Source organism: Terrisporobacter glycolicus ATCC 14880 = DSM 1288 (genome assembly GCF_036812735.1).
Classification (GTDB): Bacteria; Bacillota; Clostridia; order Peptostreptococcales; family Peptostreptococcaceae; genus Terrisporobacter; species Terrisporobacter glycolicus.
In genome coordinates this window covers 922,741-1,038,083 of sequence record NZ_CP117523.1, presented here as the reverse complement: position 1 = coordinate 1,038,083, position 115,343 = coordinate 922,741, and the positions used below count along the sequence as shown (strand labels likewise).

At 29.0% G+C, this 115,343-nt stretch carries 105 protein-coding genes (2 of these 105 only partly in view); 10 read left to right on the top strand and 95 right to left on the bottom strand.

Features of this window, described 5'->3' with window-relative positions; genetic code table 11:
- Together TEGL_RS05130 and TEGL_RS05125 are read left to right on the top strand one after the other, a co-directional pair.
- Window positions 1–1,524: the 3' portion of an ABC transporter ATP-binding protein gene (locus TEGL_RS05130; protein ID WP_018589115.1), read on the top strand. The gene continues 180 nt to the left of window position 1, outside the view; only the last 1,524 of its 1,704 coding nucleotides appear in the window; the start codon falls outside the window, past its left edge; it ends in the stop codon at window positions 1,522–1,524.
- Window positions 1,517–2,344, top strand: coding sequence for an energy-coupling factor transporter transmembrane component T family protein (locus tag TEGL_RS05125; protein WP_018589114.1), 828 nt, complete (start codon window positions 1,517–1,519; stop codon window positions 2,342–2,344). The genes TEGL_RS05130 and TEGL_RS05125 overlap by 8 nt, the downstream gene beginning before the upstream one ends.
- Window positions 2,345–2,444: 100 nt before the next feature.
- Here TEGL_RS05125 and TEGL_RS05120 read toward each other — a convergent pair whose 3' ends face one another.
- The 12 genes from TEGL_RS05120 to TEGL_RS05065 all read right to left on the bottom strand — a co-directional run bounded on the left by TEGL_RS05120 (window position 2,445) and on the right by TEGL_RS05065 (window position 14,023).
- The gene (locus TEGL_RS05120) at window positions 2,445–2,891 is read right to left on the bottom strand and encodes a PTS sugar transporter subunit IIA (protein ID WP_018589113.1); all 447 of its coding nucleotides are present in this window, start codon (window positions 2,889–2,891) and stop codon (window positions 2,445–2,447) included.
- Window positions 2,881–4,788, bottom strand: a complete 1,908-nt coding sequence (locus TEGL_RS05115; protein WP_018589112.1) for a BglG family transcription antiterminator — start codon at window positions 4,786–4,788, stop codon at window positions 2,881–2,883. The genes TEGL_RS05120 and TEGL_RS05115 overlap by 11 nt, the downstream gene beginning before the upstream one ends.
- Before the next feature lie 173 nt (window positions 4,789–4,961).
- Window positions 4,962–5,651 carry a D-lyxose/D-mannose family sugar isomerase gene (locus TEGL_RS05110; RefSeq protein WP_018589111.1) on the bottom strand — a complete coding sequence of 230 codons (690 nt, stop codon included), beginning with the start codon at window positions 5,649–5,651 and terminating at the stop codon, window positions 4,962–4,964.
- Window positions 5,648–6,730, bottom strand: a complete 1,083-nt coding sequence (locus TEGL_RS05105) for an aldose 1-epimerase family protein (RefSeq protein WP_018589110.1) — start codon at window positions 6,728–6,730, stop codon at window positions 5,648–5,650. The genes TEGL_RS05110 and TEGL_RS05105 overlap by 4 nt, the downstream gene beginning before the upstream one ends.
- A 101-nt stretch (window positions 6,731–6,831) precedes the next feature.
- Window positions 6,832–7,917 (bottom strand): PTS fructose transporter subunit IIC, encoded by a 1,086-nt coding sequence (locus TEGL_RS05100; RefSeq protein ID WP_018589109.1) that lies wholly within the window; start codon window positions 7,915–7,917, stop codon window positions 6,832–6,834.
- Window positions 7,918–7,954: 37 nt separating this feature from the next.
- The gene (locus TEGL_RS05095) at window positions 7,955–8,266 is read right to left on the bottom strand and encodes a PTS fructose transporter subunit IIB (protein WP_018589108.1); all 312 of its coding nucleotides are present in this window, start codon (window positions 8,264–8,266) and stop codon (window positions 7,955–7,957) included.
- 23 nt (window positions 8,267–8,289) lie between these two features.
- Window positions 8,290–8,739 carry a PTS sugar transporter subunit IIA gene (locus TEGL_RS05090; RefSeq protein ID WP_018589107.1) on the bottom strand — a complete coding sequence of 150 codons (450 nt, stop codon included), beginning with the start codon at window positions 8,737–8,739 and terminating at the stop codon, window positions 8,290–8,292.
- 19 nt (window positions 8,740–8,758) lie between these two features.
- Complete coding sequence (locus tag TEGL_RS05085; protein WP_018589106.1) at window positions 8,759–9,625, bottom strand: ketose-bisphosphate aldolase; 867 nt, start codon at window positions 9,623–9,625, stop codon at window positions 8,759–8,761.
- Between the two features lie 286 nt (window positions 9,626–9,911).
- Window positions 9,912–11,237: an SH3 domain-containing protein gene (locus TEGL_RS05080; RefSeq protein ID WP_018589105.1), complete on the bottom strand. Its 1,326-nt coding sequence runs from the start codon at window positions 11,235–11,237 to the stop codon at window positions 9,912–9,914.
- Between the two features lie 111 nt (window positions 11,238–11,348).
- Window positions 11,349–12,380, bottom strand: a complete 1,032-nt coding sequence (gene galE / locus TEGL_RS05075) for a UDP-glucose 4-epimerase GalE (protein ID WP_018589104.1) — start codon at window positions 12,378–12,380, stop codon at window positions 11,349–11,351.
- A gap of 95 nt (window positions 12,381–12,475) precedes the next feature.
- Complete coding sequence (galU, locus tag TEGL_RS05070) at window positions 12,476–13,387, bottom strand: UTP--glucose-1-phosphate uridylyltransferase GalU (RefSeq protein WP_018589103.1); 912 nt, start codon at window positions 13,385–13,387, stop codon at window positions 12,476–12,478.
- Window positions 13,388–13,492: 105 nt separating this feature from the next.
- Window positions 13,493–14,023: a COG2426 family protein gene (locus tag TEGL_RS05065; RefSeq protein ID WP_018589102.1), complete on the bottom strand. Its 531-nt coding sequence runs from the start codon at window positions 14,021–14,023 to the stop codon at window positions 13,493–13,495.
- Window positions 14,024–14,450: 427 nt separating this feature from the next.
- Here TEGL_RS05065 and TEGL_RS05060 point away from each other — a divergent pair, with 427 nt between their 5' ends.
- A complete protein-coding gene (locus tag TEGL_RS05060; protein ID WP_018589101.1) occupies window positions 14,451–15,935 on the top strand; it encodes a nucleotide sugar dehydrogenase in 1,485 nt (494 codons plus the stop codon).
- A 67-nt stretch (window positions 15,936–16,002) separates the two neighbouring features.
- Here the strand turns inward: TEGL_RS05060 and TEGL_RS05055 are convergent, their stop codons facing one another.
- The 12 genes from TEGL_RS05055 to TEGL_RS05000 are packed head-to-tail and all read right to left on the bottom strand — an operon-like array spanning window position 16,003 to window position 28,644.
- Window positions 16,003–16,836: a hypothetical protein gene (locus TEGL_RS05055; protein ID WP_018589100.1), complete on the bottom strand. Its 834-nt coding sequence runs from the start codon at window positions 16,834–16,836 to the stop codon at window positions 16,003–16,005.
- 18 nt (window positions 16,837–16,854) lie between these two features.
- Window positions 16,855–18,300, bottom strand: a complete 1,446-nt coding sequence (locus TEGL_RS05050; protein ID WP_018589099.1) for a lipopolysaccharide biosynthesis protein — start codon at window positions 18,298–18,300, stop codon at window positions 16,855–16,857.
- Window positions 18,290–19,510, bottom strand: a complete 1,221-nt coding sequence (locus tag TEGL_RS05045) for an O-antigen ligase family protein (protein ID WP_018589098.1) — start codon at window positions 19,508–19,510, stop codon at window positions 18,290–18,292. The genes TEGL_RS05050 and TEGL_RS05045 overlap by 11 nt, the downstream gene beginning before the upstream one ends.
- A 9-nt stretch (window positions 19,511–19,519) precedes the next feature.
- Entirely contained in the window at window positions 19,520–20,623 is a 1,104-nt protein-coding gene (locus tag TEGL_RS05040; protein ID WP_018589097.1) for a radical SAM protein, read from the bottom strand.
- The gene (locus TEGL_RS05035) at window positions 20,595–21,680 is read right to left on the bottom strand and encodes a polysaccharide pyruvyl transferase family protein (RefSeq protein ID WP_018589096.1); all 1,086 of its coding nucleotides are present in this window, start codon (window positions 21,678–21,680) and stop codon (window positions 20,595–20,597) included. Before TEGL_RS05035 ends, TEGL_RS05040 begins: the two co-directional genes overlap by 29 nt.
- On the bottom strand, window positions 21,637–22,446 hold the full coding sequence (locus TEGL_RS05030; RefSeq protein ID WP_018589095.1) for a glycosyltransferase family 2 protein: 810 nt from the start codon (window positions 22,444–22,446) through the stop codon (window positions 21,637–21,639). Before TEGL_RS05030 ends, TEGL_RS05035 begins: the two co-directional genes overlap by 44 nt.
- A 28-nt stretch (window positions 22,447–22,474) precedes the next feature.
- On the bottom strand, window positions 22,475–23,224 hold the full coding sequence (locus TEGL_RS05025; RefSeq protein WP_018589094.1) for a glycosyltransferase family 2 protein: 750 nt from the start codon (window positions 23,222–23,224) through the stop codon (window positions 22,475–22,477).
- A gap of 52 nt (window positions 23,225–23,276) precedes the next feature.
- Window positions 23,277–23,960, bottom strand: a complete 684-nt coding sequence (locus TEGL_RS05020; protein ID WP_018589093.1) for a sugar transferase — start codon at window positions 23,958–23,960, stop codon at window positions 23,277–23,279.
- On the bottom strand, window positions 23,954–25,237 hold the full coding sequence (locus TEGL_RS05015; protein WP_330360079.1) for a DegT/DnrJ/EryC1/StrS aminotransferase family protein: 1,284 nt from the start codon (window positions 25,235–25,237) through the stop codon (window positions 23,954–23,956). The genes TEGL_RS05020 and TEGL_RS05015 overlap by 7 nt, the downstream gene beginning before the upstream one ends.
- Window positions 25,238–25,271: 34 nt before the next feature.
- Entirely contained in the window at window positions 25,272–27,173 is a 1,902-nt protein-coding gene (locus TEGL_RS05010) for a polysaccharide biosynthesis protein (RefSeq protein ID WP_018589091.1), read from the bottom strand.
- Between the two features lie 34 nt (window positions 27,174–27,207).
- Window positions 27,208–27,957: a CpsD/CapB family tyrosine-protein kinase gene (locus TEGL_RS05005; RefSeq protein WP_018589090.1), complete on the bottom strand. Its 750-nt coding sequence runs from the start codon at window positions 27,955–27,957 to the stop codon at window positions 27,208–27,210.
- A gap of 15 nt (window positions 27,958–27,972) precedes the next feature.
- Window positions 27,973–28,644, bottom strand: a complete 672-nt coding sequence (locus TEGL_RS05000) for a YveK family protein (RefSeq protein ID WP_018589089.1) — start codon at window positions 28,642–28,644, stop codon at window positions 27,973–27,975.
- Window positions 28,645–29,380: 736 nt separating this feature from the next.
- Between TEGL_RS05000 and TEGL_RS04995 the strand changes: the two genes are divergently transcribed.
- Window positions 29,381–30,274 carry a metallophosphoesterase gene (locus TEGL_RS04995; protein WP_018589088.1) on the top strand — a complete coding sequence of 298 codons (894 nt, stop codon included), beginning with the start codon at window positions 29,381–29,383 and terminating at the stop codon, window positions 30,272–30,274.
- A 260-nt stretch (window positions 30,275–30,534) separates the two neighbouring features.
- On the opposite strand, the gene TEGL_RS04990 is transcribed toward TEGL_RS04995, so the two are convergent.
- The 17 genes from TEGL_RS04990 to TEGL_RS04910 form a co-directional block, all read right to left on the bottom strand.
- The gene (locus TEGL_RS04990) at window positions 30,535–31,224 is read right to left on the bottom strand and encodes a hypothetical protein (RefSeq protein ID WP_018589087.1); all 690 of its coding nucleotides are present in this window, start codon (window positions 31,222–31,224) and stop codon (window positions 30,535–30,537) included.
- Window positions 31,211–32,692 carry an AAA family ATPase gene (locus TEGL_RS04985; protein WP_018589086.1) on the bottom strand — a complete coding sequence of 494 codons (1,482 nt, stop codon included), beginning with the start codon at window positions 32,690–32,692 and terminating at the stop codon, window positions 31,211–31,213. The genes TEGL_RS04990 and TEGL_RS04985 overlap by 14 nt, the downstream gene beginning before the upstream one ends.
- A 55-nt stretch (window positions 32,693–32,747) precedes the next feature.
- On the bottom strand, window positions 32,748–33,149 hold the full coding sequence (locus tag TEGL_RS04980; RefSeq protein WP_018589085.1) for a GtrA family protein: 402 nt from the start codon (window positions 33,147–33,149) through the stop codon (window positions 32,748–32,750).
- 63 nt (window positions 33,150–33,212) lie between these two features.
- A complete protein-coding gene (locus tag TEGL_RS04975; protein ID WP_018589084.1) occupies window positions 33,213–33,695 on the bottom strand; it encodes a VanZ family protein in 483 nt (160 codons plus the stop codon).
- A 104-nt stretch (window positions 33,696–33,799) separates the two neighbouring features.
- Window positions 33,800–34,180, bottom strand: coding sequence for a hypothetical protein (locus TEGL_RS04970; RefSeq protein ID WP_018589083.1), 381 nt, complete (start codon window positions 34,178–34,180; stop codon window positions 33,800–33,802).
- A 160-nt stretch (window positions 34,181–34,340) separates the two neighbouring features.
- On the bottom strand, window positions 34,341–36,701 hold the full coding sequence (locus tag TEGL_RS04965) for a fibronectin type III domain-containing protein (RefSeq protein ID WP_018589082.1): 2,361 nt from the start codon (window positions 36,699–36,701) through the stop codon (window positions 34,341–34,343).
- Between the two features lie 226 nt (window positions 36,702–36,927).
- Entirely contained in the window at window positions 36,928–38,361 is a 1,434-nt protein-coding gene (gene ortB / locus TEGL_RS04960; RefSeq protein WP_018589081.1) for a 2-amino-4-oxopentanoate thiolase subunit OrtB, read from the bottom strand.
- Window positions 38,362–38,413: 52 nt separating this feature from the next.
- Window positions 38,414–38,725 (bottom strand): 2-amino-4-oxopentanoate thiolase subunit OrtA, encoded by a 312-nt coding sequence (gene ortA / locus TEGL_RS04955; protein WP_018589080.1) that lies wholly within the window; start codon window positions 38,723–38,725, stop codon window positions 38,414–38,416.
- A gap of 104 nt (window positions 38,726–38,829) precedes the next feature.
- Window positions 38,830–40,257 (bottom strand): Na+/H+ antiporter NhaC family protein, encoded by a 1,428-nt coding sequence (locus TEGL_RS04950; protein ID WP_018589079.1) that lies wholly within the window; start codon window positions 40,255–40,257, stop codon window positions 38,830–38,832.
- A gap of 253 nt (window positions 40,258–40,510) precedes the next feature.
- Window positions 40,511–41,869, bottom strand: coding sequence for a sigma-54-dependent transcriptional regulator (locus tag TEGL_RS04945; protein WP_018589078.1), 1,359 nt, complete (start codon window positions 41,867–41,869; stop codon window positions 40,511–40,513).
- Window positions 41,870–43,903, bottom strand: a complete 2,034-nt coding sequence (locus TEGL_RS04940; RefSeq protein ID WP_018589077.1) for a transporter substrate-binding domain-containing protein — start codon at window positions 43,901–43,903, stop codon at window positions 41,870–41,872.
- A gap of 225 nt (window positions 43,904–44,128) precedes the next feature.
- Window positions 44,129–44,683: a class D sortase gene (locus tag TEGL_RS04935; RefSeq protein WP_018589076.1), complete on the bottom strand. Its 555-nt coding sequence runs from the start codon at window positions 44,681–44,683 to the stop codon at window positions 44,129–44,131.
- A 10-nt stretch (window positions 44,684–44,693) separates the two neighbouring features.
- Entirely contained in the window at window positions 44,694–45,191 is a 498-nt protein-coding gene (locus TEGL_RS04930) for a signal peptidase I (RefSeq protein WP_018589075.1), read from the bottom strand.
- Window positions 45,192–45,224: 33 nt separating this feature from the next.
- A complete protein-coding gene (locus tag TEGL_RS04925; RefSeq protein ID WP_018589074.1) occupies window positions 45,225–45,914 on the bottom strand; it encodes a hypothetical protein in 690 nt (229 codons plus the stop codon).
- Between the two features lies 1 nt (window position 45,915).
- Window positions 45,916–46,542 (bottom strand): TasA family protein, encoded by a 627-nt coding sequence (locus tag TEGL_RS04920; RefSeq protein WP_018589073.1) that lies wholly within the window; start codon window positions 46,540–46,542, stop codon window positions 45,916–45,918.
- Entirely contained in the window at window positions 46,535–47,221 is a 687-nt protein-coding gene (locus TEGL_RS04915) for a hypothetical protein (protein WP_018589072.1), read from the bottom strand. Before TEGL_RS04915 ends, TEGL_RS04920 begins: the two co-directional genes overlap by 8 nt.
- A 75-nt stretch (window positions 47,222–47,296) precedes the next feature.
- Complete coding sequence (locus TEGL_RS04910; protein WP_018589071.1) at window positions 47,297–47,839, bottom strand: TasA family protein; 543 nt, start codon at window positions 47,837–47,839, stop codon at window positions 47,297–47,299.
- A gap of 327 nt (window positions 47,840–48,166) precedes the next feature.
- Here TEGL_RS04910 and TEGL_RS04905 point away from each other — a divergent pair, with 327 nt between their 5' ends.
- Window positions 48,167–49,126, top strand: coding sequence for a hypothetical protein (locus tag TEGL_RS04905; protein ID WP_018589070.1), 960 nt, complete (start codon window positions 48,167–48,169; stop codon window positions 49,124–49,126).
- A 167-nt stretch (window positions 49,127–49,293) separates the two neighbouring features.
- Window positions 49,294–50,580 (top strand): hypothetical protein, encoded by a 1,287-nt coding sequence (locus TEGL_RS04900; RefSeq protein WP_018589069.1) that lies wholly within the window; start codon window positions 49,294–49,296, stop codon window positions 50,578–50,580.
- A gap of 102 nt (window positions 50,581–50,682) precedes the next feature.
- On the opposite strand, the gene TEGL_RS04895 is transcribed toward TEGL_RS04900, so the two are convergent.
- The 15 genes from TEGL_RS04895 to TEGL_RS04825 all read right to left on the bottom strand — a co-directional run bounded on the left by TEGL_RS04895 (window position 50,683) and on the right by TEGL_RS04825 (window position 67,079).
- Complete coding sequence (locus TEGL_RS04895; protein WP_018589068.1) at window positions 50,683–51,828, bottom strand: M20 family metallopeptidase; 1,146 nt, start codon at window positions 51,826–51,828, stop codon at window positions 50,683–50,685.
- Between the two features lie 15 nt (window positions 51,829–51,843).
- Window positions 51,844–52,983, bottom strand: a complete 1,140-nt coding sequence (locus tag TEGL_RS04890) for a M20 family metallopeptidase (RefSeq protein ID WP_018589067.1) — start codon at window positions 52,981–52,983, stop codon at window positions 51,844–51,846.
- Window positions 52,984–53,163: 180 nt separating this feature from the next.
- Window positions 53,164–53,709: a 2-oxoacid:acceptor oxidoreductase family protein gene (locus TEGL_RS04885; protein ID WP_018589066.1), complete on the bottom strand. Its 546-nt coding sequence runs from the start codon at window positions 53,707–53,709 to the stop codon at window positions 53,164–53,166.
- A gap of 1 nt (window position 53,710) precedes the next feature.
- Window positions 53,711–54,442 (bottom strand): thiamine pyrophosphate-dependent enzyme, encoded by a 732-nt coding sequence (locus TEGL_RS04880; protein WP_018589065.1) that lies wholly within the window; start codon window positions 54,440–54,442, stop codon window positions 53,711–53,713.
- A 2-nt stretch (window positions 54,443–54,444) separates the two neighbouring features.
- On the bottom strand, window positions 54,445–55,521 hold the full coding sequence (gene vorB / locus TEGL_RS04875; protein ID WP_018589064.1) for a 3-methyl-2-oxobutanoate dehydrogenase subunit VorB: 1,077 nt from the start codon (window positions 55,519–55,521) through the stop codon (window positions 54,445–54,447).
- 22 nt (window positions 55,522–55,543) lie between these two features.
- Window positions 55,544–55,741 (bottom strand): 4Fe-4S dicluster domain-containing protein, encoded by a 198-nt coding sequence (locus tag TEGL_RS04870; RefSeq protein WP_018589063.1) that lies wholly within the window; start codon window positions 55,739–55,741, stop codon window positions 55,544–55,546.
- Window positions 55,742–55,858: 117 nt separating this feature from the next.
- Entirely contained in the window at window positions 55,859–57,133 is a 1,275-nt protein-coding gene (locus TEGL_RS04865) for an MFS transporter (RefSeq protein ID WP_018589062.1), read from the bottom strand.
- A gap of 21 nt (window positions 57,134–57,154) precedes the next feature.
- Window positions 57,155–58,366, bottom strand: a complete 1,212-nt coding sequence (locus tag TEGL_RS04860; protein ID WP_018589061.1) for a PLP-dependent aminotransferase family protein — start codon at window positions 58,364–58,366, stop codon at window positions 57,155–57,157.
- Window positions 58,367–58,384: 18 nt separating this feature from the next.
- A complete protein-coding gene (locus TEGL_RS04855; protein ID WP_018589060.1) occupies window positions 58,385–59,278 on the bottom strand; it encodes a bifunctional enoyl-CoA hydratase/phosphate acetyltransferase in 894 nt (297 codons plus the stop codon).
- A gap of 15 nt (window positions 59,279–59,293) precedes the next feature.
- Entirely contained in the window at window positions 59,294–60,355 is a 1,062-nt protein-coding gene (buk, locus tag TEGL_RS04850; protein ID WP_018589059.1) for a butyrate kinase, read from the bottom strand.
- A gap of 119 nt (window positions 60,356–60,474) precedes the next feature.
- Complete coding sequence (nhaC, locus tag TEGL_RS04845) at window positions 60,475–61,914, bottom strand: Na+/H+ antiporter NhaC (protein ID WP_018589058.1); 1,440 nt, start codon at window positions 61,912–61,914, stop codon at window positions 60,475–60,477.
- 234 nt (window positions 61,915–62,148) lie between these two features.
- On the bottom strand, window positions 62,149–62,913 hold the full coding sequence (locus TEGL_RS04840; RefSeq protein WP_018589057.1) for an IclR family transcriptional regulator: 765 nt from the start codon (window positions 62,911–62,913) through the stop codon (window positions 62,149–62,151).
- 93 nt (window positions 62,914–63,006) lie between these two features.
- Window positions 63,007–64,341, bottom strand: a complete 1,335-nt coding sequence (locus TEGL_RS04835) for an amidohydrolase (RefSeq protein WP_018589056.1) — start codon at window positions 64,339–64,341, stop codon at window positions 63,007–63,009.
- 15 nt (window positions 64,342–64,356) lie between these two features.
- Complete coding sequence (locus tag TEGL_RS04830; RefSeq protein ID WP_018589055.1) at window positions 64,357–65,463, bottom strand: M20/M25/M40 family metallo-hydrolase; 1,107 nt, start codon at window positions 65,461–65,463, stop codon at window positions 64,357–64,359.
- Between the two features lie 50 nt (window positions 65,464–65,513).
- Window positions 65,514–67,079, bottom strand: a complete 1,566-nt coding sequence (locus TEGL_RS04825) for an AbgT family transporter (protein WP_018589054.1) — start codon at window positions 67,077–67,079, stop codon at window positions 65,514–65,516.
- Window positions 67,080–67,323: 244 nt separating this feature from the next.
- Between TEGL_RS04825 and TEGL_RS04820 the strand changes: the two genes are divergently transcribed.
- On the top strand, window positions 67,324–68,091 hold the full coding sequence (locus tag TEGL_RS04820) for an LCP family protein (protein ID WP_018589053.1): 768 nt from the start codon (window positions 67,324–67,326) through the stop codon (window positions 68,089–68,091).
- A gap of 32 nt (window positions 68,092–68,123) precedes the next feature.
- On the opposite strand, the gene TEGL_RS04815 is transcribed toward TEGL_RS04820, so the two are convergent.
- Complete coding sequence (locus tag TEGL_RS04815; RefSeq protein WP_018589052.1) at window positions 68,124–68,564, bottom strand: hypothetical protein; 441 nt, start codon at window positions 68,562–68,564, stop codon at window positions 68,124–68,126.
- 387 nt (window positions 68,565–68,951) lie between these two features.
- On the opposite strand from TEGL_RS04815, the gene TEGL_RS04810 reads away from it, so the two are divergent.
- Window positions 68,952–69,959 carry an LCP family protein gene (locus TEGL_RS04810; RefSeq protein ID WP_018590312.1) on the top strand — a complete coding sequence of 336 codons (1,008 nt, stop codon included), beginning with the start codon at window positions 68,952–68,954 and terminating at the stop codon, window positions 69,957–69,959.
- A gap of 45 nt (window positions 69,960–70,004) precedes the next feature.
- Here the strand turns inward: TEGL_RS04810 and nhaA are convergent, their stop codons facing one another.
- From nhaA to TEGL_RS04790, 4 genes are all read right to left on the bottom strand, one after another.
- A complete protein-coding gene (gene nhaA / locus TEGL_RS04805; RefSeq protein WP_051082129.1) occupies window positions 70,005–71,132 on the bottom strand; it encodes a Na+/H+ antiporter NhaA in 1,128 nt (375 codons plus the stop codon).
- A gap of 90 nt (window positions 71,133–71,222) precedes the next feature.
- Entirely contained in the window at window positions 71,223–72,599 is a 1,377-nt protein-coding gene (locus tag TEGL_RS04800; RefSeq protein ID WP_018590314.1) for an alanine/glycine:cation symporter family protein, read from the bottom strand.
- Window positions 72,600–72,637: 38 nt separating this feature from the next.
- Window positions 72,638–73,612: a PHP domain-containing protein gene (locus tag TEGL_RS04795; RefSeq protein ID WP_018590315.1), complete on the bottom strand. Its 975-nt coding sequence runs from the start codon at window positions 73,610–73,612 to the stop codon at window positions 72,638–72,640.
- 137 nt (window positions 73,613–73,749) lie between these two features.
- Window positions 73,750–75,036 carry an MFS transporter gene (locus tag TEGL_RS04790; protein WP_018590316.1) on the bottom strand — a complete coding sequence of 429 codons (1,287 nt, stop codon included), beginning with the start codon at window positions 75,034–75,036 and terminating at the stop codon, window positions 73,750–73,752.
- Between the two features lie 239 nt (window positions 75,037–75,275).
- Here TEGL_RS04790 and TEGL_RS04785 point away from each other — a divergent pair, with 239 nt between their 5' ends.
- Window positions 75,276–76,076, top strand: coding sequence for a DeoR/GlpR family DNA-binding transcription regulator (locus TEGL_RS04785; protein WP_161618779.1), 801 nt, complete (start codon window positions 75,276–75,278; stop codon window positions 76,074–76,076).
- Window positions 76,077–76,143: 67 nt separating this feature from the next.
- On the opposite strand, the gene TEGL_RS04780 is transcribed toward TEGL_RS04785, so the two are convergent.
- From TEGL_RS04780 to TEGL_RS04630, 31 genes are all read right to left on the bottom strand, one after another.
- Complete coding sequence (locus TEGL_RS04780; protein WP_018590318.1) at window positions 76,144–77,376, bottom strand: nucleotidyltransferase domain-containing protein; 1,233 nt, start codon at window positions 77,374–77,376, stop codon at window positions 76,144–76,146.
- Between the two features lie 90 nt (window positions 77,377–77,466).
- Window positions 77,467–79,221: an ABC transporter ATP-binding protein gene (locus TEGL_RS04775; protein ID WP_033316424.1), complete on the bottom strand. Its 1,755-nt coding sequence runs from the start codon at window positions 79,219–79,221 to the stop codon at window positions 77,467–77,469.
- Between the two features lie 43 nt (window positions 79,222–79,264).
- Window positions 79,265–80,362, bottom strand: coding sequence for a radical SAM protein (locus TEGL_RS04770; RefSeq protein WP_018590320.1), 1,098 nt, complete (start codon window positions 80,360–80,362; stop codon window positions 79,265–79,267).
- Complete coding sequence (locus tag TEGL_RS04765) at window positions 80,350–81,210, bottom strand: hypothetical protein (RefSeq protein WP_018590321.1); 861 nt, start codon at window positions 81,208–81,210, stop codon at window positions 80,350–80,352. The genes TEGL_RS04770 and TEGL_RS04765 overlap by 13 nt, the downstream gene beginning before the upstream one ends.
- Window positions 81,211–81,273: 63 nt before the next feature.
- Window positions 81,274–81,651, bottom strand: a complete 378-nt coding sequence (locus tag TEGL_RS04760; protein WP_018590322.1) for a hypothetical protein — start codon at window positions 81,649–81,651, stop codon at window positions 81,274–81,276.
- 126 nt (window positions 81,652–81,777) lie between these two features.
- On the bottom strand, window positions 81,778–82,050 hold the full coding sequence (locus TEGL_RS04755; protein WP_018590323.1) for a PqqD family protein: 273 nt from the start codon (window positions 82,048–82,050) through the stop codon (window positions 81,778–81,780).
- 184 nt (window positions 82,051–82,234) lie between these two features.
- A complete protein-coding gene (murJ, locus tag TEGL_RS04750) occupies window positions 82,235–83,776 on the bottom strand; it encodes a murein biosynthesis integral membrane protein MurJ (protein WP_018590324.1) in 1,542 nt (513 codons plus the stop codon).
- Between the two features lie 171 nt (window positions 83,777–83,947).
- Window positions 83,948–84,547, bottom strand: a complete 600-nt coding sequence (locus TEGL_RS04745) for a response regulator transcription factor (RefSeq protein WP_018590325.1) — start codon at window positions 84,545–84,547, stop codon at window positions 83,948–83,950.
- 324 nt (window positions 84,548–84,871) lie between these two features.
- Entirely contained in the window at window positions 84,872–85,747 is an 876-nt protein-coding gene (locus tag TEGL_RS04740) for a metallophosphoesterase (RefSeq protein WP_018590326.1), read from the bottom strand.
- Between the two features lie 68 nt (window positions 85,748–85,815).
- Window positions 85,816–87,363 (bottom strand): oligosaccharide flippase family protein, encoded by a 1,548-nt coding sequence (locus TEGL_RS04735; protein ID WP_018590327.1) that lies wholly within the window; start codon window positions 87,361–87,363, stop codon window positions 85,816–85,818.
- Between the two features lie 141 nt (window positions 87,364–87,504).
- Window positions 87,505–88,377, bottom strand: coding sequence for an SP_1767 family glycosyltransferase (locus TEGL_RS04730; protein WP_018590328.1), 873 nt, complete (start codon window positions 88,375–88,377; stop codon window positions 87,505–87,507).
- 39 nt (window positions 88,378–88,416) lie between these two features.
- Window positions 88,417–89,598 carry a Coenzyme F420 hydrogenase/dehydrogenase, beta subunit C-terminal domain gene (locus tag TEGL_RS04725; RefSeq protein WP_018590329.1) on the bottom strand — a complete coding sequence of 394 codons (1,182 nt, stop codon included), beginning with the start codon at window positions 89,596–89,598 and terminating at the stop codon, window positions 88,417–88,419.
- A 9-nt stretch (window positions 89,599–89,607) separates the two neighbouring features.
- A complete protein-coding gene (locus TEGL_RS04720; RefSeq protein ID WP_018590330.1) occupies window positions 89,608–90,768 on the bottom strand; it encodes a polysaccharide pyruvyl transferase family protein in 1,161 nt (386 codons plus the stop codon).
- 225 nt (window positions 90,769–90,993) lie between these two features.
- On the bottom strand, window positions 90,994–91,986 hold the full coding sequence (locus TEGL_RS04715) for a glycosyltransferase family 2 protein (RefSeq protein WP_018590331.1): 993 nt from the start codon (window positions 91,984–91,986) through the stop codon (window positions 90,994–90,996).
- A complete protein-coding gene (locus tag TEGL_RS04710) occupies window positions 91,983–93,152 on the bottom strand; it encodes a glycosyltransferase (protein ID WP_018590332.1) in 1,170 nt (389 codons plus the stop codon). Before TEGL_RS04710 ends, TEGL_RS04715 begins: the two co-directional genes overlap by 4 nt.
- 4 nt (window positions 93,153–93,156) lie before the next feature.
- Window positions 93,157–94,137, bottom strand: a complete 981-nt coding sequence (locus TEGL_RS04705) for a glycosyltransferase family 2 protein (RefSeq protein WP_018590333.1) — start codon at window positions 94,135–94,137, stop codon at window positions 93,157–93,159.
- A 21-nt stretch (window positions 94,138–94,158) separates the two neighbouring features.
- Window positions 94,159–95,157, bottom strand: a complete 999-nt coding sequence (locus TEGL_RS04700; protein ID WP_018590334.1) for a glycosyltransferase — start codon at window positions 95,155–95,157, stop codon at window positions 94,159–94,161.
- Window positions 95,147–96,043, bottom strand: a complete 897-nt coding sequence (locus tag TEGL_RS04695) for a glucosamine inositolphosphorylceramide transferase family protein (protein WP_018590335.1) — start codon at window positions 96,041–96,043, stop codon at window positions 95,147–95,149. Before TEGL_RS04695 ends, TEGL_RS04700 begins: the two co-directional genes overlap by 11 nt.
- Before the next feature lie 26 nt (window positions 96,044–96,069).
- Complete coding sequence (locus TEGL_RS04690) at window positions 96,070–97,182, bottom strand: glycosyltransferase (RefSeq protein ID WP_018590336.1); 1,113 nt, start codon at window positions 97,180–97,182, stop codon at window positions 96,070–96,072.
- Window positions 97,183–97,193: 11 nt separating this feature from the next.
- Window positions 97,194–98,327, bottom strand: coding sequence for an EpsG family protein (locus TEGL_RS04685; RefSeq protein ID WP_018590337.1), 1,134 nt, complete (start codon window positions 98,325–98,327; stop codon window positions 97,194–97,196).
- Window position 98,328: 1 nt separating this feature from the next.
- Window positions 98,329–99,243 (bottom strand): glycosyltransferase family 2 protein, encoded by a 915-nt coding sequence (locus TEGL_RS04680; protein WP_018590338.1) that lies wholly within the window; start codon window positions 99,241–99,243, stop codon window positions 98,329–98,331.
- A 23-nt stretch (window positions 99,244–99,266) separates the two neighbouring features.
- A complete protein-coding gene (locus TEGL_RS04675) occupies window positions 99,267–100,391 on the bottom strand; it encodes a glycosyltransferase family 4 protein (protein ID WP_018590339.1) in 1,125 nt (374 codons plus the stop codon).
- Between the two features lie 15 nt (window positions 100,392–100,406).
- Complete coding sequence (locus TEGL_RS04670) at window positions 100,407–102,002, bottom strand: hypothetical protein (protein ID WP_018590340.1); 1,596 nt, start codon at window positions 102,000–102,002, stop codon at window positions 100,407–100,409.
- Window positions 101,992–102,918, bottom strand: coding sequence for an NAD(P)-dependent oxidoreductase (locus TEGL_RS04665; protein WP_018590341.1), 927 nt, complete (start codon window positions 102,916–102,918; stop codon window positions 101,992–101,994). The genes TEGL_RS04670 and TEGL_RS04665 overlap by 11 nt, the downstream gene beginning before the upstream one ends.
- Before the next feature lie 11 nt (window positions 102,919–102,929).
- Complete coding sequence (locus TEGL_RS04660; protein ID WP_018590342.1) at window positions 102,930–103,742, bottom strand: aldolase/citrate lyase family protein; 813 nt, start codon at window positions 103,740–103,742, stop codon at window positions 102,930–102,932.
- Between the two features lie 18 nt (window positions 103,743–103,760).
- Complete coding sequence (locus TEGL_RS04655) at window positions 103,761–104,366, bottom strand: sugar transferase (RefSeq protein ID WP_018590343.1); 606 nt, start codon at window positions 104,364–104,366, stop codon at window positions 103,761–103,763.
- Window positions 104,367–104,396: 30 nt separating this feature from the next.
- Complete coding sequence (locus TEGL_RS04650) at window positions 104,397–106,301, bottom strand: polysaccharide biosynthesis protein (protein ID WP_018590344.1); 1,905 nt, start codon at window positions 106,299–106,301, stop codon at window positions 104,397–104,399.
- Window positions 106,302–106,348: 47 nt separating this feature from the next.
- Window positions 106,349–107,038 (bottom strand): CpsD/CapB family tyrosine-protein kinase, encoded by a 690-nt coding sequence (locus tag TEGL_RS04645; RefSeq protein WP_018590345.1) that lies wholly within the window; start codon window positions 107,036–107,038, stop codon window positions 106,349–106,351.
- A gap of 18 nt (window positions 107,039–107,056) precedes the next feature.
- Window positions 107,057–107,791, bottom strand: a complete 735-nt coding sequence (locus TEGL_RS04640) for a YveK family protein (protein WP_018590346.1) — start codon at window positions 107,789–107,791, stop codon at window positions 107,057–107,059.
- Entirely contained in the window at window positions 107,775–108,578 is an 804-nt protein-coding gene (locus tag TEGL_RS04635; protein ID WP_018590347.1) for a WYL domain-containing protein, read from the bottom strand. Before TEGL_RS04635 ends, TEGL_RS04640 begins: the two co-directional genes overlap by 17 nt.
- A gap of 149 nt (window positions 108,579–108,727) precedes the next feature.
- Window positions 108,728–110,245 carry a BCCT family transporter gene (locus TEGL_RS04630; RefSeq protein ID WP_018590348.1) on the bottom strand — a complete coding sequence of 506 codons (1,518 nt, stop codon included), beginning with the start codon at window positions 110,243–110,245 and terminating at the stop codon, window positions 108,728–108,730.
- Window positions 110,246–110,647: 402 nt separating this feature from the next.
- Here TEGL_RS04630 and TEGL_RS04625 point away from each other — a divergent pair, with 402 nt between their 5' ends.
- On the top strand, window positions 110,648–111,496 hold the full coding sequence (locus TEGL_RS04625; RefSeq protein WP_018590349.1) for a YitT family protein: 849 nt from the start codon (window positions 110,648–110,650) through the stop codon (window positions 111,494–111,496).
- A gap of 62 nt (window positions 111,497–111,558) precedes the next feature.
- Here the strand turns inward: TEGL_RS04625 and TEGL_RS04620 are convergent, their stop codons facing one another.
- The 3 genes from TEGL_RS04620 to TEGL_RS04610 all read right to left on the bottom strand — a co-directional run.
- Entirely contained in the window at window positions 111,559–113,109 is a 1,551-nt protein-coding gene (locus TEGL_RS04620; protein WP_018590350.1) for a BCCT family transporter, read from the bottom strand.
- 95 nt (window positions 113,110–113,204) lie between these two features.
- Window positions 113,205–114,785 carry a BCCT family transporter gene (locus TEGL_RS04615; RefSeq protein ID WP_018590351.1) on the bottom strand — a complete coding sequence of 527 codons (1,581 nt, stop codon included), beginning with the start codon at window positions 114,783–114,785 and terminating at the stop codon, window positions 113,205–113,207.
- An 84-nt stretch (window positions 114,786–114,869) separates the two neighbouring features.
- A protein-coding gene (locus TEGL_RS04610; RefSeq protein ID WP_018590352.1) for a trimethylamine methyltransferase family protein crosses the window boundary here: on the bottom strand, window positions 114,870–115,343 show its 3' end. Its footprint extends 978 nt past the window's final position; only the last 474 of its 1,452 coding nucleotides appear in the window; its start codon lies off the right edge, out of view — the gene reads right to left on this strand; its stop codon occupies window positions 114,870–114,872.

Genomic DNA, 115,343 nt, shown 5'->3' with positions numbered 1-115,343 from the left:
ATGGAAGGTTCAATTATAGTAGACAATATTAAACCTTACGAAGAAAGTTTATCAGATATAAGTAAAAAAATTGGTACAATCATGCAAGACCAAGACTCTCAGTTTGTAGGTCTTTGTGTTGGTGAAGATGTGGCATTTAGTTTTGAAAATGATGCTATTCCTCTTAACGAAATGAAAGTTAAAGTTATTAATGCACTGGAATTAGTAAATATGGTTGATTTTATTAATCACAGTCCTTATGAATTATCTGGTGGTCAAAAGCAAAGAGTTTCTCTTGCTGGAGTTCTTGGAAGTAATGCTGATGTCTTACTTTTTGATGAGCCTTTGGCAAATCTAGATCCTGCCTCTGGAAAAGAAATTATGCAATTAATAAATGATATTCATAAAAAAACAAATAAAACTATTATAATAGTTGAGCATAGAATAGAAGATGTTCTAGAACAACCCTTTGATAAAGTTATTATTATAGACAAAGGTGAAGTTAAAGCTATTGGTACACCTGATGAAATTTTAAAATCAGATTTATTAGAAAAAAGTGGACTTAGAGAACCTCTTTACGTATCAGCTATGAAATATGCAAATTGTAATTTGGAAAATATAAATAATTTAAGGGAATTTAATAACTTGGATGAAGAATCTAAGGAAAATATAAAAAATTGGTTAGAGAATAATTCTAAAAATGCTTCTATAAAGGACAATAATAATGAAGAGAAAATCCTTGAGATAAATAATTTAACTTTTTCTCATAACAAAAATAAAAATACTTTAGAAAATATTTCTTTTTATGTTAATAAAGGCGAGATCTTAGCTGTTGTTGGAAATAATGGTGCAGGAAAATCAACTTTATGTAGACTTATAACAGGCATTTTAAAATACAAAGAAGGCAGTATATGTTTAAATAATGAATGTATAGACTCTTGGAGCATAAAGAAAAGAGGCTCTTCTATAGGATATGTAATGCAAAATCCAAATCAAATGATATCTCAACATATGATAAAAGATGAAATTGGTCTAGGATTAAAATGCAGAGGATATTCTAAGGAAGAAATTGATACAAAAGTTAAAGAAGTGTTAAAAATATGCGGTTTATATCCATATAGGAATTGGCCTGTTGGAGCCCTTAGCTATGGGCAAAAGAAAAGAGTAACTATAGCTTCCATATTGGCAATAAATCCAGATGTTATAATTCTTGACGAACCAACTGCTGGACAAGACTACAAACACTACACAGAATTTATGGAATTTGTAAAATGTTTGGCAAGCAAGGGAATTTCCATAATTCTTATAACTCACGATATGCAGTTAACTCTGGAATATTGTGACAGAGCTGTAGTACTTTCTAATGGTAAAAAAATAGCAGATAATAAACCATCATACATTTTAACTGATAAAAATATTATAAAACAAGCAAACTTAAAAGAAACGTCATTATCAACTTTAGCAAAAGCAGTTAGCATAAAAAATACAAATGATTTTGTACAATTCTTTATAGATTACGAAAGACAGGTGAAATACAATGAGTAGAGCCCAAACTCTTTATATTGAGGGTGACTCTATTTTTCATAGATTAAGTGGTGTAAGCAAAATACTATTATTTCTTACATGGACAATTATAACAGTAATGTTTCTTGATATAAGAGTGTTTATAGCTATGGCATTAATCAGTGCTGTAATGCTTTATTTTTCAAAAATACCATCAAAAACATTAAAACCACTACTATGGATGATGGTTATTTTCAATATAATAAATGTTATTTTTATACTACTAATCACCCCACAATACGGAAGTGAATTAGTAGGTACAAATACACAATTAATCAACATAGGATATTCATATATAAACAAAGAAACTCTATTCTATGTTTTAACTATATCATTAAAATATGCAGTATTAATGCCTATAACTGCCATATTTATATTCACAACACATCCAAGTGAATTTGCCAGTAGTTTAAACAAAATAGGTATTCCTTATAAGATAGCTTATGCTGTAAACATTGCATTTAGATATATCCCAGATGTTCAACGTGAATACAGGGATATTTTAGACGCTCAGCAAGCAAGAGGGCTAGCTTTCCATAAAAATGAAGGTAGTATAAGTGAGATTTTGAAAAACTATACTACAATATTTGTTCCTCTAGTTTCTTCTTCTATTAAAAGAATCGAAACCATTTCAAATGCTATGGAGCTAAGATCTTTCGGTAAGAAAAAGAAAAGAACATGGTATAGCTATAAAAAATTAAAAGGTATGGACTTTACTTTTATAATAATTTGTATAATAATTCTTGCTTCAGCAGTTTATTTAAAAAACAATATAGTAACAGGATTTTATTATCCTTTATAGAAAATAAACCACTAGATTGTAAAACATGACCTAGTGGTTTATTTTTTTAATTTTTATAATAATCCAAAAATTCATTTCACAAAAGTTTCATTATATATTTTTAAGAAAATATTTCAACTATCTCATCATAATTTTGAGATTTTAATAATTTATAACATAAATCATCATCAGCTAATTTCCTGCACATTTGAGCCATTGTACGAAGTTCATCTTTTGAGTCGCCAGAATCTGGCACTGCAAAAAGAATAATAAGCCTCACTGGAAAATTATCCTCATCCTCCCATTGAACGTCTAAGTTAGTCCTACCTATTGCTATAGAAAACCTTTTAACATAACTTGATTGTCCATGAGGTATTGCTATGTAATTTCCTATTGAAGTTGAACCTTCTTTTTCTCTAAAACATAAATCTTCATAAAATTTGTCTTTATCAGCAATAAATCCACTTTTGTGTAGCTTTTTTATTAATTCTTCTAGTATTTCTTTTTTTGTGGTATATTTTATATCTAAATCTATACAATCATTACTAACTATATCTCTAATACTCATATATACTCTCCCTTATTACATGTTTAAATAACTTTATGATATCAACTTCTCTTTCACATACTGTTATATAATTAATATATTTTTTACAAATAAATAAGTTATATATATCAAGTAAAATTTCTTTGAGGTAGTCGTAATTATTACATAATATATAGAGAGAAATAGATTTGTTTTTATTATCTATATTAGTTATTAATTTATTTTCTTTATATGAAGTATTAATATAAATTCTATAAAATTTTGATAAATTAACCTGCTCTAATTTTGTATTTCTTAATATATAATCTACTTCTTCATTATAATTTCCGTTAAAATATATGTTTTTTTCCATCTCGAGCGCTAAATTATTAAAATCTATATTATTATTTTCTGATGATGCATTCATAAGTATGTTTTTAATATTATTAATATCTCTCTCCATTAATAAGGCCGATACAACTATATACATTTTATCTTTTATGTCTATATCTACAGTAGATACAATAAAATCTATATCTTTCATGTCTATATCACCTAATTTATGTAATGATACAATATCTACTATGGTCCATTGAGGGAAAGCCCTCTTTAGTCTAGTTGATAACAACTGCGATGTGCCATAACCACTATGACATACAACCAATATTCTCTTACTACTAACACTTCTTTCTACTGCTGCTTGAAAATAAGTCGCTAAATACGAAATCTCATCTATACTTATATTATTTATATTGTAGTGTGGCGATATTAATTTTATAGATAATCTACATAGTCCCAATATTTCACTAAATCTTTCTTCTATTTCCTTTAATAATGGATTTTTTATTTGAATATCATAATTTAACCTATTTAACATTGGTTTTATATGTAATAGTAAACCTTTTTGCAATAATTCATCTTCTCGTAAGTTTATATTAAGAAATTCTGACATTGTATCTATCATCATATTTGTTACTTCTTCACTATTATTTATATAATTTTCAGATATAAATATATTATTATCAAGTGTGTTTCCAAATCCAGAAGAAACGATATACTTGTATATATAGTAAATCTCTTCATTACTTACAGAAACACTATATCTTTCATGTATTTTATCAATTAAATTTATAACATTTTCATATACTTTTTCATTTAAATTATCAAGTGTTTTTATCTTGTCTTCATTGGACTCTATTTGATTACCTTCCTTTAATCTCTTAATACAAATTAATATATGCGTTATTAGGTTTATATAATATGGTTGACTAATAGTATAATCTAAACTTTCTTCAAGTTCCCATATTATGTTTTCTATAAACATAATAGAATCTAAATCAAAAATATTTGATAAAGCAGAAAAAGTTGCTAGCTCAATTCGTGTAACATCCGGTAAATCGTTTTCATAACTATCTTGATCCAATATATCTTCCAATAAACTAGCTATAGATTTTCTTATATCTGTTTCTTTTCCCAGTATTTTAGTACCTTCCAAAGTTTTACTTAATTTTATATTATATTTTTTTAGCCATTCCTCAATATATCTTAAATCATTGACAATAGATGTTTTACTAACATAGTACTTCTCAGATAATTGATTTATTGACGTGCTAGACTTTGAATTTAATAATAACATTTTTAATATTTCTACTCTTCTTTGCTCTACTGAAACGCTATTTTTATCCTTTAAATTAATATTTAAACTATTTATAAATTCAATATTAGAGCTAGCATTACTGTCAATTAATATCCCATATCCCCTTTTAGCTTCTATTTGAATATTAAATTTAATAATATAATTACCAATAATCTTTAAGTCCTTTTGTAATGTTTTATCAGACACATTTAATTTTTCTGTGAAATATTTTATTGGTTTATATTCATGCTCTTCTAACATTAATTTAATAAAATCAACTTGTCTACATGTTAGTATATCCATATAAGCAGCCCCTTTTTAATGTATTATTATAATAATATCACATTAAATTATTAAAAAAAATACCAAGAACCTTCTGTTTTACAAAAGAAATTCTAATATACCCTATTAATATACTTTGTTTTTTCCTAAAAAAGTGACTTCCTACAGAAGCCACTTTTTATATATTTTATTCACTAAAACTTTACATAATTTTTATAATCTGCAAACATCAAATATTTTGTTTCTGCATCTTCTTCTACAATTGGTATTCTATCTTGTGGTTTATAAAAACGATTATCCACATTATCATCATTTGTAGTAGATACTTCAAATAACATAACATCTCCTGTACCTGGTACCCCTTGCCACATATGATACTGATAAGGTACAAGTGTAATACTTTGCCCAGGTTTAAGAATAACCTTACCTCCTGCTTGTACAGTAACTTTTTTACCATCTAATGTAACTATTGCATCTTTATTTGTAAACCCTTCACATTCATCTGACTGCCAAATTGTTATCTCTAAATCACCACCACCACGATTAATTATATCTTCTGTTTTACCCCAGTGGAAATGATATGGAAGGCTTTGTCCATCACGTACATAAAGAAGTTTTTCACAGTATGATTTAGGATATTCTTTCTTATTATAAAAGTTACCATTACGGAATACAAATACAGTTAGACCTACTTTCATAAAATCCCCTGTTCCAAAATCTGTAACATCCCATCCTAACATATTATCAACTAATTCTTTTTCAGTTTCATTTAAATTTTTCCATTGATTAGGTGTATAGTAGGCAAATGGTGGTAATGGTAATTTAAAGTTATCTAATTTCCCAATTACATATTCTATAGCACTGTTTATTTCAGATCTTTTCATATTATATTCCTCCTAAAAATATATTTATTTTTATATGAGTCAATTTCTTCATTTGATGTTAAAATCTCTATTTCTATAGAAAAGTGTTTCTCTTCATCGCTCTTAATTGTTTTTAATCTTTCCTCTTTTCGCTCTATACTTCTACCGTTTACACGTGCATTGCCTGGCTCAATTCCGGCAACATAATTTCCTAGTCCCGTAAATTTCCACTGAGTAAAACAATCTAGTTGTGACTTGTTGAATTTTAAAGTTATTCCCATACCAATTTCTTCATTTACAATTGCTACTGTACAGAAATCATTATTATCCTCTAAGTTGTGATAATACACAATATCTTTATAATCTTGTGTAGGTTCAAGGTAAGAGTCATAAGACTCACTTTGTTTTTTTGCATTTTTATCTCGTGGAACTACTTCTTTGGAATTTATCAATAGTTGAGCTTCTTTATCAAGTATGGGATGACCTATATTAAAATGATAAAGTAACATAAATTCTTCTTCATTGAATCCTAGATTTTCTACCATATCATTAAGAATAATTTTATTTGTACCTGCTTGAACTAAAATTGTACGTTTTAGTTCTAAGTTATAATTTAAAGCTTTGGATTCACGTACTTTGCCAGATACTTTAAAGTAAAGATTTTCACCCTCCCAATATTCTTCTATATTTACTCTTTCTGCTGGTGTATTTGATATTCGACCATGAAGTGGAAGAATTTCACCATTGTCTTCTTCTGGTGAACCGATGGATTTTAACCCACATGTTACCAACAATCCTCCAGAAAAGCTTCTTAACCATCCATCTGCAAATGTTTCATAATAATTAGAATGTACTTCTTTGTTGTATCCTTGATATGCAATAGGAACTGACTTATAACTGCATCTTCCTATATCCATACCTCTTGTTTCATTGATTTCAAAGATTAATCCACTTCCTGTAGCAATTTCTATAATATTACAGCCTTTAGATTTGCCTTCTAATAAAGAATATCTACGAACTCCTGCAACAGATGAGTAATCTCCAAAATGAGTTCTTAAATCTCTTTTTGAATAGACTTTATCCATCAACTTTATTGACATTATTTATCACCTTCATTATTTTTAACACATATAAGTAGGACAAATAATCATTAAATTTAATAACTATTTGTCCATATAAACTGTATTAACAGTATTAATTATTAGAATTCACTAAATGTTAATCCATCTAAATCTATATTTTCTTCCGCTTCTACAGCTTGCTCTTCCGGTTTATGTTTTAAAAACTGTAATGCAATAGCAAATACTATAGATCCTACTAATAATGCAAGTAACCATTCTAATGGTTTATTTAAACCTGGAAGTGCTAAGAACCCACCTGATGGAACACTAGATGAAACTCCAAATAATCCAATCAATGCTCCACTTGTTCCAGCCCCCAACGCTGTACAAATTGTAATACGTGCTAAATCATTTAATATAATCGGAAATGAGCCTTCTGTTATTTGGAAACATCCCATTACAAATGCTGATTTCAAAGCATCTACTTCTTTTGTTGAGAATAAAGTTTTTCCAGTTCCTCTAGATATAAAATATCCTATAGTTAAACCAAATGGAGCAATCATACTTGCTTGAATTAGGTTTGCTATTGGTCCACCAATACCTTCTGATAGTAGCCCAGCAGCAAAAGTAAATACAACCTTATTAATAGGCCCCCCGTAATCAACTGCAGATAGCACACCAACTACTAATCCAAACATAACAGCCGCACCAGGATTGTTTTGCATTGACATTAACATATTGGTAATTGTGTTTGTTAACCAAGTAATTGGAACTCCTATAACATATTGCATAGCTGTACCAACTATTAACGCAACTAATAGTGGTAAAATAAGTTGTGGCAGTAATCCTTGTACCCATTTAGGAACTTTTATTACTTTTAATAACCATTTTGTAAGATAACCAACCAGGAATCCACTTACTAACCCTCCTAAAAAACCGTATCCATCTACTTTACAAAGTAATCCTAAAACAACCCCAGGTGCTATCCCTGCCTTATCTGCTATAGAGTAAGCAATACCTGTAGAAATAATTATTGGAATGAAACCTAAAGCAGTACCACCTAATGTAGTAAGCAAATCAGGTAAGCTTGTAGAAGCATTTAATGCTTCTACACTTGTGCCACCGAAAATATTCCCGATTACCATTAGCATCCCCGATGATGCAACAAACGGAATCAAATATGCAATTGCAGTCATCATATGTTTCTTTGCCTGTAAATTTTTCATCCTAAAATCCCCTCCGAATTTTTTAATACTTCTTACATTATTTTACTAGCATAGTTTCTATTTTCTTAATTAATGCATCTGATGAATGAACAACTGTCTTTGTAGGAACTTCAAGTACTTTTTTACCTTTAAATCGTTCTTTTCCTGATATACTTACATCAATAGCAAGAATCACAACATCAGCTTCTGCAATTTCTTCTTCACTTAGTGGATTTTCTTGCCCAATTACCCCCTGTGTTTCTACATGAATTGTATGCCCTCTTTTTTGAGCCGCATTCATAAGCTTTTCCTGAGCTAAATATGTATGAGCAATTCCTGCTACACAAGCACAAACACCAACTATTTTCATAATAATTCCTCCTGTTTATTTGATTATCTGAAGCATTCTATTATTTCTCTACTACTATTGGCATTTACTAATGATTCAACAACTTCTTCCTTAGCTAATTTTCGTGCAACTTGTGCTAATAACTTAAGATGATCCTTTGCTGCTTCAACATCATCTTGCACACCAAATAATATGATTACTTTTACACCTTTTCCATCTAATGTTTCCCAATCAATTTCTCTATCTAGTTTACATATTGAAATTGCACTTTTTTCAACACTTGAACTTTTTCCATGAGGAATTGCAATCATATTGCCTATTCCTGTCTCTCCCAATTCCTCACGTTTTAGCACATCTGATTTGAAAGATTCAATATTTGAAATATATCCATTATCATGTAATAATGTACACATTTTTGTGATAGCATCGATTTTATCCGTCGCTTGTAAACAGTCCTTTATTACATGTTCATCAAGAATTTCTACTAATTCCATATTCCATAACTCTCCTATTTTATAATGTATAATGCTTTAATTTATCATTTGAGTTAAATAATCTAATTTTATGAACTACTGTTTCATTCATTTTATCAATACAAGCTGGGAAAATATCTAATGGTTCTCTTAATTTATCATTTTCTAGAACTTTTCTACATTCTTTGAAGAATGCTGCTTTTATATCTGAAGATATATTTATTTTATTAACACCACGTTTTACTGATTCTGCAATTTCACTATCTGGATTTGCTGATCCACCATGCAATACAAGTGGTATAGAAACTTTTGACTTAATTTCACTTAATAAATCTAATTTTAGATGTGGTTCAAATCCATCTGGATATATACCATGAGCAGTACCTATTGCTATTGCTAAACAATCACATCCAGTAGCTTCCACAAATTTTACTGCATCATCTGGTTTTGTATAAATTATCTCATCTGTTCCTCCTTCACTATCTCCATCAGTAGTCCCTATTGTTCCTAACTCAGCTTCTACTGATATATTTAGTGGATGAGCTATTTCTATTACTTTTTTAGTTAATTCTATATTTTCTTCAAAACTTTTTGTACTTGCATCTATCATTACAGAAGTGAATCCATCACGAATAGCTCTTTGAATTTGTTCAAAATCTGAACCATGATCTAAGTGTAGAGCAACAGGAACTGTTGTCTTATTTGCAATATCTTTAACCATTTCAACAAAACTATCTCCTGTAAATGCAAGTTCATTTGGATGTATTGCTATTATTACTGGTGATTTCTCCTTTTCACAAGATTCTATCACTCCATTTAACATACTTTCTGATGAAATGTTGAATGCAGGAACTGCAAAACTCTTTTCATTTGCTACTTTTAATAAATTTGCCATGTTCATTAACATAATAAATACCACCCTTTCAAAGTCATTAATAATATTTTTTGTAAATTCATTGCTTAATCTTTTATTTTAATAAGTTAATTTGAAGTTACATTTTTTATTTTTATGTTTCTCTATACTTTAATCTTAGTAGAAACCTTTTCCCAGGAAAATAACAAATGCGTTCTCTTTATTAATGGAAATTGTGGTATACTTATAGTTCTATTTGTTAATACAGAACTATTAATACAATAAGCTCTTTTATTGGATACATATAAAAATCCCCCTTAATAAGGGGGATTTTTTATTATTAATATATTACTGCTAAATATTTTTTGCTAATGTATCCTTCTTTATTATTATACTTAACTTTACATCTTTCTCCATTATTTAATATGGTAACATAATACCCTTTTGGTATTCTAATCACTGTGTCACTTTTAGGATCCACATTTTTTCTTAGTCGAATATTTTTATTTACATTGACTATTTTACCTACACTATGTGAATATATTACCTCTAAATATTTTTTGCTAATACATCCTTCTTTGTTATTATACTTAACTTTACATCTTTCTCCATTATCCAATATAGTAACATAAGATCCTTTTGGTATTATACACACTGTGTCACTTTTAGTGTCCACACTTTTTCTTAATCGAATATTTTTATTTACATTGATTATTTTACCTACATTATATAAGATAATGTAATTGCTTTTTACATATCCAACTTTATTATTGTATTTAATTCTTATCCATTCCTTACTTATATTGCCATTTTCTACATTGTCTAATATTTCAACTGAAGTCCCAAGGCTAATTTGGTCTATTATATTAGTTCCATTGGCAGTAGACATACTACTACGTAAATTCAAACTTTTATTAAAATTAACCATCTTACCCTTAGGTATACATACTTTATTAGAAAGGTCATTAATCATATCAGTTAATTTATTTGCCATATAACTAAACTCTTCACTGTCTGAAGTTCTATATTTTTTATTTATCTCTAGCTGCAATGTAGGTACACCTAGTTTTGAACCACAATAAGCAGATATTGTATGAGTCTTGCCTCCAGTAAAATACTTATTAACTGTGTAGTTATTATTCCCTAAAGAACTTCCTGCTAAAGATAGTATGTAATCTTGTCCTAATAAATTAATATTACTACTATTTCCAGTTCCTATATCTATATCGCTATCTTTGTCCGAAGTCATACCATGTAGATCAATAATTACTTTTATATCATTTTTAGAAACTATATCCTTTATTTTTTTACGGTACTCAGTTTCTTCAGTTGTATAATTTTCGTCACCATTAGTACTGGCTTTATAAATTATATGTGCTCCTGTAGATTCATGTAATGTTTTAGCCAGTGCTCCAGTATAAATATCTGCGCTTTTATAGCTTTCATTTCTCCATTGTTTAACTGTATGAGGAGCAGATATTAATATTGGTATGCTTCCCTTCTTATACTCATAGTCTTTTTCACTACTTCCAAAATAATTATTGCATATAAATTGTGCCTCCTGGTTTTTTATGTATTCTGTACTGTATAAATTATTAGTTCCCGCATAAGATTTATTAATCGTTAAATTGAAGATATTCATTATAGTAAGCATTGTTATAATCATTTTTTTATTTTCACCACTATTTCTCCCCTATTTAATATGTATTTTCTTGTATTACTAATAATTATAGGAAATGATGTATATAATCAAAATACATCCTTAAAAATGTAAAGTTTAATTTTCGCAGTATTCTAGTTGTTTATATCCATTAGGATTATTACACTGCCATCTCCAAGTGTCTTTACACATTTCTTCCACACCAAACTTAGCTTCCCAACCAAGTTCTTTGTTAGCCTTACTTGAATCTGCATAACACATAGCGACATCTCCTGGTCTTCTATCTACGATTTTATATACAACTTCTTTTCCACTTGCTTTGCTAAAAGCATTTATCATATCAAGTACACTATAGCCATTTCCTGTTCCCAGGTTATAAGTAACTAACCCTGGTAAACTATCAAGTTTCTCTAAAGCTTTTAAATGTCCTTTTGCCAAATCAACCACATGTATATAATCTCTAACTCCCGTTCCATCAGGTGTATTGTAATCATTGCCAAATACACTTAATTGTTCAAGTTTTCCTACTGCAACTTGAGAAATATAAGGCATTAAGTTATTCGGGATACCATTAGGATCTTCTCCTATTAGTCCGCTTTCATGAGCTCCCACTGGATTAAAATATCTAAGAATAGAAATATGAAGATTAGGATCTGCCTTACATATATCTCTCAGCATATCCTCTATCATAAGTTTTGTTGCTCCATAAGGATTTGTAGTGCTTAGTGGGAAACCTTCTGTTATTGGGCAAGTATGTGGATCTCCATATACTGTTGCCGATGAAGAGAAAACAAATTTATTAACTCCATGTTTTTTCATCAAACTTAAAACTGTTAGTGTATTACATAAATTGTTTTTGTAATACTCTAAAGGTTTTGCAACAGATTCACCAACTGCTTTAAAAGCTGCAAAATGTATTACAGAATCTATTTTATTTTCTTTAAATACTACTTCCAAAGATATTTCATCATTAGTATCTAATTCATAAAATTTAAATTCTTTTTTACTTATTTCTTTTATTCTGTCTAAAACTATAGGACAACTATTTGAAAAATTATCAACAATAACTACTTCTTTTCCTTCTTCCAATAATTCTACCACAGTATGACTTCCTATATATCCAGCTCCCCCTGTTACTAAAACTGCCATTTATTAACTCCCCCTTATTCTCTATACTTAACTAAAGGTGTACACAAAAATGTTACCACCTTGAATTAATCAAATTAAATCATTAGTTTTTTATATTAAACAGTTGCTGCCACTTCATCTAGAGTATTGTTTTCTGTTTTTCCTACTTTATTTCTTAAAAATCCCCAAAAATCATCTCTTAGTTCTGGTCTTTTTAGTGCAAAATCAACAGTAGCTTCTAAGAAACCTAATTTATCACCTACATCATATCTTCTGCCTTCGAAGTTGTAAGCGTATATAGATTCCTTTATAGCCAAAGTTTGAAGAGCATCAGTAAGTTGAATCTCCCCACCTTTTCCTGGTTCTTGATTTTCTAATATGTTAAATATTTCAGGAGTTATTATGTACCTTCCCAGAATTGCTATGTTTGAAGGTGCTTCTTCTACATCTGGTTTTTCAATCAGATCTTTTACTTTATATACTCTACTTTCTATATATTTAACGTCAAGTATTCCATATTTATTTACATTTTCTTTATCCACTTCTTGGACACCTAATATAGATGTTTTGTATTCATCATAAGCATTTATCATTTGCCTTAAACAAGGTGTTTTTGCATCTACGATATCATCTCCAAGTAGAACTGCAAAAGGCTCATTTCCTATAAAACTTTTTGCACAATGTACAGCATGTCCAAGTCCTTTTGGCTCTTTTTGTCTAATATAATGTATATTTACCATATTTGATATATCTTGTACCATTTCCAGCATGTCAGATTTTCCCTTTTTTTCAAGTTCAAGTTCAAGTTCCACACTTCTATCAAAATGGTCTTCTATGCATTTTTTATTTCTTCCTGTAACTATTAATATTTCTTCTATACCGGATTCTATTGCCTCTTCTATTATATATTGTAGCGTTGGTTTATCTACTATTGGTAACATTTCCTTGGCTTGTGCTTTTGTTGCAGGTAAAAACCTAGTTCCAAGTCCTGCTGCTGGTATAATTGCCTTTTTTACTTTTTTACTCATATTGTCCTCCGTACCCCTTAAGTCCAACCTCATACGTTAGCTTACTTAATTATTTACTTTTTACCCTTGCCATATGTACTATTTATCATATAGCTTAATTTACGCTTATATTTTTTTTATTTCTTTTTCTTTTTTTATAAAATAAAGACCTAATATCATAGCAGCTAAAACTATTAATATTAGTTCTATACTACTCCCATCAGCCACATGCATGGAAACAGTTAGCATAATAACACCAGCTATGGCATTTCCTATAAATATTCCAAAAAATGCATTTACTATTCTCATCTTAAAAATAGATGCCAATGCGGAAGCAGACCAAGATCCTGTAGTAGGTAGTGGTACACCAACAAAAATTATAAGTCCTATTATACTGGCAGTTTTTAACTTCTTAGCTCTTCCTTCTATTTTTTTATCAATCCACCTAATTACTTTATTAAAATATTTTCTATGTCTAAAAAAATCTATAACTCGTCTAAACGCTAGTACCACTGGTACTGATATGATAGATGATCCTATAACACAAGTTATATATAGATATACAGGATTTAGATCCATTGCTATACCTAAGGGTATGGCTCCTCTTAATTCTATAATTGGAATCATTGATAAAAAAAGTAATTTAATATATTCCATATATTGTTTACCCCTTTATTTTTAATTACTTTTAATTTTATTTTACAAAATAAAATGTGCTTTTACGAAAATTCTATTCTTACCACACATACCTAATTTTAATTTTTTAATTTATTATGTAATAATTAATGTTGAAAATGTAATAATTAACCCATGATTTATTAGCTTAAAATATATACTATGAAATTATAATTTTGCTGAACTATAAGATATTTAAAAATCATATTTTAATTAATTTTGTTATTCAAAACATCACAACTTGTATTTTAAATCTTTTATTTATTGTATTTTTTTAAATAATATTATATCTTTATTGAGATATATTACAGTATTTGGTATAATATTTATATTTCAATATGATAACCATCCTTTTATATGTTATTTTTAATAACATTAATTTAAGGTGCAGAAAGGAAAATATATAAACATGAAAAAATTGTCATCACTACTTCTGGCAAAAAAAATTATAGAATCCAGAAAAGAAAAAAATATTACACAACAGCAATTAGCTGATCTTACTAATATAAACCGTGCAATGATTAGCCGTTTAGAATCTCTAGATTATATTCCATCAATTCCACAATTAGAAAAGCTAGGGGAAGTTCTTGATTTTGAACCTATTTCATTATTTGTAAACCAAGATACTACAGATACTTTTAAAAAGTTTTCTCCACTTAATATCGCAGTTGCAGGTACTGGTTATGTAGGATTATCAATTGCAACATTACTAGCACAACATAATCATGTGACAGCAGTTGATATTATTCCTGAAAAGGTTGAAATGATTAATAATAGGAAATCCCCTATTCAGGATGATTATATTGAAAAATATCTTGCAAAAAATGATTTGGATTTAATTGCTACTATCGATGCTGAAACAGCATATAAAGATGCAGACTTTGTTGTAATTGCTGCTCCAACTAACTATGACAGCAAAAAAAATTATTTTGACACCTCTGCTGTAGAAGCTGTTATTGAATTAGTTTTAAAAGTAAATCCAAATGCAATTATGGTCATAAAATCTACAATTCCAGTTGGTTATACAGCTAGTGTACGTAAAAAATATAACACAAAAAACATTATATTCAGCCCTGAGTTCTTAAGAGAATCTAAAGCATTATATGATAATCTTTATCCAAGCCGTATTATAGTATCTACTGATCAAACAGACGAGAGGCTAAGAAATGCATCTCATACTTTTGCTGCTCTTCTTCATGAAGGTGCAATAAAAGAAAATATACCTACATTATTTATGGGATTTACTGAGGCAGAAGCTGTAAAGTTATTTTCCAATACATACTTAGCATTACGTGTATCTTATTTCAACGAATTAGACACATATGCAGAAATGAAGGGCTTAAACACCAAATCGATTATTGATGGTGTATGCTTAGATCCAAGAATCGGAACACATTACAATAATCCAAGCTTTGGATACGGAGGATACTGTTTACCAAAGGATACTAAACAATTACTTGCAAACTATAATGAAGTTCCTCAAAATATGATGAGTGCCATAGTAGAAAGTAATCGTACAAGAAAAGACTTCATTGCAGATAGAGTATTGAATATGACTGGCTACTATGATTATTATTCTCATGGAGATTATTCATCAGAACAAGAAAAAGAAGTTGTAATCGGAATTTATCGATTAACAATGAAAAGTAATTCTGATAACTTCCGTCAGAGCAGTATACAAGGCATTATGAAACGTTTGAAAGCAAAGGGAGCTACTGTAATTATTTATGAACCAGCATTAGAAAATGGAAGCACTTTCTTTGGTTCAAAGGTAGTCAATAACATTGAAGAATTCAAGAAATTGAGCAAAAGCATTATAGCTAATAGATATGACCCTTGTCTAGATGATATAAAAGAAAAAGTTTATACAAGGGATTTATTCCAACGCGATTAGAGGAGTTATTAGGTGTTACGCATAAATTATGTGTGACACCTAATAACTTAATTTAATCCTAATATAATTACTCACCTTTCAATCGATAAATATTAACCTGATTATTTGCCTCTTTTGCATCATGATAATATCCATCATTTAAAATATACATATACTCATCAATAATAGTGATTCCTTCAATTGCATATGAATCTTCAAGTATATATACTGGATTGTATTTACCATTTTTCAAATTTATAGTATAAACATAATTTTCACCTTTATAATTAACTCCAGCTGTAAAATACATAGTATTACTAACTTCATCAAAATACAGTTGGTCCTGTCCTTTTACCTTTACTGGAAAACTCTTTATCTCATATCCATCAGTACTATAATTAATAAGTCTATCATTAGACAGCACCCAAAGACTTTCTGTTCCTGGATCAAATGCAATACCAGATGGTGATTTCACACCAAACTCAAATTTAGGTTTTCCATCAACATCCAAGTTTCTTACCTTATTTTCTCCATAAGAGCAAATCCACAATGTATTATCAGTGGCTTTTGTAACTCCTTGAATATCTCGCATTTGTGGGAATATTTTATAACACTCTATTGATTTCTCAATATCAGTAAAATTCTTAGAAATAACTTCTATTGTAGCTTTGAATATATCATCTCCTGGTTTTTCTTTACCTGCATTACCCACGTAAAATTGCTTATTTTCTTTATCATAATAAAATCCAGTACACGTAAATCCAGTATTACTTTGACTTATATTAGGAATATCAATAATTTTTTCTGCCTTGATATGTATTGCATTTCTAAAATCATATTTTATCTTGATTATCCTTACAAGTAAAAATACAACAGAGATAAATACTATTATCACTACTCCTTTAATAATGTTCTTCTTCATTTTCAGTATCCTAACTTCCTAAAATTTTGTTTGCTTAATCATTTGCAAAAACCATCTTCTTTTTATAAAGATTATAAACAATGTAACAAAAAATACTGTATATCTTATCACCACACCTCTATAAAATGCCATCATAAATATTGCAATAATTATTAACACTAAAAGAACCAACATTTGTTTTTTTATATCAAAAAAGTTTAAACTATTAACACAGTTTTTCAAACATGTCATCTTCATAAACTTATAGTATAAGAACAACACAAACAAATAGCTAAAAAGAGTTGTATACCCTGCAGCATAATACCCATATATTGGTATAAAATATGCATTAAGTATTATATTAAGCGCAGCAGAAATTACCGATGCAAATAGAATCATTCTAGTGCTTTTAAAGTAGAAAAGTACATTTGCAAACTGTTGATATATAAACATTACAATTACACTTATCACTACTGGCGGTACTATCCAAATTGCCTCTAAATATTTTTCCCCACCTAAAATTAGAATTGCTTCTGGAGCCAGGACAATCATAAACACAGCACAAATTGCAACAATAATCGTTCCTGTTGTAATTAGATTAGATTGGTTATCATTAAGTTTTCTTTTTAACCCTCTAAACAGCCAAGGTTGCAATGATAAATTCAGAGCGCCACTAATAATAAAAATCATCATGGCAGCGCTATAAGCAACGCTATATATACCAGCTTTCTCATATCCTTCAAAACGTTGAATCATTAAACGATCCGATTGGTTTAGTATAACCATCGAAAGATAATATGGTATCAGCGGTAAATTATATTCTATAGCTTCCCTAGCCAATTGAAAATCGAATCTTCTTAGTTGACCTCTTATATTAGAAATAATAAAAGGTATTGCTACAAGTAATTGAATGAATGTCCTTACAATAACAACTACTAATATGGGGTTATCTATTTTCATAAAAACTGTTAATGCCCCTGCAATTGGCCCTAATATACCATAAAATAATGTAGCTACAAACATTACTCTATAATTGTTATCAACTCTTTGTCGCGATGCCCATAAACCAAACCCTGTTGTACCATAAAAAGAAATAATCATTAGTAAAACTAAAGAGAAATCAATTCCCATTACTTTTGTAATAAAAGTATTACAAATTAAATATACACATAACCAAAAAGTTATCAAAAAGAAACATAACTTTTGCATTGTTGCAGTATAAACTCCTCTTGATGAACTATTCTGAACCAATCCAGCCACATATCCATTACTATATATGCGTAAAGTTATAACAATTTCGACAATCTCTGTCCATGATAAAAATATAGAGTAAACTCCATATTGGGTTGTTGCTAGCATATGTGTTAAGATAATCATTACAAGCCATGGTGCAATTTTCTGACCAATATTACTAACAGCATACCAAAATGCTGCTTTCATTTCCTCAGACATTATTTTATATTTACTAAATAAATTATTTGACATTTTTACTCCTTTTTATAAGTAGTGAATTATTGCTAAAGAAAAACAATGCAATAAATATTGTTGATAAATAATGTATCCAAATGCTAGACCCTGTCATTCCTATGAATAAATATGAAACAAACATGAACCCTAATAATTTGTTTGCTTTGTCAGAATACTTTCTTTTCAGCTTTATTGCACGAATAATCATGATCATTCCCAATAAAATTGTGCCAGGTACACCAAATATAATAAACATTTGAAGAATAATATTGTGGGTATAATAATACTCTCCAGATGTTAAATATAATGGTACACCAAACCCTCCCGGTAATCCTACTCTGTTTTTTATATATTCAATGCATAATGTATATATAGAGTCTCTATTTGTTAGATATATTTCATTACTACTCAATTGAGTAATTAGTAATTCTATAGATCTGGAACGAATTCCAAATATTTTCATACAATTATTTAGCCACAGTATTATTAGTTGAAAATAGTTAATTATCATAAAAGAGATAAAAATAATTGCAATTATCAAAAGGACCTTTTTCCAAAGCTTCGTCTTTCTTGATAAAACATATGCTAACAACAACATAAAAACTGATACAATTGCCGCCATTCGTCCACCAAGTAACCCAGTTATTAATATATTTATCATTGCTATAGGCATTCTAAGTTTCGACTTATTTTCTGATTGCAAAACTTTATACGAAATGATAAACACATTTGGAACACAAATACTTGTAAATATTGAATAGTGTACTAAGTTAGATTTTAATAAAACTACCGAAATAGCAACTAGTATTAAATTTTGCAGTGAAAACTTGTACCATTTATCAAGAAATATTTCTAAATCAAAAAACTTATTTGCGATACAAAAACAAGGAATGAAAATGCCAAATAATGCCTGTATTCCTTCTATCATTACATAGTACTTGTAATCTACAACTAGGTAATTCGCAAGTAATGTTATAAGAAATAATATTAAAAAATAAAAAATCTTTTTATTAATCTTACGAGCTATTATAATCGAACAACAAATAATAATAGTGTTAAAAATATATTCTATTACTGAATGAATATGAAACGTGTTTTGAAGTATATTCCATACAAAAGGCTCATATATGTACCAAAGTAACAAATAAGCAAGTATAGACTGTCTTGTAAAACTTGTTACATTAATAAATTCACTTCTATTTCTCTTTTTTTGAATTGCATTTTCCATATACTTATCCTATCTTCTTTTCAGAACTTTTTCATATATTTCTTTCCAGTCATAAATTGCTGTTTTTAAAAATTTTATTGGATATGCTAATTCATAGCATACTTTTTTCATATTTGTCCATTCATCGTTTTCATCAATAAGTTTTTGAGAAAAAGCTTCTTTTACACTAGGTTTCAACCATTCTGTTCCATCCTGACAAGTTCTGTTCCTTATGTCAGAATATGTTGGTGCTTTAAAATTTGGAACAACACCTAGCGATAGAAATGCATGTCCATTATAACAATATGGTTGTCTACAGTGCTTTCCAACTGGTTCAAATATTATCTTTTTATGAATATTTTCAAAAATATTTTGATTACTCAATTGCCCATAACATGGCTTCGCAGAGCCAGTTCCTAAATCAACATATAAACTACACAGTCCCGCATAACAGAAATCTGTCACTTTTTTCTTAAAAATATCAAGTTTAAAATTAAACATATCGGAGTTAAAAACTGACCATGTTTTTTCATATTCCTCTCTCGTCAAGGTAGTTAATAAATCTTTATCTTTTTTTAAATCATTTCTACCAACAGTTATCTGACATGTTGCACCTAATTCTCTTTGGCACAAACCAATTATATTTGTGATTTCTGGAATTAGTTTATCATATGGCATAAGTTCTATAGTAAATGAACAACCGCTGTCTCGCATCTTCTTTACATTTTCAAAAAATTTATCGAACCATCCTCTTTCCTTTAATTCCAAGTAATGAAATGAAAACTTAAATTCTAGCCGCTCTAACAGTTCTTTAGGAAACTGTGCTATTTCATCAAATCTATTTGTAAGCGTTCCATTCGTTACGACTTCTAAATAATGCCCCTGTTTCAATATCTGATAAATATATTGGGGCATTTCTTTTGGAATTAATGTTTCTCCTCCACCCGTGAGATTAACAATACAGGTTCCTCCAAGTCTTTCTTCAGACAAACACTTCCCAACATATTCTGGAGAATAATTAAATTTTGCACAACCCTTTTTACTTTCATTAAGTGCCGAAATATAACAATATTCACAACTCAGATTACAATTCTTAATTGGAACATTAATTACCAATAATCTTTTTATTTTCATAATATGTTATTCCCTTTCTAATTTCCTTTGACATATTTTCAAATTCATGTCCCAATTTTTTTCTATCATATGTTTTTTTGTTTTCATCTATTTCATGTTTTATTATTGAGTCTATCTCTTCAACAGAAGACACACAAAAAACCATATTTTGTTCTCGTATCCATGAAAATACTCCAAATACTTTTCCTGTTTTATTATCTAATGCAATACAAGGTGTCCCATTAAGTACAGAAAACAACATTCCATGTAATCTATCTGTTACCGTTAATCTTGCTTCCGCAAATTCTTTCCAACATAACATAATTTCCCTAGTTCTATTTTTCAACGAAATTTTTCTAGGTACAACTGTAGAGATTTCCCTTACTCTGTAATACTTTTTAATCGTATTTATTACATTATCATGTGAGTTTAAAATTGATTCACAATCTTTTCTTAAACATACATTTACAATATCTTTTTGTTCAATTTGATTAATATTTTCCAATGTTAATGAACCATATAATACTATATCAGGATACAAAGAAATACTAATACTAGAGTTTCTTAAAAAATGTTGTTTTGCATATGAATAAGATTTTTCGTCCCTTAAAAACAAAAATAAATTAGAATGACCACTTATTATCTTCGCTGTTTTTTCACATTCCATTTTACCATTCTCATCATCCGAATAAAAAATAGTTTGAGGAAAAATAACTACTTGATTATCTGGATATGAACTAATTACATCTCGTATAACATTTTCATTATGTATCCACAAATTACCCATCCATCCGCCACCTGATATAAAAATAATATCTCCTGGTCGTACAGTTTCTTTTATTTTGCGCTTACACACATGGTACATAGGCATTAATATTTCAAATAATTCATATTCAGGAAAATATACATTTAAAAAATTTTTTTCTTCTTCTGCTATTGCATGATCTCCTAAATTTCCGTGACTTGGTGTTCCAATCAATATTGCCTTTGCTTTATTACATGCATTCATTTTTTTAAGTTTACAATTCCAATTCCTATCTGCTAATTGAAGTTTTACGTACTCTTTTACTATATTCATTATACCCTCCAAAAAATAATCTGAAATTATTTTCTCCTTTTTTTATAACATCTCTCATACATACCATAAGTGCTATTAGCAAATTAAAATGTTTTGCATATAAAGCACCTTTTGCTGTTATTGCATTATCATTACTTCCTTTTAACTTCTTTTCGTGAAACACTGTAACTCTTGGTAAATATTTTATACTAGCATTACATCTATATAAACGCAATAAAAAGTCAACTTCTTCACAACATACATATTTTGAACCTAACCCAAACAATTCATCAAATTTTAAATCATTAAATCGATTCTTAAAAGCTATTTCTATTGATGATCTGGACAATAAGTCAAATTGAGACTTTATTACTGTTTCTTTTGTCGAATATTTCTTATATGAAACATCATTTATCTTATCGTAAATCTGTGTTAACAAGACATCTATATCATTTTTAGCAAATTCTTCTGCTATAATAATAGATGCATCTTCTGGATACCAACAATCATCATCAGAAAGAACAACTATATCTCCTTTACATATAGATTTGCCTTTGTTTCTGCCTTTTGAAAGACCTTTTTTATCATCATTTATAACGTTAATAAAAAAAAATTTTTTATATTTTTTACATAACTTAGATATATTTTCATAATTATCTTGTACAACAACAACAACTTCAAAATTATATTGTTTTTGCTTTTCCAAACTATCAAATAGTCTCATCAGTTCTTTTTCTCTTTTTCCTAGTGTAGGAACTAAAAAAGAAATCATGTTCTTTTTTATCATAACATTCACCTTCTTTATATCACCACATCTATTTTATCTTCAACACTTTTATAATGCACCAATACACAATATGAAACGTTGAACGTAATACACCCAAATGTTCTATTTCTCGATAAAGATGCCAATGATACTTTATCAATTGCATCTTATTGCTAGAAATAGAATTCTCGCGAACCCTATACTTCATTAGAACTTCATCCATACCATAGATGTATTTTTCCTTTTTTAACATTCTAAGCCATAGCGCATCATCATTTCTTTTTTTAATGTCTGGAACCTTAAATTTTCCCATCTTAATAACATCATACATTACTGTAGAGTTCCCGACTGGACAATCTAAAAGCAATCGATTATAATTAGTTTTTGGAATCACTTTAATTATTTTCCCTAGCAACTCACTATTTTCGTCAATTTGTTCATACTTCGTACAAGTAAATGCATAATTATTTTTTTTCATATACGCAATTTGTTTTTCTAGCTTTTCAGGATACCATAAATCATCACTATCCAGGAATGCCATGTAGTCACCTTTTGCCATTTTCATAGATGTTGTTCTAGCTACAGCAGCACCAGAATTTTGCTTCAATTCATGATAACTAATTCGTGAATCAGCCTCTATATATGGCTGAACCACATCTTTTGTATTATCTATAGAGCAATCATCTACGATAATCATTTCCCAATTTTGGTAGGTTTGATTCTGAACAGATTCAATTGTTTCTGCGATATATTCTGCACAATTATAGGTAGGAGTTATAATCGATACTAATTCTTTCATAATATCCCTCTTTCTTCTTTCTTTCTTCTATTCAATATATATTAATATGGTGTTATCCTAATACCGCTAATACTGTTTTTATCATAGTCCCTAATTCACTTAAAAAATTAAATTTCTCTAAGCTTCTTAAGTTATATCTCATCTTTTCTGGAAGTACTTCATTTACATACACTTCATCAGCATTATTAGAATTTTGCAACAATAATTCTTCATCCTTATACTGAACACTTGCCTCTGATGTTACACCAGCTGGTAGTAACAAAGTAGCCATCATCTCAGGCGTATACTTCTCAACATACTTAGTAACTTCAGGTCTTGTTCCTACAAAACTCATATTTCCCTGCAATATATCAATCAGTTGTGGCAATTCATCAAGACGATATTTACGAATCTTTGCTCCAATCTTAGTAACCCTCATATCATTGGCAACTGTAACCTGAGAACCAAGACTTTCTGCATTTGCAACCATTGTTCTGAATTTATGTATATAAAATTTTTTCCCATATTGTGTGATACGTTCCTGCCTAAAAAAAACTCCTCCCTCTGAATCTATTACAATAGCAATAGATAAGCCAATCATCAAAGGTGATAACATGACCAACATTATTATAGAAACCATAATATCAAAAACACGTTTCAAAAAAATATTTACTTTCTTATTTTTTAAAATATCATAATAAAATCGAACTTCTTCCGTCTGCATATACTTTGGAAGCTCATCCCAGTGTCTTAGCATAATAGTTCTCCTGAAACTCTCTTCACCATCTCAATGATATAATCAACATCTTCATCACTCAGACAGGTATGAAGTGGTAAAGTAACTTCATTTTTGAACTGCTCATACGCATTTGGATAATCTTTTATATCGAAGCCACGATTTTTGTATGCAGTATGCATTGGTAGTGGTTTATAATGGACATTCGTTGCAACACCTAATTCTACCATTTTTTCAATAAAATCATTTCTAACTTCTGAAGTAACTGCATTTCCTTTCTGATCAAATAAGCGAAGTATATATAAATGACCTGAGCTTTGGAACTCATCTGTATAATGAGCAACTGACTTTAAAGTAAGTTCCTTAAATGCTTCATCCATCTTTTCCACCATTACTTTTTTACGCTCAAGTATAGCGTCATATCTTCTAATTTGTCCTAAGCCAATCGCAGCATGAACATCCGTCATATTACATTTATACAAAGGTGCAACTATATCATATTCCCACGCCCCTAATTTTGTCTTAGCAAGCGCATCTTTGTTTTGTCCATGCAGACTAAGAAGCATATATTTATGATACAATTCTTCATTATTAATACCTGGAATATCTCTCCAAACAACTGCACCGCCCTCTGCTGTTGTCATGTTTTTTACAGCATGAAAGCTAAAGTTTGTAAAATCTGCAGATGATCCAACTGGCTCTCCTTTATAATAAGCCCCAAAAGAATGTGCACCATCTGCCATTATAATTACTCTATTAATTGCTTTCTGGATTTCATTATCGGTAGGAGTAAACAGGTCTTTTTTTCTTTCTACAATTTTATATATTCTATCATAATCGCATGGCACACCAAATATATCTACAGGAATAATCACTTTTGTTTTCTCTGTAATAGCATTTTCCAATTTTTCGTAATCCATTGTGAACTTTCCTGGCTCACAATCAATCATTACGATTTTAGCACCCACATGGTCAATAACGGAAGCTGAAGCGGTGTATGTATAAGCTGGAACAATAACTTCATCACCAGGCTTTATTCCTAAGATGTGAAATGTCATTTCCGCACATGCAGTATTAGAATTCAAGCAGACTGCATTAGATGTATGACAACGTTCTGCAATCATTTTCTCCAATTTTTTTGTTTTTGGTCCAGTGGTTATCCATCCAGATTTTAATGCATCCACTACTTCATTGATTTCCACATCTGTGATATCAGGCGGACTAAAAGGAATATTTCTTTTAGTTAAAATGCTATTTATATTCTCCATTTGTATTATCTCTCCTCTTTTTAACTTCATAATTAAAAGAAACTTAGTTCTTTTTCATTTTCTTCTATATTACTTTTTTCTCATTAACATCTTCCGGTCTAATATAAGTAGTTACAAATTCTCTCATCGCATCATCTATCAATTCAACCTCTTCATTGTCAACAATCCTCTTTAACATATCCAAATACATTTTTACCTTGTCCAAATCAAAATCCACAGGCTTGCCAATAAAAATCTTTTTATTATCCGTATTAGTTAACCCCTCTTCACTCATAAGAAGCTCTTCATATAACTTCTCACCTGGTCTAAGTCCTGTGTACTCAATTTTAATATCCACATCAGGTTCAAATCCACTAAGTCTTATTAAGTTATTTGCTAAGTCAACTATTTTCACAGGATCACCCATATCTAATATGAATATCTCTCCTCCCTTAGCCATAGAACCAGCTTGAATAACAAGCCCCACAGCCTCCGGAATGGTCATAAAATATCTTATAATATCTGGATGAGTAATAGTCACTGGCCCACCTTCTGCAATTTGCTTTTTAAATAAAGGTATTACACTACCATTACTTCCTAGTACATTTCCAAAACGTACAGCCACATACTCAGTTTTACTTTTTTCATTAAGAGTTTGTATTATCATCTCCGCTGCTCTCTTAGTTGCTCCCATTATATTTGTTGGATTAACTGCCTTATCTGTAGATATAAGTACAAATCTTTTAACGTCATATTTGTTTGCCAAATTTGCCACCTTGTATGTTCCGAATATGTTATTTTTAATAGCCTCACTTGGGCTATTTTCCATAAGTGGAACGTGTTTATGAGCAGCAGCATGAAATACTACTTCTGGTTTATAGGTTTTAAATATTTCTTCCATTCTTACTTCTTCTCTTATGGATGCTATAATAGTGCTTAGATTCAATTTGTTTCCATATTTCCTTGTAAGTTCTTGTTGTATTGAATAAGCATTATTTTCGTAGTTGTCCAGTATTATCAAGTGTTTTGGATTGAAAGTAGCTAATTGTCTACATAACTCACTTCCTATAGATCCTCCTCCACCTGTTACTAATACTACTTTATTTTCCACATAATTGCTGATTTTTTTAAGATTTGTTATAATTGGCTCTCTTCCTAATAAATCTTCTATATCCACGTCTCTAATTTTTTTTATATCTACTTTACCATCTATAATTTCATATATCCCTGGTAGTGTTTTTAATTTACATTTTGTTTTCTGACATTTTTCTATAACTCTTTTTTTATCTTCTTTAGTTATATTTGCCATGGTTATTATAATTTCATCTACATGTTTTTCATCTACTATCTTTGATACATCATCTGTAGTTCCTAATATTTTAATATTGTGGATTTTTCTTCCCACTTTATTTTTATCATCATCTAATATTCCAATCACCTTTTTTTTCATTTGAGGATTATCTTTTATTTCATTTATTACCACATGGCCCGCTGTTCCTGCACCAACTAAAAGCACATTTGAAACATCACATTTACCACAATTCATTTTCCCAAGCTTTCTTCCTGTACGGTAAACTAGTCTAAATCCTCCAGTAGATGCTATTATAAATATTGTATTTACTGTATAAAATAAAAGAGTATAATTATATCCTGCTATTCTATGAAGTAAAGCACACGGTATAATATATGTTAAGCTTGCTGCTACTATAGATATCGCTTCCTCTACGCCAGCATATCTCCACAAGCTACTATAGCATCCTGCTAAAGTAAATACCGTAATATGTAAAATCATATAGATTCCCACTGGAATAATAATATTGCTTATGTCATAACTTCCTTTACTTCCTGTAAGCATCATTGATAATAAGAATGATATCAGTATAAAACATAAATCTGCACCTACTAAAATGCTTTGTCTTATTATATATGTATCTAATAATCTTTTTATAGTATTTTGTCCTTGAGGATTAGTTGTTCTTACATCCATTTTACATCCCCTCGCATTTCTTTATTTAATTTGCCTATCTAACTGATCCCATTTTTTTCTTTTTATTAAATAATTTTCTCTTTTTCTTTTTATTAGCTCCCCTACCGCTTCTTCCATCATCTTGTTGATAGTAATATCCATAATACCCATATGCATTATTTTCCATATCATACTTATTTAAAATTGAACCTATTATATTGATATCAGACTTTCTCATATTATCAATAACTTCTTTAGTATAATTTATATCAGTCTCATTTGCTCCTACAACAAACATAACTCCATCTGTGTATTTAGATATTATCATTCCATCTGATACAATTCCTACTGGAGGTGCATCTATAAATACATAATCATATTTACTTTCAATATCTTTTATAAAATTTTGCATTTTTTTTGAAGATAAAATTTCCGTTGGATTAGGTGGTATAGCACCTGGTGTTAATACATGGATATTTTCTTCTACTTTGTTAATACATTTTTCCAAATCTCTTGTATTTTTCAAATAATCCATAACACCATAAGTGTTTCCTATACCAAACATCTTATGAACACTTGGATTTCTTAAATCTAAGTCTACAACTAATACCTTCGTATTTTCCAACCTAGAAAATGCATGAGCTACATGACATATCGTTGTGCTTTTTCCTTCATTTTGCTTTGTACTTGTAAACATAATAGTTATTAAGTTATTGTCTATATCAGCAAAACTTATATTAGTTCTAACCGTTCTATATGCCTCTGCTAAAGGTGATTTTGGATCTAAATCCGAAATTTTTCCCATATTTATAACCTCCTATTAAAACTTAGGAATTATACCAAAAACTGGTAATCCCAATTTATCTTCTATGTCTTTTGGTTCTTTTATTTTTGTGTTTAACGATTCTCTCAAGAAAACAACAAATACGCTAACCATTCCTCCTAACACAGTTGCTATAAGTATATTAATTATTTTATTTGGTTTTATTGGTTTTTCTGGTACTGCTGCTTTATCTATCACCTCTGTTCCACTTGCCTTTACTATTCTTTGTACCTCTGTAGAGAATATTTCTGGGATAGTGTTACAAATTGTTGCCGCCACTTTTGGATTTTTATTTTTTACAGATATTTTTATAATTTGTGTATTTTCAATATTAGTAACTGAAACTTCTTTTGAAAGTTCTTCATAAGTCATGTCTAAATTCAACTTATTTATAGCTGATGTGATAACTGATCTAGATTTGATTATCTCCCCATAAGTCAATGCTAACTTTTGTACAAAGTTTAAATCGTCACTTGTTGTCATCTGCGTAGTTTCATTTTCCATCTCTTTGTTAACTATTAGAGTAGTGTTTGCTTCATAGACAGGAGCTAATACATAAAAACTAGCTAATCCACTTATTACTCCACAAATTACTGCAGAAAGTACTATTATCCACATTTTTTTCTTTAGTATAAAGAAATACTCCCTTAAATCAATTGTTTCTTCCATAATTCCTCCAATATAACTTATTTTAAAATATGTTTTTATATTTACATTCGTGTTTTTATATTCGGCCAACCTTTACTTTAAAATATATATTTAAATGAATTCCATATTTATTTATAAAAAAATAACCAAAACTTTAGTAGACCTTAATTTAATTACACAAATTTAAAATAAACTTTAATTTATATCAAAATATATTTTATTTTTAATTTATATATATTTTCGCCTTTTTTCTCCACCGAAAAGTCTAACATATATTTCCATGTATTACAATTTTATGAATCATTTTATATACATAAAATGATTTTTGTCATTGTCGACAATTGTCGTATTTTTAACATTTGCGAATTTTATAGACATAGAAACTCAACATTTTCATTCTACTAGAAGTCTTATTATTATTTATATCCATATGCCTTCTTCCAAATTTTGATAATAAAGTTTCAACAAATACATTTTACTTTGCACACAGATTATAATTTATATTTTATTTTAATTTTAATTTATATATTCTTTCATTTTTCTCTCATTTGTTTATACTATATTTTTATATTACGGCATAAACAATTTTTTTTTAACATTCTATTTGATAAAATAATCTTATTTTTGATTAAATTTTTTTATCTTCTAGAATTTTTTCAAGTATAATATAATAATCATATGACAAGAATATTTACCTGAATGCATATATTTTAAAGCAATCAAATTTAGAGATGAATATTATGAAAGGAGTATACTATTGAAAAATATAAAGAAAAAACATAAGATCCTTTGGGTCGTTATCCTTATATTATTATGTATTTTTACAATAATAGGTCTAAATAATAAAATGAATAAAAGCTTTGTTATAAAAGAAGAAACTTTAATATACAAAAAGCTGCCAAAATCACTTGAATACTATAAAATACTTCAACTTTCAGATTTACACAGCAAAAAATTTGGTACGAACAATGAAAAGTTAATAAAATCAATCAAAGAAATTAATCCCGATTTAATTCTAGTTACAGGAGACATGTTCACTGTATCAGATATTTCCATAGACATGAATGAAGAAGAGCTTGTTCCTTATCAACTGCTTTCTAAGTTAGCTACGCACTATAAAATAGTTTATGTTTCTGGAAATCACGAAGAAGGAAAAGATATAATCTACAATGGTGATGACTATAGATGTCGAAATCGTAGCAAAAACAACTCATATAATAGATATAGAAATAAACTCGAATCCCTAGGAGTAACATTTGTAGAAAATACCTCTTTGCAAAACTATAATGACTTCATAAATATTTACGGTGTGTATTTTGATTCTATGGAGAAAGATGAATACTATCAATCTATCAACTTGGACAAAACAAAATTCAATATAATGCTATGCCATGACCCTAAATACTTTGATACTTTTGTTAATATGGGATTTGATTTAGTACTTTCAGGTCATGTTCATGGTGGCATAATTAGAATACCTCTAGTAGGCGGACTTTTTAGCCCTGACAGAACTTTTTTCCCTAAATATGATAAGGGTATTTACAAAATAAATAACTCCTATATGAATGTTAGTACCGGACTTGGAGACTCCATACTCAAAAGGGTTCTCAATCCTCCTGAAATAAATGTTATTACTCTAAAGAACAAATAAAATAAAAATCTACCTGTAACAAATGGCCAAATTCGTTGCAGGTAGGTCTTAATTGTAACTTCATAGCTGAAAAGGTTATTTTTTTTAAGAAATAATATGAATATAGTTACATTTCAAATGCCTTTGAACTATAATTATTTTAGGCTCGAATGATAACTATATGATATAGTCCATTCTTAAGTTTACATATTATTTAATATTAAAGGACAACCTCCCCAAGGTTGTCCATTTTTCATTCCCTTACATTTTAAACAACTACTTCAATTCATTTTAAAATAAAGATGAAAATTACAATATCTATTTAATGAGTTACAATCATTTTTTATAAATTGCCATGTTTCTTTATAATCACCTTTGGCCGTAAAATCATTACAACTTAAAAAATCCACAAACTTCTTTTCTTCCCCAACGTATTTGTCCACAAAGTCATAAGAATATACACGCTTTTTATTGCATGGTGTGTTTTGACAATTATGAAGTACATGTTCTAAATTACAAGAAAAAAAGTAAACTTTGTATCCAATCCGTCCAATATTGCTAGTTTGATAAAGTTTGTTTAATATATTGCTCTTTCTCTCATTTCTTTCTACTATTAAATCCCTTTTATTTGTAACAATAGAATTATGAGTGTAAAAAGTTTTCTCCTGTTTCATATCTTCTACAACAAAATTTTCCTTTATAAAAGCTCCATCTGTATCTACTAAATGAATTATTTCTTGTATATCTGTTTTTTTCAAACCATTGTTCTGTGATAAAAATTTCTTTACTTGACTATCAATTTTCTTAATAATATTTTGGCAGTTTGAATTAAAGTCTGCTGTAATATCTTGATTTATTATATGAAACTGCACACTACATTCTTGTACTAATTTTGAAAGAATTAAACTTAGAGACATTTCATCGGTGATTCCTTCTACTATAAAAAGGATTATCTTTTTAGTCTTTATCATTATTTCCAATCATCCATGCCTTTCTAAAAGCATAGTTTATCTCATATTTATTAGTCTCATCGTACAAATCTTCTTTCTGTCCTCCAAGCATAATACCTCTGTAGTAAAAATCTCGAAGATTATTACCTGTTTTTGTATTGTTTAAACTTATATATCTGTTGTGTTCATTTGTTGTTGTAAATACTACTAAGTCCTTGTTTAACTTCTCCAGGGCTCTTAAGTTATGTGATGTGAAAATAAGTTGACCTTTGGCACTTTTGCTTAAAATTTCAAGGATTTCACCTAATAAATATTCAAAAATACCAGCATCTAACTCGTCTATTGCCACCAAAATATTTTCATTATTATACATTCCTATTAATACGCTTAATATGGAAACAATTTTTTTAATTCCTTCTGACTCATATTTTAAAGGAATTTTTCTTCCATTTTTCACTGATAAAAGTTCCACCTTAAACGCTTCTTTTGAATTTTTCAAAGTTTCCTTACCATAATTTTTTATTTCTATTTTTAATTTAGGAACTAAAGTATTTAGTACCACATTTATTTGTTCCAAAATTTTATTAACTGTTTCAAATTTATCCATATCAATAATAGAAACCTCAAATAAGTTTAGTCCAATACTTCCTCGCTTATTTGCCTTTTTGTTTTCTAACATAAAACTAATAGGAATCATTTTGTTACTTGTTATGGCACCAAGCTCATCATTTTGTATAACAAAAAGGTTGAATATTGCAAAGTTCCTTAATATAGCCATAATCTTGCTGTTTTCTGGGTTAGTTTTTGCAAAAGAAGTTATCAAAAGAGAAAATGTCTTTTGACTAAAAATAAAGGATGTCGAATTTTCCTGGGAAAGGCCCTTTGCAATGCCAAGTCTCACCTTCTTATCAGTAGAGTTTGCAACCTCTTTATAACTTTTTATAGGCCTAAAAGTATAGTCATTATCATCCATATTATAATCCACAATTGTTGTACTCTTTCTCCACTGATTTTCCTCCAATTTTGAATAAGTCAACTTCTCTCTAAAAATTTCTACTGTTATATCTTTGTCATCCTCTATACTAGAACCCTCACTTTTATTTAGCTCTAGTATTTTATCATATTCTATACCTAAATACGGTGAAAAAGCCCCACTTTTATAAGTTTTTCTTAGTTCAAATTTATAGATTACCCTGTATATTTGCGTCTTATCAATAAGTCTAAATTCTAAGCTAATTCCTGCAGATTTGGCATCACAAGAAATGAAGTTACAAAAATTAGGATTCAATGGTTTACCTGAAATAACCATTCTAAAAAGATATAGAGCATTTATAACAGATGTTTTTCCTGATCCATTTTGGCCATATATTCCTAATATATTAGAAATATCTCCTGATTCCTTATCTTCTTTAAAGTCAATTTTCCCATACTTTACATTTTTAAAATTTTCTAACTCTAATGTTTTTAACTTTACAATTCTGCTATCCATAAAATCACCTCCATGGTACAACAAAACACCCACCTCAAGGGTCGGTGCTTTTGATTTATTTTTTTATTACGTATTTCATCACAAAAAAAGTAATGGGAGTAGCAACTAGTGTTGTAATCACAGGGGCCAACTTACTATTCATATTGATTTTATCCACCAATAAAATAATGCCAAAATACTGAATAATAAAATTAGGCACATAAGTCAAAGGAAAAAGTAAAAACTTTTTCAGATTAGGCTTTTGTTTGTATGTAAAATAAGTATTAAAAAAATATGATCCTACAATACTAACCATATAGCCCATAACAAATGAAATTCTGTATGAAAATTTGAATATATCCATAAAAATCAAATATGACAAATAATAGTCTGCCGTATTAATACACCCTACAATTGTATATTTCATAAACTCAACTAAATTACTTCTATCTTTTATAGTTATAAAGGTTTTATCCATAAAGTTGTCTCCTTCTTCTCATAATTTGACTATTATTTATGGTTACCTTTTATTTTGCAATTTTTACACGGATTTTATTCTCTTTTTCCTACTTCTCTTCATTTCTAACAATTTTATAAATATCAAAACTATTGCAATTCCTACTAAACTGCCTGATGAGTCTATTAACACATCTCTTACTTGTCCTGCTCTTCCTGGTACAAATAGTTGGTGAATTTCATCAGAGATAGCATAAATGGCACATAGTAAAAGTGCAAATTGAGGCTTTTTATTTATATGTTTAATTTGTAAAAACAACAACATTGATAAAATCCCCAGAATCATATATCCAATAAAATGAGCACTTTTTCTACCTATAAATTGAAGACTTTCTACAATATTCACTTGAACTTCCTTTGGTTGCTCATTAAATTTTGGTACTATTGATAAAACAACTTTTATAGTGCTTCCACTTGTATTTGACGATACTTCTGCATTTTGTGATGACATTAAAAAAATAAATAACATCCAAATCACAATTAATACTGCGAAAATACTCTTTTTCACTATTATCATCTCCTTTCACAAATTATATTATAGACTATTTTTATATAAAAAGAGACTACCTTTTTAAGATAGCCTCTTTTATAAAATTCAAAACACTTATTTTCTTATTTTCTTTTCTTCTTTTTCTTTTTTTTCTTCTTTTTATTTATACCTTTTATCTCTGGTTCTTCTTTTTTCTCAATTTTGCAAGATTTTCGTATATTGTAATACATAATTGCACCTATTATAAATAGTACTGCTATACTTGCTTTGTTTAAGGCATCTCCTACCTTATTCCCCATAGTAAAGTATCTAGCAACTAATAAAATAATACTAATAAATCCATATGCCATAATATGAGTTCCAGCTACTTTAGCTACTTTTTTATTATCATATTTTTTCTCATTAACAAAAATTATGTATCGACCCAGATTGTATCTTAATGTTGCATAACCTAAAGCGATGGCAAGTAATCCTATCATTAAATCTGTATATAATCCCGTCATATCTTCCCTCCTCCTTGTCCAAGTTTATTATATCATTTGTTGTCACAAAATTATAACAATATGATTATATAAATATATATAAAAAAAATCACTCAGCTACCGATTTAAGCCACCGCGCGATTGCTATAAAATTTCAGGAAAATCCGTTTGTCAAAATTTTCTACTTAACTTTTACAGACTTTACACTGCTATAATAACTGTATACGTTTCCTATATCGACTTTTCTATATGCATTAATCTTGTAATAATATGTTTTTCTTGTTTTTAACCCTTCATCATAAGCCCTTAAAGTAGAGTCACTTTTAATAGTTTTTATTCTTTTATAAGTTCCTTTTTTACTTTCTGATCTATATATTGCATATCCATATGCACCATTGACTTTTTTCCAGCTAATTTTTACTTTTCCATTTTTATTAGAATCATTTTTCACACTAGAACTAGTACAAGATGTAATAACTGGTGTATTACATCTTGTACTAGTTTTTAATATTGCAGAATATGCTCCGTAATCTCTATTTTTTCCAACTTTTATATAAGCTTTTACTTTATAATAATATGTTTTTCCTGGTGATACTTTTTTGTCTGTAAATTTTGTATTTGTACTACCATTAAGTTCAGCCACTCTTTTGTATTTTCCATTTTTACTAGTTGCTCTGTACACGCTATATCCGTTAGCATAACTTGCCTTATTCCAAGACAACTTTACTGAAGTTTTATAAGAAGAATTCTGTTTTAATTTTTTAACTTGGGATGGATATTTTGTTTTTTCAGAGGAAACACTAGAATAAGCTCCATAAAGATTTTCTTTATCTACAGTTTTGTAGGCTCTTATTTTATAGTAATATGTTTTTCCACTTACTAGTCCCCTATCTGTGTAAGTATTTGAAGATTTATTAGAAACTTTAGCTACTTCAGTGTACTTCCCATCTTTTGATGTTGATCTATAGATTTTATATCCTGTTACGCCACCTTCTTTGTCCCATCTAATGTTCAAAGAGCTAGTAGTGCTACTTAAGACTTTTACTCCAGAAACTTTATTAGGATAAATTTTAAATGTAACAGTCTTTTTCCCAGTATAATTACCTGTGCCTACAAGGGTTATAGTTCCTTTGCCGCTTAGATTATTTTCTCCATAATCTAAAGAATAGTCCTTACCTTCTTCTAGTGTTTTATTATTGTATCTAGCTACAATACTGGGTTTTGAACTACTTGAACAAGATATAATTTTTTTCCCATTACCTATTTGAGTTATTTTACAACCACTTAAATCATATTTTACTTTCACATTACAAGTGGCACTTTCACCTTTTTTAGTCTTAACAGTAATTGTTGCATAACCCAAATTTACTCCTGTTACATTTCCTTTTGAATCTACTTTTGCTACATTTTTATTGCTGCTAGTAAAAGATTTAATTGCATCACCATGAGATAGTTGTATACCTTTTAATTTAAAAGATTTTCCCACTCCTATTGTTTTTTGTACCTCATTTAAAGAAAATTTTTGCTTGTTGTAATCAACGTTACTATAAGATGTCTTTGATATAGGATATGATACATTAAATTCATCCGTATTAAATTCTTCATCTCTTTTATGGTCAGGAAACTCAGCATTATTTCTCAGGAAATATGTATATTTAACATAATTATTGTCACCATTAGCCGCATCCCAGGTATTATCTATGTTGTACCATTTTGTACCTATTTTCCCTATATTCCATGCATGATTACCACCATTTGATTTTCCTGTAATACATCTTACTTTTACACCTAAATCCTTCATCATTTTGTAAGTTAGAGCTGCATATCCATTACATACAACATTTTTTGAAACAATAGCATCATACGCAGAGAATTTTTTCAAAGAATAATCGTATACTATATTTTTAGTAATAAAGTCATGAACAGCTTTAGTTTTTGTATATTCATCTTTATTGTAAACATTTAGCTCATCTAAAACTTTTTTCACCTCATAATCAACACGTTGCTCTTGTTTATATGTTGAATAATATTTCACTTCAAAGGTAAACTTTGTTTCATTAGACCTAATTTGGCAATTGATATCGCAAGAAATCCAGTTTCTAAAAAGATAATCTCCTTCACTAGAATTAGCATTCTCATCATCTTGTACTGCCATTGCAAATAAATCTTCGTATAAAGTATTATAATTTTTCTGCTTTATTGTAAATTCAATAGTGCCACTTCTTTTTACCATCTCTTCCTTCAAATAATTTGCAGCTTCTTTTTTTGTTGAAAAAACCTTATTTGAATAAAGTTTATAGGAAGATTTTGGCGAATAACCTTTTACATTCGCATCTTGATACAGAGGATTTACTATTTTCCCATCTGACTCTTTTATAACTTGAACTTTATCCTGTGATGTACCAATAGAAATAACTTTTGGATTTGTCTTATATACAGATTTTAAATTTTCTGCAAAAATATTTAAATTCCCTATTGAAGTCAAATTGAAAATCAATAGAACACATAAAAATAAACTAATTATTTTCTTTAAATTTTTCATTTTTTCTCCCTCATATAATTTATTCTTAAATATTATAGATTAAACAAAATCTATTCTATTAGTAATTACGGCATTATTAAAATCATCTTTAGCAGAATATGGATAAGAATTATTTGTATTATAAAAATAACTAATAAAAACCCCTCATAAAATACATTTATTGAGGGGTTTTATTAGTTTAATTTTAGGTTTAAGAAAAAATCTATAATTAATTAGGTTTTGAGGCTTAAACAGTCACTTTGTTTGTAATTTTTACGCCTAGTTCTTCCAAACGCTTTACAACAAAATCTCTATCTTTATTTACTTCTTCTATTAAATATAATATATCTTCTTCATCTATTTCTTCCAGCTTGTTATTAGCAACTGCATTTTTTATAAAGTTATTTTTTAATCTATCTAAGTCTAAATCATTAGATTGGATATCTCCCATATTCCAAGGTATCACTATATTTTTGCCAGGAACATTTTCTGTTGGATTTCCTCTTCTTATTTCTATTCCATTTTGTTTAGCAAAAGTAAGCTGTGGCATTGGATGTTTTCCTGCTCCTGTGTATTCTGTTTCTTGTACTACTATTATTTGGTCTTCATCCATTTCTTTTGCTATAGATATGGCTGCTGCAAGAGAAGTATTTCCTGCTGGTCCTCTTTCTATTCCTTCCACTTGAGCTAATGCTTCTGTTACGTAGAATACTTCTCCTTGTGTAACTGTTACATATCTGTCCATATATCTTAAAACTCTAGCTGCGTTTCTTGGTACATCAGATCTATCTGGCCAAGTTGCAAATGGAACACCAAATCCTGTATGACCTGTTGTGAAAGATTTTCTGTTAAAAGCATGATCAGATGCCATATGAAGTCCGCTTAAGTCAACTGATGCACCTATTATCTTAGTATCTTTTGCACAAGCTAAATTTAAACCTCTCTTAGTTCCTGTTAAGTTTCCTCCACCAGCGTGAGTTGCTACTACTACATCTGGGTATTTACCTTCCATTTCCATCATTTGATTAGCTAGCTCATATCCTAAACTTTCTACACCAGCTATTCCAAATGGAGTATATAAAGAAGCATTGAAATATCCTGTTTCTTCTAATAATTTTAAGAATGTGTAGAATAGCTCTGGTCCAACTGTTAATTGTATAACTTCTGCACCTAATGCTTCACATTTTCTAGTTTTTTCAAGTATTTCTGGCTGACCTATTTTTTTTGAATCAAATACTTCTTGAACTATTATACATTTAAGCCCCATTTGAGCTGCTTGTGATGCTACTGCTGCACCGTAGTTTCCACTAGTTGCTGCTATTACACCTTTGTATCCCATTTTTTTAGCATGATAAACAGATATAGCTGCTCTTCTAGCTTTAAATGATCCTGATGCATTTGCTGCTTCGTCTTTTACAAATATTCTAGCCCCCTTACCTTCTTTTGAATATTTCCTAACTAAAGCAGTTATATTTTTAAGTTCCACTAAAGGAGTTCCACCAACTTTTGCTTCTTTTTGTATTTTTACTATATCTTCTATTGAATAACCAACTGATGACATCATTTTTTCATAATCAAAAGCTATCTTTCCATGTTCAAAAACACTATAATCAAGTCCTACTGCTTCCTTCATTATGTCATTTTTTCTGCCCATTACGGCTAAGTAAGACATATCCTTCATATCTACATCCCCTTCTCTTTCATGATAAATTAAATATTTCTTTACTCTTTTCTTATTTGTTATTTAGTTCTTCAATTTCTTTCCTAAGTTCCATTCCAACTTGAATTAATTCTTTTACTGGATCACCAAAGTCATGTACGTGTCTTGGATTTATTGCACATAATTGTCCTTTAACACTTCTTCCTATTATTGTCTCTATCTCAATTTGATCACCTATAGTTGCTTCGTCTGTTATCATTAATCCTCTTATCCATTGAACTAAAGGTACTTCTTTTGTATCATCTGGCACTTGAGGTGCTCTTTCTTCTGGCTTCAAAAGTACTTCTTCTATTTCTACCCAATCACCCTTTTTTGCTATAATCATTTTTAATTTAGCTCCTTTCTTAATTTAGGTTTCTTATATTTCATAAACTCTAGATCTATGACTAGCTAAGGTAGACCTAGAGTTCAGTTATCATTTAAATTTGTTTAAGCCTCTGCTTCAGCAAAAGTTTTTACTTCTTCACCTTTACTGTTTACATACATTCTTCCCCAACCACTTATCATGGCAAATAACATTACTGCAAGAAGTGCCCAACAATAAATTATCCATGGAGACATTTGAGTTGTTGTTAATGCAGGTACCATACTACCAAATTGTTCACTAGCTTGAGCTGATAAATTTTTAGTAAGTAATAAAGCTGGTGTCCAAGGTAGAGAGTAAACTAATGTACAAGCTGTTGCATCTAGTAAGTTTGCTCTTCTATATGGAGATATTTTATATTTTTCTCCTAAAGGTTTAGCAAAAGATGTTCCTATTGCAAGGATTGGTGGTGCATTTAATCCCATTATTCCTGACATTGCAAGCGCTAGACCACCTATACTCATTTCCACTCCACGAGCAGTATGTACGAATTTTTCTGTTATACCTATTAAAGCTTTGTCTCCTCCACCTTTTTGCATAATTCTTACACAAGCTAAAACTAAAAGTGCTAAGATACATATATCAACCATTCCACCTATTCCATCTACTAATAAACCTTGAACTGTATCTCCTTTTATAAATAGCAAGTCTGATGGGCTTATCATTCCAAGTCCACATCCAAATATTGCTGCTGCTATTGTTCCTATAGTTGTTGCTGCTATTATGTGATGACCTTTAATTGCTAAAGTAATTGTTATTGCTGCTGGTATTAACATTAATAATCCTTTTGGATTCATATATTGAGAAACTAAATCATAAGGAATGTCTTGAGCCGCTCCTCCACCACCAAATAACATAATTGCTACTAAAGTTGCTGCTCCAGCTACTAATGAATACTTTAATCTTGATTTTACAACTCCACCAACATCAGCACCCTGAGTTGCTGCGGAGCATATAGTAGTATCAGATAATGGTGCCAAGTTGTCACCAAAGGCTCCTCCACCAACTATAGCTCCTGCCATAACAACTGGGTTTGCTCCAAGTAAAACACCTGCTGGATATAATACTGACATACCTGCAACTATTGTTCCGAATCCTGTTCCTGCTGCTGTTGCAAATAATGCACTTGCTATAAATGTAATTGCCACGAAAACTCTTCCACTAGCTCCAACATTATATGCAAGCCAGATAATTCCTTCAACTAAACCCGATGCTCTAAGAACTGATGCAAAAACACCTGCAAATATCCAACATGCTATAGGTGTTACTGCTATTGGATCTGCCATACCTTCTATAACTGTGTCACAATAAGTCTGTTTATCTGTTGCGAAAAAATAAGTTGCCATAATTCCTAGTAATGCACCAATCCACATCCCTCTTATGTCCGGCGCATTAAGAACTGATATATAGATTGCTATTAATATAAATACTCCAAAAGGTAAAAAGGACATCCATCCTCCACCATGAAACCTAAGCGTCTTTTTTTCTTCCATAATATAAAGCCCTCCATTTTATAATTGATTATTATATCTGCCTTTTTATATAAGCAATTGTTATGCCAAGTTTTCAAATTTCCACAAAATAATTATTTATTCTTAAAATAAAGGTATTTTATAACATTTTTTTATTTTTTTACAATAAAAAAAGAAAAATACTTCCAGCAAGTCACATAATTTATTAAATAAATGTGCAACTTTTTTCCACCTGGAAATATTTTTCCTACTAATATATGTAATTTTTTTCACACTATAAATTTTCTTTCACATTGTACTCCACAATTTTATTAAAAAGTTGCCTTCTACTAATCTCTAAGTACTCTGCACTTTTTGTAATATTGCCATTAAACCTTTCTAACACTTTTTTTATATAATTGGCTTCAGCTTCTTGTTTAATTTCTTTTAAAGGTTTAATATCTTTTAGTTTTATGAAGTTTCCACAATCTGGTTCTACGCTAGGTTGGACATTTGCTGAAACAAATTCCTTTCGAATGATTCCATTTTCTGATAAAACCACAAGCCTGTCTAAAATATTTTTTAACTCCCTTATATTCCCTTTGTATTCATAACTTAACAAATGATTCATTACATCATCTTCCACCTTTTCAATTTTTTTATTATATTTGGCAGAAGATTTTTTTAGAAAAAAATCAATTAACATGGGTAAATCTTCTTTTCTTTCTTTTAATGATGGTAAATGAATAGATATTGTATTTATTCTATAAAATAAGTCTTCTCTAAATTCTTTATTTTCTATTGCTTCATAAAAGTCCTTGTTGGTAGCACAAATTAATCTAAAATCCACATCTATAGGTTTATTACTTCCGATTTTTTCTATAGTTCTATTTTCCAAAACTCTAAGTAATTTGACTTGAGTATTTAAATCAATTTCTCCTACTTCATCTAAAAATAATGTTCCACCGTGAGCTTCTTCAAAACGACCGATTCTTTTATTAACTGCACCTGTAAAAGATCCTTTTTCATGACCAAATAACTCAGACTCTAATAAGCCACTTGAAAATGCCTGACAGTTAACTGGTACAAATTTTTCATTCTTTCTTTTACTATTTTCATAAATAAATCTGGCCATTACTTCTTTCCCTGTTCCTGATTCTCCTGTTATTAAAACATTTACATCAGCAGAAGCTGCTTTTTTAGCAATTTCTATTATTTTTCTAAAATTATAATTTTTAGTATCTAACAAAAACTTGTTATTTATTTTTTCAACTTTTTCTGAACTTTCACATTCTTTCTTAACTTTTTCAATTTCTCTTAAAAGTTCCCCTGGATTATTTCCCTTTATAAAATACCCAAAAGCTCCTTTTTTCATTGCTTCAACAGCATTTTTTATTGTACCAAAACCAGTTATTAACATGACATAAGTGTTCATATAGTTATTTTTTATTTCTTCTAGCAAATGGATTCCATCCATACCATTCATTTTTAAATCTGTTAAAACTAAGTGAAATTCTTCTTTTTTTAATATTTCCAAAGCTTCTTCGCCACAACTAGCCACTTTTGTTTTATATCCTTCATTTTGTAAAATCATATTTATAACTTCTTGATATTGTATTTCATCATCCACTACAAGTATTTTAAAATTGTCCATCTAAATCAACCCCCCCTTTGTAGGTATTTCAATCCTAAATGTTGTCCCTATATTTATTTCACTACTAGTTATTTCAATACTTCCACCTAGTTTTTGAACTTCATTATAAACTATGAAAAGGCCTAAACCAGTTCCCTTTCCTGGGTTTTTAGTTGTGAAAAATGGATTAAATATATTATCTAAATTATGTTTTTCAATACCAACACCACTATCAGTAATGTCAATTTGTATAATAGGACCTTTATCAACGCAAATAATTTTTATAATCCCTCCATTTGGCATGGAGTCAACAGCATTAGTAATTAAGTTTATAAAAATATGTTTTAAACTTTCCTCATTAGTATAAATACATATATTTTCACAAGATAAAATTGATTCTATGTTCATTTCTTTCATAGATTTTTTCTCTAATTGTAAAATAAAAAGTAAAAACTCCCTTATATTTATTTTTTTGTATTCATCTCCCGATATAGCAGAAAAGTTAAGAAGATTATCTATAATTCCACTGGCCCTCTCAACTGATAATTCAATATTATCTATGCTCTTTTGGTAAATTTCTTCATTTTGTCTAGCATTTTTTCCTTGAAGAAGATAACAGTAATTTCTAATAATACCTAAAGGATTTCTTATTTCATGGGCAACACCTGCAGCTAGTTGACCAATGGCAGCCATTTTTTCTGATTGCAATAATTGTTTTTCTGTGGCCTTGGTATTTGTAATATCGTTTATAGTAATCAACATATCATATGTTTTATTTTCTTCACTTTTTTTATCTAACTGTTCTATATCTTTTATATTTCTTACATGAATTCTATAAATTCTATTATTATAATTAAATTCAAAGGGTGCTTCTTTCATATTTTTAACATCGAGAGTTTGCCAAATATATTTAAACATTTCATCTATTTCATATACTTTTTTACTAGAAGCTTCTTCTTTAGTAAAATTGCAGTAATTATAAAAAGATTTATTGCAATTCAAAATTTTTCCCCTTCCATCTACAATAACAATAATTCTATTGAAAACATCAAAAGCTGCCTGTAACTCGTTTTTACTTCGATTAAGTTCCTTTGTTCTATCTGCAACAGCATTTTTCAAGGATCTATTTATCAAATAAAATAAGTATGTTAATAATATAAAAATAAAAAGTACGCTTAATATAATTTTAAATGAATGAGTTTCTTTTTCTCCTGTATATGTCATAGTAGCAGAAATCCCAAACCATTTCTGTTGCATTTTTTCCATTATATTATTTTTATTTAGAGAATAAATACCCTTATTTATAATATTAACTAATGTTCCATGACTTTTAGGAACTGCTAAAACAACATCATTTTCATATATTTCTTTTTCTACTATTTTTAATTTTCCTTCATAATCATTCTTTTGTATAAAATAACTGCAAACCGGTTCATCACCAACTACGGCATCAGCTTCACCACGGTTTAGTACTTTTAAAGCTTCTTTAATATCTGCTACATAAACATACTTTGCACCTTTCACATTTTCTTCTAAAAATTCATTGGTGTAGTCACCAAGCTGTACTGCTATTGTTTTATTGTTTAAATCCGATAGATTTTTTATCTCTTCATTATTATCATTAGCTACAATTACTCCTCTTAATTTGTAAATGGGGTTACTAAATAAGTAGTCTTTCGATCTTTCTACACTTGGAAACATGTCACATATATCTGTTTTTTCATTTTTTAATTCTGATAATGCCTTATCCCAAACTAAAGGTCTAACCTCAATTTGCAAGCCACTTTCTATAGACAATGAATTTAAATAGTCAATAAAAATCCCCTTATATTGATTATCAGTATCTACATATCTAAGGGGTGGAGCATTTTTATCAGCGCCATAAATTATATCTCCGTGATCTTTAAGCCACTGTTTTTCTTCCTCAGTCAATGGTTTAGATATTGTGGAATATTCCATTAAACTGACACCATATTGATCTTCTACTATGTAATTAACTAATTTAATTGTTAAAATTAATATTAAAACTCCTGAAATATATATCTTTTTCCTCATAATAACCTCTTTATTATCTTTTTTAGATTTAATATAATTATATATCATTTTTATTGCATTGTTTTATATACTTGATTATTTTACAATCTATTACTCAAATCAAATATATAGAAGTCAAAAAATGTCTGCTCTTTTAATAAAAAGAGCAGACATTTTTATCTCATATTTATTCAATTTTATGCGCATTTAAATTATTTTTCATTGTATAAATAAGCAATAATCCCTCTACTTTACTACACCTTTTACTACCAGTCTATCAGTGCCTATATACTTAGGAGTACAAGTAATTAAGGTTATTTCTTTACTATCTTGTTTTTGTGGGTTTAATACTTTTAGATTTTCTGGTTTGACTACCTGTATATCAGTCACCTTGTACAAATATTCTTTTTCATTTACCTTTGCCTTAATGCTATCATCTATTTCTAATTCATTTAGATTAGAAAAAAACTTATTAGTAGTATATGCACTATGTCCAGCCACTGCAAAATTCCCTTTCTCACCTGGTAAAGCAGTATTCTCAAAATGTCCAACATATTTTTCTAATGTGCCTTTATCTGTTCCTTCCTTTACTGCTACTCTTATATTAATTTTAGGTATTTCTAAAATGCAAACTACATTGTTAACTAAGTCATTTTTTTCTTCGTCATTTTTATAATTATCATTTTCATAAATTTTCACAATTTCATTATTATTTTTTACTGTAGAATAATTAATATATATAACTGAACATATTATAAAAGAGCCTAATAATATTAGCATCTTACCTACTATTTTTCTCATAAAACTTCACCTATTCTTTAAAATAATAAAAAATAAATAAAGATAATAGTATCATTTCAATGGCTACTACTATAGGATTAGAAAGAAAATTAATAGCAAATCCTAGCTTTGGTATGTGAAACACTACTTTACCGATAATATTCTCTTCATTTGTTATATCGCTATCTTCCACTTTATTATTATCACCTTTTGTAATATACCCTTCGTTTAATTCTCCCACTATTCTATGTGTAATTACTGTTCCTTTTGCATCACTAAAAGTTACTATATCTCCTACATCAATATTACACCTGTTTTTATTTTTAGTTATGATTAAATCACCAGGCTTAAATGTAGGCTCCATACTACCAGATAGTACTGTATAGGTTTTATATCCTATTATACCAAACATCTTTTCTGACTTTGTTGTAAGCAGATTTAAGCCTAATACTAAAAATAATGCTATTAATATAAAATTTATTATCTTTGTTTTATTAAATTTATTTTTTACTATTGCTTCATTAGGCATTTTCCCTCTCCTACTATACTATATTAAAATCTTCTATTCTACTGGATTTTCTATGACTTGTGTCATATTTTCTTCTGTACTAATTTCTTTTTTATTAGTTTCTTGTTTTTTATCAGAAGATTCTTCTGAACTTTCATCTTTATCTAATGTACTTTCTTCTTTAATATTATCTGTTCTATCAGTTTCTTCTGTATTTTCACCACTAGGGCTAATTATACTTTGATTATTATTTGATTTTTCTAATTCTAAAAATATTTTTATTTCTTTATCTATGTTTAATATACCTCCACCTGCTTTTACTAAATATGGTTGAATACTTAAATTACAGTGTTTAGTAGAGTTATTATTATAATTTCTTTTTTCTATTATTATTTTTATATCTTTTCCATTTCTAGTGTAAATAACGTCAGCACCTTCCAATGGAGTTTGATTTGCATTTAGTTTAAATTTTAGTTCTTCGATTTCCTTGTTACTTTCATCTTTATAAAGTTCTCTTCCCTCATATATACATTCACTTATTACAATCTTGTATGTATGTGAATGTATATCATATGATTTTTCAACTTTTTTATTCTGACTATTAATTTTAGGCAACTCAGCATTAAATTTCATATTAACTGATGCATAGTCACTATCTTTGAATACACCATAAGAAAGATTACTTACTGCAAATACTAATGAAATAGCAAACCCAAGGGCAATATATTTTTTTATACTCTTCATATTAATTTTCCCCCTTAACTTGCTCAGCATTTACTTGTATCCCAAAACTAAATGTTTCATCAGGGTATAATGGAGCATCCATTCTTCTAATTTCATTAGATTCATATTTGTAGGGCTTTATAGTAGCCTCAATTTTATATTTGTGTCCACTTTCTAGTACTATATTTGATAACTTTGGTGAAACACTTCCATCATAATACTTATATAAATAATGTTGAGTCATAGGTATACTACTTTCCACAATATTGCCAGATTCATCAACTTCTATTATTCTCATTTTTAAATTTAAAGTTTTGCTAAGTAATTTATCATATTCATCCTCAGATGAGGTCGGCATAAATTTTAAGCTTACTTTTTGATTAAGAGTACCTGAATTTTCTATATAGAAAGTTTTAGTTTTTTCTTTTCCAGAGCTTAACTCCCCAAAATTTATTCCCTTATCAATAGACGTATTCACATTACCCAAGGTAATTACTATATTATTGTTTACTTTTTCTTGATCTGATAAATAAGCGTAACTTCCCAAAACTCCTGTTATACTTATTAATAAGCATAGAGATACACCACAAATAGTAGCTTTTAAACATTGTTGTTGTTTTTTCATTTTCATTCTTTTTAATCTACTCATCATGTTTACCTCCCTTTTTTAAATTTAGTATTATTCCTGTACCTATAACAATACTTCCAAGAGCTAATAAGCTTTCACCATTTATTAAACCACCTGTTTGTGGTAAATTCCCCTTGTTATTATTGTCCTTATCTTTATCTACCTCTTCATCTGGCTTACTTATTCCAGAACCATCATCTACTTTATAAGACACTGATATTTTAAATATACTTTCAATATTTTGAGCATCATTATTCATTTCTTCATCCATATCTATTGTCATATTTAATAATGCTGCTTTCCCTTCTTCTACTTTTATCTCCTTATTAAATGCTATCCCTTTTTCAAGCGTCAAATTTTCCAATCTTTCTTCTAATAAAACCTCATCTTTGTAAGTAAGTTTCACTGTACTATTTTTCACAAATTCTCTATACTTTTTATTAAATATATTCAAAGTATCATTTGTTTCTAAATCTTTACATGATTTAAATTTCATATATAATTTATCTACTATTATATTTTCTTCTCTATTGTTTATTAAATTAAAATCTTTGCTTTCAACTCTTCCTGGATACCATAACCCATCCTCTTTTGTAAAGGTAGGCTCTATATCTACATTTTGTTTTTCAGCAAAACAGCTACTAAAAGAAAGTACTATAAGCAAGGATGAAATCATCCCTATTTTCAACTTTTCATTCACTAAAATTCCCCTTTTCTAAAAAAGCGCCCCATAAATAAGGGCGCTTTTATTTATTGTAATTTATCTGATTCTAAATTAGTTAACTTGAGTTGCATTTATTTCAAATGGTGCAACTAAGTCATTAAAGTTAAATGTAGGTCTTTCATTTAAGTTAAGTCCGTCTTTATCCCCAAATAAACCTTTTGTATCCTCAGGTATACAAACATCTATAATAGCTTCAACTGATTCTCCAGCTTTTAACACTTTATTATTTAAATCAGTAAAAGTTTGTCCTACTAGTACATCCTTAGAATAACCTTGTAATACATATCCACCACTTATAGTAAGTTTTTGATTTAATGTTCCATTATTTTTTATTACAAATTTCTTTTCAAATCTATCTCCTGGTTTTACATTAGTAAATACATCTTTACTTCCTGTATTAGTAGCTTCTGTATTTTTATCATTTAGATTTACCCATTCACCTTCTGTAACATCTACATTTAGATTCCCCATTGTTATTACTAAATCATGATAAGCTTCTTCTTTATCTGAGAAAAGTGCTTTAGTTCCTACAAAAGTCCCCCCAACTAATAATGTTGCTGCTAATAAATATGCTATTGTTTTGTTCTTTTTCATTTTTCATCCCCCTATATTTTACACTCTTTTTAAAACCCCTTGAATGTTTATATCTATTATTGTAGTTGAATGTAGAACTAAAAATATATTATACAATACTATAATTTTATACAATACGTAGCAGTTATTATTATAATCATTTCGTAGTACTACTAAAGCAGTATTATTTATAATACTAATTATACTTTATGGTCACTTAAAGGATAAAAAACTACACCTTATGATAATTGTTAATTAATATCTTAATCTATAAAATCTATAATGAATGGTTCACAAATTAAACGTAGAACATATAAAGCTTTTTTAATTCAAAGGAGGAATAAGGGTATGATAAAAAATAAAATGGCTAGACTTGTAGGTAGTGCTATGGCTGCAGCATTAATGTTTTCAGCTATATCTCCAGCAATAGAAGTAAGTGCTAAGGAGATAAATACAGGTGAAAAGACTGCTGCAACAGAGGAATATAATCAACAATTAGCATATGCTATAGAGGAGATAAGAGTTGTAGTTGATTATTTAGATAATAAAGATTTAGCTAATCCAGATAACCGTGAATACGTACTTGCGTTTGCAAGTGCTGCAGTTGAAAGGGTTAGAGGAATGGAAAGTAACGAGCATATCACATTTATTAATGAAACTGCTGAACAGCTTAGAATGGCAATAGATATATCAGATAGACTTTACGGGGAAATGAAAAATATAAAAGAAGCTTTTGATAATGATTATAGTAAAGAGCACAAAGAAACAGTACTAGGCTACTTAAATGGAACATTGTCTGATATTGTACACTCTGAATATAAAAATTATATAAATAAAACAACATTAAATAATGCAAATAAATTCTTACATAAATATGCAGACAAACTTGCCGCTAAAGATGTGAAATCATCAAATATTGACCAAGAACAACTAAAATATGCTATAGAAGAAATGAGAATAGCAATAGATATAATGGATAACAAAAACCTTATAGATAGAGATAATTATGATAGAATGGTTATATTTGCTAACACAGCAGTAGAAAGAATAAAAGATATGGATCCAGAAAATGAATATGTTAAAGATATATATAGACTAGCAGGTGAAATTTCAACACTTGATAATACTATATTAAGAAGAGTAATGACTGATGTAGAAGGTGTACAAAATGCTACAGCAGATACTAAAGAAGACTGGATAAATGCATTAAACGAATCTATAACTTATGGAAGAAAAAATAATTTACTAAACTATGAAACTGCTTTTGCCGCAACTGAAATATTACATACTGCAGCTGGAATAAAATAAATTTAATATTTTAAAATAAAAGTCACTCCTTTTGCCTATAGCATAGGAGTGATTTTTATTTGCATAAAAATATATTATTTTATCATAAATTGAAAAGCACCTAATAATAGTTTTCAATTTATGATAAAATAATATATAGACGTAAATTTTTATTAGGAGTGAAGTCAATGGTGATAGGAATAATTGGTCCTTTATTTTCTAGTACAAAAATAAAAGACTGCTTAAAAGAGATCAATCCCCACATGGAAATTAAAATATATAATAGAGAAAAAGTCGAAGACACATTAGAAGTAATAAGTGATTGTGAAAATGAGTGTGACGCAATTATGTTTACTGGATGTGCTGTAAGTGAATATGTAAAAGATAATTACAATATTAAAAAGCCTTACGACTTTGTATCTAGGGGAGGTACAAGTATTGTAAAAGCTTTATGGGAGATAAAATCAGACAATGCTAACTTCGATAAAATAAGTATAGATGTTATTGAAAATGAAGTTTTAGAAGATATAATAAAAGAATTTTCCATTGAACCTACTAATTTATATAGCAATCCTTTTACAAAACAAACAAATGAAACACAAGCTATTTTGTGGCATGAAGAGCTATACAATGAAGGAAAAACTAATGTTATGATAACTGGTTTTAGTGATGTTTATAGTGAACTAAAGAAAAAAGGTTATCCTGTATATAGATTAGAACCTACCATTCCTTTAATTAAAGTTGCCTACAAAGAGCTAAAGGGCAAATATGCGTTAAGTATGGCTCAATATTCTCAAATTGCAGTGGAAATAATAAGTTTTACAGATAATAAAAATGACATAGAATACTACTATTCTAATATGATAAAAAAGTCAGATATGGACAAATATATAGTCGATTATGTTAGAAGCATTCAAGGTTCTTTGTTTCCATTTGGTCGTAATGAGTACATAATATTTGCCAATAAAGGAGCTATTTACGATAAAGAAAACTATAATAAATTATTGGAATTATCGAAGGATATTAAACATATTGGTTTTTTTCTAAACATAGGCCTTGGAATAGGTACAACGTCTTATCAAGCTGAAACAAATGCTAGAAAAGCCTTATTAAAATCCATAGATTCAAAATCATCTCATATATATATGGTAGATGAAGATGACACTATGATAGGACCTTTAGGCGAGGAAGGATCTTTAAATTACTCCCTTAAAGTTTCTGATGAAAAATTAATACATATTTCAGAAAGTACAGGACTTAGCTGTGAATCTATAGTTAAAATAATTGCTTTAAATGAAACAAGAAAAAGCAATATATATGATTCAAAGGAACTGGCTGATTTGTTAGATTTAAGTGAAAGAAGTGCTAGGAGGATTCTTCAGAAAATAGTCTCTTCTAATTTAGGACGAGTTATTGCCAAAGAAACTAGCAACGGAAAAGGAAGACCTAAAAATCTTACTGAAATATTATTTTAAAGAAAAAGCTATGGTAAAACCAAATTTTTTTAGTTATACCATAGCTTTTTTAGGGATTTTATTAGTTGTGGCTAAATTTATAATAATATTTTCTATTATTAGCTAATTGTTATGTTCTTTTTTCATTTCATCAACTAGCTGTGGATTTTTTAAAACTTCTAAAGCTGTCATAGCTAGTGTTTTAGCGCTATTTATTAACATATTAAAAGCAAATGGTTTTTTGGAAGATGATAAAAACTCTTTAGTATGAACATCTTCATTGTTTTCTACAAATTTCACCATTGGATGAAGAGATGGTATTACATGACTTACATCTCCCATATCAGTTGAGCCTCCACTTAATTGTTTTGGGCTATCTACTATTCCAAATTCACCCATTTTACTTTTGAATATGTCTGCCAAAGTTTTGTTCCTCTTTAAACCTAAGCAAACACGTTCAAATTGATTATATTCTAATTCACATCCAGTTGCTAATGCAGCTGCTTTTGCACAATTTATAACTTTTTCAACTATTTCACTATAATAGTCTGTCTCTGTTGATCTTATTTCGTATCTCATCTTACATCTATCAGGTATGGAATTTACCACATCTCCACCTTCTAATATTATTCCGTGTATTCTAGTACCATCTTTTAATTGTTGTCTCAACACGCTTATATTATTGTAGAAACTTACAACTGCATCAAGTGCATTTATGCCTTCATATGGCTTAGCTCCTGCATGGCTTGTTTTTCCTACAAAAGTAAAATCATATCCTCCTATTGTTGTAACGATAGGTTCTATACATGTATCAGCAAAAGGATGAACCATCATAGCTAGGTCATAATTATCAAATACCCCTTTTTCTATTAAATACGGCTTTCCTTCTCCTATTTCTTCTGCTGGTGTGCCCAATATACTGATTTCACCACTATATTTTTTTAAAGCTTCTGCTATTCCTATTCCTGCTGCTATACTTATTGCTCCTATTAAGTGATGTCCACAAGCGTGTCCATAAGGTAATGCATCATATTCTGCACATAAGGCTATTTTCGGTCCCTCTCCATTTTTTATAGTGGCTTTAAATGCAGTTTTCATTCCTTCAAAATTTTCCTCTACATCAAAACCTTTTTCTCTTAAATAATTAGCTAACTTCTTACTTGACTCATATTCTTCCATTGCTATTTCTGGATTATTGTATATATCCATACTTAAATTTATTATTTCTTCTCTTATAGATTCTATTTTAAGTAATATTTTTTCCTTCATATATACCCCCCTTAATTAAATCATTTCACTCTTAATTTTATCTACTAGCTTACTATCCTTTAACAAATCAAATCCTGTTAATGCTAAAAGCTTGGCTCCTATAATCAGCCTTTCATGCGCAAAAGGTTTTATTGATTCTTCTAAAAATTCCTTAGTATGAACCTCTTCTTTATTTTCCGAAAACACAATTAATGGTTGCAAAGCAGGTAATTTATGACTTAAGTCACCTATATCTGAAGCACCACCACAATAAATTCCTTCCTCATAAATTCCGCATGACTCCATATGTTTTTTGAATAAGTTTGCCAATATTTTATTTTTTCTTAGACTTAAACAAGTTCTTTCAAATGGCTCGTATTCTAATTCGCATCCAGTTGCTAATGCTGCAGCTTTTGCACACCTTATAACCTTCTCAATAACTTCCTGAAAATAGTCATAATCAAGATGCCTTACTTCATATCTAATAGTACAAACATCTGGAATAGAATTTACAACTTCTCCTCCATTCACTATTATGCCATGTATTCTAGTGCCGTCTTTTAATTGTTGTCTAAGAAGACTGATATTTTGATAAAATAGTACAATTGCATCAAGTGCATTCACTCCATCAAAAGGAACTTGACCTGCATGGCTAGCTTTACCTTTAAATGTAAAATCATATCCTCCCACATTAACTTCATCTGGTTCTATACATGTTACACCAGCAGGATGAATCATCATAGCTATGTCATAATCATCAAATACTCCCTTTTCTATTAAATATGGCTTACCTTCTCCTATTTCTTCTGCTGGTGTTCCTATAACACTTACTTCTCCTCCATACGTATCTAATACCTGAGATAAAGAAATTGCTGCAGCTATACTCATGCTACAAATTAAATGATGTCCGCAAGCATGTCCATAAGGTAGTGCATCGTATTCTGCTATAAATGCTATTTTCGGCCCGTTTCCATTTTTTTTACTAGCCTTAAATGCGGTATCCATTCCACCTAAATTTTCTACTATTTCAAATCCCTTATATTTTAAGAATTCTGATAGCTCTTTGCATGATCTATGTTCTTCCATTGCTATTTCTGGATTATTATATATATCCATACTCAACTCAATTATTTCATCTCTAATTTCATCAATAATGTCTAAAAATTTATTATTCATTTTCCATTCCCCCATTATATTTATTTTCAATTTTCGAGTCAAAATCAATTATATCAAAAATGAAAGAAGAAATAATTACATTTATTTCATTTTTTATGTAATTGATTTTTAGTATTTATTTTAAATCTAGAGAATCCTAATAAAAATTATTAAGATTCTCTAGATTACTTATTTTATATTTTAATTTAATTGGTAATTATAGCCCGCTTCAAAAGCTTCAATATTTTTAGGATTAAATTTGCCCTTACCTAAATTTTCAAAGTATTCACACATGCCATCTTCAAATTCTTCTTTTGTAAATATTCCTAACTTTTTAACCATTGTACCTAACATACATATATTAGCCGCTCTTTCATTTTTTATTCCTTGAGCTATCTCTGTTACAGGTACTAAAACAACATTTACATCATCTCTATATGCCTTATCTTTATCTACTAAAGAGCTATTAACAAACATGTATCCATCTTTTTTCATTAATGGTTCATACTTATTAACAGAAACACTATTCATTCCTAGTAATATGCTTGGATTTTTTACAACTGGACTTGCTATTTTTTCATCGCTTATTACAACATTACAGTTTGCACTTCCACCTCTCATTTCATTTCCATATGAAGGGAACCATGTAAGTTGTTTTTTTGCCTTATATGCTACATATATTAATATTTTTCCTGCTGTTAGGACACCTTGTCCTCCAAAACCAGCACAAATTATTTCATTTAACATATTATTTTGCCCCCTTATCAATAAATTCACCTAGTGGATAGTTTGGAATTAATTCATTCTCTATTCTCTTCATTGCATCTACTGGATTTAATCCCCAGTTTGTTGGACAAGGAACAAGTACTTCTACTAAACAAAATCCTTGTTTTTCTCTTTGTTTTTCCAATGCTTTCTTAATATATCTCTTAGTTTTATTGATTTCCTTGGGATTAGTAATTGTACATCTAGCAAGATATGCTATATCTAAATTTCCCATAGTTTTTACCACATCTATTGTAGCTCCATGATCTTCAAAGTTTCTGCCATATGGAGTTGACGCAGTTTTTTGACCAGGTATTGTAGTTGGGGCCATTTGTCCACCAGTCATTGCAAATAATCCATTATTCATTACAAAGAATGCCACGTTTTCATTTCTTATTGCTGCAGACATTGTTTCTCCAAGCCCTATGGCGTATGCTCCACCATCTCCAGCTATTGTAAATATATATTTATCTGGTCTTACTCTCTTCATTGCAGTCATTGCTGCTCCCATTTTTCCGTGAGGAGGAACTACAACATCCACATTCATACTAAATTGGAACATATGGTTACATCCTATATCAGAACATATTATTGTATCCTGACAAATATCCATTTCTGTAAGTACTTCTCCAAGTATTCTGTCAAATAAAGAATGACCACATCCTCCACAAAACATGTTTTCTTTCATCATAATTGCAGGTGCTTTTTTAGACATAGTTAAAATACCTCCTCTACAGTTGCTTTTCCATCAATAATATTTTTTGCATAATCTATTAACTGATTTACTTCCGGCATATGTTGTGCTGTTGCAGCTGAATATACTGGATATTTATTTTCACAAGATATAATAACGTCTTCTTTCATTTGAGACATCATGTTCATTTCAACAGTTACTAAACCTTTTAAAGTTTCTGGCAACTTTTTAAATGCTTTTCTTGGGTAAGGCCATAGAGTTTTCGGTCTTATTAATCCAAGTTTTAATCCTTGCTTTCTACCTTCTCTTACTGCTCCTTCTGCAACTCTAGATGATATTCCATAAGCTACAAATACCACATCTGCATCTTCTATAGAGATTTCTTCCCATCTTTGTTCATTTTCTTGAACTCTACGCATTTTTTCTATATAACCCTTTTGCCATGTATCTTGGTCTTCAAAATAAGTTATATCTGTTATAACCTTATTTTTCTCTCCTACTGGAGTTCCTTTACATGCCCAGTGTGCTTGATCCTTGTCATATTCTTTCATTGGTGGTGCCACACAAGGTTCTATCATTTGCCCAATAGTTGCATCTGATAATAATAGTACTGGATGCATATATTTTTCAGCTAATTCAAAAGATTCATAAGCCATATCCATGTTTTCTTGAACACTGTTTGGTGCCAAAACTATTAGATGATAATCTCCATTTCCTCCACCTTTGACAGCCTGCCAATAGTTATCTTGACCTGCTCCTATAAATCCATCTCCTATACCATATCTTTGGACACAAGCTACTACTGCTGGTAATCCTGCTGATACCCAATAAGCTATACCTTCTTGTTTTAGTGAAAAACCTGGCCCTGATGAAGAAGTCATTGCTCTCGCTCCAAGAGCACAAGCTCCCATAACCATATTTACACTAGCAATTTCAGATTCTCCTTGTATAAATACTCCACCTACTTCTTTTTGTCTCCATGACATCATCTCTAATATTTCTGTTTGTGGAGTAATTGGATATCCAGCATAAAATCTACATCCTCCACGGATTGCCCCTTCTGTTAAGGCTTCATTTCCCTTTATTAATAAAGTTTCCATGTTTTTTCCCCCCTTATAGTCCCTATAATATTTCAAATACTAAATCTGGACACATTGTATAACAAGCTCCACATTGAACACATTTTTCTTCGTCAACTTGTACTGTTACAAATCCTTTTTTATTTGTATAGTCTGAAAGACTTATAGCTTCCTTTTTACAAGCATCCATACATAAATAGCAACCTTTACATCTTTCAACTTCTAATTTCACTTTTGACATTAGATCATTCTCCCTTCAGTTATGTTTTAATATTTTAGAACATTGTTCTATTTTTATTTCATACAAAGCCCTAATTTACTCCTAAGATATATCTAGGGTTTTGTGTTTATTTTTAAGTTATTCTGATACTATAGTATTTTCAGCATTTCTAGCTCTTTTTTTCTTAAGATTTAATATATATAAACCAGCAAATATTCCTACTACTAATATTGCGATTTGGAAGATAAATGTATAAGTATATCCTTTATTTCCAAATGTATCAATCCAGTATCCTATTAAAGCGAACTGAAATACATCTGGTGAAAAACCTAATGCTGCAGCAATACCTATTGTAGTTGCTGAATATCTAACAGGTACGTTTACTTCTTCTTGCACTGCGTAATATATACCTTTTCCCATATACCCTAGAAGACCAACAATAAATGTTAATGCTATAAACATTATCATAGGTGTTGATGATGGTAGCACTAAGAATAAAACTATAGTTATTATTCCGAAAACATATATTGGTATAAGAACTTTAGTTGGAGATTTTAATTTATCTGCACAAAACCCTCCAAATGGTGCTCCAAACAATTTAAGTCCATGTTGTCTTACTATTGCTAACCCTCCAGAAAGAGCAACTGATCCTCCAAGTACTGATGTTACATAAGGAGTAAAATAAGACATTGTAACTGTAAATGAATATACACAGAATATACTTATTCCAACTAACCAAGTGTTTGGTGATTTCAAAACTATTATAAAGTCTTTCATTGTCATTTTTTCTTTGTCATCATCTTTGATATCTTCCACCTCTACATCTTTTATTACATACCACAATATTGGACACATAACAAAAGATAAGATTCCTAGAGATATCATTACCCACTTCATTCCTAAAGCAGGAACTCCAATTTTTGCGTATAAAAATAAAAATGCTGCTCCCATTACTACTCCAGAAACTCCAACCATAGCCTCATTAAATCCATAAACTTTACCTTGATTTTCTTTTCCTATAACTCTAAGAATTTTTACCATAGAAGGATAATTCATTACTAACGAAGTAATTGCACATCCCACCCAAGTTACAAGAGCAAATTTATAGTTCATATTATAAGCAAATGCTACAGATACTACTCCATTTAGAAATACTGATCCTAATATTATTTTTCTATAATCAAATCTATCTGCTAACCATCCACCTACCGGGGCACCAAATATATTACCAAGACCATAAATTGTTAACAATAATCCAAGTTGAGTATTAGTACATTGCAATGCTTGTAAAATAGGATCATAAAGTGTGTATTGAATAAATGGTATAATATAAACTACTTCCCAGCATATTGCTATTATTGTTAATTGAAATAATAATTTTCCAAAACCAGTATCTTTTGTCTTCTCTCCCATATAAATTTCTCTCCTTTATACTTATTCACATGCATAATTAAGTTCTTGCTTTAATACATTAGATAATATCTTTATTCCTTCTACTATTTGTTCTTCTGACATTGTTGTATAATTGAGTCTCATAGTATTTTTAGGCCCATTATTTGCAAAGAATGACTCTCCTGAAACATATGCAACTCCAGAATCTATTGCTTTATCTAATAAATCGTCTACATTTATTTCTTCTGGTAACTCTACCCATATAAACATTCCCCCATCAGGTTCAGTGTATTTTACTTCTTTAGGCAAATACCCTTTCATTGTATCTAACATTAAGAAACATCTTTTTTTGTATTCTTTTCTTATTTTCTCTACGTGCTTATTTAAATCATATTTCTTTAAAAACTCTATAACTTGTATTTGTGAAAATTGATTGGATTGAAGATCTATACCTTGCTTTAAAAGTTCAGCCTTATCTATAAGATCTTTATCTCCACACATCCATGCAACTCTTAACCCTGGACATAGTACTTTTGAAAAAGACCCTAGATATAATACTTTGTCCTTTGTATCTAAGGATTTAAGTGTAGGAAGTGGTTCTTCTGTAAATCTTATTTCTCCATATGGATTATCTTCTATTACTATTACATCTTCATATTTATTTACAACTTCCATAAAATCTTTTCTTCTCTGAAGTGACCAAGTTTTACCTGTTGGGTTTTGGAAAGTTGGTATTACATAAATAATCTTGACCTTGGGATTTTCTGATAATAACTTATCTAAATCCTCAGTTACTATACCTTCTTCATCTGTATCTACGCCTAAAAAATCACACTCATATGGTCTAAATGCATTTATTGCCCCTAAGTAACTTGGATTTTCTGTAACTACTATATCCCCTTTATCTAACAATATCATTGCACTGACTGCTATTCCTTGTTGTGAACCAGTTGTAATTATTATATTCTCTGGTTTTGTATCAATATTTTCTTCCTCTTTCATCCTCTTTGTCAATAATTCTAATAATTCATTTTCACCTTTAGTTGGACCATATGCTAATGCAAATGCTCCTCTTTCTTTTAGTACTTTTTCTGTAACTTCAGTTATTTCTTTCAACGGAAATAAATTTGGATCAGGAAGACCTGCTGCAAAAGATATAACACTTCCCCCACTTTCTACCTTTGCCGCTATCTTTTTCTGAGATGCTCTTATAGCTGAAGCCTTTACCATATTCATTCTTTGTGCGTATTTCATAATAATATATCCCCCTTTTTATTGAGATGCTAAACAAGCAAGTGCTATAGAATTCACTTTAATCTCTGCAGTATCAGATCTGGAACCTAAGATTATAGGATTTGTCGCTCCTAAAACTATACCCGCCCATTTTGCATCATTAAATCTTAACCAAGATTTACCTAAAGCATTTCCTGTTTCTATATTTGGAAATACTAATAAGTCTACATCACCTGAAACTTTGCTTTCTATGTCCTTATGTTTAGCTGCTTGCTCATCAAAGGCAACATCAAAAGCAATTGGTCCTTCTGCTATACATTTTGGAATTTCTCCTTCTTTTACCATCTTAACTAATTCAAACGCATCCATTGTGGATTGAACCTTAGGGTCTACTATTTCATTTGCTGTTAAAATTGCTGTTTTTGGATTCTTAATTCCAATACTAGACATACTAATTAAAGCATTGGTCATTATATCCTTTTTTTGTTTTAAATATGGTGCCACATTTATACCACTATCTGTACAGTATAATAACTTGTGATATTGAGGTAGTTCATAAACCGCTAATAAACTTAGTAATCTACCTGTTCTCAATCCATTTTCCTTATCTAGTACACCTCTTAAATAAGTACTTGTATTTACTAATCCTTTCATAAGAACTTTTGCTTTATTAGTTTTTACTAATTCCACAGCCTTTTTTACTGACTCTTCTGGAGAATCACTATGAACAACTTCATAATCTTCTAAGCAAATATTTCTAGCTATTAATTCTATTTTATTTTGATCTCCCACTAATATTGGTTTAACAAATCCTAAATCAACGGCATATTTTACTGCTTTTAAAACTGCTTCATCTTCTGCTGCTGCCACACTTACCTTTACTCTTTCAAGTTTTTTTGCCTGATTTAATAAATCATCAAAGTCTTTTAACATATTGCCCCCTTAAATTTATTTATAGATTTTTACTTTTTCTTCCCCATTTAGTACTCTAAGTGCTCCTAGTACTAATGCTTCCATTTCCATCTCTCCTGGTACTATTTCAACAGGAGCTAAGTAGGATACTCTTTTTACTACCTCCTCATCAACAAGTTGTGAGTATGAAATTCCCCCTGTCAAAATTATTCTATCTACTTTTCCATAAAGAGATGCTCCATACATACTTATTTCTTTAGCTATTTGATATATAAAAGCATCCATTATTATTTTTGCTTTTTCATCACCAGCTTCAATTCTTTCTTGTATTTCAACCATATCTTTAGTTCCTAAATAGTCGTACATTCCTCCTGTACTACTAACTTTTGTAACCATCTCTTCTTTAGTGTATTTTCCAGAATAACATAGTTGTACCAAAGGATAAGCTAGCAATCCACCACTTCTTTCTGGTGAAAAAGGACCATCAGATCTACCTCCACTACCGTCAATCATTTTTCCATTTTTATGAGCAACTATTGATATTCCTGAACCTAAGTGTGCCACTATAAAGTTAAAATCTTCATATTTTCCACCTAGTTTTTCTGCTATTTTTCTAGATACTGCCTTATGATTTAGTGCGTGTAGCCAACTAGCTTTTTCTATATCAGAAATTCCTGTTATTCTAGAAACCTCATCAAATTCGTCTACAGATACTGGATCAACTACAAATGACGGTACTCCTATCTCATCACCTATATTTTTTGCTAAAACTGAACCTAAATTTGAGGCATGTTCTCCATTTACTTCATTTCTTAAATCATCAATCATTTTATCATTGACTCTATAAGTTCCCCCTTCAATAGGTTTCATTAGTCCACCTCGACCTACTGTTGCATCTATTGATTTAAGTTCAATTTTTTCTTTACATAAAACATCTAAAATTAAAATTTTTCTATATTCATACTCATCAAAAACCTTTCTGTATGGTTTCAAATCATCTCTTGTATGTACTATGCTTTTTTTAAGTATTTCATTTTTATCATCGAATACTGATATCTTCGTAGATGTTCCACCTGGATTAATTGCTAAAATTCTCATTTATTCCTCCCTAATAAAAACATTTATGTTCTATATATTAGAACATAGTTCTATTTTGCCTATTTAAATAAAATCATTCGTATACTATTGATACAATGATTTACATTTAATTAACATTTTTAATTTACAGTTGGCAATTCTCCTTTGTGTACTATTGCCGTTTCTGGTTCATCTTTAATTTTTACTACTTTTATTTTCATTGCTATCATTACTAATGATACAAAAGGATTTATTATATTTAAAAATGCAAATGGTGCATAAGCAAAAGTGCTTACTCCCAAAGTTCCAGATGCATAAGCTCCACATGATGTCCATGGTATTAATACAGAGGTTAAAGTACCACTATCTTCTAAGGCCCTTGATAACATTTTAGGATGTAATCCCCTTTTTTCAAACTCCATTTTATACATTCTTCCTGGTAATACTATTGATAGATATTGTTCTCCTGCAATAATATTAGTAAGCGTACAAGTTATCATAGTACAAGCAACTGTACCAAATGTTCCTTTCGCTAACTTTAGTAAAAAGCTGGCTATTGCCTCCAACATTCCCGTTTTTTCTAAAATACCACCTAAGGATAATGCACATAGTATTAAAGATATAGTGCTCATCATACTCATTAATCCCCCTTTTGATAAAAGTTCATCAACAGAGGCCACTCCTGTAGTTGATACATATCCATTTTGTGCTACTTCCATAATTTCTCCTATGGAAGCTCCTTGGAATACTACAGCAAATAATACTCCTATTAATGCTCCTCCAACTAAGCCTGGAATAGCAGGTATTTTAAAAATTACTAAAGATATTACAAACAATGGTGCTAATAAAAGCATTGGTGATAATGTGTTATATGTTGATTCTAATGTTGATTTGATTAAATTGATTTGAGTCATGTCTAGATTTTGTGATGAATACTTAAGTCCAATTACTCCATATATTATTATACAAATTATTAGTGATGGGATTGTGGAATATAACATGAATTTAATATGAGTAAATAAATCTGTACCTGCCATAGCTGGTGCTAGATTGGTAGTTTCTGATAGAGGAGATAACTTATCTCCAAAATAAGCACCAGATATAATTGCTCCAGCAACTAAACCTACTGGCATACCTAAACTTTGACCTATACCTAGTAATGCTACCCCTACAGTTCCAATTGTACTCCATGATGATCCTGTTGAAAGTGATATTATAGAACAAGTAATTACTGTAGCTACTAAAAATACTTGCGGAGAAATTATTTTTAATCCCCAGTATACCATACATGGAACAACCCCACTAATAATCCAGGTTCCTATTAATATACCTATTAGTATGGTAATTAAAATAGCTTGCATGGCCATTTTTATAGTTTCAAACATACTTTCTTCAATGTATTTCCAAGGATATTTAAGCCTCAAAGTAGCTATTAAACTTGCCAATACTGCTGTTAAAATTAGTGGAATATGTGGTGTCCCGCCAAGTTTAAAAATTGTAATTGCTAAAAAAAATACTAAAAACAAAATAGGAATTAATGCTTCTACTAAGGTGGCTTTTCTGCCTACACTTTTTTTCATTATTAAACTCCTCCAGTATTTATATAACAAAGTTATTTCGTTCTATTGTTCAGAACATTGTTCTATTTATATTTAAATACTATCACCATTTTTTACCAATTTCAACTTTATATTTAAGTTTCTTAATATATTTAGTCAAAATAAAAAAAAGCCAAAAAAAATAAATCATAATTTTTTTTAGCTTCATAATCTTTAATTATTTAAGTATTAATTAAATACATAATACATGATTTTCTAATGCAATAAATTAGATATTTTTCTCGCTGTTTCAATTACTCTTTTTATTTTGTAATCAAAATCACCACTTTTCATTCTTATAGTTGGTCCAGATAAACTGATCGCTGCAATGGCTTTATTGTCTTTATCTAGAATAGGAGCTCCTATGCAAGTTAATCCATGTTCTAGTTCTTCATTATCTATGGCATATCCATCTTTCCTTATTTTTTCTAATACTTTTATCATATCATCCCAATTTTCTATTGTTGTATCTGTATATTTTTTTATTTTTAAATCTTTAAAGGATTTATAATTTATATCATTAAATGCCATCAGGCATTTTCCTACTGAGGAGCAGTAGCATTCACAACTAGATCCAACTGTTGGATTTACAGACTGAAGTTGATTAGATCCATATTCCTTATGAATTACAATACTTCTAGGACAATCCTCTGACTTTTCTTCTAAAATTGAAACATTTACAACTTCATTAAATTCCGTGTTTAGCTCTCTAACATAAGGTTTTACAAGTTCTTTTATTGATAGTTTTTCCCCAACAACCATTCCTATCGCATATAATTTCATTCCAAGCCAATACTTCCCATTATCATGATTTTGATTAATAAATCCTTTATTCTCCAAAGTATATAACGTTCTATGTATTGTGCTTTTGTATACACCTAATTCCTTGCTAATTTCTGTTACTCCCATTTCTCTTTTTTTGTGGTATAAAAGTATAAGAATGTCTAAAGCACGATCTAAAGAATTAATTATATCACTCATCAATATATTCTCCTAACTATTTACTATGATTATTTGCATTATAACATAATTATAGTAAATTATTCCATTTTGTTAAATAAAAAGGTTAGGGTTTTACTCCATATAATCAAAAGTATACGTATTAGTATTTTTCTCCATAAAGTCTAAATAACTTTCTTTGGAGAATTTAGGAGTAAAATTATTGATTATATTTTGGGCTGTTTTTGCGCCATTATATAGTAAATCTATTAATGTCATTGCCATGGCCTTAGATGGAACTATGTAAGCTAACTCTTCATCAGTCATTTTGTAATCCTGAGTATGAAGTGCTCCACTTACCCCTCCTATCCAAGGATGAACAACAGGCATTAATTGTGATAAATCACCAAAATCAGTAGAACCAGCAGTTACAATAACATCTGTAATTGTGCTATCATCTCCACCCATTAATTCTACGAAATTCTTTTTGAATACAGAGTCCATAGTATTATCTGAATCTAATGGTAAAAATCCTATGGAATCTTCTATTATAACTTTACCGCCAAGAGTTAAAGCTGCTGCGTGTAAAGATTTATTTACTTTTTCATTTGCATCCATCATGGCTTCTACTGTGGCTGCCCTAACCATAAATTCCATTGTTACCTTGGAAGGAACAACATTTACCACGTCTCCACCATGATTTATTATTGAACTTATTCTTACTTTATCTTCATCTTTAAAAGTATCTCTTTGAGAGTCTATGTTGTTTGTAGCAAGTGTCGCCATTTTTAAAGCATTTGCTCCTAGATGTGGAGAAATACCTGCATGTGCAGACTTACCTACAAAAGTTGCTGCTTTTGAAACAAAACCATTTGTATATGATTTTATTACACAGTTTTTGTTATCATCAAAATTTAGTGCATGGAACATCATCGCCATGTCAACATTATCAAAGTATCCTCTATGTAAAAGTTCTTGCTTTCCACCTACATATTTTATTTCATTTTTTGCTTGTAGTACTTTTCTAAACTCTAAGTCTATACATTCTTCTGCTGGAACTGCCATAAAGTCAATTTGACCATCTAAATGTTGTAATACTCCAGAATTTACAATTCCTAAAGCACAACCTAACATTCCAGCAACTTGTATGTTGTGACCACAACAGTGCATATTTCCTGTTTCATTGGAATCTTTGTGTTCAGGGCACATTACTGAGTCTAACTCGCCCATTACAGCTATTTTAGGACCATTTTTATCTTTATTTAAAGAAGTCATACAGCCTGTAACTGCTATATTTTCTTTAACATCCACTCCTAAACTTTTGAAGAATTCTCCTGCCGTTTTTGTAGACTCAACTTCTTTAAAACCAAGCTCTGGAGTAGAATATATTTTTCTACCAGCTTCTATTATTCTATCTTTATTTTTATCTATTTCTTTTAAACAAAGTTGTTTTAATTCATTAATGTTCATTATATTCCTCCAAAACTATAAAGCCATCATATGGTATACCATCTGTGCTGCTTGATACATTTCGTCTGTGTTAACATATTCATTTACTGTATGAACTTCATACATTCCCACACTTAATATGGCACATCTGTATCCTAAGTTTGCTATAATGTTAGCATCACTTCCCCCACCTATCATCATAGGATTTGGCTCTATACCTACTTTTCTTATAGCTTCTTCACTTAGTTTGAACACATAGCTATCTTTGCTTAATTCAAAACTTGGATATGCATTTTCATTTACAAATTCACAAGTTGTGTTGAATTTTTCTGCTGCTTCTGTACAACATTTTTTCATGTGCTCAATTTCTTCTGCTAGTCTTTCTGGAATATGAGATCTTATTTCTGCAGTGAAAGTAACTTTGTCTGTAACAATGTTTGTAGCTCCTCCACCTTCTATTCTTCCTATGTTTGAAGTAGTAAGCTCGTCAAGTCTACCTATATTCATATTGCTTATAGCATGAGAAGATACTACTATGGCATTTATACCTTTTTCTGGCTCTATACCTGCATGAGCTTTTTTTCCATGGAAAGTTACGTTTATAGTTTCTTGAGCTGGTGCTTTGTAAGCTATTACACCTGTTGGTCCCCCAGCATCTAAAATTACTACATCTTTGCATGGAAGATTTTCTTGTTTGAAGTTCTTAGCTCCATTTAATCCTGATTCTTCACAAGCTGTGAATAGTAAATATATATCTCTGTGAGGAACTTTGTCTTCTAATACACTTTCAAGTGCTTCTAATATGGCTGCTATTCCTGCTTTATCATCTGCACCTAAAGTTGTCGTTTTATCAGTTTTTATTAAGTTTCCATCTATTACTGGTTTTACTCCTAAACATGGCATAACTTGGTCCATGTGAGCAGCAAAACATATAGGATTTTCGCTATCTTGCCCTTTTATATGAGCTATCACATTTCCTGTATTTCCTCCAAATCCTTCTCCTGCATCGTCTATCTTAGCTTCTATTCCCCTTTCGTTAAGGTAGTTTACAAGAAATTTAGCCATTTCTAATTCTTTATTAGAAGGACTATCTATTTTAACCATATCTATAAAGTTGTTAATTAATCTGTCTTTGTTTAACATAATATACTCTCCTAAATTTAATAATCCTATATAATTTATATTTATTTAAACTACATTGCGTATGTAGGCATTGCTCCTGGTCCAAGTGGTAATCCAAACATCATGAATATTGCTAATAATACTGACCAAACTACTAAGAAACTTAAAGAGAATGGTATCATATTTGACATTATTGTACCCATACCAGCATCCTTGTCGTACTTTCTTGCAAAGGCCAATACAACTGGGAAGTATGCAAATAATGGAGATATTGGATTTGTTATACCATCACCTATTCTGAATGCCATTTGTGTTAATGCTGGAGAATATCCTAACATCATAAACATTGGTACAAATATTGGAGCCATTATAGCCCATTTTGCTGATGCACTACCTATGAATAAGTTGATTACACAACATAGTATTATAAATCCTATTATTAGTGGTACTCCACTTATGTTTGCGTTTTGTAAGAATTCAGCACCTTTTACTGATAAAACTATTCCTAAGTTACTAAGTTCAAATAATTTTAAGAACTGAGAAGCTGCAAATGCTAATATTATATAGCTTCCCATATCAGACATAGATTTACCCATTAAAGCAACTACATCTTTATCGTTTTTTATAAGTCCTGTTACTTTACCATAAACTACACCTGGTATGAAGAATAGTAAAGCCATTATTGGAACCATACCTTTCATAAATGGTGCGTTGTTTGATAATAATTCTCCTGTTTCAGGGTCTGCCAAGAATGAATTAGTTCCACCTATTGATAATGCTACTAAAACTGCTACACATATTAATAAACTAATTCCTGCTAATTTTAAACCTTTTCTTTGCTCTTTTGTTAAATCTGAATTCACGTCTAATGTAGCATCACCTTTGTATTCCCCAAATCTTGGTGCTATAAACTTTTCAGTTATTATTGTTCCTAATATTGCTAATATAAATGTTGAAGCTATCATAAAGTATAAGTTCATTGTTGCATTTCCAGCATAGTTAGGATCCATCATTTGAGCTGCTGGTATAGTAAAACTTGCCACTAATACGTCTACAACACTTATTATAATGTTAGCTGAAAATCCTAAAGTAACTGCTGCATATCCTGCGAAAAGTCCTATAAGTGGATGTCTACCTACTCCTAAGAATGCTATCGCCGCAAGTGGTGGTAGTAATATAGTTCCTGCATCTGAAGCAAGGTTGGCAAGCATACCTAAAATCATTACTACTAAAGTAACTGATTTCCCAGATATTCTACTAGCACATCCTTTTATAGATGCTTCCATAAGTCCTACTTTGTCACACATACCTGCACCTATCATAACTACTAAAACTAATCCAAGCGGTGCAAAGCCTTGGAAGTTAGATACTACACTTGTAAGTATTAATTGTAATTGTTCTTTGCTAAGTAAGTTTACTACTGATATTGTTTCTCCTGTTCCTGGATGAACAACTGATAATCCATTACCAGTACTAGCGATTATGCTCGAAGCTATTAAAACTACTATACTGAATCCTAAAAATATTGTTACTGGATCAGGTAACTTATTCCCCATAACTTCAATTTTATTAAGCACTCTGTTAAAAAAATTATCTTTTTGCTCGTTTGCTTGTGGTGATTTTAAATTTACTTCCATATTTAAACTCCTTCTCAGTATTTTTTGTCATGTCCATAACTTGTCCTTAAATATAAGATAACCGTTTTCATAATCTAAGTCAATACATTTTCATACAATTTTCTACATTTATTATTTTATATGTATTTATAGTTTTTTATTACTATTTTTGTATTTTTCCAATTATAAGAAATAAAAACTGTTATATAATTTAAGAATTTTCCCAATAATCCTATTATGACTATTAGTATAAGGAGGCATTCTCTTGTTTAAAATTTTTAAAAAGTTAAAATTTATTATTGTATCAACAAGTTTAGTTTTAATGATAATCGTAATAGTGGCTTATGCTGATTTATTTACAAAGAAAAAATCAAATAGTTTACCTTCATCAACAGAGGTAAAAGAAACTATCATAGATAATAATTACACAGAAGATTCAACTAAAGATGAAACTTCACAAAACACTACAAACATCTTACTTTTAGATGATAAGTCAGACTCCATGGTAGTGGCATCACTTGACCCAACTAATAAGGATATAAAATTGACAGAAGTTGCAAACACAGGTTATTTTGATAGAAGTAATATGGATAATTTATTAAATACTGTTGAGAAAAATTTAAGTATAAATTTAGATAAGTTTTTACAAGTTGATACGTCTCAGCTAATGAATGTAATTTCAATTTTGGGTGATATATCTGTCAATATTAAGGCTGAAGATTTAAAACTTATTAATAATTTAATTCCAAAATTTTATTCGCAGCTCCAAGGTAAAGATAAAGGCGAGATGAAATTAATAGCTTCTCCAGGTGTTCAAAATATAAATGAATATCAAACATTGGCTTATATTAGTGTAATTTCAAAAGATAGCAATAAGCAAAAAGACGCTCTTCTTAGTTTAGCTAAAAATGTGAAGGATTTAGGTTTTAATAAATATCTTGAAATTTATAATAAAATGAAACCCTATGTGGAAACAAATTTGACTATTCCCGATATGTTGAAACTTGCATCAACTGAATATGAATTTAGATAAAAAAATCCAATAGATTTATCTATTGGACTTTTTTATACATGATACCCTACGTTATCTGGTAAACTTCCCCATATTTGATATTCTTCAAATAACTGTATACATAAACGAATTGCCATAGTATCAATACCATTTACAGTCTTCCAGCAATATCTGCAATTATCAATAACAATCATTTTTTGAAAAATTAAATCTTCAATTGGAACATTTACTTTTATTCGTTTTGTAATAAGCTTTTTTCTTCCACTGGAGGTTTTCTTTTTCTTTATATGAATTTCTGGTTCAATCAAAGATGATCTTAGAATTGTTATTATTCCATCACAAATACTGTCAGTATTACGGTAATTAGGTTCATTAAGATTATATACACCATATTCATAAATAACTGTTTCTACATCCTCTAAAACCTTTCTAGCCACACCACCTATACCTATACCTATACCTATACCTATACCTATACCTATACCTATACTCAAATTTTATCAACCCTTATTATTTTTTATAATACTAAAAACATTAGTAAATATATAAATACTAAGGCTTTTAATCTATTTAACATACTTCTTTATTAATATATTCTATAAAAAACTTTATACTCTATTTTACATCTATATTTTATCGTGATATTTTTTCCTACTTATATTACTATCTATCTTGTCTTTGTTTAAAAATACGAAAGATCTAGGTTTTAATAAATATTTTGAAATTTATAATAAAATGAAACCTTATGTGGAAACAAAAATAACATAATATTAAGCACTTTTTAGAAATTCAGTTTAAAATTATTTTTTTCTTGGATAAAATAGTAATTTAGTAGTATATCCATATGATATAATTATTTATTATTGATAAGGAGGCTTACTTTGGCAAAAAAACAAAAAAATTTTAACTTAAAAACTATTACTGTGGTATTACTTTTACTACTTATAGGCGTACCTTGTATTACTTTCTGGGCTTTACAAAATAATAAAAATTCAAGCACAGATAATTCATCGTCTCAAAGTACTTCAAATAATAATATTACAAATATTTTATTACTTGGAACTGATGGTAGAGATAAGGAAGAATCCTTTAGATCAGACTGCATGATTATTGCCACACTGGACATGAAAAACAAGAGTATAAAACTTACATCATTAGCTCGTGATACTTATGTTGATATCCCTGGATATGGAAAGGGTAAACTTAATGAGGCTTATTTCTGGGGAAAACAAGATTTGTTATTTAAAACCATAAAAAATAACTTTGGAATTGAGCTATATAAATACATACAAGTAGATTTTGATAATTTAATGAATATTATATTTATCTTAGATGGAGTTGAAGTAAATGTGAATCAGCATGAATTGAAAGCTGTAAATAATTTAATTCCTACTTCTTATGAAAGTTGTACTTATAAAAATAAGGGCGATATGAAACTTTTAGATTCATCCGGGGTTCAAAAGCTTAATGGATACCAAGCTATTGCTTATACTAGAATACGATATTCAGACAATGCTATTAATAGAGATTCAAGGCAACGAGAAGTTCTTATGTCAGTACTTAGAGATATAAAGAATAAAGCTACATCAACTCAGGACAAAACTCTTAATGACTTAGCTCCATACTACTCAACAAATATTACATCTTCAGAAATTTTGAATTTGGGTGCCAATGCCTATTCTTCTGGGGCTATTAACAATATTAAACAAGGGCAATTCCCTATTATAGATAATGTTCACGTTAAAGGTGGTACTTACAAAGATGCTGGTTGGGTATGGCTATATGATTTAAATTCTGTTTGTGTTCTAAAAGATTTTATTTTTAAAGATATAGATATGAAAGATAATGATTATTTAAAAGACAACAGTAAGATCAAATTAAACTACTAAAAATATGAAACCGACCCAATTGGGTCGGTTCTTTTTTATAATAGATTATTTTGCAAATCCTTTAATTCTAAGTCTAATTTTCTTAGCTGATAAGAGCATATTTGTACAGACTACTGATAACATGGCAGATATAAATATGGATAGTTTCGCTAAATTAATAACATCTTGATTTCTTGAAAATGCCAATTCAGAAGTAAAAATAGCCATTGTAAATCCTATTCCTGTAAGCATTGCCACCTCTGTTATAGATCTCCATGAAACATTTTTCGGTTTTTCTGCAATATGAAGCTTTGTAGCTATAAAACTAAACAATACTACACCCAAAGGTTTTCCAATTACAAGCCCCAAAATAATTCCCATTACAAGATTAAATGAGTTTGTAACTGCCACATTAAGATTTAAGACTACAGATGTGTTAGCAAAAGCAAATAAAGGCAATATAATTAAATTAGATAAATACATTAATTTATGTTCTAACTTTTCTGCTATTGATCCTTTACTTCCCTGTCTTTCTGATGGTATTGCCATAGCTAAAAATACACCACTTATAGTTGCATGAATTCCACTTAAATAGATAAAGTACCACAATATTAAGCCCACACCTAAATAAATCCATATATTTTTTATTTTAAACACTTTATTTAAACATAAAAGAACAGCTATTATACCTATTGAGATTAATAAAGCCATGTAGTTTAATTGAGATGAATATAAAAATAGTATTGCTATTATAGCAATTAAGTCATCTACTACTGCTAAAGATAATAAAAATATTTTAAGTTCACCATTTAGTCTAGATTTAAAAATCATAAACATTCCTACAGCAAAAGCTATGTCTGTGGAGATTACAGCTCCCAAACCATTTGAATATCCACTTTTAAAATTGAATATTAAATATATTATTGCAGGAACAATAACTCCACCTAAAGATGCCACAATAGGAAAAGATGCTTTTTTGAAACTAGACAACATTCCATATTCCACTTCTTTTTTTATTTCCAATGTAACATATAAAAAGAATATTGCCATTAAAAAATCATTAATTATCATATGAAAATTAAAATGATCAAAAATATATATATTATAAAATAAATAGTCATACAAATCTTTAAAACTACTATTTGCTATTATTACAGAAATCAACGTGGCAACCATTAAAGCTACGCCTGGTATACACCTCTGATTTCATTATTTTTTTTGCCTTTTGTAACATAATAATCCTCCATTTTTTCAAAAAGTAAACCTCAATACAATTGAGGCTTACTAATTTATTACTTCTTTAGTTTTTATATAATCTTGTTGAAAATACTCTTTTGTCAATTTTCTTACTTTAGGTAATAATATTATTAGGGCTAGAAGATTTGGTAATATTAATAATCCAAGAGCACAATCTTGTATTGTCCACACCATATCTATACTTACTAGTGACCCTATTATTGTAAACATTGGGAATACATATTTAAAGTTTAATGCTATTTTTTCACCAAACACATAATTTAATCCTACATAACCAAAGTACCACTGACTTATAAGTGATGTAAAAGAAAAAGATATTAAACTTATGGATACTATATAGCTTAATATTGGATGAATTGTTCCAAATGCATTAATTACTAATACAGAAGGATGTGCCCCACTGTCTAAAACACCTGTACACCCTATAACTAAACCTGTAATTGTACAAATTATTATTGTATCTATAAATACTTCTGTAACACCAAATATAGCCTGCTCCACTGGATGAGAAACGTTGGCAGTTGAATGTATTACTGGTGCCGATCCCTCTCCAGCTTCATTAGAATACAACCCTCTTGCCACACCAAATCTCATAGCTTCTTTTATAGTGTGACCTGCTATACCACCTATACCAGCTTCTACTGTAAAAGCACTTTTGAAAATATCTGCAAATACTCCAGGAACTTGATTTATGTTTATTAATATTAATACAGCACCAAATAAAATATAAAATATTGCCATAAATGGGACAATTTTTTGAGTTACACTTGCTAGTCTTTTAAATCCTCCAGATACTATAATAAAAATTGTTGCAAATAATATTACTGCTGTGACTAAAGGGGCCACATTAAATGTATTTTTCATTACTCCTGAAATTGCGTTTGACTGAATAAAGTTTCCACCTATTATTTGTATTGTCATAAGTATGGCTGTGATACAACCTAATACTGGTAACTTTAATCCTTTAGAAATATAGTACATAGGTCCCCCCACATACTCACCTCTATGATTTTTTTCTCTATACAAAATACCTAAAATTATCTCTCCATATTTTGTTGCCATTCCTAAAAATGCAGCCACCCACATCCAAAATATTGCGCCTATTCCTCCTGAAACAAGGGCTGTGGAAACACCTATAATATTGCCACTTCCAACGCAACTTGCAAGGGCTGCACACATTGCTTGAAATGGTGATATTGTACTATTAGAGTTAGTTTCTTTATTTTTTGACTTTTCTTTAATAGGTTTTAACAATGTTTCCTTCATTATATAGGGGAATTTTCTGAATTGTATAAATCCAGTTGCAAAGGAGTAAAGTACGCCTACCGATAATAAGGTATATAAAAGCCAATCGCCCCATAATATACTAGCAAGTTCCCTCATGAAATTTCCCATATTCTCCATATTTACCTCACCTAAAATATAATTTATTAACCATCTAGTTAATCTATAAATATAGGATTACTCCAAGCTTTTTTCCCATATTTATCAACACACTCTATTCTTATATAAGTTTCATTACCTCTTAATTTAAATTCTGCTTTTGTAACGCTATCTTCTTTTGGTTCGCCCCAGTATGAAAACCCTCCATTTATAGCATTTCCTGACATGAAGTGTACATGATTTACTGGTGAACATTCCACATAAGCTACTCCATCTTTTATGCCAAAATCATATATTTCTGGCCCTGATGAAGAGTAGTAATTTCCTTCTAATAATGCATTTATTATATTATCATGCTCTAAAGATTCAGCATTAACCATTATCCATCCTCCACATGAATCTGGTAGAAAATCTTCATTATGGTTATCATCTGATGCAAATCCAAAAACTCTATTTCCGTTTCTTAACATAGTATCCCAATGAATTGTGTCATAACCTGTATTACTTTCTAAAACTGTTCCATGGTTGTATATTTCAAGGGCAAATATTCCCTTAGTATTTATAAAGTCTTCCTGATCCACCCTTGACCACAATGGATGGTTATAAGTAGCTATACAACCTTTTGCTGCCATTAAATCAGCCATATCTTGAGCCGTCTTAGCTCCTTCCCATGGGGCATGATCTAGTGTCTCCATATGTTTAAACAAGTTACCTTTTGCTTTTTCTTGCATTTCACTTGTTCCTAATATCCCATGTAAATGATGTATTTTTTTTCTTTCGTTATTTTCGTCATATAAAACACTAGAGCATTCTATACCTGGCAATAGTATAAACTCTTTGCTATTTAATTCATCTCTAAAATCTGTATATATATCATGGTCACTTAAGCACATGAATGAATAACCATTCTTTTTATATAATTCTACTACTTCTTTAGGTTCTAATCTTCCATCTGAAACTGTAGTATGACTGTGTAAATTCCCTTTATACCACTTGCCATCTATTTTGAATTCTCTGATATTTGCACTTTTCATAGTTTTTTCTCCTTCTATGCACTTCTATTATAATATAAAGCGCTCTTTGTTGTATAATATAAATTTTTGTATTAATTGAGCATAAACCTGTGAAAATATTCACAGGTCATGCTAAAGCAATTTTATTTAAATTATTATTAGGCTTGTTGTTTCTTTTTAATTACGTGTACTAAGTAAGAGCTTATGAAGAACCCTACTACTGAGAATCCTATCATTGTCATAAACACCATTTTGTAACCTGGAAGTCCTGGAGATCTATCTAACATACTTCCGTATAAAGTAAATGCAAATGTTGATGGGAAATATCCTATTAAAGAACCTATTGACATTGCTGCACCACTTATCTCTATTGGAACTTTTATTTCATCCATTGGAGCAAAGAATACTGCTCTCATTGTGAATATTATAGCTCCAAATCCTAATGTTAATGACATACCTGCATATATACTCATTGATTCATGAGGTAACATTACTATTATAGTCATTGCAATTGCTGCTACAACAAATGCTGCTCTTATGTATTTAGAAGTAGACTTTGTAACCTTATCAGCTAAGAATCCACCAACTGGTCCACCTACCATTTTTAATCCATATTGATTTATTATTCCGTATGCTCCAACTAAAGCAGCTGGCATTGCATATATATCACTTAAGAATGGTATGAAATATGTAAGTCCACAGTAAACACAGTATACTGAGAATATTGTGAAAGCAACTACCCATATTTCTTTCATTTTTATTGCTTGCATCATACCTTGGAATGCTGCAGCATTTTTACCTATTTTTTCACCAGAATCATTTGTTTCTCTTATTTCATCATGTGGAACTAAGAAGTATGATATTATTCCAACTACTATAACCACTCCTGAGAAGAATAAGATACCACCTTTTAGTCCAGTAGCACTTGATCCCATAGCACTAAATATTGCTAAAGCTGAGAATGCTACTACAGTATCAACTACTCCACGTCCAGCTTCTAAGAATCCAAATATTCTTCCTTGTTCCTCTTCTGTTGCTGTAAGTCGAACTGCTTTTAAAAGAACTGGCCAATAAACAACTTCACCAAATATAGCAAGTATAGCAAATGCTGCTAAGAACCCTGCATATGGAGGGAATGTAGATAAATAAATACCTGTTAAACCTACTCCTACTAGTGAGAACGATATCATATACTTTTTAGAAAATCTGTCTGATAAATAAATTGAAAATATTAATCCTACTGTTTGTACCATTCCATACACTGATAATGCCATACCTATCTGAGTATGATTTAGTCCCATATATTGTTGCATTGGAACATAAAATGCGTCTTTTAAAGAACTAAGCTTAAATATAGTTCCTGCACCTAACACTAATATGGCAAATGTAAACCATCTGTTAGCTGCATACTTTCCTGTTTGTATACCTTTTGTGCTGTTTTCCATATAAACCTCCCATTAAATTGTAAATCGTTTTCAAGCGTGACTTAAATTGTCTTTCCTTGCTATATTTGTAATTATACTTGTGTTATTTTGGTATTGCAAGGTTTTTTTTGTTATTTATTGTGTTTTTTTGTGTTTTGTTTTTAAAAAGTTGTTTTTTATTGTGTTTTTATTAAATATTTGCAATAATAACACATATAACCTATAATATTATATACATATGCAATATAATGCAATTGGAGGTGAAACATATAATAGCAGAAGAGAGATATTCCATCATATTAGAAAAATTAAGAACTGATGGAATTGTAAAAACAACGGATTTAAAAAAGCTCCTAAATGCTTCTTCAGAAACTATTAGAAAAGATCTTAAGTATCTAGAAGAAGTTGATAAATTGGAAAGAGTCCACGGAGGAGCAATTATTAAGAACAATAAACAAGCCTCTAGTAATATAAGCGAAGACAAGTATGTTTCTTTTAATGTAAGACAGTGCCAAAACCCAGAAATGAAACACTCTATAGCACTTTCTGCTGCAGAGTTAATAAAAGAAGGTCAGTCTGTAGGACTTGACTCAGGAACTACTTCATTCGAATTAGCAAAAGTATTAAAGCAAAAATTCAACAACCTTACAATTGTAACTAACTCTTTAGTAAATGCTCATGAGCTAGTTGACAAAAAAGGTTTTACTGTTATTGCAACAGGCGGTGTACTTACACCAGATGAAAACTCCTTTGTTTCTGATTTTGCCACATTAATACTAGATAAAGTAAATCTTGATATAATGTTTCTAACAGCTTGTGGTGTGTCTTTAGATAGTGGAATTACAGATCAAAGAATGGCAGAAGTTATGGTTCATAATAAAATGATGGACTGTTCAAAGAAAGTTGTTGTCTTATCAGATAGCACTAAATTCAATGAAATTTCTCTTTATAAGGTGTGTCCACTAGATGAGGTTGAATGTATAGTTACTGATTCAAATATTGATGATGAATTAGTAGACAAATTTAGAAGAGAAGGACATAATATTATAGTTTCAAATTAATATTTATTCTTAATCATAAAAGTGCTTCCAAATTATATTTAATTTGAAAGCACTTTTTTAATTGATGTTATTTTATGAGTTTATATTCTTTAAGCAAATCTATTCTTCTGTTGCCTACTTCAATAGTTTCCTTTGCAGTAGCTCCTACATTGGACAAACTACCTCTTTCTTTTGAATAAGTTAGAATTCGACTTGTCCATGCCACTGGTAGTAATGCTGGATATTTTTCTAAATATTTGTATCTCATTTTCAAGTTTTCTGATTTTGGGAAGATTGCTGCTATGTTAGACTTAATTTTTGATTTTGATTCTTTGTTTAGAGCATCAAGGGACATATTGGCTGAATTTAATCTTGCCTGGGTGCTTGTGCCGTATATTCCACCATCCATTATATCTTCCATCAGATTATCTGTGTTTATATAATAATTATTTTTATCATTTGCATAAACTACCTTATTTTCATCTAATTCCAAGTAATCTATGGCTATTTGAAGTAAATTTACTAACAAAGTATCATATCCCATGTTAGTAATTTCTTTCCATATATAATTCCAATTTATAATTTCATAATATTTATTTATATACATGGATATGTCGCAAATCTGTCTAATTCCCGTACCACATGAAACAAAATGCTTGATTGCATGGCATATTATGTATAAAAAATGTTTGTCTATGGAAAATGTGTGTACATCTATATTGTTTATGTTTATTGTATCTGCATCTTGAAAAACAGTACTAAATATCTCTTCGATTTTTTTATTTGTAGCTGATTTATCACCAAATAAAGCTGTATGTAACTCTAGATGAAGTCCAGTTTGTCTACAAAAATAATGATAGACATCAGCTTCTTCTCCCTCCGACAAAGCCCTCTCCATATTGTTATCTTCTAATATTTTTATAGCTTGTTTTAAGTTTTTCAGTTCAATTAATAAATCCTCGTCTGCAGAAATACGCTCTTCAGGTATTGGATATAGTTCCCTTAATATTATTCCCTTGAATACTAATATTTTCACCCCTACTTCGTTGAACTGTTTATATATCTGTAAAAATCTATCGCTTCTTTGAATTTGACTATAGACTATTTGCATGGATGTTTTTTTGAAATATTTAGTAAAATTCAAGTCTGTTTGTTGAAAAGATTGAATTTTATAAGCTGATTTATAAATAAGTGGAACAACCTCATGTATAGAAGACAATCTTAACATTTCTACCCAATCTATATTATCTTCTATAAATGGTGTTTCGTTTTTTAAACTAGATCTTAATAATTGAAAAAAATCTTTGTATATTTTGTTCATATTTCTCCTTTTCAAGGGGGTAACATTTTTGTGCACTCCTTTGCCCCTGTTTTAGTTTTGATTTTAGTGTTTTACTGAAATAAACTATTTCTAAAAGTCTATAGCCATTTCACTAGACTCCTCCTCACAAAGTTCCGTAATAGTTTTATTCATAACTCTATAAACTCTTTGACTTAGATTTAAAACGCTAGGTCTATGAGTAGTAACTATACAAGTTTTATTAGGCTTTTGTTGAATAATATTTCTTAGAACTTTTCTCTCTGTAGTTACATCTAAAGCTGAAGTTGCCTCATCTAGCAACAGTATTGGCGCATCTCTAAGAACTGCCCTAGCTATGGAAATACGCTGAGCTTGTCCTTCAGAAAGGCCCAATCCTCTAGGCCCTACAGTACTATTTATTCCCTCAGGTAGTTTTTCAACAAATTCATAAGCACAAGCTATTTCCAAAGCTTCTATTATTTCTTCATCTGTAGCATCTTCTTTAACCATTCTTAAATTTTCTGCTATACTTCCAGAGAATATGGTATTTCCTTGTGGCACATAGGAGAAAAATTTCCTTGTGGATGCATTTAACTCTATTCTTTTCCCATCTTTATCTATCATAACTGCTTCACCTGAGTCTGGTAAAATCAGTCCTAAGAACATACGAATCAAAGTGGTTTTACCTTCTCCAGAAGGACCTACTATGGCTACTATTTCATTTCTATGAGCTTCAAAATATGATGAATTAATAACTTGTTGATCCTCTACATAAGAAAAGTCCACATCTTTTAGTTTTATAGAAAATCCATCCTTGCTAACTCCTCTAAGTTCCTCACTATCACCAATATTTCTATTTTCCCTTGGTAAATTTATTATTTCCATAAGACGTGCTGCTGAAATGGTAGAACCTACTGTTGATGGAATTATAGAAATTAAAGAACTGAAAGAAGAGGATAACCTTCCTGCTTGAGTCAAGAATAAGGTCATTTCTCCATAGGTAATATACCCGGTCCATAATCTATATACAGCCCAACCAAAGAAAGAATATTCAATAACCATTCCTATTAAGGACAATATCACATTGGTTTTTATACTAAATAAGTTATATTCTAAGTTTACATCCTTGTATCTAGATTGAAAATTTCTAAGTCTTCTAGAAAATAATGATGTTAAATCGAAAGACTTTATAGAGTCTACATTTGAAAAAGTTTCTGTTTGAAAGTGGGTAACTTCACTATTCATTTCTTTAACTTTTCTTGTGTAATCTCTCATTCTAGACATTAACAATTTAGACGATAAAAGCATAACTGGAGCATTAAGTGCTGTTAATACCATCATTGTGGAATCATAGTACATAATTACAGCAAGTGTAGCTATAAAATTAAATACACCTACAGCTAAATCTGGTACCCATCCAATAGCACTTTGAGCTACAGTTCCCACATCACTACTAAATCTATTTAATATATCTCCACTTGGATATTTTGAAAGATCTAACCAGTTAACTTCTATTATTTTGTCAAAAATATCCGCCTGAATATCATTTTGTATTCTTATGTTTATTTTTAATGTAATTCGAGACATAAGAGAATTAAAAAACAAACTAAATAGTGCCATACCTATCATAATTATGGCTATCAGTGGCGCTCCTTTTATATTATGTCCTGTAACAACATCTATTAACTCCTTGGATGCAATGCTACTTACTAAAGTCATGACCGTTGAAAAGATTCCTAAAAAAATATAAAAAACTATTTCTTTTTTATATTTTTTAGCATAGCCAAACATCCACTTAAACTCTATCCACATCTGCCTAATAGTTCCATCTTTAATTTTCCCAATTATTATTTTGATTGACTCCATAGATATCAATCTTCCCCCCTAACACCTAACTTAATTCTACTCATCAACAACTTAAAATCCTTATTGTTTCTTCTGTTAATTTACATAAATACTCCGGTTTTTCACTTACACTTCCAGTCTCACAGTAAGCTGATGCTGCACAAACTTGGCATACTTCTCTCTTATCACAAAGTTTACAATCAGAAGATAAAAATATGTTTTTACTTTCTTCAACTATATAATTCCATGATTTTATAAATCCATTTTCAAAAACATCCATATATATATTGTCTAAAAATACGCAGGGAGTCATATTTCCTTGCCAGTTTATCCAAAAAGAACTTTTACCTGCTCTACAATTTAAAGGTAAGTATTTAGGAGGTTCAGTATTTTTACCATACTCATATTTATTTAAATACTCCCATCTATTTTTCATAAACGATTCTTCAGTCTCTGTATTGTATCTAATAAAAGTATCTATATTGGCCACCTTTTGTGGGTCTATTCTATCTTCATTATTAAAATCATTTTCAATTCCTTTAGTTTTTGGATACATGTAAGTATCTACTTTTATAGGAAGATCTAAATTGTTAGCTATTTCTAACATATTAGGTAAATCATTCATATTTTCTTTTACTAAACTTGAATTTAACTTAATATCTATATCTCTTCGTTTTAATAAATTTATGCCCCTTATTGTTTCATCATAGCCCTTAGGGTTATTACATAATTTTTCATAAGTTTCATTACTTGCACCATAAAGAGTTATATTTACTCTACGTGGCTTATTGCTCTCTAACATATCACATACTTTATCATTAATTAAAGTACCATTAGTATTAATAGTTACAATCATTCCCATTTCTCTCAGACCATTATAAATTTTTTCGAATTCTTTATGCAGCAAAGGCTCTCCACCTGTTAATAGTATGAAAAGTGTACCTGAATCTTTCATTTCTTTTGCAATGGATAACCATTCATCAGCAGTTCTAATTTTTCCAATTTTATTCATTTCCTCATTTGTTAATCGTATATAACACATACTACAGTTCATATTACAAAGAGGTAATAATTCAAAAGCTCCACTTAATGGAATATTAGCTAAGGTTGCTTTGTAACATAATTTTTCTTCAATACTATTATTTGCTTCTAATGTATCCATTCCTCATTCTCCTCCAAAAACTTTTCTAAGACTTTTACTGCATCTATATCTGGCGTACATGTTAATTCATATATTTTTATATTATCTACAATATTTTCGGCTAAATATATTGCCTGATTTACAAAATCCTTATTCCAATAATTGATAGTTGTTTGACTAATTAATTTTTTTATTGCATCTTTTCTTTCAAGACAAATGACCGAATTTTTATTTCCTTTTTCTAAAAATACGATAGAACCTAGCTTGTGTTTTTCATTTATACAAATCTCTGAAGAACCACAAACGGGCCAACCATTTACATACCAACATTTATCTTCTTTTTCTAATAAAGCCCTATCTCCATTAATGATTCTAGCATTCCTATTTTTCTTCCATAAACTTGATTGTGTTGATTTGCCTATACCGCTTGGTCCACTAAATAAAACTGCATGCTCTTTATAAAGCATGTATGAGCAATGGAAAATAATTGATTCTTTTTTTATTAAATGTTTTTCTAGTGCAAATAAAGACCAAAACATTGTATCTATAGTGAAGCTACTTTTGAAATCCTTTATGATTTCTATTCTTATTTCTTTGTCACTATCTTCCCTATAATAGGCATAAGGGTAAAAACTATCCGGTATTATCAAATATCTGGATTCAAGATTATTATCACTTCTAGTAACTAAAATTTTGTCTCTTTGACATACAATTTGCCCATTGTTATATTTAATATCATCTACAAAATTAATTTCATAAAGTATATCTGTTTCACTATCATTATCTTCAAATTTTTTTACATTAATAGGAATATCCCATCTTTTATCATTATATATTTTAAATGCTAATTTACCACATTTTATATTCATACTTACCTCAAAAAAGGTAGGATTTCCATCCCACCTTTGCCTTTTATATATATTTATTTTATTTTATGATGCATTTGGATTAGTTTCCCACTGAGTGTCTGAAACTTTTGAGAAATGCTGTCCACTGTTACCATTCCCTTGAGTCCAATTGAATACTCCATAAGCCTGACCCTTGTCATCACCCCAAAAATCAGTTGGTTGCCACATAGCATTTTCATGAGGTGCTTCATCTAAATGTACACCTACATGCACTTTATTACATCCTCTTCCTGAAGCTATCTTAGAACCATCATCTTTTTTATTATACTTTCCATCGCCATTTCGATCATTAAAACCATAACCCGTAGGCACATTACAGTATATTTTGTAACAAGCTGCTATATACTCATTTGCTTCGAACATATCTATGCTCATACTTGGCTTTGTATATTTTCTTCTCACATTATTCCCCCCATAATATTTAATTATATTTAATACAACATAAAGAAATTTCCATACATACCCCTATATAAAATTAATTTCTCTATATTGTAAAATACCAACTATAATTATATATCCTAGTAAAATTTAATCAGCATTCAAAACTATCCCCATTTTTAAAAGCTGTTCAATAAACTCCTTAGTATCTTCTCTAGCTATATTTTTATCTACTTCAAATTCATCAAGAATTTTGCTAATTAACTCATTTTCATTTTTACATTCTTCAATTTTTTGTAAAATAAATGCTCCAACTTCATTTAGCGTTATCATTCCATTAAAATTTTGTGAAGCTTGTCCTGTTGCAACAAGAATAGTATCTCCTGCAATCTCTCTTATCATAAAATCCCCATTTATTTTCATTTTTTACTCCCATGTTTCTCTTATTATTTATATAATCTTACTCTCATAACATATAATCCTATATTTTTATTGTGTACTTTTTACCATTTTTTGTCAACGATTTTTATTGAATTTTTAGTCATATGAATAATCATAATTTTATAATTTTTTTATATATAGCTTAATACGAAAAAAGAGCCTATTTCTAAGCTCTTTTCAATCTTCTTTTAATAACATCCGTAACAATCCTAATCTCATCAATCTTAAACAATATAACAAGACCACCATACACAGCCGCTGCCAAAGTAACAGCAATCATCAGCACAATAAACTCCGCTTCTCCCCCAGTATGAGTGAATCCTATCATATAATGATAAGAATAATAAGCTACAGCACCCATAATCAAAGATGACACAAGACTTTTCACTGTAGCCTTGACAATCTTATCTTGTCCATAGTATCCAATCTTCTTTTTCAAACTTCTAAACAATAACATAATACAAGCAAGGGAAGATAAGCTAGTAGCCAAAGTAAGACCTCCTAGTCCCCAAAACTTAATAAACACCACGTCCATAACCATATTCACACCCATGGCAATTACACCATTTACCATTGGAGTTTTTGTGTCTTGTAAAGAGTAAAAAATCTTTCCAAGAACATCTCTTAAACCATATGCAACCATTCCTACAGAGTACATGGATAAAGCCACTGCTGTTAAATAAGTTCCCCTTGGGTCAAAGGCTCCTCTTTCAAAAAGTACCCTAACTATGGGAAGTGACAAAACTATAGTTCCTACAGTAATTGGTAAAACAAGTATTATAACGCAATTTATACTTTTTATAACAGAGGCAGTAAATCTCTCCTTATTGTTTTCATTTGACAACTGTGATAAAATAGGATAAATCACAGATGAAATTGATGTTATAAATATGGCTATAACAAAAGATATCAATTTATTTGAATAATTTAGTGCAGAAACCGTTCCTGCTGGCAATGTAGATGCTAAAGTTCTATCTACCAAAGTATTCACCTGATTTACTGCCACACCGATCAACACAGGAGCAATAAGCCAAGCCATCTTTTTAATATATTTATCTTTTATCTTAATAATTGGTACATATCTATATCCAGCCTTAATAGCATAAGGTACTTGAAATAAAAACTCGCTCACCATTCCCAGCAAAGTCCCCCAAATCATTATATAAGGGCCATGCTTTATACTAAGTAAAGTTGCCACAATAATAATTACATTCTTTGGCACGCTACTAAGTCCTGGAGTAATAAAATCATTTTTTATTTGTAGATAAGAAGTCATTACATAACTTAGGCCAGTAAATACAATTCCAAGAATAGTTATTCTAGTAAAATTAATAGCTACCTGCAATGCCTCTCCTTCATATCCCATGGCAAATACATCTACAATTTCTTCAGTAAATATAAATCCAAGAACAGAAAGAGCTAAACATCCTATTACAACCAAGTTAAACACATTATTCACAAATTTAAGAGAACCTTCTTCTCCTTCGTCTCTATGTACTTCCATATACATTGGTATAAGCACTGTTGCTAAAGTACTTCCGATTATTGCAAAAATAACCTGAGGTATATTCATGGCCGTTACATAGGCATCACTGTATATGCTTGTTCCATACCCAGCAGCAAGAACTAATTCTCTACCAAATCCCAAAATTTTTGCTATTATAGTTGCCACCATTAGTCCAAAAGTGGCTCTTGCTAATTTGCTCATTGTTTTGCTCCTTTGTATTTTTTTCACATATAACATTATAGTATTTTTTGTTAGATTTTAATACGATATTCTAACATTTTTTCTTTGAAGTTTATTTTATTGATAGCAAGTAATTTTTCATATAAAAAAAGAGCTTATTAATAAGCCCTAATTGAGTCCTTTATATTTCTTTTATATAATTCCTATTTCATGAGCATAAAGAGCTGCATGCGTTCTATCTCGTAAATTTAGTTTTTCAAAAATATTACTTGTATGTTTTTTCACAGTGTGTTCTGTTATACACAAATCCGTAGCTATCTCTTGATTACTTTTTCCTTTTGAAATACATAAAAGTATCTCATTTTCTCTCTTAGTAAGTTCTTTTATTTCATTTATATTGTCTTTTTTCATATAGCTTTCTACCAAATCAGAGTCAAAGTATTTCTTACCCTTGGATAATAGCTTAACAGCATATTTAATACTTTCACCTTCTATATTAGGTAAAATATAGCTGTCTACTCCTATTTTCATACATTTAGAGAAAAGCCTCATATCTTCATAAAAATCTAAAATCATTACTTTTGCATCAGTTTTTTGCTTAACTTCTTTTATACAGTTTAGATATTCTTTTCTATTTTTATTTAAATCAAATATGACTAAATCATATTTTCCTTTATTAATATCTTTGCACATATACCCCTCATTTAAAGATTTTACTGTATCCTCTTCTTCTAGTATTTGGGCTACACCCTTTCTAATTACTAAAGATTCAGAAATTATAATTCCTTTCATTATTTCCTCCCCCATTATGGAAATTAATTTTCATTTGTTAACTTAAATCTATATAGTATGTTGTACCCCTATTATATTACTCTTTAGTTAATAAAATAGACTAAATATCTTCAAATTCCCCAATTATAAAGATATTTTCTTTCAGTTTCACACTAATTCCTCTAATTTTTCCACACACCTAAATATTATACTTTTTTAGTTAAAGTTTCAATAATTATTTAGTATTTTACTATTACTCCCATTTTTGTTACTCACCTTAATTATTAATAATAAATGATTTTCACATAAAAAAGAGCTTATTTATAAGCTCTAAAAACTATTTTACTATTTAGATAAATATAAATTAACTATTTCTGGTGGATTATTGAATCTAGGCAATTTTTGTTTGCCTGAGCCCAATCCACTAGTTATAAGAATTTTTATCTTATTTAAATCAAAAAGTCCTTTGTCATACTTCGGAAACCACCCTTGATCTCCACCGTATAGACCTCCAACAAAAGGTAATACTACTTGTCCACCATGGTTATGACCACTTACCACTAAGTCAATGTTCCAAACTTGGGATGCATTTCCAAAGATAAAACTATCTGGTCTGTGTGCCATCATGATTTTATAATTATCTGTGTCTTGAAAATCAGTTAAAAAATCAAAAACTCCTTCTTCCATAGTATCTTTGTCTACATCATTGTTATCGTTTAATCCGAAAGCATAGGCATACATTCCACCTATTCTTATTTTGTTTCCGTTTAAATCTATATCTTCGTACTCATTATCAAGTATTGTTACCCCTATATCCTTTAGTTCTTTTATTAAATCAGAACTTCTCGATTCTATGTAATCTATATCTGTATTTCCTAAGGAATAAAATACTTTGTGGTTTTTGCATAGTTGTTTCATAAGATTTGTAGCTATTTTGCTATCTTTTGAATTTGAGTTAACTACATCACCTACCACTAAAATAATATCTGGAGATAATTGTTCTATCTTATACATTAACTCCCTGTTATTTTCTCCTAATTGGTTATCATGAAGATCTGATATAATAATTATGTTAGCTGAATTATTGATTTTATTTGTTGTTATGAAGTAGTTGTTTGTTGTTAATTTGTTATAGGATATGTGTACTTGGTATCTACATGTTAAACAAATTAAAAATGCAAGTAATATAACAAGGTTTATTTTTTTTACTTTTTTACTCATCTCTCTCTCCTTGTTTACAAGTAAAATTTCTTTATATTACACCTTTATTCTTTACATTATAATAATAGTTAGCTACTAACTTTGCTGTTTAAATTTAGAAATTTAGAACTCATATTTTTAATTGGTTTTAAAAAAATATCTTTTTCGTATTTATTCATACTAAATTTAAATGTCATCATTACGAAAACTAAAGTATATATTATTACCCCTATTATAAACCTTGAAATTGTATTTATTCCTATGTTATTTATCAAGCATAATCCAAAAAAAATCATAGCAATCGGAACATAACTCATACTTATTATATTTTTCCAAAACCTACATATATCTAATTTAATAACCTTATAATAGTAAACGTTCATAACTATTATATTCCCTATACAAAATGCAATACACGTGCAGAAAGCTGCCCCAATTATTCCCCAATAGTTAATAGCTATAATAGTCGATAAAACATTAACAATAGATACAATCAAATATAAAATAGATCTAAATCTATGCTTATTTTTAGCAACAATTATATTTAACGCAATATTTTGTATCAAAGGAATTATTAAAGGTACCATTGTTAATAAGGCTACTATATATGCACTTTCATAGCCTTCCCCTGCTATAAATTTAATAAACTGTCTTCCAAATACAATAAATCCCGAAACTGTTAATGATACAATTATATACTGTAGCCTACCGGTTTTTATAAGTAAATCTGAAAGATCTTTATTTGAAGATTTATTAAATACCATACTATTAACTTTAGGAACAAGAACACCACTTAGTGCCATTGCTAACTGTTGTACCATATTATTAAAAGTACCACCAACACTATATATTGCAACAGCTGATGTTCCTATCATAGATCCTATTAATACTTTGTCTGTAGACCAGTATAACATATCAACAATACTGCCAATAAAAATAAAAAATGAAAATATAGCTATTTCTTTTAATATATTAAATGGCATATTTTTGAAATTAGGCTTAATATGCATAATCTTAGATAGATACATTACATTTATAATTAATATTACTACTGAGAATATTGTTGTGCATAAAACCATACCTATAGTATTCCACCCTCTAGATAGTACAAGTAAGTTAAATACTGGTATTAAAATGGTAAATGACAAATCAACAACCTTTCTAAAAATAAATTTTTCATGAGATATAATTACTGATGATAGAACGCTCCCAGGAAAACCAATAGCTATGTTAATAGTTAAAATAAATATTAATATTTTTAATTTATCTATTTCTGAATTACTCAAACTATTTGCAAAAAAGGAATCTAAGGATATTACTATTATTAATCCAACGACACATACCATTAAACTTAAAAGTACGTATATAAATATAAATAGACCTATTATACTTTCTTCCCCTTCTTTATTTTTTTCTGTTCTGTATTTTGAAATATATCTAATGACAGCGCTACCCAAGCCAAAATTCAATAATGATAGATATGATGTTAATGATGTAGCCAAACTGTATATACCATATTCATTTTGTCCTAACATACGCAACATGATAGGTGTATATATTAGTGGTATAATACTTCCTATCCCCAAATCTATATATGATAATATCGCCCCTATATGTATTTCATTAAACTTTTTCATCTAAAACTCCCCAAGCTATGTTTTTACTTTACTATAATTTTATACATTATTAATTTCAATGAATTTTTCTTTTTAAATAAATCAATAAAAATAGTACCATGAAAAGTTGTTGTCACAATAAACGCCACATTTTTTATTAATTTAACACCCAATTCTTTTTATTATTTGATTGCTATAATCCTCATCATTTATCATTTCAACCTTATCACCATTATCTATTTCATTATTATACTTTCCTATAATCTTAATTTTTTCACAACATTTCCTTAAGTAATATTCATATTGTAAATCTATATGACCTAAATCTAAAGCTTGATATCCATATTCAGACAAATCGTATGAAAGCACCGATGCTGTAGGACCTATTGATAAAATAAATAAATAATCCTTATCAATATTTAAACATTCATTTAATATATCATTATATAAACTAAAAGCATTTGTGACAGGAACTAAAATTCGCCTAATATTAGCTACATTGTCAAATAAATCATTTCCAATCCCCATTCTAGTTAATGATCCTTCTACAAATACAATTTTTCTACCTTGCCATATTTTCTTTATTTGCAATATCCGTTCACTGCTTTTATATTTATATTTATATGGTAAATAAAATCTAGTTATAAATGAATCACAATACATTTTTTCCATATTTAATAATTTAATTATTTTATTTTTATTTGTGGCCATATAATCTTCCCAAAATTTTTTAGGTTCATCTTCAAACTTATCTAGATTTTCAAAACTATCTGGAATACCTATTAAAATTTTTTTATTATGTTTTTTTAAAATATACTTTAATCTATTGGCCAAAGATTCGTTATAACATTGAAATCCAATATCATTTCCCCAGATAATATTAAACTCACCATCTCCAAATCTTGATAAAGAATATTTATTTTCATTCAATATATTTATTGTGTCTTGATTGCTTATTATATTAGGATTTACACTAATCCAATTGCCTATTTTATTTTTTAAATAACTAATTAAAATGCCTTTAGTTTTTTTCATATCTCCCACCCTTAATAATTTTCATTATATATTTAATAGTTATTTAACAATATTTATTTTTTTCAGTATTGAATATAAGATATATTTTGTATTATATTTAATGCTTTCTAATTTAAACTTGATAAGTTTATATATAGGTATTTTAGTACACTTTTTAACTGACTTTGATACACTAAATTTACTATAAAAAGCATAAAATTTACTTCTCTTATCATCTAATTCTACCGGTCTTAAAGCACAAGGGTTTTCTTTAAAAGTTTTTTGTGAGTTTACTTCTTTAATATAGGTACTATTTTTTATTTCACCTAATATTTTCTCAGCTTTATTTGAATGAGATATAATTAAAGATATTCCTTTATTGTCATCTAAGTTAGGTAATATATCTTTAATTCCCCAAAAATCTCCTAATGTAATATCACTTTTTCTATTTTCACCTTTAAAATCACACCTATAGCATGATAATCTTAAAAAACAGTTTTGAATAAATCCATTTATATATTTACTATCATTATATTTTTCCTCATAAACGCTGCCATCTTCAAAATAAAACTTAATTTTTGTGTCTTTTAATCCTAAAGTTTTATCTCTGAATTTCATATCTATACATCTTTTACCATTAGATATTTCATCCTTATAACTTGTCCATATCTTAGGAGAAGGTACTCCATGACATATTAAATCAACACAAATTAAATTTTCATATTCTTTTTCTAGATAACTTTTTAGACCATGAATTTGACAAGGTGTTCCTGAAAATAGTACTAATATTCCTTTCTCTAAGTATAACTTTGCTCTAAAGTATGTATTTCCTATTTCACTTTGAACATATTTAGATCCTCTAAATACATTGAGTTTATTTTCATTATTTATTTCATCATGAATTACCTTTAGATTCTCATCAAACCTTGCTCCAAAAACAATTCCTTTTCTTTCAATTACATATTTAGCTAATAAAGTAAATATACCTCCTGATGAACTCAATTTTCTTACTTGTTCATCCAAGTTATAACATGCATATATTTTGTATAATGAATCACTAACCTTACTACTTAAAATAGGGCATACATTTTTGCATAAATTGCACTCTACACATCTTTTGGCATTAATTATAGGATATAAAAATCCATCTTCATCATAGTTCATACTTATAGCATTTTTAGTACAAATGTTAAAACAAGCATGACATCCACAGCACTTTTCTTTTTCACAAATTTTCTTCACAATAACCACCTATTTAACAAGCTCCCTAACACAGCTTTTAATCATTAAAGCATCCTTTTTATATTTGGGTATAAAATTTTCTAGGTGAACTCTTATATTCTTTTCATTAGCTTCTAACCATTTAAATGAATCTGCTAAATTATTTTTTTTGTCTAAAGATTGAACTGAAAGTACATAGTTTTCATATGTTCCAAATATATCTTTAGCAATTCCTCTTGCCTTTACGGAATATCCTACTGCTAAAGTAGGTACACACATTGAATATGCTGCTATAGTAGCATGAGTTCTAGCTCCTATAAAAAATCTACATCTAGATATATACCCTTTTAATTCCATGCAGTTACAGTCTTCTATCATAACAACTCTGCCTGTTTCTTTGAACATATTGTATAGTTCTAAAAGAGGTACTCTATCATCATTATCATCCCAAACAACATGAGGAATAAGAGCAATTTGCATATTTGTATTGTTTATAATATATTTTATAAGCTCTTCATAATTATCTTTTGTTATTCCTTTATTCCTTTCACAGTCTATTATAAGTGGACTAACATTTATACCTACAGTATTTCCTTTTTCAAATCCTTTTGGTAATGGTAATTCTATTTTGTCTAGTTGAAATGCTGGGTCTGGATATAATTTTGTATTTGGATTTGCTTTTTTTAATGCATTATATGAAATCGATTCTCTTGAAACTATTAGGTTATATTTTGATAGGTCCTTTGATACATCTCCTTTAATTACGTCTGGCTCAACTGAGCATCCCCATAAAACTGTTTTTGCACCCTTTTTACGTATATTATTATTTAAAGCTCCTATAATATCAGTGCCTGGATAACAATAATTATCTCCCCCTATAGAGAAACAAATATCATCTTTTTTGATATTATCTAATATTTTTTTTCTTCTATTTTTAATTACTGTATCTATACTTTTATTAATTTTAATATCCAAAATAGCTAATATATTTTTCAAACTATACTTATTTAATATTTCTTCTTTATCCTCAATAATTTCACATATATTATTCAATCCATATTCTATATCTTCATTTGGTCTTATTGAGAAAAGTGATAAATCTTCTTCTAATATTTTTGACGTTCCTCTCACAATAGCTTCGCATCCATGATTTTTACTACCAGAATGATAATATAATTTTATTCTACTCATTTACTAAATCCCCATTTCTCATTTTTAGTATTCTAGCTAGTCCCTCCTAACTATCCCATAATCTAGCATATCTTTATTTACTACAGTTGCTGCTCCTAATATACAATGATTTCCTATTTTTACTCTAGTCCTATCCGTACATCATTTCCTATTATCAAAGATGTATCTAGTTCAAGTCCTGAATATCTACTCTATCAAAAGCATCTCCTTCGTATATCCCTCTTATTATCTATTTTTTAATTTTATAAGGCTATTAAATATATATATCCACCAATAGTTTCTTTTTCTATATACCCATTTACAAATTTTATTAGGTGATATTTCTGCATTTTTAGCACATAGCTGGTATTCAGTAGTTTTCATTACATGACTATTTTTTTTTATACATTCTATAAATTTGTCATCTTTCAAAAGTAAATTCATATTAAATGAATTTACTAATTCTAAAAAAATATTATTGTAGAATATATTCCACACATATTTATCTTTTGTTTTGAATTTTTCCATATATTCTTTAATAAAATGGTACTGATTTATGCATTGTTTATCATAGTCTTTGTACATCCTATTTGTTAAACAATCTTTTCTTGACAATGTATAATAATAGAGTCTTTCTTTTAGAAAAATTATATTTTCTGAAATTGAATCTAAATATTCAATGTTAAATCTTAAGTCTTCCCCTATAAATATATCTTCATCAAACCTAATTTTATTATTTTTTATAAGTTCTAAATTATAAATTTTATTCCATGGAACATTTATACCATATAATTTTAACTTAAAAAAATCTTCTTTCTTTGTTACTTTATCTATTTTAGGTCTGTCATATGTAAAATCATTCTCTTCTCCATCACTTACATTATAATAGTCACATACAGTTAAATTATTTTCTTCATAATTCTCTAGCATGAATTTACACCAATTAGTAGATGTATAATCATCACTATCACAAAACATTAAAAAATCACCTACTGAATTTTCTATTCCTATATTTCTAGCTTTAGATACTCCTCCATTATCAACATTAATAATTTTAATTCTAGAATCTATAATTTTATATTCATAGCAAATTTTTTCTGTACCATCTGTTGATCCATCATTTACAATTATTATTTCTATATTTTTATAAGATTGATTTACTAAACTATCTAAACACTTTGATATATACTGCTCACAATTATAAACTGGTACTACTATACTTATTTTTTTATCCATCATCCATGTCTCTCCGTGAATAAATTATCATACTCATTAATATAGTTATCAAATTCATACTCTATATTCTTAAGGTTGAAACTAAGTTGTAATCTACATTCATCATTATCTATTAATAATTTAATTGCATTAAATATAGAATTTTTATCTATATCTACCAATATGCCCGTTTTACCATTAATAAACTGTTCTTTCATGCCCCCTACATTAGTTGCTACTACAGGTTTATTTAAAATTCTAGCTTCATTAGTAGTAGTGCAATAAGCTTCATAATATGATGGTTGTACGTATATATCACAGTTTTTTATATATGTATAAGGATTTGTTTTATTTCCTAATAAGTAAAACGTATCTCTCATGTTCATTTTTTTTATTTTATCACTTAACCAAGGAAATTGATTTCCATTTCCTACCCAATACCATTTTATATTATAGCCTTCATCTAATAGTTTTCTGCATACTTCTATTGCTAGTTTTCCGCCTTTTTCTTCAGTAAGTCTTCCTACCGATACAATATTTATAGTATTTTCATGGAAAATTTCATACTGCACTTTTTCTGATAAATTTATAATTTCTTGTTTGTTTATTATATTATGTAATATTAGTATTTTATCTTTGAGTTGTGGAAATCTCATTACTAATTGTTTTTTACAATCTTTTGAAACAGCTACCATATTAGCAAATTTAGGATAATACTGTTTATCAATTTCATATTGTTTATTTCCTTTTTCATAAGCTCCATTGTGATACCACATATATTTTATCTTAGCATTTACTTTATCTATTACATAATATGGAGAAAAATCATTTTGAGAATATGCTATAGCTATATCATAACTTTTATTAGGGCTTTTAAATAATTTCCATGGTTTACTTCCAAATTTATTTACTAATCTAAATACAATATATTTACTTATTTTAAACACCTTTAAAAATTTATTTTTTTCTTTTATGTATTGTGAAAATGTATCTTTAGTATTAATAGCATATTCAAATGTATTTAGTATATTTATATCATCTCTTATTTGATTTTTTAATTCAAATTCAGGATTCATTGGTAAAACGTCAATTTCATATTTATTTAAATCTAATTCATTTAGCAAACTTACTAAACATTTTTCTATCCCACCTATTCCTAGCCCATAGCATACAAATAATATTTTTTTCATTTCATCATCCCTGCACATCCCAATTAGGTTTTCTTACCTTGTCATATATAAAATAAATTAACTTATATAGTCTAGGACTCATGCCTATTAATTTAATAGTTATTTTATCTCTTTTATTTCTTAAATTACCGTGACTACATTCATTATTAATTTTCTTTTCTATTAACTTGCATTTTGACTTTCTATCTTTTTCAGTGCTGTATAAATAATACCTATAAATTTCTATCAAACATCCTATATATTTATTAAAAGATATCTCTTTTAAATAGTTATCTTCCACATCATTATAAATTTCTTTTGCAACTTTCAATCTATCATTTGATTTTTTTTTATCAAGTATAGTTTTGCAGGCTGAACCCTCAACCTCATAGTAATTATATTTTGGAATATCAATAAATATAGATTTATTACACATATTAAATGCTTTATAATTTACTAATATATCTTCATTTATTTTTAATTTTTCATCAAACTTAATACTTTCAAATAATTTTCTTTTATAAATCTTATTCCATAAAGCTCCTACAAATAATTTTCCACCTATTATACACTCCAATGCCTTTAATCTATCCTGAATATATTCTTCTCCTGTTCCATTAACTACTCTTATTACTTTATTATCTTGTATTCTTTTATAACCACAATGTACAATATCGTATTTCCCAGATTCAATATATTTCATTAATATTTCATACATGTCTAAATCTAAGGTATCATCACAATCTACAAATGTTATATATTCTTGTGATGCTTTTTGTAATCCATAATTTCTAGCACTTGAGACCCCACCATTTAACTTTTTATAAAAAAATATTCTTTTATCTTTTTTTTGTATATTTTTAATTAATTCTTTACTCCCATCATTTGAACCATCATCAATAACAATTATTTCAAGTTCTTGATATGTTTGATTTATTAAGCTTTCTAAACATCTCTCTATATATTTTTCCCCATTATAAACTGGTATAATTACACTTAGCCCCATATTTCAACCTATAGTACCTTTCTATAAAATACTAATATTTATTCTGTTTAACTTTTTAAATTCATCACTCTTTATATAATTTAAAGCATCTCTAAATCCTTGTTTACTTATTTCTAATTCTCTTTTATCCTTAGATTTTAATAATATATTTAAATATCCATATATATTTGTTGTACATTTGTAATATAAAAACGAAATTATGCTTATAAGTTTCATAAAAGAATTATTTTCAGTTTGATATATAAATCTATACCAAAATATAAATTGATTAAATGAACTTGCATATATTACTGTTTCTGAAATACCTTTTGTTGACGTCTTTGCATCTAAATGATTATATACTGCATCAGATACCATAACTGTCTTATTCCCCATTAACCATGCTTTATAAAACATTGTTGAATCATCCATACTAGCATATCCATTCATATCTAACCATTTTTCTTCATCAAAATTTATATTCTTCATGGATGATGTTCTTGCAAAAAAGCATGTCCATGCTGCTGATTGAGTATAGTAATATTTTTTTACACTAATATCTATTTTTCTATTATAAGACCAGCCCGAAGATCTAAGTACTTTAATATACATATCCTTATTAAAAATTGTTTCAACTGCACCAGATGTAATTCCACTTATAAATGATCTAACTCCTTTTTCAGGTAGAAATGATAGTAATGGACCTATTGAAAAATCAGCTATACTTTCATTTAATGGTTGTACTAGTTTTTGAACAAAATCATACTCAAAAGATATATCATCGTCACAAACTAACATATACTCTGTACTACAATTATTAATTCCAACCATACGTTGATTTACCATTCCTTTTTCACAAAATATAAATCTTTCATTTATAGTAGAATTAAGTCTCTGTAATGGTATATCATATCCATTTGGCAAAACTACTATCACTTCTTTAGGTTTTGGTTGTAGCTTATTAATACTATCTAATAGCTTTTGATATTTTTTATTTGATTTACCTATTGTTCTAATTACAACTGAATAATCAATATCCATTTTTTATCACCTTTGTTTCAATTTTATTTATACACCTAAATAATAAGTTAAGTAAGTTAAATCTTCTTGTTTTTAGATCGATCACTTCTATATTTTCACTACTATTGTAAGTATGTACTCCCTCTAATAACATATTTTTATCTAGTTTTATATTATCTGTAGTTATCTTCTTTATGATTTTGTCCTTATAATTATTTTTTTCATCTATTATAAATTCATAAAAAATAAGACCATGTCCATAAGATTTCTTACTGTCTTGGCAAACCCTAATAAATTTTCTATTTTTTATAAAAATTTTACCTCCTGATCTAGAAATTTTAGAATCTTTTTGTTTAAGTTTGATTTTCTTTGATATATTAAAGTTTTCATCAAGCACAATACAATAATTTACTATCTTATCTCCTAAACCTTGTGTAAATGCATATAAATTTTCACCTTTATTAAAAATTGTTGTATCAACACACTTAAAGCCTTTATCTATAATTTTAGATTTCTCCCATACTTGAGGAAATTCTTTACATTTATATACATATAATTCATTCGATTCGCTAGATTCAGGCATTATATATATTTCATCTTTGTATGTAAATATATTTGGGTAAGATAAGTGAAAATTTTCCTCTATTATTGGCTTCCACCTAGAAAATTTATTGTTTTTATATTTAGAATATCCTAATATACCTCTTCTTTTTATGTAGTCATATAATTCAGCAAATATATAAATTTCACCCTCATGTTCAAAAACAAAAGGATCTGCTGCCCAATATCTAAAATTATTTTTTATTACTGTAAACTTATCATTATTGTCTAATATATCCCCATTAATCTTATTTCTATATGCAATATTCCAACTTTCTGAACACAAAGGTGTTCTTTTTAAATTCATAAATCCCCCTAAAATTACACCTACACTTACTCTTTATCTAATAAGTTCTCTACCTCCATTATTGTATTTTTCTTACTAAATTTTTTCCCTCTTTCTTTAGCTTTATTTTTGTAGTATTTTAATAATGCATTATCTTCTATTAAAATTTTTAACCCCTCATATATTCCTTCTTCACTATTTTCAACTACTAACCCATACTCATTGTTGTATCCTAACAATTCTTGTGCACCCGAACATAATGTACTTATAACTGGTGTTCCAACTATTAAAGACTCTGTAACAGCTGTACTAAATCCTTCTCTATATGAAGAGCATACATATAAGTCGCATTTTGATACATATTTGTATGGATTATCTTTATAACCCAGTAAATGAAATGTATCTGTCAGATTATATTCTTGTATATATTTTTTAATTTTCTCCCTATCTTCTCCAATACCTAATATGTAAATTTTATGAAATAAACCCTCATTTATTAACTTTTTATGTGTATTTAACAATCTATCAAAGCCCTTTACATTAGTAAGTTTTCCAACAGATATAATATTTAATATTTCATTATCTATGCTTATATCTTCTACCATTTCCTGAGATTTTTCTAATATTTCATCTGTTTCATTTGTATTATAAAGAATATCAACTTTATCATCATTAATTTGAGATAATTCAATAAATGAGTTTTTTACCATTAATGACACTGAGATAATTTTATTAAATTCATTATAATGATTTATAGCTTCTTTCTTATTTCTAAATCCTCTTATCATGTTTTCTTGATCTATAAATTGAGTATGTATCCAACATATTTTTTTACTATTATATGGACATCCACTTATTATTCTTGATGTAGGACCTTCTAAATAAGAAATTACTATATCATATTCTTCTTTAACAATATGTTTATATAAAAATTTCGGAGTAAATATTTTAAAAATAGCTGTACTTCCTTTAAATAAATTTTTAAATGTATATTTATATTTAATATCTTTTTTTAAAAATTGTTTATTAATTCCTACGTCAAATAATGAATGAAGAGTTATATCATATTTATCTCTATCTAAATTATTAACCAAATTAACTAAAACTTTTTCTGCCCCACCATGCATTAAATTTGGTATGAAAAATAATATTTTTTTCATTATTTACACCTCTAATTATATGAAATTTCTAGTATTTTACTAAAATAAGGCCATCCATTCCATGCAACTTCCAATTGATAATAAAAAAATACTAAATAACAAATAAACATTACAAAATACATTAATCTTTTTTCATTTTTATCAAATGAATTACTTAGTACCCAAGGCATTAGTATCAGGTTGTATGCAGTAAAATAAACTGCTATTCTTCCAATCAAAATTCCACTACTGACAATTTTAGATACTATATATATACTTATAGCAATTATACTCATATTTATACTAATATTTATTATAGGTGTATACTTGTCTTTCAAATTTTCTCTAAATAAAAACGCTATCACTAACGGTACGGATTGAACCAATATTGTCATTATATTTACGCCATCATCTATTAATTTATTATCTTGATAACTAATTGCATATTCTGTTTGTTCCATAGCTGAGTCAAATAAATTTAAAAATTCACTTGAAAATATAACACAACATATAACTATTCCAATAATAGCTAAAGTTTTCTTGTTCCATGGTTCACCTTGCACTATAAAATATGTAGGAATCATTATAATAGCTGTTTTATGTATAGTTGATGTTAATAGTACAATTAAAAAATATTTTAATGATTTTTTATTTATAATAAAGGTAGTGCTAGCAAACAATATTGCTACTGCTAAGTATTGTCTCATACCATTAAACATCCAAGTGAATTGACATGATACCATAAACAAAAACACGCTTATCCCAAAGTTTTCAGAATACTTATATAATGTAGTAACTATACAAATACCACTTATGGTAGCTATAATAAATAACCACACTGAATAATCTGATGATATATATGTTTTTATAAAAGTAGATAGTAAAATAAAACCTATCATATCACTATCTCCACTAGGAATATTGTTAAAAATATTTACCAAAGTATTAGGATATGATTTAAACATATCAATATATGCACCTGTATCTGCAACACCATAACTTCTTAAACCTGCAAAAAATATAATAGCTGAAAAAGTTATTATTGATATAGTCCAGTTTACCTTTCTTTCATATATTCCATCATTAATAGATACCTGTTTAGATGTTAATAATGAAATACTTCCCCAAATAATAACCCATATTAGCATAAAATAATATACTGGCATCTTAACTTACTCCCTTTTTCGTTTTCTGCTTTATATAAAAATATAATATAGTTCCAAATGGTATAGCTAAAATAGTCATTAATTTTTTAGGAGACTCTTTTATGAATTTTTTATTTTTTATCATAATACAACTTGATACATAATGGATACATGATTGAAATTGCCATTTAAAAGATCTGCAATACTTCATTCTTTCTTTTCTCAGAAAGATATATCCTTTTGGATTATTTATAAATTGACTAAAAATATTATTAGTTGATCCATCTTCTAAATACTCAACAATACAAATTGGTTCATTCAAAATTAATAGAGGATACTCTTGATCTACTAATAAATATTTGTAACAAAGTCCAACAAATTTTTCATCCTTATACTCAGGATATGAAGGATATTGTTTAATTACATCTGTCCTATATATAACCTTTTTATCTCCTACACCTTCAAACTCATAGTAATCATGGTATGTTGTACTTTTGTTACTTGGTAATTTAGTTCCCACTAATTTTCCATCTTGATGGACATCTAATGCTATTATTCCACCATACTCCTTAGTTCCATTTTCTTTCCAAAAATCTACTATAAGTTCTATTGCATTATCAGTTAAATAATCATCTGAATCAATACACATATTTAATTCGGTATAAATATTTTCATAAGCCTTATTATGAGCTGTATGCATTCCTCCATTTTCTTTGTAAATATATCTAATCTTAAAATCATTATCCTTTTTTATCCATGTTTCCACTAACTCTTTTGTATTATCTGTAGAACCATCATCTACAATTAGCCATTCAAAGTCTTTACTAGTTTGTCTTAACATACTTTCATAGCAAAGATTTAAAGTATAGGCTCTATTGTATGAGGGCGTGAAAACAGTTATCGTTGTTTTATTTTTATTATCTTGTTTTACTTTCATTATTTCACTCTCCTATACTGGTATCATTTACTATATAAATTACTCATTCTATTTTTTACATTTTTAATATCGTATGGTTTAATATAAATTAGAGACTTATTACAATAATTACCTCGTATTTTAATATCCTTAATTAGTTTGCATATTTCTTGACAAAAACCTTTAATATTACTAGCCTCTACTAATACTCCATTTTCTTTATTATGAATTAACTCCCTATGTCCCCTATTATCTGATGCTATAATAGGCTTTCCACAAATCATACCTTCCATAATATTAAGTGGCATACCCTCTCTAAAACTTGCTGATACAACTAAGTCACATAAATTAACATAATCTTCTAAATCTGTCTTATACCCTAATAACTCAATATTTTTTTCTAGACCTAACGATTTAATTAACACTTCTAACTCGTCATGACTTGGTCCATTACCTGCTAGTAATAATTTTGTATCAGGATAGCACTTAACTATTTCTACCATTGATTTAACTAATGTTACTTGGTTTTTATTTGTATTCAACTCTCCAGTGCATAAAATTGTAAATTCATCATTATATCCTTTTTTATATCTAAGTTTACTTTTATCTTCTTCTGATATTTGTTTAAATTTATTGCTATTCACACCAACACCATGTATATGATGAACATTACACTTAAATTTTTTACGTATAGCCAAATCATAGTCTTCTTTTGTAATGGTTATTAAATCATCTGTTAAATATGCCATAATTTTTTCTATAGGATAATACAAAATCCAATTTTTAATAGGTGCACCTTTATAAAAATGAAATCCATGAGCAGTATATATAACTCTTAAACTATTTTTTCTAAACTTTATAGCCGCTAACCTAGTAACTATGCTACCTACAGGTGTATTGCAATGAATCATATCATAATTTTCTTTTTTTAATATGCCACTTAATATTTTATAAGCCAAAATATTACTTTTATTAAAAGGTGATCTTTCAAATGGTATATTATAAACTTTATCTGAATATTTCATTTGAAGACCATTTTTTTCTGCTAAATTATCTCTAGCTGCAACATGCACTTCAAATCCTTCTTCTTTCAGCATTTCCATAATAGGTAAATGAAATTGACAAATATGACTTTGTACTGTAGCTACAAATAGTATCTTTTTGCTCATTTTTTCATCCTCCTATTAAAAAGGTAGTAAACCATTTAGGTTAAAATATAATTTTTCAAAGTACATTCTTTTTTTTGTTTCATTATAATTTACAATTGTTATTCCTGGTTCATCAACTTTTATATTCATTAATTTAATGATATCTTCATGACTCTTATCATTTATTCTTTTATTTAGTGGAAGAGATAATAACAATTTAATTAATTTTCTATTATTATATGGAACTGTTATATCAAAAGAATATCTATGCTCTCCAGTTAAGACAAGGCCACCCCACGCTCCATATCTAATTTCCCAAAGAAACATATCTGACTCATCATAGTTATTAAAATTTTCCCCAAACTTATATTTATCTCTATATTCTTCAAAAACTTTATCAGTCTTTTTAACTAAGCTTCTATTGTTAACAAAAAACTTATACATTGTCGTTAAATTTCTTGGACTTAAATGTTTTGGCATTCTTTTTTTACCAAACTTTTTGTAGTAATTTGCTCTTCCAATTTCAGAAACCCATGATTTAACTTCTATATCAAACTCATTTGTATCTCTAAAATAAACTCGTTTTCTCATATCATTTTGATTTAGCTTTCCTATATTTCCAAATGAATGATTTATTATTTTAGTTATAATTTCTAAATCCTTAAATTTACTATTTTCATCAGGTATATTATAAATTTTATGACTTATACCTAAGTGATTTGCTATTGTATGCGCTGCTTCAGCATCTATAACTTCTCCTGGCATTGATATATAGCTAAAATACTTAAACTTATCATACAGTCCATTTGCACAAGCTACCGTAACCTTACTATCCATTCCTCCTGTCATTGATATAGCTGGTTTTTCCCATTTTCTTGATATAAGTTCTATATTATTATGCAGTATTTTACCTATTTCTTTGATAGTACTTTCATACTCAACCTCTGATTCACAAATTTCTAATCCTTCATCTGGAAAAAATCTATTAACTATAAATTTATTTAACTTAAAATTAACTACTGTATTTGGTACTAATCTTTTTACTTCTTTATAAGAAGATAAATCACTTGGTAAAAATGGTCCATATAATTTATAAAATTTATAATTAATTAATTCTTCCACATAAGAATCAACTTTTAAATTACATAAATCACCTATCATTTGCATATGTGAAGATACAAAAACTTTATCATCTATAAATCCATAATAAGCTCCTTGCATACCAGCACAATCTACAATTATTTCAATTTGGCAATTTTCAATGAATCCAATTATAAATAATCCTGTTAGCTCACTTACTGCATCGAAATATTTATTTTTTGATCTATAATAACTGTTAGATATTTTTTTTAAAATAGAGATTTCATCAATCTCCATAGTGAAAGGATTATATGCATGTCCTATTAAAAAGAATATATTATTATTCTCTTCAAATATATAAAGCTTCTGCTCTCTATGAATATAAAATATAAAATCTCCAACCTTACAAATATTCCAATTTTCATAAAAAGGATATTCTTTATTATTAATAGTAGTGTCGCTCGTTATTAAATAACCACGTTTAAAAATATCATTTCTATACTGAGGATATTCTTCTAATAGTTCTATCATCTCTTTTGTGTTAGCATGCATCTATCATTTCACCTTCTTTCAAACTACGCAAATTATTACAAATACTTCTAAATAACCTTTCCTTACACTTATCAGATACAAAGGAATTATGGGGAGTAATAATAACCCTATCATTCTCCCAAAGCTTACTAACTCTAGGTAAAGGTTCCTGCTCCATAACATCAAGTGCCACTCCCATAAATTTACCATTATCAAGTGCTCCCTCCAGATCTCTTTCCTGAATAACTTCTCCTCTTGATATATTTATAAGTACTGCATCATCTTTCATAACATTAAATCTTTCATTATTAAACAAATACTTCGTACTTTCCGTTAATGCTATAGAAAGAATCACTATATCACTTTTTTTTAATACCTCCTCTAATTCACTTAATGTAAAACCTTCATCAATATATGGTGATTCAATCTTTCTTCTTCCGACACCATATACTATTGTTCCAAAAGCTTTAAATCTTTTAGCTACTTCCAAACCTACATTACCACACCCCACTATGGTAACAACTTTATCTGTCAGCTCTATCAAGTCTCTTTTCTTTTCCCATTCTTTATTCTCTTGATTTTTTCTAAAAAAGTTACTACTTTTATAAATCTCTAAAACCTTCAGTACTGCCCATTCTGCCATGGGGATGCTATAAATATCCTTAGCATTATATAAATTAATTTTCTTTCCATTTATATAATCAAGTGGAACTCTATCTAGACCTGCACTAGTTAATTGTATATGTTTTAAGCTTGTAAATCTTTCTATATCGTTATATAAAAAAAGTCCATTACATACTACTGCTTCGACTTCACTTACATCAAAATCAATCTTTCGCCTTTCGTCCTGGACAAATTTTATTTTAAACCCCATATTCTTTAAAAATTTCAATTGACTAGCCGTATAGTCAACTGCCCCTGTTAATAATAGCTTCATATCAATTTCCCCTAAATTGACTTATTATAAACTATGCCTTCTACTATTTCTTTGATTAAGATTTTATTCTGCTCAAAGTTTTCTTCATCTATTCTATTTTCAAAAGTGCGTATTTTTCTTAATCCTGTAGTAAATATCTCATTAATTATGCCTAAGTCTTTTATTTTTTCTGTGTTACAAAAGCTTCTAGATAGTATTGCTCTTGTAGATCCTAATCTATAATGCTCTTGTATTATTCTTTCTGCTGGAAGTGCGCCCTCCCCAATACCTGCAATTCCACCAAACCCATAAGGTATATTTTTATTTTCAAATTTCTTACAGAGCGATTCTACAGTACCATCTGCTAAAAGTTCAAACATAAATTTCATTTTATAAGCTAGATGTAAATCATTTAATCCTATATGAACCTCATCTATTCCATAAATATTTAGTATTTCATCTATAGACTCTACCGCCTCTGCTGTTTCAACTAAAAGCATTGTTTTACATCTGCCATTTACTAAGCTTATAAAATACTCAACTTCTTCAATAGTTTTAAAATAAGGAAGCATTATAATATCTGCTCCGTTGTCAACTATTGTATTAATTTCTTCTTTTGAGTTATCATGTATTTGGTTTGACCTTACAAGTAATTGACTTTTATTTATACAATTTTTGATTTTCTTTATATCATCTAAAGTATGTTTGGATTGAACTGTATCCAATCCACATTGTCTTTCTTTTTTACCTATAACTTCAAGATCTACAAATATTCTATCTACCCCATTTTTATCTGCAATCTTTGCAACTTCCGTTTTGTTAGTTATATACATTAAATTTAACAAGTAATTATCCCCCATACACTACTTATTATTTGCTGTTTCATATGTGTTCACATTATCACTCATTTTAAATACTTTTACTATAGTTTTTAGCAATATTTTCAAATCAAGCATAAGACTTAAATTTCTAACATATTCCACATCATAAAGTATTCTTTCATCCCAAGGTAGATCTTTTCTTCCATTTATTTGAGCTAATCCAGTAACTCCTGGTCTAAGCTCAAACCTTTGTATTTGTTTTTCTGTATATTCTTCTAATTTCCAAGGATGATAAGTTAAGGTAGGTCTTGGACCTATAAAACTCATTTCCCCTTTTAGTATATTAATCAGTTGTGGTAACTCATCTATACTAGTAGCTCTAACAACTTTGCCTACTCTAGTTACCCTTGAATCCCCTTTTAGTGAATATACTCCCGTTCCTTTTTGTTCAGCCCCTTGACACATAGAACGAAATTTATAAATTTTAAATACTTCTCCATCTAACCCCAATCTTTCCTGTTTAAATAATGCAGGTCCTGGAGAATCTATCTTAATAACTAACCCTATTATTATTAAGAAGATTCCTCCAATTATTAAGAGTAATAAAGAAAAGATAATATCCAAATCCCTTTTTATTATCTTATACACTCATCTTCACCACTTTATCTTTTATATTTTTTATACTGTCACCACTGTCTTGTCTTCTCTTTCTTCTTTTATTATGTAAGTAGGTACTAACTCTTTTATTACATACCTAACTTCTTCTCCATATTCTCTTTCTGCCACATCTTGTAAATGTCTTAACCTATCAAAAAACTCCCCTTCGTTAACTTCAATAGGTTGTCCAACATAAATTTTATCTTTTACTGTGTCTCTTAAACCTTCTTCGTCCATAAGTATTTCTTCATATAACTTTTCTCCCGGTCTAAGTCCTGTGAATTCAATTTTTATATCCACGTCTGGCTCCAAACCACTAAGTATAATAAGATTTTTTGCTAGATCCAAAATTTTCACTGGTTCCCCCATGTTTAGCACGAAGATTTCGCCACCCCTAGCGATAGCTCCTGCTTCCAACACCAACGAAACTGCCTCTGTAATTGTCATAAAAAATCTTGTGATTTCTGGATGAGTTACTTTTACTGGTCCTCCTTCTTCTATTTGTTTTTTGAATAGAGGAACTACAGAACCATTACTTCCTAGAACGTTGCCAAATCTTACTGCCACAAACTCTGTTTCACTGCTTTTGTTTAGAGTTTGCACTATCATTTCGCAACACCTTTTACTTGCACCCATTATATTTGTTGGATTCACTGCTTTATCTGTAGAGATTAATACAAATCTTTTTACCTTATATTTTGCTGAAAGCTCTGCCATATTCAACGTTCCGAACACGTTGTTTTTTATGGCTTCACAAGGACTATCTTCCATAAGAGGTACATGTTTATGTGCTGCAGCATGGAATACTATTTCCGGCTGGTAGTTTATAAAAATTTCTTCCATTCTGTTTTTGTCTCTTACAGATGCAATCAAAACCTTTAAGTCCAGATTTTTATATTTTCTTATTAATTCTTGTTGAAGTTCGTATACATTATTTTCATAGATATCTACTAAAATTAACTCTCTAGGATTTAAGGCAGATATTTGTCTACAAAGCTCTGATCCAATGGATCCCCCTGCTCCTGTTACTAACACTTTTTTCCCCTTTAAAAAGTGAAGCACTTCTTTATCAGCGATTTTTATACTTTCTCTTCCTAGTAAATCTTCTATGTTCACTTCTCTAATGTTTTTTATACTAACTTTTCCATCAATAAGTTCATAAATTCCTGGTATGGTCTTTATTTTGCAACTTGTTTTTTTGCAAATTTGCATAATCTCTCTTTTTCTTTTTCTTGCTATTTTAGCTATACTAAAAATAATCTCATCAATATCAAAGCTTCGTGCTATTTGCTCTATATCATCAGTTGTTCCTATTACAGGTACATTGTAATAAGATTTTCCTAGTTTCTTTTTATTGTCATCAATTATACCCACAGGATACATGTTCAGCTGTGGATTTTCAAACATTTCTTTTAAAATAAGATTACCTGCTGATCCTGCTCCAACTATCAATACTTTCATTCTATTTTCCATATTTTCATTTAATCTAAAATAAAGTAATGCTTTTCTTGCTGTTCTATATAAAATTCTTATACTACACATCCCCAAATGAATAAATAAGGCATTTATTACATAAAAAATTACATCATAGTTAATATTCTTTATTTTAAAAATAATAAAATATGAAAAAGTTGAGATTATGGTAGATAATAAAATCATTATTATTTCCCTGTCTACACTGGTAGACCATAATGTTCTATAAATTCCGGATATTGAAAATATTGTTAGACATACTATTATCATTATTATTAATGGTAATAATATATTTTGTTGTAAATATGAAATGCTCATGGTAGCTGATAAAGATATGATAAAAGCCCCAATGAAGATTATGGTATCCGATATTAGTAAGACCCCCTGTCTATACCTAAAGTCACCATACTCTTTACTGTAGTAATTGATTTTCTCTAAAATTTTAGCCCCCATTTAGCCATCTCCCCTACAAACAACCAATCCATACCCCTACAAATTAGTTATCTTCTTTTTCTCCTTTTAAAAAATGACCTTTTCTTTTCCTCTTCATAATACCCATAATATTTGTAATATTTGTGATCATCTGATTTAAACTTGTTAAGTACTACTCCTATAACATTTGCATTAACCTTCTCCAGTTTATCTTTTGTTACCTTTGCCATTTGTTGGTCTATACTTTCTGACGCATTTACTATTATTGTTCCATCTGAATACCTTGCTAAGATGGCTGCATCGTTAAGTCTTCCCAGTGGCGGAGAGTCTATAAAAATATAATCATAATCCCCTTTTAGACTTTCTATAGCATCTCTAAATTTTTTTGATTCTAATAAAACTGAAGTATTGGACGGTGATATCCCACAAGTTAATACGTCAAATTCATCCACCTTTTTTATACATTCTTTCATGTCCATATCATTCATTATTACGTCTGCTATTCCCTTTTTATTATCTATTTCTAGAGTATTAGCAACTGATTTCTTCCTAAAATCGCAGTCAATTAGGAGAATTCTATGATTTTCTAAATCAGAGAAACATTTTGCTATGGAACATACTGTAGTAGTTTTTCCTTCATTCATTTCAGCACTGGTAAAAACTATGGTTTTTAAATCAGTATTCAATGAAATATTAGTTCTTATTTCTCTGTAAGCTTCATTAACTTCAAAGCTTCCACTGTCATATAATCCTAACATATTTGGCCCCCTTATTTTTTAACGATGCTTTCCTTTGGAAGAATCTCTATCTAAAGGAATAGTTCCTATTAATTGATAATTCCAGTATTTGTTTACATCATCTGGTGTAACAATTTTTGTGTCTAAACATTCTCTAAGTAAAACAAAGAATATAGATAATACAATTCCTATTGCTGCAAACTTAAATAAGGTCAAATCCCTTGATCTTCCTATTAATGATGCCTCTGATGCATCGTATACTACTTCAACACAGTCAATTCCTACAAGTCTTATTAATTCCTCATTAAAAGCTTCTGGTACCTTTTCAGCAACTTTTTTTGCCATTTCACGACTTTCACTTATTACAGTAATATCTAAAAAATCAGTTGTTTCTTCTCTCTGTGTAACACTTATGCTTCCCACATCTGATGATGATACCTTTAGTGAACTTGCTATTATATTTGCTACATTTGGCGATGATGCCAACGATTTATATGATGTCGCAATATTCTGATTTTGTGCCACATTATATGTTGAATATGGATCTACAATTTCTGTGCCTTCATCTTTTTTACTGTTTTTCTTTTTCATTAATTCTTTAGAAGTATTTATTCTTACAGTTATATTTGAGCTATATGTTGGTACATAACTTATATAGTTTTGGTAAGTTTTGTACGCACCTAAGGCCAAACATGCAATCATTGTCAAAATAACTATAAGTTTTCTTCTTTTAAACATGTCCAAATATTCTCTTAAGTTAATACTTGCCTCCATTACTCCCTCCAATTCTCACGTATTCTTTTAGATCTTCTGTAATAATTTTTTCCATATCTTCAGAAGTATTAGTTCCATATTTATATTTTTCTATAAACGTTGGATTATCAATTTCCTCTTCTAAAATTTCTATGGAGGTTATATTTTCTATGTTGTAATAATTGAATTTCTCGAAGTTGTTCTGAATAGATACTAGATAATAGTTTTCATGATCGTTTATCATGCTTATTGGATTGACTTTAAAAATCCCCCCCTGATTTTTATATTTTTTACTGCAAATTAACCCCTGACTACACTTCTTGTAACAATAGATGAAAGTAATTTTTTTATTTTTCATAATTGCTTTATCGATAAGTTCAATATTACTATAAATCCCCTCATTTATAGCTTTAGAAGTCTCATCAATAAATACATTACTTTCAACGATTCTACCCCTGTAAATAAAATTAAGTGTACTTATTTTTTCTAGAAGTTCTTCCGTTTTTTTCTTGGTGATAAATTTGCTTGATTTCACTGAATCCATTAAAAGTTTCAACTCATATTCTTTGAAAAAAAAGTCATAAAGAAAATACCCCTCTGTTTCTTTATCGTAATCACTAACTGTCAGACCAATCTGCCTCATATCTTTAATATAAGCATACATAGTTCTCCTGTCCAAAGTAACACCAAGCTTCTCTTTCATATGTTTGTTTATTTCTTTTATGGATATGGAGACATCTTCACTAGAATAAGTTCTCAAAATATTAATAAAAGTGCAGAATTTAATATTATTGCTTACTTTTTCCATATAAATCCTCCCATAATACCAGATATAAATAAGCTGCATATAATCTTGTTGTTTATTGAAAATATGTGCCAATTTATATCTAAGTTTATTATATATACATTCAAAAAAATGCACAACTAAATTGTACATTTTTTTGAACATGATTCGTTCTAACTTTTTCGACATTTTTCTTTTTTGAGTTCTTTAACCAAAGCAATTCCAATGGCTACAATAACGAAGGCGAAAGGGAAAGACACTACTATAGCAAATCTTTGGAGTATATCCAGCCCTCCCAGCATTATAAATACAATGGCAAATAAAGCTTGAATAACTCCCCAAATTATTTTATTTATGTTCTTAGGATTTAAACTTCCTCTAGATGTAAACATGCTTAGCACATATATTGCTGAGTTTGCTGAAGTAATAAAAAAAGTAAACAACAAGAATATGGCAGTTATGGAAAATATAAATCCACCTTTATAATGAGAAAATACTTTAAATAAACTAGTATCAGTACATATAATTGCATCCTTTGCAAACTCATAGCCTAAATCCATGCCCATCATTCCAAAAATTACAAACCAAAACATACATATAATAGAAGGAACTATAATAACTCCCAAAATAAACTCTCTTATAGTTCTTCCTTTTGAAATTCTAGCTATAAAAACTCCTACAAATGGTGACCAAGAAATCCAATAAGCCCAATAAAAAATCCTCCACTTGTATACCCATTCATTACTAGTAATAGGATTTATAAATAAACTTTGTGACACAAAATAATTAACATAGTCGCCTACACCATTTACAAATGTATTCATAATCTTTGAAGTAGGACCTACAAAAAAGCACCCCACAACAAGAATTGTTGCCAAAGTTAAATTTATGTTTGATAATTGTTTCATTCCTTTGTCTAATCCACCAACAGCTGTCCATATGTAAATTACTGTTATTACTAATATAATAAGAAGTTGAAGTTTAAAGGTATTTTTTATTCCAAATAAATACTCCACGCCTCCTCCAATTTGCATAGTTCCCAGTCCCATAGATGCTGCTACGCCTATTACTGTAATAAAAATAGCAAGCACATCTACTATTAGTTTTATGGAATTTTTGTATTTATTATTTTCCAAAATAGGATCTAAAGTAGAACTAATAAGTCCTTTTCTTCCTTTTCTAAATTGAAAATAGGCCAAAGAAACTCCTATAACTGCATAAGAAACCCAGGACATCACACCCCAGTGAATAAAACTTTGTTCAATAGCAAACCTAATTGCATCCTCACTGCCACCTACTGCATTTAGGGGATTTACAAAATGACTCATTGGCTCCCATGCTCCAAAAAATACTAAACCTATACCCATTCCAGCCCCAAACAACATGGAAAACCAAACCACATTACTAAATTCTGGTTTATCATTCTCCTTTCCTAACTTTATATCCCCGTATTTGCTGAAAGCTAAATACAAAGAAAAGAAAAAAATCCCTAGCATAAGCATAAGATACATGGGACTAAATTTATCTACAAGTACATTGAATAACTTTGTTGATATGTAATTAAATTTCTCCGGCAATAAAATACCTACAGTTACCACTGTGGCTGTTAATAACAAAGAAAATATCAGAACATAGTTTCTGTTTTTATGTCTCTTTGTCCCACTTCTATAGATCTCTGATCTTGAAAACATATTATCCCCCCATTTATTTTGATATAATTTATTATTCAAAATAAAGTTGAAATAGTACTCTATGAAAAATTATTAAATTTATTACTTATTTCTTACGACTTATTTTTTATTTAATATACTTTTAACACTGTCTTAACCATAAAATGCAAAACTTGTTGTACTATATAATTGTAAATCGTAAGTTGTAATTCCACTATTTTAAAAGTGATTATTACTACCTACCTAGAATTATTTTTCATTTTATAATGAAAATATTTCGTTTCATATATTAAAAAGTTAGGGCCTCCTACCCTAGCTTTCTTTTTTTGCTTTTTTATACTTTTCATATTCACATAATATTTAGTATTCCTGGTTAAACTTATAAGAAGTGTACTTATTTATTAATTGAAAGGTGTAATTAAAATGAAATCAGCGTTAAAGTTTAATGAAGTAATTATTTTAATGGTAGGCTGTTTATTCATGGCAGTTTCCATAAATATGTTCTTAAATCCTCATAATATTGCACCAGGAGGACTTACAGGTGTGTCAATTATTATTAATACCTTAACTGGCTTGCCAATTTGGCTAATAAACATAACTTTTGATATACCTTTATTCCTATTTGCTTTTCGAATTCTTGGAAAAAAAGATGCCTCAAAAACATTACTTGGCATAATATTCCTTACTGCATCATTGAAAATAACAGAAAATCTAGGAAATATTAATGTTACTAATGACGTACTTTTATCTTCAATTTCTGGAGGAATCGTACTTGGAATAGCTTTAGGACTTATATTTAGAATAAACGGAAGTACTGGAGGTACTGATTTAATAGGAATTTTGGCAAATAAGGCTTTTCCTTCCCTTAGTGTGCCTACACTTATGGGATTTGCAGATGGTTGTATTGTCGCTTTATCAGGTATTGTTAGCAAAAATATTGAAGTTGCTCTTTATTCTGCCATAGCTTTATATATAATAGTAAAAGTTAGCGACATAATAGTTGAAGGTATTAATACTTCCACATCTTTTACTATTATTTCTGATAAATATATGGAAATTGGAAGGGCTATAACAGATGAATTGCAAAGAGGTGCCACTATCTTAAAAGGACAAGGATTATATACTGGAAGTGAAAAAAATGTACTTCTTGTTGTTGTTTCAAAAAAAGAAGTTATTACATTAAAAAAGCTTGTTAAACATACAGACCCATATGCATTTATAATAATTACAGATATTTTTGAAGCATTAGGTGAAGGATTTAAACCAATGTAATATTATTTAATGATTAAAATACCTAATCTTTAATTTGAAGACTAGGTATTTTTTTCATTTTATTAAGTATTAATATTATCATTTGTATTATTTAATTTTTTAGCTTCTTCCTTATAAAATAGATCTTTTTTTAAAGATTTTAATATTGAATACATCATCAACAACATAATTATAGCAAATGGAAAAGATACAATAATTGCTAGCTTTTGCAGTGTATCTAATCCTCCTGATAATATTAAGGTTATGGCGAACAATGCTTGTAATATCCCCCATAGCACCTTCTTTTTATTGTCAGGATTTAAATTACCTTTTGATGTAAACATTGCTAATACATAAATAGAGGAATTAGCTGATGTTATAAAAAATGTAAATAATAATATAATGGCTATTATGGAAAACACCGTTCCAAAAGTATAGTGAGATAAAACTTTAAATAAACTTGTTTCTGTTATCATAATTGCATCCTTGGCAAAATCAAGTCCTAAATCCATACCCATAACACCAAATATTGTAAACCAAGCTAAACTTATAATAGCTGGCAACACCGTTACTCCCAATACAAATTCCCTTATAGTTCTACCTTTAGATATTCTAGCTATAAATATTCCTACAAAAGGTGTCCAAGATATCCAAAATGCCCAATAAAAAACTCTCCAATTATTTAACCACTCTTTATTATTGCTAAAGCCTATACCCAAGCTTTGTGGAATAAAGTCTTTCACATAATTTCCTATTCCAATAAAAAATTCCTTAATTATATCATATACAGGTCCTACTAAAAAGCATCCCACTAATAAAATAGTTGCCAGTATTAAATTTATATTTGATAGTTTTTTCATCCCATTATTAATTCCACTTATAGCACTACTTATATAAATGATTGCCACCACTGCAACAATTAAAATTTTTAGAATAACAGTATTTTCTATTCCAAATATAAACGCTATACCTGATCCTATTTGCATAGTTCCAAGTCCCAATGAGGCTGCAACTCCAATTACTGTGGTAAATACTGTTAATATATCCACTACTATTCCTGCGTTTTTCTTAAACTTTCTATTATCTAGAACTGGGTTCAATGTACTACTTATAAGGCCTGGTTCTTCTTTTCTAAATTGAAAATAACCTAGACAAAGTCCTATTAAGCAATATGCTGCCCAAGGTTGTACACCCCAATGTATAAATGACTGTTGAATAGAAAACCTAACAGCTTCCTTACTACCATGCATTACTCCAACAGGATTTGCAAAATGACATAAGGGCTCATATGCTCCAAAAAATACCAATCCTATACCCATACCTGCTCCAAATAGCATGGCAAACCATACTACATTACTAAACTCCGGTTTATCATCATCTTTTCCTAACTTTATATTTCCATATTTGCTAAAGGCAATAAATATACAAAAGATTGTAATCATAAGCATTAAAATTAAATAAATTGGACTAAATTGAGATATAAACTTATTAAATAATGTTTTTATAGTTAAGTTGAAGTTTTTAGGAAATACAATACCAATAAATATTATAAATATTGTCATTATCATGGAAAAGATTAATACAAAATTTTTTTCTTTCTTTTTCTGTATTTTAGAGTTATTTTTTTTAACCATAAAACCCCTCCATCAAGAAAAGTACTAGATTAAAACTATTAATATTTTATCTAGTACTTTAATCTTAAATACTTAATTTTACTTTATGACCTGTTTTATACTGTATTTATTTCCTCATTTTCATCGTCAATTTCACTCTCCAATGTCTTATCAAACTTAACATGATTTATCATACTCTTAACATAGGCTATTGACATAAATATCATTAAAATTAATATAGGCAACCCACAAACAATAACTGCTGTTTGCAATGCATTTAGTCCACCACTTTGTAGTAGCGCAAATGCCATAAGTCCCATTAGCACACCCCAAAATATTTTCACTGATGAAGGTGCACTCTTATCTTTACGCTTATTTAGCATTTCTTCTTTACAAGTTATTTCAGCAATTGTAAGAGTTTGAGATTCAGCCAAAGTTACAAATGAGAAAACAATAGCTGCAAAACCAAGTACAATCATTACTGGTGCCAGTGGTAAATTTTTCAGATATGAAAATAATGCTACTGATACTCCGTACTTTCCTATGTCTCCAACTATTCCACCTGAACCTGCAAGCTCCATATTAATAGCTGAGCTTCCAAATACACCAAACCATATAAAAGTAAATACTACTGGCGCTACTAAATTAACAATTACAAATTCTTTAATAGTTCTGCCTTTTGCCAATTTAACAAGAAATAATCCTACCATAGGTGCAAATGTTATCCACCAAGCATAGTAAAATATTGTGTTTCCATTTACCCAACCACTATTATAAGCAGGCTCTAAATAAAAGGACTGTCTAACTATCATAGATAAATATTGTCCGATCCCTGTAAATGTATTATTTAAGATAAAAAGTGTTCCTCCAAATAAGAATGCCCAAACAAGTAAAATTATATATACATATACATTCAAATTACTTACCAATGCTATACCTTTATGCAGACCTGTACAAGCAGCTGCTACATAAATTAAAACCATAACTCCAATAATTACTGCATATAACACTCCAGAGTCAAAATTTGTGCCTAGCACAAAATTTATACCATCTGCTGCTTGCAAAACTCCAATTCCTAGAGATGTTCCAATACCTCCCACAAGTGCAAATATGGCAATTGCATTGACCCAAGATCCAACTTTTCCATCAGCTTTTTCTCCAATTAAAGGATAAAGAGCCGAACTTAATTGATATTTTCGTTTTCCATTATAATATATAAATGCCAAGCATAAACCTGCTGTTGTATATATTGCATAAGGATGAATTGCCCAGTGCATAAAGGTATAAGATAGGGCAGCTTCTGCAGCTCCTGGACTATTGGATGATAACCCTGAAAATATTGGAGGATTTGTAAAATTCATTAAAGGTTCTGCCGCTCCATAAAATACTATCCCTATTGCAATTCCTGATGTTAAAGCTATGGCAAACCATTTTGCAAAAGACATTTCTGGCTTGGCATCTTTTCCTCCAAGTCTAATATTTCCATATTTACTAAATCCAGCCCATAAACAAAATATTACAAAACAACTTGATCCCAATGCGTAAAACCATCCAAATCCTTTCGTTGTAAATTGAAATGCTTTATTTGCAGCAACTTCTAAAGTTTCTGGAAAAAATATTCCTATACATGTTGCTATTAGTAATAATATTGCTGGAGGAAAAAAGGTACATTTATCTATTATTTTTAAAAATTTCATACATAATTCTCCCTTCATAAATTTACTTATATTCAACAAAAGACACATACTATCTGTGTCTTTTGTTTTTATATTATCTACATATTAATTCACTGCTAATTCTGCATTATAGTTATCTATTTTATCTAAAATTTTACTATCTACACCTAAGTCTTCCATATATTTTCTAAGTTCCTTAGCTACATCTTCACTTAATTCTGGCTTCTTATAGTTACTTAATAATCTATTCATTTCAGCATCTATAGATTTTTTCATAACTATATTAGTATCCTCATCCAATTTTAATTTTCCTCTTAAGCTTATAGTTGGTTGCCACGGATCTTTTCTACATCTTTTAGCTGTATGTTTTAATGTTAAGAATGTACCTGTTTTAAGAGCTTCTTTCACAACATCTAAAGCTAAAGTTTTATCGTTTACTTCTAAATCTTTATTATAATAATCAATTAATCTAGTCATTTCTATATCAGCAATAAATTTTTCTATTGAACAACATCCAAATGCATCAACTATTCCGCCAGTATGAATTATAAAGTTGATTTTTTCTTCTACTGCTGAAAA

Excerpts from the sequence above, each read along its gene's own strand:
- TEGL_RS05125 (WP_018589114.1), top strand. The coding sequence starts at position 1,517 with ATGAGTAGAGCCCAAACTCTTTATATTGAGGGTGACTCTATTTTTCAT.
- TEGL_RS05120 (WP_018589113.1), bottom strand. The coding sequence starts at position 2,891 with ATGAGTATTAGAGATATAGTTAGTAATGATTGTATAGATTTAGATATA.
- TEGL_RS05115 (WP_018589112.1), bottom strand. The coding sequence starts at position 4,788 with ATGGATATACTAACATGTAGACAAGTTGATTTTATTAAATTAATGTTA.
- TEGL_RS05110 (WP_018589111.1), bottom strand. The coding sequence starts at position 5,651 with ATGAAAAGATCTGAAATAAACAGTGCTATAGAATATGTAATTGGGAAA.
- TEGL_RS05105 (WP_018589110.1), bottom strand. The coding sequence starts at position 6,730 with ATGTCAATAAAGTTGATGGATAAAGTCTATTCAAAAAGAGATTTAAGA.
- TEGL_RS05100 (WP_018589109.1), bottom strand. The coding sequence starts at position 7,917 with ATGAAAAATTTACAGGCAAAGAAACATATGATGACTGCAATTGCATAT.
- TEGL_RS05095 (WP_018589108.1), bottom strand. The coding sequence starts at position 8,266 with ATGAAAATAGTTGGTGTTTGTGCTTGTGTAGCAGGAATTGCTCATACA.
- TEGL_RS05090 (WP_018589107.1), bottom strand. The coding sequence starts at position 8,739 with ATGGAATTAGTAGAAATTCTTGATGAACATGTAATAAAGGACTGTTTA.
- TEGL_RS05085 (WP_018589106.1), bottom strand. The coding sequence starts at position 9,625 with ATGTTAATGAACATGGCAAATTTATTAAAAGTAGCAAATGAAAAGAGT.
- TEGL_RS05080 (WP_018589105.1), bottom strand. The coding sequence starts at position 11,237 with ATGATTATAACAATGCTTACTATAATGAATATCTTCAATTTAACGATT.
- galE (WP_018589104.1), bottom strand. The coding sequence starts at position 12,380 with ATGGCAGTTTTAGTAACAGGGGGAGCTGGATATATAGGAAGTCATACT.
- galU (WP_018589103.1), bottom strand. The coding sequence starts at position 13,387 with ATGAGTAAAAAAGTAAAAAAGGCAATTATACCAGCAGCAGGACTTGGA.
- TEGL_RS05065 (WP_018589102.1), bottom strand. The coding sequence starts at position 14,023 with ATGGAATATATTAAATTACTTTTTTTATCAATGATTCCAATTATAGAA.
- TEGL_RS05060 (WP_018589101.1), top strand. The coding sequence starts at position 14,451 with ATGAAAAAATTGTCATCACTACTTCTGGCAAAAAAAATTATAGAATCC.
- TEGL_RS05055 (WP_018589100.1), bottom strand. The coding sequence starts at position 16,836 with ATGAAGAAGAACATTATTAAAGGAGTAGTGATAATAGTATTTATCTCT.
- TEGL_RS05050 (WP_018589099.1), bottom strand. The coding sequence starts at position 18,300 with ATGTCAAATAATTTATTTAGTAAATATAAAATAATGTCTGAGGAAATG.
- TEGL_RS05045 (WP_018589098.1), bottom strand. The coding sequence starts at position 19,510 with ATGGAAAATGCAATTCAAAAAAAGAGAAATAGAAGTGAATTTATTAAT.
- TEGL_RS05040 (WP_018589097.1), bottom strand. The coding sequence starts at position 20,623 with ATGAAAATAAAAAGATTATTGGTAATTAATGTTCCAATTAAGAATTGT.
- TEGL_RS05035 (WP_018589096.1), bottom strand. The coding sequence starts at position 21,680 with ATGAATATAGTAAAAGAGTACGTAAAACTTCAATTAGCAGATAGGAAT.
- TEGL_RS05030 (WP_018589095.1), bottom strand. The coding sequence starts at position 22,446 with ATGATAAAAAAGAACATGATTTCTTTTTTAGTTCCTACACTAGGAAAA.
- TEGL_RS05025 (WP_018589094.1), bottom strand. The coding sequence starts at position 23,224 with ATGAAAGAATTAGTATCGATTATAACTCCTACCTATAATTGTGCAGAA.
- TEGL_RS05020 (WP_018589093.1), bottom strand. The coding sequence starts at position 23,960 with ATGCTAAGACACTGGGATGAGCTTCCAAAGTATATGCAGACGGAAGAA.
- TEGL_RS05015 (WP_330360079.1), bottom strand. The coding sequence starts at position 25,237 with ATGAAGTTAAAAAGAGGAGAGATAATACAAATGGAGAATATAAATAGC.
- TEGL_RS05010 (WP_018589091.1), bottom strand. The coding sequence starts at position 27,173 with ATGGATGTAAGAACAACTAATCCTCAAGGACAAAATACTATAAAAAGA.
- TEGL_RS05005 (WP_018589090.1), bottom strand. The coding sequence starts at position 27,957 with ATGGGAAAAATTTCGGATTTAGATCCAAAATCACCTTTAGCAGAGGCA.
- TEGL_RS05000 (WP_018589089.1), bottom strand. The coding sequence starts at position 28,644 with ATGGAAGAAACAATTGATTTAAGGGAGTATTTCTTTATACTAAAGAAA.
- TEGL_RS04990 (WP_018589087.1), bottom strand. The coding sequence starts at position 31,224 with ATGATAAAGACTAAAAAGATAATCCTTTTTATAGTAGAAGGAATCACC.
- TEGL_RS04985 (WP_018589086.1), bottom strand. The coding sequence starts at position 32,692 with ATGGATAGCAGAATTGTAAAGTTAAAAACATTAGAGTTAGAAAATTTT.
- TEGL_RS04980 (WP_018589085.1), bottom strand. The coding sequence starts at position 33,149 with ATGGATAAAACCTTTATAACTATAAAAGATAGAAGTAATTTAGTTGAG.
- TEGL_RS04970 (WP_018589083.1), bottom strand. The coding sequence starts at position 34,180 with ATGACGGGATTATATACAGATTTAATGATAGGATTACTTGCCATCGCT.
- TEGL_RS04965 (WP_018589082.1), bottom strand. The coding sequence starts at position 36,701 with ATGAAAAATTTAAAGAAAATAATTAGTTTATTTTTATGTGTTCTATTG.
- ortB (WP_018589081.1), bottom strand. The coding sequence starts at position 38,361 with ATGAAGGATATGTCTTACTTAGCCGTAATGGGCAGAAAAAATGACATA.
- ortA (WP_018589080.1), bottom strand. The coding sequence starts at position 38,725 with ATGATTATAGCAAAAAAGGGTGATTGGGTAGAAATAGAAGAAGTACTT.
- TEGL_RS04950 (WP_018589079.1), bottom strand. The coding sequence starts at position 40,257 with ATGGAAGAAAAAAAGACGCTTAGGTTTCATGGTGGAGGATGGATGTCC.
- TEGL_RS04945 (WP_018589078.1), bottom strand. The coding sequence starts at position 41,869 with ATGGACAATTTTAAAATACTTGTAGTGGATGATGAAATACAATATCAA.
- TEGL_RS04940 (WP_018589077.1), bottom strand. The coding sequence starts at position 43,903 with ATGAGGAAAAAGATATATATTTCAGGAGTTTTAATATTAATTTTAACA.
- TEGL_RS04935 (WP_018589076.1), bottom strand. The coding sequence starts at position 44,683 with ATGAGAAAAATAGTAGGTAAGATGCTAATATTATTAGGCTCTTTTATA.
- TEGL_RS04930 (WP_018589075.1), bottom strand. The coding sequence starts at position 45,191 with ATGCCTAATGAAGCAATAGTAAAAAATAAATTTAATAAAACAAAGATA.
- TEGL_RS04925 (WP_018589074.1), bottom strand. The coding sequence starts at position 45,914 with ATGAAGAGTATAAAAAAATATATTGCCCTTGGGTTTGCTATTTCATTA.
- TEGL_RS04920 (WP_018589073.1), bottom strand. The coding sequence starts at position 46,542 with ATGAGTAGATTAAAAAGAATGAAAATGAAAAAACAACAACAATGTTTA.
- TEGL_RS04910 (WP_018589071.1), bottom strand. The coding sequence starts at position 47,839 with ATGAAAAAGAACAAAACAATAGCATATTTATTAGCAGCAACATTATTA.
- TEGL_RS04905 (WP_018589070.1), top strand. The coding sequence starts at position 48,167 with ATGATAAAAAATAAAATGGCTAGACTTGTAGGTAGTGCTATGGCTGCA.
- TEGL_RS04900 (WP_018589069.1), top strand. The coding sequence starts at position 49,294 with ATGGTGATAGGAATAATTGGTCCTTTATTTTCTAGTACAAAAATAAAA.
- TEGL_RS04895 (WP_018589068.1), bottom strand. The coding sequence starts at position 51,828 with ATGAAGGAAAAAATATTACTTAAAATAGAATCTATAAGAGAAGAAATA.
- TEGL_RS04890 (WP_018589067.1), bottom strand. The coding sequence starts at position 52,983 with ATGAATAATAAATTTTTAGACATTATTGATGAAATTAGAGATGAAATA.
- TEGL_RS04885 (WP_018589066.1), bottom strand. The coding sequence starts at position 53,709 with ATGTTAAATGAAATAATTTGTGCTGGTTTTGGAGGACAAGGTGTCCTA.
- TEGL_RS04880 (WP_018589065.1), bottom strand. The coding sequence starts at position 54,442 with ATGTCTAAAAAAGCACCTGCAATTATGATGAAAGAAAACATGTTTTGT.
- vorB (WP_018589064.1), bottom strand. The coding sequence starts at position 55,521 with ATGGAAACTTTATTAATAAAGGGAAATGAAGCCTTAACAGAAGGGGCA.
- TEGL_RS04870 (WP_018589063.1), bottom strand. The coding sequence starts at position 55,741 with ATGTCAAAAGTGAAATTAGAAGTTGAAAGATGTAAAGGTTGCTATTTA.
- TEGL_RS04865 (WP_018589062.1), bottom strand. The coding sequence starts at position 57,133 with ATGGGAGAGAAGACAAAAGATACTGGTTTTGGAAAATTATTATTTCAA.
- TEGL_RS04860 (WP_018589061.1), bottom strand. The coding sequence starts at position 58,366 with ATGAAATACGCACAAAGAATGAATATGGTAAAGGCTTCAGCTATAAGA.
- TEGL_RS04855 (WP_018589060.1), bottom strand. The coding sequence starts at position 59,278 with ATGTTAAAAGACTTTGATGATTTATTAAATCAGGCAAAAAAACTTGAA.
- buk (WP_018589059.1), bottom strand. The coding sequence starts at position 60,355 with ATGAGAATTTTAGCAATTAATCCAGGTGGAACATCTACGAAGATATCA.
- nhaC (WP_018589058.1), bottom strand. The coding sequence starts at position 61,914 with ATGAAAAAAAGTGTAGGCAGAAAAGCCACCTTAGTAGAAGCATTAATT.
- TEGL_RS04840 (WP_018589057.1), bottom strand. The coding sequence starts at position 62,913 with ATGAGTGATATAATTAATTCTTTAGATCGTGCTTTAGACATTCTTATA.
- TEGL_RS04835 (WP_018589056.1), bottom strand. The coding sequence starts at position 64,341 with ATGAACATTAATGAATTAAAACAACTTTGTTTAAAAGAAATAGATAAA.
- TEGL_RS04830 (WP_018589055.1), bottom strand. The coding sequence starts at position 65,463 with ATGTTAAACAAAGACAGATTAATTAACAACTTTATAGATATGGTTAAA.
- TEGL_RS04825 (WP_018589054.1), bottom strand. The coding sequence starts at position 67,079 with ATGGAAGTAAATTTAAAATCACCACAAGCAAACGAGCAAAAAGATAAT.
- TEGL_RS04800 (WP_018590314.1), bottom strand. The coding sequence starts at position 72,599 with ATGGAGAATATGGGAAATTTCATGAGGGAACTTGCTAGTATATTATGG.
- TEGL_RS04795 (WP_018590315.1), bottom strand. The coding sequence starts at position 73,612 with ATGAAAAGTGCAAATATCAGAGAATTCAAAATAGATGGCAAGTGGTAT.
- TEGL_RS04790 (WP_018590316.1), bottom strand. The coding sequence starts at position 75,036 with ATGGAAAACAGCACAAAAGGTATACAAACAGGAAAGTATGCAGCTAAC.
- TEGL_RS04780 (WP_018590318.1), bottom strand. The coding sequence starts at position 77,376 with ATGAACAAAATATACAAAGATTTTTTTCAATTATTAAGATCTAGTTTA.
- TEGL_RS04775 (WP_033316424.1), bottom strand. The coding sequence starts at position 79,221 with ATGGAGTCAATCAAAATAATAATTGGGAAAATTAAAGATGGAACTATT.
- TEGL_RS04770 (WP_018590320.1), bottom strand. The coding sequence starts at position 80,362 with ATGGATACATTAGAAGCAAATAATAGTATTGAAGAAAAATTATGTTAC.
- TEGL_RS04765 (WP_018590321.1), bottom strand. The coding sequence starts at position 81,210 with ATGAATATAAAATGTGGTAAATTAGCATTTAAAATATATAATGATAAA.
- TEGL_RS04755 (WP_018590323.1), bottom strand. The coding sequence starts at position 82,050 with ATGAAAATAAATGGGGATTTTATGATAAGAGAGATTGCAGGAGATACT.
- murJ (WP_018590324.1), bottom strand. The coding sequence starts at position 83,776 with ATGAGCAAATTAGCAAGAGCCACTTTTGGACTAATGGTGGCAACTATA.
- TEGL_RS04745 (WP_018590325.1), bottom strand. The coding sequence starts at position 84,547 with ATGAAAGGAATTATAATTTCTGAATCTTTAGTAATTAGAAAGGGTGTA.
- TEGL_RS04740 (WP_018590326.1), bottom strand. The coding sequence starts at position 85,747 with ATGAGTAAAAAAGTAAAAAAAATAAACCTTGTTATATTACTTGCATTT.
- TEGL_RS04735 (WP_018590327.1), bottom strand. The coding sequence starts at position 87,363 with ATGAAAAAGTTTAATGAAATACATATAGGGGCGATATTATCATATATA.
- TEGL_RS04730 (WP_018590328.1), bottom strand. The coding sequence starts at position 88,377 with ATGAAAAAAACTAAAGGCATTTTAATTAGTTATTTAAAAAATAAAATA.
- TEGL_RS04720 (WP_018590330.1), bottom strand. The coding sequence starts at position 90,768 with ATGAGTAGAATAAAATTATATTATCATTCTGGTAGTAAAAATCATGGA.
- TEGL_RS04715 (WP_018590331.1), bottom strand. The coding sequence starts at position 91,986 with ATGATGGATAAAAAAATAAGTATAGTAGTACCAGTTTATAATTGTGAG.
- TEGL_RS04710 (WP_018590332.1), bottom strand. The coding sequence starts at position 93,152 with ATGAAAAAAATATTATTTGTATGCTATGGGCTAGGAATAGGTGGGATA.
- TEGL_RS04705 (WP_018590333.1), bottom strand. The coding sequence starts at position 94,137 with ATGGGGCTAAGTGTAATTATACCAGTTTATAATGGGGAAAAATATATA.
- TEGL_RS04700 (WP_018590334.1), bottom strand. The coding sequence starts at position 95,157 with ATGGATATTGATTATTCAGTTGTAATTAGAACAATAGGTAAATCAAAT.
- TEGL_RS04695 (WP_018590335.1), bottom strand. The coding sequence starts at position 96,043 with ATGAATTTAAAAAGAACACCTTTGTGTTCAGAAAGTTGGAATATTGCA.
- TEGL_RS04690 (WP_018590336.1), bottom strand. The coding sequence starts at position 97,182 with ATGAAAAAAATATTATTTTTCATACCAAATTTAATGCATGGTGGGGCA.
- TEGL_RS04685 (WP_018590337.1), bottom strand. The coding sequence starts at position 98,327 with ATGCCAGTATATTATTTTATGCTAATATGGGTTATTATTTGGGGAAGT.
- TEGL_RS04680 (WP_018590338.1), bottom strand. The coding sequence starts at position 99,243 with ATGAAAGTAAAACAAGATAATAAAAATAAAACAACGATAACTGTTTTC.
- TEGL_RS04675 (WP_018590339.1), bottom strand. The coding sequence starts at position 100,391 with ATGAGCAAAAAGATACTATTTGTAGCTACAGTACAAAGTCATATTTGT.
- TEGL_RS04670 (WP_018590340.1), bottom strand. The coding sequence starts at position 102,002 with ATGCATGCTAACACAAAAGAGATGATAGAACTATTAGAAGAATATCCT.
- TEGL_RS04665 (WP_018590341.1), bottom strand. The coding sequence starts at position 102,918 with ATGAAGCTATTATTAACAGGGGCAGTTGACTATACGGCTAGTCAATTG.
- TEGL_RS04650 (WP_018590344.1), bottom strand. The coding sequence starts at position 106,301 with ATGGGGGCTAAAATTTTAGAGAAAATCAATTACTACAGTAAAGAGTAT.
- TEGL_RS04645 (WP_018590345.1), bottom strand. The coding sequence starts at position 107,038 with ATGTTAGGATTATATGACAGTGGAAGCTTTGAAGTTAATGAAGCTTAC.
- TEGL_RS04640 (WP_018590346.1), bottom strand. The coding sequence starts at position 107,791 with ATGGAGGCAAGTATTAACTTAAGAGAATATTTGGACATGTTTAAAAGA.
- TEGL_RS04635 (WP_018590347.1), bottom strand. The coding sequence starts at position 108,578 with ATGGAAAAAGTAAGCAATAATATTAAATTCTGCACTTTTATTAATATT.
- TEGL_RS04630 (WP_018590348.1), bottom strand. The coding sequence starts at position 110,245 with ATGTTTTCAAGATCAGAGATCTATAGAAGTGGGACAAAGAGACATAAA.
- TEGL_RS04625 (WP_018590349.1), top strand. The coding sequence starts at position 110,648 with ATGAAATCAGCGTTAAAGTTTAATGAAGTAATTATTTTAATGGTAGGC.
- TEGL_RS04620 (WP_018590350.1), bottom strand. The coding sequence starts at position 113,109 with ATGGTTAAAAAAAATAACTCTAAAATACAGAAAAAGAAAGAAAAAAAT.
- TEGL_RS04615 (WP_018590351.1), bottom strand. The coding sequence starts at position 114,785 with ATGAAATTTTTAAAAATAATAGATAAATGTACCTTTTTTCCTCCAGCA.